Annotated in this window: 78 protein-coding genes and 1 pseudogene; 14 read left to right on the plus strand and 65 right to left on the minus strand. The window is 66.5% G+C overall.

Annotation, left to right across the window (positions count from 1 at the left end; genetic code table 11):
* Positions 1–12: 12 nt before the first annotated feature.
* The 3 genes from NM1_RS41565 to NM1_RS29615 form a co-directional block, all read right to left on the minus strand.
* A complete protein-coding gene (locus NM1_RS41565) occupies positions 13–1,722 on the minus strand; it encodes a type VII secretion target (protein ID WP_147289133.1) in 1,710 nt (569 codons plus the stop codon).
* 905 nt (positions 1,723–2,627) lie between these two features.
* Positions 2,628–2,900 (minus strand): hypothetical protein, encoded by a 273-nt coding sequence (locus NM1_RS29610; RefSeq protein WP_068027227.1) that lies wholly within the window; start codon positions 2,898–2,900, stop codon positions 2,628–2,630.
* A 252-nt stretch (positions 2,901–3,152) separates the two neighbouring features.
* Positions 3,153–3,638: a dirigent protein gene (locus NM1_RS29615; protein ID WP_068027230.1), complete on the minus strand. Its 486-nt coding sequence runs from the start codon at positions 3,636–3,638 to the stop codon at positions 3,153–3,155.
* Between the two features lie 397 nt (positions 3,639–4,035).
* Between NM1_RS29615 and NM1_RS29620 the strand changes: the two genes are divergently transcribed.
* A complete protein-coding gene (locus NM1_RS29620; RefSeq protein WP_147289134.1) occupies positions 4,036–4,542 on the plus strand; it encodes a hypothetical protein in 507 nt (168 codons plus the stop codon).
* A gap of 355 nt (positions 4,543–4,897) precedes the next feature.
* On the plus strand, positions 4,898–5,806 hold the full coding sequence (locus NM1_RS29625) for a hypothetical protein (protein WP_068027236.1): 909 nt from the start codon (positions 4,898–4,900) through the stop codon (positions 5,804–5,806).
* Positions 5,807–6,259: 453 nt separating this feature from the next.
* On the opposite strand, the gene NM1_RS41570 is transcribed toward NM1_RS29625, so the two are convergent.
* Positions 6,260–6,526 (minus strand): transcriptional repressor, encoded by a 267-nt coding sequence (locus NM1_RS41570; protein WP_084520168.1) that lies wholly within the window; start codon positions 6,524–6,526, stop codon positions 6,260–6,262.
* A 36-nt stretch (positions 6,527–6,562) separates the two neighbouring features.
* Positions 6,563–8,635: an MMPL family transporter gene (locus NM1_RS29630; protein ID WP_068027239.1), complete on the minus strand. Its 2,073-nt coding sequence runs from the start codon at positions 8,633–8,635 to the stop codon at positions 6,563–6,565.
* A gap of 117 nt (positions 8,636–8,752) precedes the next feature.
* Between NM1_RS29630 and NM1_RS29640 the strand changes: the two genes are divergently transcribed.
* Positions 8,753–9,915, plus strand: a protein-coding gene (locus NM1_RS29640; protein ID WP_114699856.1) for an IS3 family transposase whose coding sequence is annotated in 2 segments (ribosomal slippage) — positions 8,753–9,037 and positions 9,040–9,915 — 1,161 coding nt in all. Because the reading frame shifts where the segments join, the coding sequence is not laid out codon by codon here.
* Positions 9,916–9,924: 9 nt separating this feature from the next.
* Here NM1_RS29640 and NM1_RS29645 read toward each other — a convergent pair.
* Positions 9,925–10,140: a hypothetical protein gene (locus NM1_RS29645; protein ID WP_068027244.1), complete on the minus strand. Its 216-nt coding sequence runs from the start codon at positions 10,138–10,140 to the stop codon at positions 9,925–9,927.
* An 833-nt stretch (positions 10,141–10,973) separates the two neighbouring features.
* Here NM1_RS29645 and NM1_RS29655 point away from each other — a divergent pair.
* Both NM1_RS29655 and NM1_RS29660 read left to right on the plus strand, forming a co-directional pair.
* Positions 10,974–11,351, plus strand: a complete 378-nt coding sequence (locus NM1_RS29655; RefSeq protein ID WP_068027251.1) for a Het-E N-terminal domain-containing protein — start codon at positions 10,974–10,976, stop codon at positions 11,349–11,351.
* 130 nt (positions 11,352–11,481) lie between these two features.
* Positions 11,482–15,126 carry an nSTAND1 domain-containing NTPase gene (locus NM1_RS29660; RefSeq protein ID WP_068027254.1) on the plus strand — a complete coding sequence of 1,215 codons (3,645 nt, stop codon included), beginning with the start codon at positions 11,482–11,484 and terminating at the stop codon, positions 15,124–15,126.
* Positions 15,127–15,432: 306 nt separating this feature from the next.
* Here the strand turns inward: NM1_RS29660 and NM1_RS29665 are convergent, their stop codons facing one another.
* The 12 genes from NM1_RS29665 to NM1_RS29715 all read right to left on the minus strand — a co-directional run bounded on the left by NM1_RS29665 (position 15,433) and on the right by NM1_RS29715 (position 25,426).
* Complete coding sequence (locus NM1_RS29665; protein ID WP_068027257.1) at positions 15,433–16,266, minus strand: SAM-dependent methyltransferase; 834 nt, start codon at positions 16,264–16,266, stop codon at positions 15,433–15,435.
* Positions 16,267–16,515: 249 nt separating this feature from the next.
* Positions 16,516–16,920, minus strand: a complete 405-nt coding sequence (locus tag NM1_RS29675; protein WP_068027265.1) for a hypothetical protein — start codon at positions 16,918–16,920, stop codon at positions 16,516–16,518.
* A gap of 248 nt (positions 16,921–17,168) precedes the next feature.
* Positions 17,169–17,972: an SAM-dependent methyltransferase gene (locus NM1_RS29680; RefSeq protein ID WP_218022178.1), complete on the minus strand. Its 804-nt coding sequence runs from the start codon at positions 17,970–17,972 to the stop codon at positions 17,169–17,171.
* The gene (locus tag NM1_RS29685; RefSeq protein WP_068027268.1) at positions 17,960–18,847 is read right to left on the minus strand and encodes an SAM-dependent methyltransferase; all 888 of its coding nucleotides are present in this window, start codon (positions 18,845–18,847) and stop codon (positions 17,960–17,962) included. The genes NM1_RS29680 and NM1_RS29685 overlap by 13 nt, the downstream gene beginning before the upstream one ends.
* The gene (locus NM1_RS42585; RefSeq protein WP_157124022.1) at positions 18,844–18,990 is read right to left on the minus strand and encodes a hypothetical protein; all 147 of its coding nucleotides are present in this window, start codon (positions 18,988–18,990) and stop codon (positions 18,844–18,846) included. The genes NM1_RS29685 and NM1_RS42585 overlap by 4 nt, the downstream gene beginning before the upstream one ends.
* Positions 18,957–20,456: a nucleoside hydrolase gene (locus NM1_RS29690; protein ID WP_068027271.1), complete on the minus strand. Its 1,500-nt coding sequence runs from the start codon at positions 20,454–20,456 to the stop codon at positions 18,957–18,959. The genes NM1_RS42585 and NM1_RS29690 overlap by 34 nt, the downstream gene beginning before the upstream one ends.
* 316 nt (positions 20,457–20,772) lie before the next feature.
* The gene (locus NM1_RS42590) at positions 20,773–20,937 is read right to left on the minus strand and encodes a hypothetical protein (RefSeq protein WP_157124024.1); all 165 of its coding nucleotides are present in this window, start codon (positions 20,935–20,937) and stop codon (positions 20,773–20,775) included.
* Positions 20,937–22,529, minus strand: coding sequence for a cytochrome P450 family protein (locus NM1_RS29695; protein ID WP_068027274.1), 1,593 nt, complete (start codon positions 22,527–22,529; stop codon positions 20,937–20,939). Before NM1_RS29695 ends, NM1_RS42590 begins: the two co-directional genes overlap by 1 nt.
* Positions 22,511–23,893, minus strand: a complete 1,383-nt coding sequence (locus NM1_RS29700; protein ID WP_068027466.1) for a cytochrome P450 family protein — start codon at positions 23,891–23,893, stop codon at positions 22,511–22,513. The genes NM1_RS29695 and NM1_RS29700 overlap by 19 nt, the downstream gene beginning before the upstream one ends.
* Before the next feature lie 23 nt (positions 23,894–23,916).
* Entirely contained in the window at positions 23,917–24,120 is a 204-nt protein-coding gene (locus tag NM1_RS29705) for a hypothetical protein (RefSeq protein WP_068027279.1), read from the minus strand.
* Positions 24,114–24,464 (minus strand): hypothetical protein, encoded by a 351-nt coding sequence (locus tag NM1_RS29710; RefSeq protein WP_147289135.1) that lies wholly within the window; start codon positions 24,462–24,464, stop codon positions 24,114–24,116. The genes NM1_RS29705 and NM1_RS29710 overlap by 7 nt, the downstream gene beginning before the upstream one ends.
* Positions 24,461–25,426 (minus strand): hypothetical protein, encoded by a 966-nt coding sequence (locus tag NM1_RS29715; RefSeq protein WP_157124026.1) that lies wholly within the window; start codon positions 25,424–25,426, stop codon positions 24,461–24,463. The genes NM1_RS29710 and NM1_RS29715 overlap by 4 nt, the downstream gene beginning before the upstream one ends.
* 232 nt (positions 25,427–25,658) lie before the next feature.
* Here NM1_RS29715 and NM1_RS29720 point away from each other — a divergent pair, with 232 nt between their 5' ends.
* The 4 genes from NM1_RS29720 to NM1_RS44695 all read left to right on the plus strand — a co-directional run bounded on the left by NM1_RS29720 (position 25,659) and on the right by NM1_RS44695 (position 30,133).
* On the plus strand, positions 25,659–26,441 hold the full coding sequence (locus NM1_RS29720; RefSeq protein WP_068027287.1) for an aminotransferase class IV family protein: 783 nt from the start codon (positions 25,659–25,661) through the stop codon (positions 26,439–26,441).
* Positions 26,442–26,507: 66 nt separating this feature from the next.
* The gene (locus NM1_RS29725; protein WP_174556931.1) at positions 26,508–27,422 is read left to right on the plus strand and encodes an SUMF1/EgtB/PvdO family nonheme iron enzyme; all 915 of its coding nucleotides are present in this window, start codon (positions 26,508–26,510) and stop codon (positions 27,420–27,422) included.
* A 766-nt stretch (positions 27,423–28,188) separates the two neighbouring features.
* Positions 28,189–29,574: an NsdA family TPR-like regulatory protein gene (locus NM1_RS29730; protein ID WP_147289136.1), complete on the plus strand. Its 1,386-nt coding sequence runs from the start codon at positions 28,189–28,191 to the stop codon at positions 29,572–29,574.
* A 10-nt stretch (positions 29,575–29,584) separates the two neighbouring features.
* Positions 29,585–30,133, plus strand: coding sequence for a GNAT family N-acetyltransferase (locus NM1_RS44695; protein WP_084520172.1), 549 nt, complete (start codon positions 29,585–29,587; stop codon positions 30,131–30,133).
* Here the strand turns inward: NM1_RS44695 and NM1_RS29735 are convergent.
* From NM1_RS29735 to NM1_RS29915, 38 genes and pseudogenes are all read right to left on the minus strand, one after another.
* On the minus strand, positions 30,104–30,631 hold the full coding sequence (locus NM1_RS29735; RefSeq protein ID WP_147289137.1) for a hypothetical protein: 528 nt from the start codon (positions 30,629–30,631) through the stop codon (positions 30,104–30,106). The two genes, NM1_RS44695 and NM1_RS29735, sit on opposite strands and share 30 nt — an antisense overlap.
* A gap of 227 nt (positions 30,632–30,858) precedes the next feature.
* Positions 30,859–31,053, minus strand: a complete 195-nt coding sequence (locus tag NM1_RS42595; protein ID WP_170176889.1) for a hypothetical protein — start codon at positions 31,051–31,053, stop codon at positions 30,859–30,861.
* 188 nt (positions 31,054–31,241) lie between these two features.
* Positions 31,242–31,988: a DnaE2-dependent mutagenesis accessory factor ImuA' gene (imuA', locus tag NM1_RS29745; RefSeq protein ID WP_068027299.1), complete on the minus strand. Its 747-nt coding sequence runs from the start codon at positions 31,986–31,988 to the stop codon at positions 31,242–31,244.
* Positions 31,989–32,151: 163 nt separating this feature from the next.
* Complete coding sequence (locus tag NM1_RS29750) at positions 32,152–32,823, minus strand: GNAT family N-acetyltransferase (protein WP_169814342.1); 672 nt, start codon at positions 32,821–32,823, stop codon at positions 32,152–32,154.
* Positions 32,824–32,902: 79 nt separating this feature from the next.
* Positions 32,903–33,811, minus strand: coding sequence for a DUF4913 domain-containing protein (locus NM1_RS29755; RefSeq protein WP_068027305.1), 909 nt, complete (start codon positions 33,809–33,811; stop codon positions 32,903–32,905).
* Positions 33,808–35,664, minus strand: a complete 1,857-nt coding sequence (locus NM1_RS29760; RefSeq protein WP_068027308.1) for a type IV secretory system conjugative DNA transfer family protein — start codon at positions 35,662–35,664, stop codon at positions 33,808–33,810. The genes NM1_RS29755 and NM1_RS29760 overlap by 4 nt, the downstream gene beginning before the upstream one ends.
* A gap of 72 nt (positions 35,665–35,736) precedes the next feature.
* Positions 35,737–37,035, minus strand: a complete 1,299-nt coding sequence (locus NM1_RS29765) for a hypothetical protein (protein ID WP_068027311.1) — start codon at positions 37,033–37,035, stop codon at positions 35,737–35,739.
* Positions 37,032–37,874, minus strand: a complete 843-nt coding sequence (locus NM1_RS29770; protein WP_068027315.1) for a hypothetical protein — start codon at positions 37,872–37,874, stop codon at positions 37,032–37,034. The genes NM1_RS29765 and NM1_RS29770 overlap by 4 nt, the downstream gene beginning before the upstream one ends.
* Positions 37,875–38,028: 154 nt before the next feature.
* A complete protein-coding gene (locus tag NM1_RS29775) occupies positions 38,029–39,021 on the minus strand; it encodes a hypothetical protein (RefSeq protein WP_068027318.1) in 993 nt (330 codons plus the stop codon).
* Positions 38,958–39,845 carry a PALP domain-containing protein gene (locus NM1_RS29780; protein WP_147289138.1) on the minus strand — a complete coding sequence of 296 codons (888 nt, stop codon included), beginning with the start codon at positions 39,843–39,845 and terminating at the stop codon, positions 38,958–38,960. Before NM1_RS29780 ends, NM1_RS29775 begins: the two co-directional genes overlap by 64 nt.
* A 58-nt stretch (positions 39,846–39,903) precedes the next feature.
* Positions 39,904–40,842 (minus strand): hypothetical protein, encoded by a 939-nt coding sequence (locus NM1_RS29785; RefSeq protein WP_147289139.1) that lies wholly within the window; start codon positions 40,840–40,842, stop codon positions 39,904–39,906.
* Positions 40,843–40,905: 63 nt separating this feature from the next.
* Positions 40,906–41,835 carry a hypothetical protein gene (locus NM1_RS29790; protein WP_147289140.1) on the minus strand — a complete coding sequence of 310 codons (930 nt, stop codon included), beginning with the start codon at positions 41,833–41,835 and terminating at the stop codon, positions 40,906–40,908.
* Positions 41,836–41,893: 58 nt separating this feature from the next.
* The gene (locus NM1_RS29795) at positions 41,894–42,814 is read right to left on the minus strand and encodes a hypothetical protein (protein ID WP_068027328.1); all 921 of its coding nucleotides are present in this window, start codon (positions 42,812–42,814) and stop codon (positions 41,894–41,896) included.
* Between the two features lie 15 nt (positions 42,815–42,829).
* A complete protein-coding gene (locus tag NM1_RS29800) occupies positions 42,830–43,816 on the minus strand; it encodes a hypothetical protein (protein ID WP_068027331.1) in 987 nt (328 codons plus the stop codon).
* Positions 43,813–44,688 carry a hypothetical protein gene (locus NM1_RS29805; RefSeq protein ID WP_068027334.1) on the minus strand — a complete coding sequence of 292 codons (876 nt, stop codon included), beginning with the start codon at positions 44,686–44,688 and terminating at the stop codon, positions 43,813–43,815. The genes NM1_RS29800 and NM1_RS29805 overlap by 4 nt, the downstream gene beginning before the upstream one ends.
* Positions 44,685–45,737 carry a hypothetical protein gene (locus tag NM1_RS29810; RefSeq protein ID WP_147289141.1) on the minus strand — a complete coding sequence of 351 codons (1,053 nt, stop codon included), beginning with the start codon at positions 45,735–45,737 and terminating at the stop codon, positions 44,685–44,687. The genes NM1_RS29805 and NM1_RS29810 overlap by 4 nt, the downstream gene beginning before the upstream one ends.
* Positions 45,734–46,303, minus strand: coding sequence for a hypothetical protein (locus NM1_RS29815; RefSeq protein WP_147289142.1), 570 nt, complete (start codon positions 46,301–46,303; stop codon positions 45,734–45,736). Before NM1_RS29815 ends, NM1_RS29810 begins: the two co-directional genes overlap by 4 nt.
* Complete coding sequence (locus NM1_RS29820; RefSeq protein ID WP_068027342.1) at positions 46,300–47,175, minus strand: hypothetical protein; 876 nt, start codon at positions 47,173–47,175, stop codon at positions 46,300–46,302. The genes NM1_RS29815 and NM1_RS29820 overlap by 4 nt, the downstream gene beginning before the upstream one ends.
* Positions 47,172–48,056, minus strand: coding sequence for a hypothetical protein (locus NM1_RS29825; RefSeq protein ID WP_147289143.1), 885 nt, complete (start codon positions 48,054–48,056; stop codon positions 47,172–47,174). The genes NM1_RS29820 and NM1_RS29825 overlap by 4 nt, the downstream gene beginning before the upstream one ends.
* Complete coding sequence (locus NM1_RS29830; RefSeq protein ID WP_068027348.1) at positions 48,053–48,961, minus strand: hypothetical protein; 909 nt, start codon at positions 48,959–48,961, stop codon at positions 48,053–48,055. Before NM1_RS29830 ends, NM1_RS29825 begins: the two co-directional genes overlap by 4 nt.
* Positions 48,962–49,203: 242 nt before the next feature.
* Positions 49,204–50,340 carry a C40 family peptidase gene (locus NM1_RS29835; RefSeq protein ID WP_246011707.1) on the minus strand — a complete coding sequence of 379 codons (1,137 nt, stop codon included), beginning with the start codon at positions 50,338–50,340 and terminating at the stop codon, positions 49,204–49,206.
* A 173-nt stretch (positions 50,341–50,513) separates the two neighbouring features.
* Positions 50,514–50,837: a hypothetical protein gene (locus tag NM1_RS29840; protein ID WP_068027351.1), complete on the minus strand. Its 324-nt coding sequence runs from the start codon at positions 50,835–50,837 to the stop codon at positions 50,514–50,516.
* A 246-nt stretch (positions 50,838–51,083) separates the two neighbouring features.
* Positions 51,084–51,611 carry a hypothetical protein gene (locus NM1_RS44230; RefSeq protein ID WP_068027354.1) on the minus strand — a complete coding sequence of 176 codons (528 nt, stop codon included), beginning with the start codon at positions 51,609–51,611 and terminating at the stop codon, positions 51,084–51,086.
* Between the two features lie 169 nt (positions 51,612–51,780).
* Positions 51,781–52,386: pseudogene (ybiA, locus tag NM1_RS44700) on the minus strand (riboflavin biosynthesis intermediates N-glycosidase); the annotation flags it as partial.
* Between the two features lie 53 nt (positions 52,387–52,439).
* Positions 52,440–54,194 carry a putative type IV secretion/conjugal transfer ATPase gene (locus NM1_RS29850; protein WP_147289144.1) on the minus strand — a complete coding sequence of 585 codons (1,755 nt, stop codon included), beginning with the start codon at positions 54,192–54,194 and terminating at the stop codon, positions 52,440–52,442.
* Positions 54,191–55,663, minus strand: coding sequence for an SCO6880 family protein (locus NM1_RS29855; protein WP_068027357.1), 1,473 nt, complete (start codon positions 55,661–55,663; stop codon positions 54,191–54,193). Before NM1_RS29855 ends, NM1_RS29850 begins: the two co-directional genes overlap by 4 nt.
* Complete coding sequence (locus NM1_RS29860) at positions 55,660–57,135, minus strand: hypothetical protein (protein WP_068027360.1); 1,476 nt, start codon at positions 57,133–57,135, stop codon at positions 55,660–55,662. Before NM1_RS29860 ends, NM1_RS29855 begins: the two co-directional genes overlap by 4 nt.
* Complete coding sequence (locus NM1_RS29865; RefSeq protein WP_068027363.1) at positions 57,132–57,920, minus strand: DUF8175 domain-containg protein; 789 nt, start codon at positions 57,918–57,920, stop codon at positions 57,132–57,134. Before NM1_RS29865 ends, NM1_RS29860 begins: the two co-directional genes overlap by 4 nt.
* A gap of 16 nt (positions 57,921–57,936) precedes the next feature.
* Positions 57,937–58,572, minus strand: coding sequence for a DUF8175 domain-containg protein (locus NM1_RS29870; protein ID WP_084520175.1), 636 nt, complete (start codon positions 58,570–58,572; stop codon positions 57,937–57,939).
* 25 nt (positions 58,573–58,597) lie between these two features.
* On the minus strand, positions 58,598–58,831 hold the full coding sequence (locus NM1_RS29875; protein WP_084520176.1) for a hypothetical protein: 234 nt from the start codon (positions 58,829–58,831) through the stop codon (positions 58,598–58,600).
* Positions 58,828–59,769: an alpha/beta fold hydrolase gene (locus tag NM1_RS29880; protein WP_068027366.1), complete on the minus strand. Its 942-nt coding sequence runs from the start codon at positions 59,767–59,769 to the stop codon at positions 58,828–58,830. The genes NM1_RS29875 and NM1_RS29880 overlap by 4 nt, the downstream gene beginning before the upstream one ends.
* 85 nt (positions 59,770–59,854) lie before the next feature.
* Positions 59,855–60,148 (minus strand): hypothetical protein, encoded by a 294-nt coding sequence (locus NM1_RS29885; protein ID WP_068027368.1) that lies wholly within the window; start codon positions 60,146–60,148, stop codon positions 59,855–59,857.
* Positions 60,145–60,810, minus strand: coding sequence for a hypothetical protein (locus NM1_RS29890; RefSeq protein WP_147289145.1), 666 nt, complete (start codon positions 60,808–60,810; stop codon positions 60,145–60,147). Before NM1_RS29890 ends, NM1_RS29885 begins: the two co-directional genes overlap by 4 nt.
* Before the next feature lie 5 nt (positions 60,811–60,815).
* A complete protein-coding gene (locus tag NM1_RS29895; protein ID WP_147289146.1) occupies positions 60,816–61,529 on the minus strand; it encodes a DUF8176 domain-containing protein in 714 nt (237 codons plus the stop codon).
* A 134-nt stretch (positions 61,530–61,663) separates the two neighbouring features.
* Complete coding sequence (locus tag NM1_RS29900; protein ID WP_084520177.1) at positions 61,664–63,217, minus strand: cutinase family protein; 1,554 nt, start codon at positions 63,215–63,217, stop codon at positions 61,664–61,666.
* A gap of 101 nt (positions 63,218–63,318) precedes the next feature.
* Positions 63,319–64,434: a lipase family protein gene (locus tag NM1_RS29905; protein ID WP_068027377.1), complete on the minus strand. Its 1,116-nt coding sequence runs from the start codon at positions 64,432–64,434 to the stop codon at positions 63,319–63,321.
* Positions 64,431–65,534, minus strand: a complete 1,104-nt coding sequence (locus NM1_RS29910) for a cutinase family protein (RefSeq protein ID WP_246011709.1) — start codon at positions 65,532–65,534, stop codon at positions 64,431–64,433. Before NM1_RS29910 ends, NM1_RS29905 begins: the two co-directional genes overlap by 4 nt.
* A gap of 131 nt (positions 65,535–65,665) precedes the next feature.
* Positions 65,666–66,472 carry a hypothetical protein gene (locus tag NM1_RS29915; RefSeq protein WP_084520178.1) on the minus strand — a complete coding sequence of 269 codons (807 nt, stop codon included), beginning with the start codon at positions 66,470–66,472 and terminating at the stop codon, positions 65,666–65,668.
* 131 nt (positions 66,473–66,603) lie between these two features.
* On the opposite strand from NM1_RS29915, the gene NM1_RS29920 reads away from it, so the two are divergent.
* The 3 genes from NM1_RS29920 to NM1_RS29930 all read left to right on the plus strand — a co-directional run bounded on the left by NM1_RS29920 (position 66,604) and on the right by NM1_RS29930 (position 69,924).
* Entirely contained in the window at positions 66,604–67,935 is a 1,332-nt protein-coding gene (locus NM1_RS29920) for a MucR family transcriptional regulator (RefSeq protein ID WP_147289147.1), read from the plus strand.
* A gap of 565 nt (positions 67,936–68,500) precedes the next feature.
* On the plus strand, positions 68,501–68,881 hold the full coding sequence (locus NM1_RS29925) for a hypothetical protein (protein ID WP_068027389.1): 381 nt from the start codon (positions 68,501–68,503) through the stop codon (positions 68,879–68,881).
* Positions 68,878–69,924 carry a tyrosine-type recombinase/integrase gene (locus NM1_RS29930; protein WP_246011710.1) on the plus strand — a complete coding sequence of 349 codons (1,047 nt, stop codon included), beginning with the start codon at positions 68,878–68,880 and terminating at the stop codon, positions 69,922–69,924. The genes NM1_RS29925 and NM1_RS29930 overlap by 4 nt, the downstream gene beginning before the upstream one ends.
* Before the next feature lie 1,195 nt (positions 69,925–71,119).
* Here the strand turns inward: NM1_RS29930 and NM1_RS29935 are convergent.
* From NM1_RS29935 to NM1_RS29975, 8 genes are all read right to left on the minus strand, one after another.
* Complete coding sequence (locus NM1_RS29935; protein ID WP_068027394.1) at positions 71,120–71,428, minus strand: DUF4190 domain-containing protein; 309 nt, start codon at positions 71,426–71,428, stop codon at positions 71,120–71,122.
* Positions 71,429–71,643: 215 nt separating this feature from the next.
* Complete coding sequence (locus NM1_RS29940) at positions 71,644–74,199, minus strand: WXG100-like domain-containing protein (RefSeq protein WP_068027397.1); 2,556 nt, start codon at positions 74,197–74,199, stop codon at positions 71,644–71,646.
* Positions 74,200–74,683: 484 nt separating this feature from the next.
* Positions 74,684–75,052 (minus strand): hypothetical protein, encoded by a 369-nt coding sequence (locus NM1_RS29945; RefSeq protein WP_147289148.1) that lies wholly within the window; start codon positions 75,050–75,052, stop codon positions 74,684–74,686.
* A 175-nt stretch (positions 75,053–75,227) separates the two neighbouring features.
* Complete coding sequence (locus NM1_RS29950) at positions 75,228–75,566, minus strand: WXG100 family type VII secretion target (protein WP_068027403.1); 339 nt, start codon at positions 75,564–75,566, stop codon at positions 75,228–75,230.
* Between the two features lie 69 nt (positions 75,567–75,635).
* A complete protein-coding gene (locus NM1_RS29955) occupies positions 75,636–76,424 on the minus strand; it encodes an ESX secretion-associated protein EspG (protein ID WP_068027407.1) in 789 nt (262 codons plus the stop codon).
* Positions 76,421–78,268, minus strand: a complete 1,848-nt coding sequence (locus tag NM1_RS42605; RefSeq protein WP_147289149.1) for a hypothetical protein — start codon at positions 78,266–78,268, stop codon at positions 76,421–76,423. Before NM1_RS42605 ends, NM1_RS29955 begins: the two co-directional genes overlap by 4 nt.
* A gap of 33 nt (positions 78,269–78,301) precedes the next feature.
* The gene (locus tag NM1_RS29970) at positions 78,302–82,687 is read right to left on the minus strand and encodes a WXG100-like domain-containing protein (protein WP_157124028.1); all 4,386 of its coding nucleotides are present in this window, start codon (positions 82,685–82,687) and stop codon (positions 78,302–78,304) included.
* A 17-nt stretch (positions 82,688–82,704) separates the two neighbouring features.
* Positions 82,705–83,265: a YbaB/EbfC family nucleoid-associated protein gene (locus NM1_RS29975; protein ID WP_169814343.1), complete on the minus strand. Its 561-nt coding sequence runs from the start codon at positions 83,263–83,265 to the stop codon at positions 82,705–82,707.
* 224 nt (positions 83,266–83,489) lie between these two features.
* Here NM1_RS29975 and NM1_RS29980 point away from each other — a divergent pair, with 224 nt between their 5' ends.
* Both NM1_RS29980 and NM1_RS41590 read left to right on the plus strand, forming a co-directional pair.
* Entirely contained in the window at positions 83,490–83,987 is a 498-nt protein-coding gene (locus tag NM1_RS29980; RefSeq protein WP_114699857.1) for a YbaB/EbfC family nucleoid-associated protein, read from the plus strand.
* Positions 83,988–84,021: 34 nt separating this feature from the next.
* Positions 84,022–96,735, plus strand: a complete 12,714-nt coding sequence (locus tag NM1_RS41590) for an ADP-ribosyltransferase (RefSeq protein WP_084520179.1) — start codon at positions 84,022–84,024, stop codon at positions 96,733–96,735.
* A 694-nt stretch (positions 96,736–97,429) separates the two neighbouring features.
* On the opposite strand, the gene NM1_RS30050 is transcribed toward NM1_RS41590, so the two are convergent.
* On the minus strand, positions 97,430–97,811 hold a 382-nt coding region (locus tag NM1_RS30050), incomplete at its 5' end, for a helix-turn-helix domain-containing protein (RefSeq protein ID WP_157124030.1).

A 97,811-nucleotide genomic window follows, 5' to 3' on the forward strand; every position in this document is an offset into this window, starting at 1 on the left:
AGTGGACCCGGGCTAATCCCGGTACGGCAACGGATGATCAGATGGAGACGCAGCCGACTGTCGGTGTGATGTAACCGCAGCCACCGTGGGTGGCTCGTCAGCGGCATTCTGCACGGTATGCCTGGCTGCGGTGCCCGACGGCACCGCAGACGAAGCAGCAGCGAGCAACGGGTGATTCACGATCTGTCCGTATGCATAGACCGAGTCGCGCAAACATTGGCGGGTCGGCTCCTCACCCAGCAACAGCACCAGCTCGTTGCATCGCCGCTCGAACGCCGCCGCTCGAAGAAGGGAATCGTCGTCTGCTCGCAACTCGCCGAGATCGATGCGGCTCGGATCTATGCGCATCGACGTCATCCATGCCACCAGGAGATCGTCGGAGTCTCGGAGTTCCTCCCACCAGTGCGGCGGGACCGGACGATCTGCACGAACACGCCCAAGAATGCGTTCCCGTCGAGCTGGCAAAGCATATGCCTCGGCTGGATTGGGCCATGTACGGCCGACGCGGGTGTGCGCGTCTATTGCCAATTCGAGGCACCTCGATTGTATTTGCGTGTCGGAAGGCATCACGAGCCGTTCGAGGACCTGCTCGGAACCGGCAAGGCCAAGTCGGTCGACGGTACCGGGTCCGGGCACTCGCAGATCTATGTCGGGCGCGGGCGGCACCGGCCCTTCCATCGCTGCGTCGGCGAAGTGTGAGCGCATGGTGGGATCGACCGATCTAGACGAGGCCAGCGCCGATAGTCGCGCCCCCACCTTCGACCCCCATCTCAGACCGAATTCGACCAGCACTCGCGCCGGATCGTCGATTCCTTCCCACGCGGATCCCGGGCCTCCGGACGTTTCGGTTCCCAGGAAGTCATCCCAGACCCATGGGGTGGAGACTTCGCGCGGAAGAAACAGTCCTGCGGGCACCCAGCCGCGGGCCTCGCTGGATGTGATGAATACGCGGGCACCGACGTCACCACGCATGACCGACACGGCCCAGGACAGCCCCACGACCGCAGGGTCGACGGCGGCCAGAACACTGCGCAGCAGAGTGCGCGCCACTATCAGATCTTCGCAGCCGGGATCGCCCACTACGTGAGGCAATCCTGCGGCCTTGTCAGTCGCGCCCGACACCGCGGAGGCAAACGGCGTGTACACCACCGCCACCGGCATGAGCGGGCCCACCGAGGAATCGGGTTCTTCCACGACAGTGAATTGCTTACTCGCATAACGTCTTTCCGCTGACCTCCCGGCAGGTGCACCGGCCGAGGAGGCAGTTGACGGCAGCAGGGCACCTTCGGCCGTCGGAGGTGTTCCCGCGCCGACCGCATCTCCGCTGCCTGCTGGAGCTGCAGCTACCACGCCTGACTCCGAGAGCTTTGCGTCGAGCATCGGCCCTGGCTGTTCGGCACCGTGTGAGGCCCGGCGAATACTCGAAGCCCCGTCGTCGTCTACCTGTTCGTAGGAGTCCGCCGAATCCATGAGCCGGTCGGCCGTATCGTCGTGATCGTTCGCGAGGGCCGTCCCGGCTCGATGCCTCGCCTCGTAATATACCTCCAGCGCCTGGCGAATCGAATCGGCGACCTTACCGAACTGGTCCTCGAAGGATGCCAGCCATTCAGTCGGCGGTTCGGACCAAGCGCGGATATCCCTGGCAACTTCCCGGTGTTGCTCAGCAGCCTCGCGCAGAGCCTGAGGATCGACCTCCAACCGCTCATACATATCGGCCACCACCTATCGCACCACAGCTCCGGGTCGCTACCAGCGGTATCGGCACAGTGCCGAATCCACGGTCTCGGCATCATCGTGTTCGATACTGCGGACCGACAATATTCCCGGATTTTCGAGCCTACAAGATTCGCACGCATTCCGCGCCTGTCGAGCTATGAAGAAACCCTGAAGATCATAAGTCCCGTCGCTCCTCGACCATGTTTTCTATGCGAAGCGCTGCCGTTGCGATGGTTCGGGTCCAGAATTCGATACATTAGTTCACCACTGTCCGAATGCAACCTTTCCACCCGGCGGTGCTTGTCGAGTCGATGAAGAATTCTATGGATGGTCAAGGGGTTGATATCGATACGGGAGTCCACGTGGATCGCATCGTACAGCTGCTGCGGCGTGTGGGGCTCCCCATCGACCTCCAGGAGATCCAGCACCGCTCGTACCCGATCTATCGACGTACGACGGATGATCCTGGTTGCGGGCTGCTTACGAGCTCGTTCCTCCATGGCTCCCTCCGAACGGCCGAGTACGAGTGCACAGGATGCAATAGCAACTTGTACTAACGTCCGGAGAGCAGAGGCAAGCGATTCGGTGACAGATTCAGAAAACCTTCATGAATCTAACGGCGTGACTAGATCCATGCAACACGACAGGCACGATCGGTAATGTGCAAACGGTCATCACGGTGACAGCGTGGCTCGCGCTGGGAAAAGGGATCTGTATCATCGCGTACCCCAAGCCGTCCGAAGAGCTGGACTTCGATATCCGGGTCTCGACACCAGGATTGCCCTCGCCGTAGCGTCCGCGCTGTGCGTGGGCGTACTGATAGCAACCCACGCCGAGGGTTGAGTCATCGAACCACCCGCCTAACAGCGGCCTGGTCCCGGCCTCGGCCGCCGCAATACCGCGGGATTATCTTACGTTCCGGACCATGCGGATTCCTCGACGTCGATCACCCGAATTTCGCTGCCAGTCAGGGGATTTCGCAGCGGCTCGCCGCTGCGGCGCGTCGGGTCGAGCCGGGTGTAGCCGCCTATCACGCCATGGCATTCGGGGTATCTGGTCGCCGAAATCATGCACCGCATCACCGGCGACAGATTGGCAACGTTCATCAATCGAGAACTGTCGACCGGCTTGTACTCGGCAGAACCGCGAACTGGGCGCTGGGGTTCGAACGCAATATTGAACATCCGTTGCTGGGAACACTATTCGGACCGCACCTCAGGGCGTTCGGCAAGGACAGCGACGGCTGGCAGAAAGGATTCGCCGATCCGCACCATCGCGTTGCGGTCGGCTTCGTCCGTAACCATCTTGCAGGCTTCTCCCCGCTGAGCGCACGGTTGATCGACAGCCTCCACAATGCCTCGACTATAGCGAGTGATCTCAGCGGAGGAAGCACGCAGGTCCACTCCTACACCGAACTTCTTGCTGCGCAACACCCTCTAATAGAAGATCTCCGTCCGCAACCTCTCGTTCGGTGTGGCGATGTCCCAGAAGCGCACGACACCTCTCGCATTGCGGTAGGCGCCCGTTCCGCCGGTGATCGCCATATCGAGGGGGCTTGTTCCTTTGATCCAGAGTGCCTGCACCGCGAGAGCGCCGGCCTCGAGTTCCATCGTAATCAGGCACTGGGTAGTAACCTTCTCGCCGTCCACATGCGTGGCCTGGCATGAGCCGCCGGCGTTTCCGACCTTGCTTCCGTCCTTCATCGCGCTACCGGAGAAGACGTCCATGTCGCCCACACTCGTGCCGCTCGAACCGAGGTCCAGGGCGGAGTATTGGTCGGTCGTAACCTGGAGTTCGTGGACCTCGGGTTCGCTGGCCGCCGAAGTTTGCTCCTCGCTACACCCACTGGTCACGCCGACGAGCAGAGAAGCGGCGGCGACCCCGATAGAGATCCGCTTGAATATCGCTTTTTCGTGTTGCATATTTCCTCTTTTACTAGCGGTTGGTGAGTCCCTGATCCACAGTGATCGAATGCGGCGGGGACTGTTTGACGCCGTCCCAGTGCGCAACCTCCTGCGTGCAGGGTTCGGGCATAAGACACCGCGTACGCAGATTTTATGACACGATGTGACACATATCACAACTACCCGGGCAGCTCCGCTCAGGGACGCTCCCGGTCGCCTGGGTGCATCACTCATCTACAGCCCCACTCGAGCCCTGAAGAAATCTTTAAGATCTGCAGACAGAGCTGCACACTCCATTGCCCATGGCGTTGACTGGGACGGTAGCGATCGGACCATACACCTACTCGCACAGGTGAGAAATCCGCTACCAGACCCTACGCCGAGTCACGCCGATATACGGAAGTGAAGTGTCGCCATGACGTCAGAACCACACGAAGGAATGATGGATCGCGCGGCAGCTCTGGCGTCTAGCTACTTCCCTCTGGTAGATGAGGATGCGATACGCCGACACGCAGACTCGTGGACCGAAATCGGTGGCTATCTGGAGATATTGGCACAAGTTCATGAAACCCTTCTGAAACAGCATTCCAAGAACTCCATCCGGCCCGACAAGTCGCTGACCCAGCTACACCTCCGCGTGTTCGAGAACCTTCATCGCCAGATATTGTACTGTTACGGCATGGCTGAACATTTCATAAAGATGGCCGACATAATCGAACTGGGCAAACTGGAAACCACCGCAATCGCACTGGCTATCATTTCCGGCCTCGACTCGGAGATCGCCACGCTCATGGGTGCACATTCCCCTGAAGCTACACCGGATCTGACGGACGCAGACCAGGCAATGCGGAGGATAGCAACGAGCGTACAACAGCAGATTGCTGAGCTCCCCATGCCCGGATGGACCTCAGCGAAACAATGAGATAGAGCCATTGATCAGTAGCCTCGAAACAAGCGGGACCCACGATGGACGGCGATGGCATGACCAGATATTCCCCAGATGATGGGATCATATCGAACACAACGGCGCAAATGGCCGACGAATATTGTCGCTGGGATGACTCAACAACTTGGAACCTCGGATATAGTTTCTTGCCGAAGACCTTGAGTCTGGATTTCCACAGTGGCATACATCTGCTCGACTTGGGATGTTATTGGAATCGCGAATTATATTACCGAAACCACTCGGCAGCGATTTCTTGCTGATTACGGCAATCTATTGTCTCGACACTCATGATCGCACGCAGCACCTGACAACCCGGTAGCCGGAGGATGCAATGCACCATTCCGAACGCGCGACGACGCAACCCTGGATCTGTCGCGTCCTGCTGCCACTCGCACTGGCGGTGGCGGCGACTGCCTGCACCTCCCAAGCAAGCGACGCGGACAACGCCCCCGCGGTGGAGAAATACCTCGGCATATGGAATTACAACCAGCCGGACCGCACCACCTTGACGAACATCGCGGTGACGGATGCGCCCGGCCGAAACCAGGTGCCCCAGGTCGGGGACATCGTCTTCACTGCCGATGGAACGGATCGGATCATCGGCCGCACGGACGTGGGCTGCACATGGCGCTTCAAGGCCTCCGCCGAATCGCTGGAACTCGACCCCCCATCTCAGCTCTGCCATAACCCCACTCAGCACGTGGCTTACACCGTCTCCAGATGGACGGTCACGGTCGATGGCGATCAAGAGAAGGAAACCATTGCCGCGAAGAGCCACCGCGCGGACCGTGACTATGACTTCGCTGTCCAGAATGGTGCACGCACCAAGGCCGAGGAGTACGACCCGGACGCCACCGACAAGTTCACCGGCACTTGGGCCTACGATCCCGCCGACCCGGCAACCGGGGCCAATCTCCGGGCTACGACCCGCACCGCGCCGGACGGTGCCAGAATGATGGATCAGTCCCAGGAACAGGGGAATGTGCGGATCACACGGGACTACGGCAACCGGGTCACCGCTCGAACCGACAACGGGTGCTCGTGGTCCCTATCGGCCCACGGAAACACCGCAAAATTGGACCCGCCCGTCCAAACGTGCACATTACCCACAGCAGCCGCAATAACCCTGCGGTCCTGGACGATCGCCACCGACGGCGAGCACCAGGCATCGACTATGATCGGCACCGACGAGCGGGGCAGCGAGTTCGTCGTCGGCGTCGGAAGCGTCAGTAGACGCTGATCTGCGTTGGAACACACCAATGGTTTGGGGCCGCTTTGGGCTGTCCTGAGGTTCTGTACGCCGGGCGTGAGATTCCTACTCATTTCAATAGAAGGATCTCCGCCCGTGCCGATGATGTACTCACCGCAATTCCGTGAGCGCACAGTCGCTCTGATCCTCGAAGAAGGCCGGCGCGTTGCTGACGTAGGCGGTTCAGTTCCCACGGCAAGGATTTCGCTGTTCGGTGCACTGTCGAACCTCTGGTCGCGGTCATGGTCGACAGTGCAACACCACCGTGTCGCGCGCTGATGTTCTTCACCGTGCCGATGTCTCCATAGCCGGGCTACGTCGGTGATGGATGATCGCGTCCTCTCGACCATATGGCACATTGGTGCGTGGCCGAAGCAGAGATGTCCCCCTGCTCGTTGACCTTTGGGCGGACAATTTGGCCGCTGCAATCAATGCCGTATGCGGCTACTTAGGCTCGCTGGAACGCATCAGCTCACCCGCTTCGGATCGTTGCGTTTCTACGAGCTCCTGTTCGACCAGAAGGTTAAGGATACGGTAAACGGTGGTTGGCCCGATACGGAGGGAGGTGGCCGTTCGCAGGTCATCATAGAGTTGTTGAGCCGAACGGAAGCGATCATCGCGCCGCAAAACGTCCAGCATTGCCGTTACACGCACGGTTGCGCGATAACGAACCGGCTTGGGGCTGGCCGACCAATGGTCGTCGGGTGGCATACTTGTGATCTCGATATCTACAGGCTCTAGGGCGAATCAATCCAGCCAGCGGGGGAACCACCACGCCGCGTCGCCGAGCAGTGCCAGCACGGCCGGCACGATCGTCATGCGGACCAGGAACGCGTCGAAGAAGACCGCCGACGCCAGCCCCACGCCCACCATTTTGATCATCGCATCGTCGAGTCCGACGAAACCGGAGAACACGGCGATCATGATGGCCGCCGCCGCGACGACGACGCGGCCGCTGTGCCGGAATCCGGTGACAATCGACTGATCGGCCGGTTCCCCGTGGATATAGGCCTCCCGGATCCGGGTCACGAGGAAGACCTCGTAGTCCATGGCCAGGCCGAACACCACCCCGATCAGGAAGATCGGCATCATGCTCATCACCGGACCGGTCTGCTCGACCCCGAGTACATCGGCCAGCCAGCCCCATTGGAACACCGCGACGATCACGCCCAGCGCCGCGCACACCGACAGCAGGAAGCCCAGCGCCGCCTTGAGCGGAACCAGCAGTGACCGGAACACGACCATGAGCAGCAGGAACGCCAATCCGACCACGACCGCCAGGTAGGGCACGAGGGCGTCGGTGAGTTTCTGCGACATATCGATGTTCAACGCCGTGGTGCCGGTGACCAGCATCGACGCCCCGGTCTCCGCACGCAGCTGCCCGGCCTGCCCTCGCAGGGTATGGACGAGGTCCTTGGTCTGGGTGGACGTCGGCGAGGTCGCGGGCACCGCGGTGAGCACGGCGGTGTCCCCGGCCTGATTGAACCTCGGCGGCGATACCGACACGATGCCCGGCGTCGAGGCCACCGTGCTCGCGGCGCGGGTGACCGCGGTTTTCGGGTCGGGTGTGCCCGTCGCGTCGACGACGAGGGTGAAGGGGCCGTTGACGCCTGCGCCGAATCCTGCGGCGAGTGCGTCGTAGGCACGTCGCTGTGTGGTCGAGGCCGGCTGCGACGCATCGCTGGGCATGCCGAGCGCGAGGTCCTTGACCGGGACAGCGAGCACACCGAGCGCGGCGACGGCCACCAGCAAGACCGGGACCGGCCACCGCACGACCAGTCGTGCCCAGCGAGTTTCCATGCCGGCGTTGGTGTTTCGCACCGGCTCCGGCGTCATGGCGCTCCCATCCGGCGTGGGTGCCCGGTCGCGGAGCTTGCGGGGCAGGACGGCGTTCTGGAAGAACCCGAGCAGCGCGGGGAGCAGGGTCAGCGCGATCACCACCGCCACCAGCACGGTGCCCGCGGCGGCCAATCCCATGGTGGTGAGCGCGGGCAGCCCGACCACCGACAGGCCCGCCAGCGCGATGACGACGGTGAGTCCGGCGAAAACCACCGCCGAACCGGCGGTGCCCACGGCGCGTCCCGCGGCCTCGGCCGCGGTGTGCCCGCTGGCCCGCTCGGCGCGGTATCGAGAGACGATGAACAGCGCGTAGTCGATACCGACCGCCAGTCCCAGCATCATGGCCAAGGTGGTGGTGGTGAACGACAGGCCGATCGTGACGATCGCGGCGATTCCGACTCCGATTCCGACCAGCGCCGATACCAGCGGAATCCCCGCTGCCGCAAGGGATCCGAAGGTCAGGACCAGCACCACGGCAGCGACGGCGAGGCCGATCGCCTCGGTGGCCCCGCCCATCTCGGGCCTGGCCTGCATGACGGTGCCGCCGAAATCGACGGTGAGCCCCGCCGCCCGGCCCTGATCCACAGCGTCCTCGAGTGCGGTCTTGGTGGCGTCGGAGATGTCGGTGCTGGGCACCGCGTAGCTGATCATCGCGTATGCGGTGGTGCCGTCCTTGCTGACCGCGCCGGCCTGAAAGGGGCTCAGCGCGTTGGCCACCTGGGGCCCGTGTGCCACCTCGGCGACGACCCTGTCCACCGCGGCCTTGTTCGCCTCGGCGGTGATCTGCTGGCCTGGCGGTGCGACGAACACGATGCGCGCGTCGGCGCCGTCTGCGTTGACGCCGGGGAACCGGGCATCGAGCATGTCGAGGGCCTGCTGCGATTCCGTTCCCGGCATCGACAGCCCGTCCTCGCCCGCTTCGGGCGCCGCACTGGCACCGGCCACCAAGGCAGCCAGCACAGCCACCCAGATCAACGCCACGATGCGGCGCCTCCGCAAGCAGAACCGACCCAGTCGGTACAGGATCTCAGGGGACTGCTGCACAGGTAGGTGACATCTGATTTGGCTTGCCGGAGGGTGAGCCGGAAGGATGCCATCGTGCCCAAGCCCTATCCCCGTGAGTTCCGTGACGATGTCGTGCGGGTCGCCCGCAATCGGGACGCCGGGGTGACGATCGAGGAGATCGCCGCTGACTTCGGGGTGCACCCGATGACGGTGTCGAAGTGGATGCGCAACGCCGACGTCGACGACGGGGTGAAACCGGGGACGACCACGACCGAGTCGGCCGAGGTGCGGGCATTGCGACGCCGGGTCAAGCTGCTGGAGCAGGAAAACGAGGTCCTCAAGCGGGCCGCCGCGTACCTGTCGCAGGCGAACCTGCCGGGAAAATGATCTACCCGCTCGTCCGCGAGCTGGCCGCCGACGGCATCCCCGTCGCGGTGACGTGCCGGGTGCTGGGGCTGGCGCGTCAGCCCTACTACCGGTGGCTCGCAGCCCCGGTCACCGATACCGAACTCGCGCAGGCATATCGGGCCAACGCGCTGTTCGACGCGCACCGCGACGACCCAGAATTCGGCTACCGGTTCCTCGTCGACGAGGCCCGTGCAGCCGGGGAGTCGATGGCCGAGCGGACCGCGTGGCGGATCTGCTCGCAGGCCGGCTGGTGGAGCGTGTTCGGCAAGAAACGTGGCCGCACCAGCAGACCGGGCCCGCCGGTGCACGACGATCTGGTCCGTCGCGAGTTCTCTGCCGATGGTCCAAATATGTTGTGGCTCACCGATATAACAGAACATCGTACGGCTGAAGGCAAACTCTACCTGTGCGCGATCAAGGACGTGTACTCGAATCGGATCGTGGGCTATTCCATCGACTCGCGGATGAAATCGAGCCTCGCCGTGCGCGCTGTCAACAACGCCGTCGCGCGGCGCGGAAGCGTGGCAGGATACATTCTGCACAGCGACCGTGGATCGCAATTTCGTAGCCGAAAGTTCGTGCACGCCTTGATAAGACACGGCATGGCCGGCTCGATGGGTCGCGTGGCCTCGGCCGGTGACAACGCCGCTATGGAGAGCTTCTTCGCGCTCTTGCAGAAGAATGTTCTGGACCGCCGCTCCTGGCCTACCCGGGAAGAACTGCGGATCGCGATCGTCACCTGGATCGAACGGACCTACCACCGCCGCCGCAGGCAGATCAGCCTCGGCCGCTTGACCCCGATCGAATACGAGACAATCATGACCCCACCGGCCAGTCAGGCCGCGTGACCGAAGCTGTCACCTGATCTTGCAGCAGTCCCAGACGTGAGCGCGGTGTGTCGCCTCGGTGTCCAGGGCCGCCACCTGCAGATAGGCTTCGGTCGACTCAGCCAGCCGCCGCTGCCACAGAGTGACCCGTCGTGCGTGCCGCGCCACTCGCTCCGATGCCTCGTCCAGTGCCGCCTCGTCCGCGATCGGAGCGATTTGCTGCTCGTGGCGTTGCGCGTCCGTCAAACGCTTCGGCTTTTCGTTAGGTCTAGAGGGGTGTGAGGAAGAATTCGACATCCCTTCGGCGGCACGCGCTAGTTGTGACTCCCGGCGTGATCGGAACGATCGTTATCGCAGACCACCCCGTGCTCTATCTCCTGGTCGGCATGGTTGGTGCCACGATGCTCCTGCTCGGCTATGTCATCACCATGCCCGCAGGTAGAGACCAGCCGTTTCGCCGCGTCTACGCCCTTCTCTGCCTACTGCTCGACCGCGGCAACGAGCGCGATCCACATTCAGCCGCAACGCGAACCCAACGGCCGACACCCCCGGCCGATGTTGACGACGCGCCCTGCCCGTTGCCCCACGGATCGACTGACAACCAGGCGACTACCGGTAACCGTGAGCAGGAGTAGGGCATCAGTGCTCTGCACGATCAGGCGCGGCGCAGACGGTTGAGTGCGCTCACCGGGGTGGCCCGGCTCGAGCCACTCGTCCCACGATCCGTCGGGAGCCTCGGTAGCCGGGGCCGGTGGCAGGCTGTCGTCCGGTATCGCTGGAGGTCTGCGCGGGCGCTTGTGGCGCCGCCGATGGCGTGTGCTGTTGGGCCAGGTTTCCGGCGGCACCAGCGGACGCTCGTCGAATGGATTGTCGGCCATTACCGAGCCCCCGCTCGGCCCGTGGACGTATCCTCGGTCGAGACTCGCTGCGCTGTGCGGCCGATTGTGATCCCCAGCTGTAGATAGCGGTTCCCAGTTACGATTGGCGACTGGCCGGGGGCATCGCTGTTGTAGTCCGCCGCTGACGGAGGTTGTTGTTAGCCTGTGTTGTACAGCACATCCGATGGGCAGGGGGTAGGTGTGGATCCGTTCACGGTTATCGCGACGGCGTTGGTGGCTGGTGCGGCGGCCGGGGGTCAGGACGCGGCTTCGGCTGCGGTCCGTGACGCGTATACGGCGGTCCGGAACCGTATCCGGCATGGTGCTGCAGCGCCGGAGGAGGTGACCGCGGCGATAGAGGCGAACGAATCGGCTCCGGGAGCCGATGTTTCCAAGATCGAAGCCGCCCTCACGCATGCGGGTTTGGTCGATGACGGTCAGCTGCGGGCCGCCGCGGAGGAGTTGCTGTCGCTGCTTCCCGGCGAGCGGGTCGATCAGGCCAGGGCTCGTGTTGATCTGCGGCATGCTCAGGGTGTCGTGCTCGGAGATCACAACACTCAGCACAACACCTTCCGCTGAGATCGACCGCAGCTGTCCTGGATGCGGGGCGACCGCCGGGGCTTGGATCGATCGTTTGTCGCCTCGTGCAGGGTGTTTCGAGGATCGGTACCTGTGTATTGACGTCCGATGACGGGGGGTTTGCGAAATAGTGGGAGCCGACGAGGACGAGTTCGTTGACGGTGTGGTGCGCGGCGGTGAACGTGTGGTGGATGTCCGTGCCGCGCAGGGGGTGATGATCGGTGCCGGGAACACCCAGATCATCTACAACTATCGCGGCACGTGGTCGGAGGGTGTCGCGCCGGCTCCGCTGATAGATGTGAGCGGTGATGTCGAATCCCCGTATCGGGGATTGGGGCGGTTCACCGAGCGTGACGCACCGTTCTTCTTCGGCCGCGATGCCGCCATCGAGTCTGTGCTGCAACGGCTTTCACGACAGATGTCGCAGCCGGGTTTGCTGATGGTGTCGGGTGTGTCCGGTGCCGGGAAGTCGTCGCTGCTGCGCGCAGGTGTTCTCCCGCGCGTCCGTGGGGCGGGACTGCCCGGGACGCCCGAGGCGCGCGACTGGCCATGTCTGCTTCTGGCTCCCGGGCACACGCCGCTCGATGAACTCGCCTTGGCGACAGCGCAAGTGGCTGGGCTGGACGCGGTGACCGTGCGCCGGGAACTGCGCCGGGACCCCGCCGCATTCGCACTTACCGTGGCTCAGGCCACGGCCACTGCATCGGGGTCGGGAGGTGGTCATGACCGTCGCCTCCTACTGGTCGTCGATCAGTTCGAACAGCTGTTCACACAGTGCCCGGATGATGCCCAGCGCAGGGCGATGATCACCGCTCTGCACGCTGCCGCGACCATCGCGCACGGCGAGTCGCAGCGCGCCGCGGCTGTGGTGGTGTTGGTCGTACGCGCTGACTTCGAGGTTCGCTGTGCCGACTACGAGCAGTTGACCGATGCGATCCAGGACCGGTTTCTCGTGACCGCGATGACCGAGCGGCAGTTGCGTCTGGCGATCACAGAACCGGCCAAGCAGGTCGGATCCCGGGTCGACGACGACCTGACCGCCGGGTTGATCGATGAAACGCTTCACCGCACCACCGATTCAGCCTTCACATCGAATGGTGTGGTGTCCGGAGCCGGGGTGCTGCCGCTGTTGTCGTACGCGCTGGATCGGGCATGGCGCACTCGCGCGGGCGACACGCTCACCGCCGCCGACTACGAGCGAACCGGCGGCATCGAACGCGCGGTCGCCGAGAGCGCGCAACGCGCATACGACTCGCTCACTCCATCGCAGAGAATGATCGCGCGGCAGGTATTCACCCGACTTGCCGTGACCGGCAGCGACGGCACCGACACCGCGGACCGTGTTCCACGCCCGGACCTGACACCAGCCGGTGACCCAGTCGGCGATGTCGATGCCGTGCTGGAGGCGTTCGCGGCCGAGCGCCTGCTCACCCTGGCCGCGGGCACCGTGGAGGTAAGCCACGAGATCGTGTTCACCGCTTGGCCGTTGCTGCGCGACACCTGGCTGGCCGAAACCCACGACAGTCGTGTCGTGTGTACCCGACTTCGCGCGGCCGCGGCCGAATGGGACCTCCATGACCGCGATCCGGCCTATCTCTACTCGGGCAGCGTGCTGGACACCGCCGCTGCCACCGCAGACCGGATCTCGGCCGAGCCGTGGCGCTATCCGCATCTCGGTGACAGCGAGACACAGTTCTTGGCAGCCGGAATCCGCGCCCAGCGTCGCCGCACAAGGCAACGCCGTGCCCTGCAGGGTCTGCTGGTCGTTCTTGTTGTCGCGCTGACCGTCGCCACCGTCGTGGCAGTCCAAGCGAGTCGGTCCTCGGCCCGTCAACGCGACGCCGCCGTGGCACGCGAACTCATCAGCCGCAGCGAACGCCTGGCCACCACCGACCCGCTCGGCTCCCGCTACTCGGCGCTGGCCGCATGGCGCATCGATCCCACCTCCGAGTCCCGTTACGCCATGCTGACCGCCGCCCGCAACCCGCTGAGCGCGATCATCACCGGTCACACCGGGGCGATCGGGTCGCTGACGCTCAGTCATGACGGCAGGACCCTGGCGTTCCCCACCATCGACGACGGGGTGCAGCTGTGGGATACGACGACCCGCCGTCCGCTCGGTGACCCTTTTCCGGCCCCGAGTGGGGTGTACGAGATGGCGTTCAGCGTGGACGGGGCAACCCTCACCATTGTCGGCGGATCCGGCAATGCGCGACTGTGGGACACCGCAAAGCGCCAGCCGATCGGCGACCCGCTCATCGATGCCGGCACCTCCACGCTCGCAGTCAGTCCCGACGGCAGGACGGTCGCAACCCGCGACGACAACGGCATCGTGCGGTTGTGGGACGTCGCCAGCCACCAGCAGGTCGGCGATCCCATCACCTCCACACCCGCTGTCAGATGGGGAACGTTCAGCCCCGACGGCACGACCTTCGCCACCAACGACGCGAACACGATGCAGTTGTGGGACACCACCACCGGCCACCCGGTTCACGACCCTCGCCCGGGTGTCGGCGGCACACTGATCGCTCAGGCAATCAATCGAGATGGCACCACCCTCGCCAGGATCTACGACGACAAGACCTTGCGCCTGTGGGACACCGAGACCGGCCGGGAGGCCGGTAGCCTCCGCGACATCCCCAGCGTCGCGACGGTGGCGTTCAGCCCGGACGGCGAAATCATCGCCATCGGCGGCGGCGACGGTATCGTACGGCTGTGGGATACCGCCACACTCCAACCACTCGGTGACCCACTCACCGGCCACACCAGTGCGATTCGCACACTCGTGTTCACGCCCGATGGAAACACCATCGCCACCGGCTCCGGTGACGGCACCGTCAGGCTGTGGGATCTGACTGCGCGGCAACCGATTCAGCGGGCACCGCTTGCGGAGAGCAGTGCGACGACGACGGCCGCATTCAGTCCGGACGGCACGATTCTCGCCACCGCGGACTCAATTGTCTCCAGGGAGGATCCGGGTGCTGTGCGGCTGTGGGATACCGCCACCCGACAGCAGATCGGCGAGCCGATGAGAACCCCGGCCGGCGACGTCACATCGATGGCATTCAGCCCGGACGGCACCACCGTCACCGCAGCCGGCGAAGACCACCTCCTGCAGGCGTGGGACATCCGTAACCGCCGACAGATCGCCGTCCCTATCTCCGTCGACTCCGGCACCATTCGTTCGGTCGCATACAGCCGAGACGGCAATTCCTTCGCCACCGGTAGTTTCGACGGCAACGTGCGACTGTGGGACATCGCGTCTCACCGGCAGATCGGTAACCCATGGAAACCCACCGGCGGCACGGGCCCGATGGTATTCGGCCATGACGGCACGACCCTTCTCGCCGGCAATGGCCGCACGATACGAGTCTGGGACACCCGCAGCCACCAGACAACTGGCGCCGACCTCACTCTTCCCTCCAACAGCGACGTGCTCGACATGGCACTCAGCCCGGACGGGAACACCCTCGCCGTCGCCGCCAACGACGACACCATTCAGCTATGGGACATGACCACCCGCCGCGCCATCAGCACACCTATCAGCGCACACGCCGGCGGGACAACCGCGATGCCCCTGACCACGGTCGGCTTCGGACCTGAAGGCAGAACCCTGCTCACCTTCGACCCCGAACGCGCCATAAAAACCTGGGATACAAGCGCCACAGCCGATCCCGCAGCCGCACTATGCTCCTGGGCCGACGGCTCGTTCACACAAGACCAATGGACAACGCGGGTGCCCGACGGCCCGGCCTACCGGAAACTCTGCCCCTGAACACCTCGACATAGAGACAGCTACGTAGTCGAGGCGGACCGCGCCGCGGTCCTATAGAGAGGCACTCCCCTCCGGGCGCTGTGCGGGGTGACAGCGGCCCTGACATCCACCCAACAGACCATCGTCCATTGTCGAAACCCAACAAGCCGGGACCGTAGCGCTTTCATGGCCAGGACCAACGGAATCGGAGAAATCGGCGGCGACTCGATGCTCCGACAACACCGTTGATCGATCCTGTACCAAGCCGCCGAGAACAACTGGGGACTCCCGCCACCGATACCTGGGAACCAACATGATCATGCCTGTTCAGCCGCCCGCGGGGCGCCACCTATGACTGGGAGTCGCACCGATGGCACCGAGCATGACCATCCGAGTTTCCGGCAAATCGGGGCGGAGCCACTGCTGTACCGGGACCACACCGGGTTCGAGCAACTCGAACCCGGCAAGGAATGCCTCCGTCTGCGCTGTGGACCGGAAGGCGACCTGGGCCGACGTGCCGTTGGCTGCGGTGAGGACCCGGAGTATCTCCGGGTCGGAATCACTGGAGCCATGAGCGATGGCCAGGTAACTGCCCGGCGCCATCTGATCGCGGAAGGCGGCGATGATGTCGGCCGGATGTTCGTCGTCCATCACGTAATGCAGCACGCCGACGAGGAGGAAGGCTACGGGCTCGTTGAAGTTGATCAGGGTGTGGTTGTTCAGCTGATCGAGGATGTCGTGAGGACGGCGAACGTCGCCCAGCAGTGCCGTGACACCGAGCGCCCCGGCCAGCAGCGCGTCGCAATGGGCGACCGCGACCCGGTCATAATCGACATACACCACCCGCGCGTACGGCTCGATCTCGTGAGCCACCTCGTGCACATTGGGCGAGCACGGGAAACCCGAACCGAGGTCGACGAACTGACGGATACCGGCGTCAGCGGCCATCTCGACCGCTTTGCGCATGAAACTCCGCGTGAACCACGCCAACGTCTTGATTTCGGGTGCGCTGGACAGCATTTGACGCGCCAGGTCCCGGTCGACGACGAAATTGTCGTTACCGCCCAGCAAGTAGTCGTTCACGCGCGCGGAGTTCGGTGTGTCCATATCGAACGCATCCGGGGTTCGTGATAGGTCGGAATCTGTTGCGAGCCTATGCATGACCGGCACCGATCTTCTCGGCTTCGTGTCGCTGGGCCGCGTGCGCGGTGCGGCACGCGCCGCGTCCGGCTGCCTGCGCTGTCATACGGCCGCCCTGGATCGGTCCCGCGTGCACCCGTGCCGCGGTCGCGGGCCGACGCGCCAGCAGCTCGCACCGGCCGTGTACGGCCGGCCACGCGATCCCCGCTTCCAGGTCCGTGGCCTGCGGTATCACCGTGGGAAGCCGCGGCCGGTACGCATACGGTGTGTTCATGAGGACGCCAGCGGTGCGATGGTGATCGGCCGGAGGTCCACGTCGATCATCAGGTCGGCTCTGGTGCAGACGTCGCACCAGTCCAGGTCGATCGGGCTCAGCCACGCCGGGACCGTGTCCCCGGCCAACACCCGGTAAGCGGTCACACTGCCCAGCCAGCGGCATTTCCGGCAATCCAGGCCCGCCAGGGTCCCGGTCGTGATCACCGAGGACCGGCGCCGACCGAAGGATCGCGACATCTGGAATGTGCGCTGCTGCGACGGGTCACCACACACCACCGCCGGTGACGACCGGGCCGGGCGGAACCGGGCCCGCTTCGCTCGCGCGATCACCTTGCCGTGCCCGCCGGCACAGCACTCGATGTCGACGGTCAGCCACCACGGCGCGAAGGGCTCGGCCACCCGGTATGCGCCTACTGGGCCCTCGTCGATGCACTGCGGACACCGACCGACCCTCCCTATGGGCACGGCGGACACAAATGTGCGTCCATCAGCGTCGGTGTGCCGCAGCGCGAACACTCGCTCGGCGCTCTCACCTCGCAGGAGCCGGATCATCACCGCTCGGGTACTGCGGCGATATCGCTCAACCAAGGTCTTGACAGTGAGCGTCGCCTTTTCCATGTCCATGTCCGTTCGAATCCTTTCTCGCATCAGGGTTTTCGTCCGACGCTGCGGTAGACCGGTAGCGCAGTGACCGCCTCGGAGCGCGGGGTGGCGGGCTGCCCGTCACCGGCGGTGGGGACGCGGGCCGCCACGGTCTCCAGTCCTCGCATGCAGTCCTGCAGCGCTTCTTGGGTTCGCGGCCGGTAGGGGGCTGCCCCGGAACGGGCGTATGCCTCGAACATGTGCATCAGCCGGTCGTCGGTGTCGGTGACGTCGTAGACGGCCAGATAGCTGCCCGAGGGGACGGCGGACATGGTCGCCGCCACCGTCTCCCACATCTCCTCGGTGCTCGCGGTGTGCCCGAGCACCTGCACCATCAGCACCGCGATCGGCGCACTGAAGGTCAGCACCTGCCGCGCCTGGCCGATGACGTCCGCGGTGTCGCGGAAGTCCGCGTCGACGACACACGTCACGCCCTCGCAGGTGCGGCTGGTGAGCATGGCGCGGGCGTGGGTGAGTACCAGCGGGTCGTTGTCCACATACACCACGCGCGCCGCGGGTGCGATCTGCTGGGCGACATCGTGGACGTTGCTCGGTGTCGGCAAGCCGACACCGAGATCCAGAAACTGCCCGACCCCGGCCTCCTCAGCGAGATATCGCACCGTCCGGATGGCGAATCGCCGGGCCTCGCAGGCGATTTCGCCGATACGCGGGTAGATCCGGGCGCAGTCGTCACCGACCGTGCAATCGATGTCGTAGTTGTCCTTGCCGCCCATCCAGTAATTCCATATCCGCGCGGAATGCGGGATGTCGGTGCGGATTTCGCCGTTCGCGCCCATCAGCGCCGCCACTGCGACAGCGCCACCACTCGCTCGGTGAGGCTGTCGGTCTTCGCGCCGACACCGCCGACCACCAAACGCTGCTCCGGTGGCGACAACCCGACGGCCGGACCCAGCGGCCACCATTGGTCGAGGGGCACCAGGCCCGGCTCGATCAGCTCCACGCCATGGAACAGGCCGAGGATGGCGTCGCGGGACCGGAACCATCCCGACCCCAGGCCGGTGAGGTAGCGGTGCTGCAGATCGGCGGCGAGGCTGTGGTGGCTGGCGCCGTCGTGCGGGGCGAGGAAATGTGTCAGTGCCACATGGGAACCCGGCGCGAGAGCGTCGATGTAGGTGCGCATCAGCGTGCCCGGATCCACATCGCCGCCGATGTGGGGCAGGATTCCCGCCGCCAGCAACGCTACCGGCTGTCTCAGGTCCACATGCTCACCGATGACGTCGAGCACGCGGCCGGGATCGGTGATGTCGGCCCGTTCGAAGTGCGAGCGGGGGTAGCCACCCAGCAGTACACGCCCGTGGATGGTCACCACCGGGTCATGGTCGAGGTAAACCACCACCGCGGGGCGGCCGAATTCCTGGGCGATGCTGTGCGTATCGCGCATAGCGGGGAACCCCGCCCCCAGCTCGACGAATTGGCGGATCCCCGCCGGGCCCGCCAGATAGCGCACCACACGCTCGCGCCAGAGCCTGCCCATGCGCATCACGTCCGGCCACCCCGGCGCGATCTGAGCCAGGCCGGTGCAGAACGCACGATCAGCGTCGTAGTTGTCGCGGCCGCGCCGCCAATAGTCCTGCACGCGAGGCAAACTCGGCCTCTCGGTATCCACACCGACCGGCCCTCGCGTCCCGGCGTCGAACGCCCGGGCGGCGAACGGATCCCTCACGACGAACCCCCGCCGGGTGCTTGTACCACCAGTGCGCCCGCGGCCGGTGGGTCGCCCAGTTGTGCGGTCAGCCAGCGCATGAACGCGGGATAGTCGGCGTCGACGGCCATCATGAGCCGGCGGCCCGCGGGGTCGATACGCATGCGGCCGTCATCGGCGAGGACAACACGCCGCAATGCCAGGTCGGCAAACCCCAGCAGGACGCGACGGTCAGAGTCATCGGGTCGTGTTGTTTGCTCGTGCGGCCGCCGAAGGCGGCGGCCCAGCGGTCGAGGTGGACCGCGAGCAGCCGCGCCCACTCGCCTGCGTCCGGCGCGGTCAGCTGCTGGTAGATCGGGTGGCCGGGGTAGAGCGCGATCTTGTCGGTGAAGGTGACGTCCGAGGGCACCAGCGTGAGATCGTGCGCGGTTGCGATGACGTAGCGGGCCGCGGTGGGGTCCAGCCGGACGTTGTGTTCTGCGCGGTCGGGGTCGCGGTAGTTGATGGCGCCACCCATCTGGGTGATCATCAGCCGCTCCCTCAGTTCGGGTGCGGTGCGCAGGGTGTCGGCGAGGTTGGTCATCGGGCCGCACCCGACCCACCGGATCCGGCCATCGGTGCGCGCGGCGAGGGCCCGGACCGCGGCCGGCACGTCGGTGGGTTGGGCTGCGACAGTCGATGGGGTCAGGCCGTCGACGACCCAGTATTTTCGGTTGCCGAGGTCGGCGCCCGCGACCACCGGGACGTCGGTGCGGCCCAGCAGATCGAGGAGGTGGCGGACGAATCGTGCGCGCTCCCCGCCGATTTCGTCGCTGGTGACCACCAGCGCCAGTTCCGGCAGCAAGGCGGCGCATCGGACCGCGATCGCGTCGTCGGGATCGCCGCCCGCGTCGACGTCCAGGATGATCGGCGTTCGCGTTAACGTCGGCAGCGGCGGCCCGCCCAGGCGCGGCCGGGCGGCCTGTCGCGCGAATTCCGGATAACGGTCGGCGATTTCGAGCGCGGCCTCGTGCGCGGCTTCCGGCGTCTGTCCGACGGGGCGGTTGTGGTGGCAGGTTCCCGACCGTCGCGAGGCCCGATTGCCGGGTGTGGCGTCGTGCCACCGCAGGTGGACCGTGGACCCTGCGCGTTGGTGTGGGACGCGGCGACCTGCTCGCCGCTGGTCGTTCCGCGACGCGCGTGCTCCGTGGTCGGGTACCCGCCGGTGGCGGGCGGTCGTGTGGCGTCTGCCGAGGTCGGGCTGCAGGCCGAGCGCCGCTGGACCTCCGGTCGCCGCGCTGGCGGTGTCGGCGGCCGAAAGATCGGGAAACTCGTAGCCGGTCACCGGAAATGGCTCCCCGATCGCAGCGCGCGTTACCCGCACATGCGAACCGGTCAATGTTTCCACCTCATCGTCGGGCAGGTCCGCGCTCGCGAGCGTCACCATGTACGACCGGCGAGAGCGTTCGACCAGGCCGTCGTCGTCTCCGGTGTGTTCCAGCTCGACCAGCGTCATCGGCACCGGTTTGCCGATCACGCGGCGGGGCAGATCCCACATGGGTGCGGCGGCGTCGAGCCCGTGCAACAGGTCCCCGGCGCGCACCCTGTCCGCTGGCACGGTCAGGGTGACCGGTTCGGGTGTGTCATTCATTGCCAAGAGTCCTCGATGTGTGTGTGAAAGTGCCGGAACGGCGGGGCGGCGCCCGGAATGCAGAGCCGCCCCCACCGCTGTGCCAATCCCTCCAAAGGGGGGTTCGACTTACTCGCCGTCGCCGGTGGTGTTCTCGTCGCCACCGTTGGCGCCGTCGTCTCCGCGGTGCTCGTACATTCGTCTTCACCTCCTTTCAAACTCGTTGTGCGTGAACCCGTCTCCCATATCCGCGCGTGCCGTGTGACTTGCGATGATGCGCAGCGCACCGTGAGACTTCCGTTGCGATCGGATGCGATGTGCGGTATGCGGCGCGGCGTCAGATATCGGAAGTCTGTGTGTCTCCATCGGTCACGCGAGGGTCGCCGGGTATCGGGCGCTCGCCGTCGGCGGCGACTGCCTGATTCGGCAGCAGATAGTCGTCATCGCCGAAATAGGCGGCTAGGTCCACGGCGTCGGTGACCGTTCGGTGGGTGATCCACATCAGCGCTCCCCCTCCGGCTCCGGCCAGCGCCGCATCCCGCAGGACTGGGTAGCGAAGTGCTCGGGGTCACGCTCGGTGCCCGGCGAGGGCACGGACCGGTCGAGGTCGACCTCGAAGTCGAAGGGGCGTTGCGCCACATCGGTAATCATCAAGACCGCGACCCGTTCGATCGCGTCGCTGCCCTCGGCAATGGTCCACACGTCGAGCGTGGGGACGTAGACCACCCAGCGTCCTCGTGTGGCGCGGATGGCTCTCACATGAATGCGGTCAGCCATGACAGCTCGTGGTCCTCCATTCCGTGGTGGTGTGAAAGTGACTGCGCCCCAGCAGCATCGAGACTCGGTCACGCACGTTCGAACGTCCGGCCGGGCGGGTGGGTGCAGGTGCGTTGGGATCGTGCGGGGTCCGTTCATGACGCAGCTGGCTACGTTGCCGAGCTCGTGCGGCGGCACCGCGAGCTGCATGTCGGGGAACCGGTCGAACAGTGCGGGCAGCGCGACCCGTGCCTCCAGCCGGGCCAGGGATGCGCCCAGGCAATGGTGTGCGCCGAATCCGAACGACAGATGCTGGCGCTGGATGGTGGTGTCGCGGTTCGGGTCGAACGTGTCGGCCGTGGCCCCGTACACCGTCCGGTCGCGGTTGGCGGCGGCGAACGACAACACGATCGCCTCACCCGCGGGGATCGTGATTCCGCCGCCGAGGTCGATGTCGTCGAGGGTGAACCGGAACGGCCAGGTCGCCAAGGGCGGCTGGTGCCGGAGTGCTTCCTCGATCAGCGCGGCCCACAGGGTGCGGCCGGCGATCACGTCGGCGCGGAGCTGCGGATCGGTGAGCAGCGCGGTGATGCTGTGGCCGAGCAGGTGCACCGTGGTTTCGTGCCCAGCGCTCACCACCAGCATCAGAGTGTCGAGCAGCTCCTGCTCGGTCAGCTCCGCCGACGCGATCAGAATGCTGGTGAGATCGTCGCCGGGACGAGCTCGCTTGCGTGCGACGACCTCGGCGGCCACCATCCGCATCGCCGTGAAATCGGCGGTCACCTGCCGTGGTGTCGCGGTGGTGTCGAGCACACCGTCGGCGTGAGCGCACAGCGGTGCCGACAACTCCGGCGGCACACCCATCAGCTCCGAGATCACCCGGATCGGCAGCGGTCGCGCGAAATCCGCACGCAGATCGACGATGTCACCGTCCGGGGTTTCGGCCAGGTAGTCGAGCAGGTCTGTGGTGATCGCGGTGATCTGTGGCCGCAGTCTGTCGGTCCGATGCTTGGTGAACGCCGGCGCCAGCGCCCGGCGTAGCCGCTGGTGATCGTCACCGGAGGTGGTGAGCATGTTGCGGACCAGGACGAACGGCGCCATCACCCAGTCCTCGGGGATATCTCCCGCCGTCCACGCGGGCCAGGAGCGGGGGTCTTTGGAAACCTTCTTGTGGGTCAGCAGGCTGCGCACCATGGCGTGGTCGGTCACCAGCCACGCCGGTACCCCGCCGGGCAACTGAATGCGCGCGACCGGGCCGTGCTCGTCGCGGATCCGCGCCACTTCACCCTGGGGATCGGCGCCGGTGGGATCCAGCACGCTCAGCTTGTCGTGTGCCATGAGAGCGGCCTCCTGTCGGTACGGGGTTTCGGGGCGGACTGCGGGGGCGCGATCAGCCGCATCGGCTCGCGCACCGGCTCGAACACGACCGGAAGCGCGGCCAGGGCCCGGTGGAAGATGCCCGGCCGCCACGACACGTCGTCCGGTGGGGTCGCCAGCCGCATCTCCGGGAGCGCGTCGAGGATCTGATCGATCGCCCGCGTGGCGATGACCTCGGTCATCGCGATGGCCGGGCAGCGGTGCACACCGAGCCCGTAGGCCAGGTGTGATCGGTTCCCGGTGCGGTCGGCGGCGGTGACAGCGGGGTCGTTGTTGCAGGCCGCGAGGCTGACCACCACCGGTTGATGCGCGGGCAGCCACACGTTGCCGATCAACGTGGCCTGGCGTGGATAGCTGATGCAGAAATTCGCCAAGGGTGGGTCGGTGAACAGCACCTCGTCGACCGCGTCGCGGGTCGACAGGCTTCCACTGAGCAGGCCGTCGGCGAAGTTCTGTCCGCGCACGTCGGACGCGGACAACAGCCGCCACAGCGCGTTGCTGATCAGGTTCGCCGTCGGCTCGTTGCCCGCCGCGAACGGCAACGCGACCTGCATCACCAACTCCGACTCGGTCAGCTCCACCGGGTGCGCCATCATCCGCGACATCAGATCGTCACCGGGATGAGCACGCCGGTACTGCACCGCCTCGGCGAGAGCCGCGCCGAACATCAGCTCGCCCCCGGCCGCGTCGATACCGTCCATGATCATCGCCTGCCCCCGATAGACGCGGCGGGCCAACGGGTCCGGGATCGCGAACAAATCCGACAGCACCCCGAACATCAGCGGCAACGCATAATCCCGGTGCAGATCCGCCGCTCCCTTCCGGGCGAACGCGTTGATCAGCCGATCGGCCTCCCGGTCCACCGCGCCATGCAGCGCGTTCAGATCCACCCCGCTCAGCACGGCATACGCCGCGCGCAGCCGGGCGTGATCCGTCCCGGCCTTCCGCAGCGCGTTGTCGCGGGCCTGCAGCATCGGCAGCACCGGGCAATCCGGCGGAATATCCTTCTGCCACACGCTGGGATCGGCGGGGAAATGCTCGTGGTCGTTCAGGATCCGCACCGCGGTCCGGTAGCCGATCACCAGCGTCGCCGGAACACCCGGCGACAGTTCCACCGGCACCAGCGATCCGAACTCGCGCCGCATCCGCGCATACGCGGCATGCGGATCGGCAGCGAACTCCGGGACATGCAGCAGCACCCGCGGGCCGTCCACCTCGAACGGTGACCCCTGCACAACCGGGCACACCCCCGCAGTGGACGCACTCGCCGACGCGCCACCATGCACCGCCCCGACCGGCGGTTGCTCCTTCGGCGCCGATTCCATCGGCATTCCGTCCTCTCTCGTCTTCACGGCAGAAAAAGTCGTTGGTAGGGAAGCGGTTTCATCTCCGCGCTTACCTGCGCGTCGACCGTCACCTGTCTCGCCAGGCCCTGACGTCGCACCCCTGCCGCGAACACCGCCGCCACGATTTCCTCCGCGCGGTAGTCGCAGATAGGCATCCCCGCGACGCCCCACTCGACGGCCAGATGGCATTCCACGGCGATCACCACCGCTGTCTCTCACCGACCGCGCACCCGGGCCGCGGTGGCGGCGCAAATCGCTCGAATCGGCGGCGGGGCACCAACGTTCGCACTTCGGCGTGCACGCGCATCTCGTCCAGCCAGGCCGATACATGCGCGGCGGTCACGACGAGAATCACTGACAGTTGCGCGTAGTCCACCGTCGCCAGCCGCACCGCTAGATCGGCATCGGAATCGACCACCAGCACCGCACCGCCGACCAGAGGAAGCCGCTCCGCGTCCGCGAACGCCGCCAACTCCGCCGTGTGGGCCTTGGTGAGCCGTTTGGACCGATGCCGCAGCACTATCGCCATCCCGAATCGACGCCCGGTCACGGCGCACCTCCGAGAAGCCTGCGCGACCAGTACGGCGGGAGCGTCGCGTCGAGGTCGTGGCGCTCGTACCCGGGCAGCGGGAGATCGCAACGGGTCACCGTTGCACCGGTGACCCGGCTGCGGCAGCGGCGCACGACCCCACCGCGATCCAGATCCGCCAGCATGTACACCCCATCCGGGACGGGATCGGTGGAGTGGTCGCGGGTTTCCCATACCTCCACCGCGAGCGTCCGTGCACCGGACGGGCATCGCGCCTGCACCCGCAGCGTGTTCGACATCGCCGAGGCGTCATCGGTGGCCGCCCCGACCAGGGCCCGGACCACGCCGCTGGCCCGCTCCTCCAGGTCGCTGAGACCTCGGCGTTCCAGCTGGACCAGCATGTTGCACAACACGAGATCGACCGCCTCTTCGGCGTGCGCGTGGACCGGCACGTCGGCGATCACCCCCGAACGGTCCTCGTCCGGGCCGCACTCCCCCAGCCGAGCACCACGATCGACGCCGCCGGCCTCTCCTCCTGGATCGAGATAGGTCACCACGACATCCGGTGCGGTCACGGCAATCTGGTGCAGCACAAGGGCCTTCGAGACCCCGAGACCGTCGAAATGGTCCTCCGACGGCACGATCAACCGACCAGGCCGATCACCGGATCCGGAAACGGCCAGCGCATCCAGCAGGCGCCACAACGCGGGCGTCGGGGGCGCCGCCCGCAACAGCCGATCGAGGTCCACCCGCCGCCGATCAGCGATGGCCCGCACCGCTGCGATCACCGCGCCGTCGGCCTGCCGGTCCGCCTCATCCACGAGCGACCACAGCAGCGGCGCCGGCGCACCCGCCTCGCGGAACAACCGGCCTCGGACCGAACCGCCGAACTCACCGGCCAGCCGTTCGATCTCGCCCTCGATCACCCGCGCCGAGCCACCGGCCAGCGCCAGCCGCAGGTATCCCCACATCACAGTCGTCACCGGGGCCACCCCCACCGGCAGCCTGGCCGGACGGCGACACCCCGACCTGCGACTGCCGCCTGCCCCGTCGGCGAGACGGTGGCCTGGTGCCGGTCCGCATGTGTCATGCACTTCAGCATCGGCACAGGTCCGCGAACTCGGAACCGCCTTGGCACCGAACTACACCGCCCGGGACCGGCCTTCGGCGTCCGCCCCGGGCCGTAACCCGGTCCGGCGGTGGAACACTGGCAGCATGGAACTCAACGGTGCACCGGTCACGCCCGACGACCTGGCCCCTCTCGGGCTGGTCGGCTACGGGCACTTCACCTCGATGCGCGTGGAAGACGGTGCCACACGGGGCTTCTCGCTGCATCTGGACCGGCTGGTCCGTGACTGCCGCGAGGTGTTCGCCACCGACCTCGACCCCGACCGCGTCCGGGACCACATCCGGCACGCGGTACGCGACGTCACCGGCCCGGTGACCGTGCGGGTCACGGTGTACGACCCGGACATACAGCTCGGCCGCCCAGGAGCCGACGCGGCCCCGCGGATCCTGGTGACCATGCGCGCGGCTCCGCCCGCGCCGCAGGGTCCGGTTGCGTTGCAAGCCATGGCCTACGCCCGTGACCTGCCGCGGGTGAAACACGTCGGGCTGTTCGGGGCCCTGTATCACCGCGCCAATGCGCAGCGCTCGGGATTCGACGACGCCGTGTTCACCGACCCCGGCGGCGTCATCTCCGAAATCACCACCAGCAACATCGGATTCATCACCACCGAGGGTCAGCTGGTGTGGCCGCGCGCCTACATGCTCGTCGGCACCACCATGCGACTGCTCGCACGGGCCCGCGACGAGAACGTCGTCACCGAAACCGTCACCCTCGACCGGCTCGGCGAGTTCGTCGGCGCCGTCGCCACCAACGCCGCAGTCGGTGTCCGCGCCGTCTCGCGCATCGACGACACGCATTGGGCCACCGACCACGACCTGATCGAGGTCCTGCGCAAGGATTACGAATCCATTCCGCCAGAACAAATCTGAACACTGTCTCGTCTTCCGGATGGCTAGGCTGGTGCGCCACAGCGACAGGAAGGGGCACAACGAGCGATGGTGGGCCTGATCCGGCCCTGGACCGGAGACGAAACGCGAGCGTTGCGCGACGCGCAGCGCATGACACTGCGGCAATTCGCCGCGCTGCTCGGGGTCAACGAACGCCTCATATCGAAATGGGAAGCCGGCGGGAAAGCACTGACACCGCGCCCGGTCAACCAGGAAGCCCTCGACACCGTCCTGTCGCGCCTCGACGCCGTCGAAACCGCGCGATTCATCGAACTCGTGCCACCCGACGCGATCGGTGAAGACCGCGACGTCGACGCCTTCGCCCCATCCACGCGCACCCGCCACCCGGTCGACGGCAAATGGCTCACCTGGATCCCCGAAGGCGTCTGCCTGATCGGGCCGCAGGACAAACCCGAATGGGTTCCCGGCTTCTGGATCGACACCTACCCGGTCACCAACAGCGACTACTCCCGATTCGTCGCCGCCACCGGCCACACCCCGCCCCAGCACTGGGCCGACGGACACCCGCCCCCCGACCTCGCCGAGCACCCCGTCGTGTGGGTCAGCCACGACGACGCCACCGCCTACGCCGAGTGGGCGAACAAACAGCTCCCGACCAGTGTGCAGTGGGAGAAGGCCGCCCGTGGCACCCGCGGCAACACCTACCCCTGGGGTAACCAGGCAACCCCCGCCAAATGCAACGTCCGCGGCAGCGGCCCCGGACGAACCACCCCCGTCGACACCTACAAAAGCGGCACCGGCCCGTTCGGAGCCTTCGACCTGTGCGGCAACGTCTGGGAATGGCAGCAAACCCCCACCACAGACGGCAGATACGAACTCAAAGGCAGCGCCTTCACCTCCCCCTTCGACCGCGCAAACCCAGCCGCATTCAACGACGCCGACCACACGATGACTGACGACGACACCGGATTCCGCTGCATCACAACCGATCCGATCGAATAGATCGACCGCACGTGCACGCAGGCATCGAGCGGTGCGACAGGCCAACACCACGTACGTCGCAGCGTCCAACCCGAGCGATCTGCCCGGCGGTGTTCGACCTCTACGCGCCGTGCTGTCAGTCTCGCACTGTCCCCATGCCGATGCAGTAGGGCACCCGCCTCCAGCACCTGCTGTCCCCACACTCTGGAGGGACGAGCACGCACCACTCCGGTCGCTGCTTCCCCGGGGTGCTCTGGCCCGACGTCCGATGCCAGGTGGGATGGCATTTCTCTCATCGATGTTGCAGCCCGGTCGCCTGCGCAATCGGCGGAATGTCGCGATACGGCCCGCAGCCGCCATTCGTTGACGAACAATTCGCGCACGCTCCATCGTCAGTCCCAATCCGGTTGATCGGAGAGGGCCGCGCCCGCAGCAAGTCTTCTCTCGACAGTCCGCTGGGCAGTCGCGATGCGTTCTCCACAGCCACCGTGCGGTGTCCCAGTTCAGATGCACGGGCTCCTGGTCGCAGTCATCCAACGAAAGCGACAGCAGTCCAATTGATTTCGACATGATCATCGTGACCGTCACCCTCGTCGCCGCGTCTTCTGAGGTCGGATCGCCAGAGCGATGTGTTCACCCAGCACAGTCGCTGCACCATGTGGCAGCCATAGGCGGCGCTGTCGCATATCACCGATAAATGAGAGCCGGATGTAGTATTTCGCCGCATTTACGCCCTCAACGCCATTCCTGAGTTCAGGCAACCCCGAATTTGGCTACGATCACAGGAATGGGCGGGACACGTACGAATCCGGAACTTCGGCGGATACTCCAGGAAATCGGGTGGTCGCCCTACGAACTCGCGCGTGCGGTCAACCGGATGGTCAGCCGTGACCGGCGGATACACCCGAAAACACCGTTCGCGTGGCGTGATCGAGGTACGGTGCCGCGAGATCCACTACCTGCCGTCGTGGCCGGGATACTCACCGAAGCCCGCGGTGAGATTGTCACCGTCGATCAACTGTGGCCGGGACGAGCCCTGCAGACTGAGGTGTGGCTCCCTGCTATCACCAATATGTCGACTGACAGCTGGGAGCCTCGCGAGACTCTCACTCTCCTCGATGAGTTCCGGCTCGCTGGTGATGCCAAGACCTTTTTCGCCGTCTCCGGCACCCCGCTAACGACTGTCGCCGATACGTCGAAATCTGCGCGTCACCTAATGCTGGCGGACGACAAGGCGAGCGGTCGCGGCTACGTGACGGCCGACTTCATCGACTATCTAGAACGTGATCTGGCTGAGTTGAGGCTCCTCGATGATGGACACGGAGGCGAGCTCGTTCTGCGGGCCGTCACTCATCGCTTGGCTCAAGCAGTCGATCTTCTGAATGACTCGATGTACTCCGCAGCAACCGGTAGACGGCTCCTGTCCGTGGTCGGACAGATGGCGCAGCTGGCCGGATGGCTGGGATTCGATCTCGGGCGTCACGGTTTCGCACAGCGCACCTATCTGCTCGGTCTGCGGGCTGCCGTGTCGTCCGGCGACAAGCAACTCGGCGCCCTGGTGCTCAGCTGCATCGCATTCCAGCAAACATGGCGTAACCGAACTCACGACGCTGTCTCGATCATGAGCACGGTCCGCCAAGGACTGCGAGGCGGCGCAACACCGCGCGTCCAGGCCCTCATCGCGATGCGGGAGGCACGCGCATTCGCCACGACCGGGATGCATGCCCCAGCGTCCGCAGCACTCGACCGCGCCCTTCAGGCACTCGCCCATGGAGCGCATGAAAACGACCCAAAATGGGTCTACTGGATGGACTCAACGGTGCTGACCAGTGAGGCAGGTCGCTGCTACCTCCATCTCGGCGACACCAAACGAGCCGAATCCCAGCTAGCGGAGGGGCTGGCGCACCTCGGCGAGAACGCGACGCGCGACCGCGTCCTGTACGGGCTTTCCCTTGCCCTGGCGCACACCAGAGGAGCCGGTGGCCGGCAAGACCTCGAGCTGGCGTGTTACGAGGCCGAGCAAGTGCTGCCCATGCTGCCGGAGGTCGGCTCGGCCCGGTGCCGCAAGCTCATCGAGACGATCACAACCGAGTTGCGGCCGCATCGCACGACGTCGACAGTGCGCGAGTTTCTCGACAAGTTCGCGATGTTGAAGCAGGCGCCGATCTGCTAATCCTGGTTATATGCAGACCTCGTCGACCAGCTCTCAGGAAGTTGTGCTGCACCCTGAGCGATACGACTCTCCCGCTGCCACGACACTGATCGTGAAGGCGAACAGCGTCAACGAAGAACTCTACGGACACCCTGATCAGACGCCCGTTTCGCCGGATGAGTTCGCCCCGGAGCAGGGCGGGGGATTTGTCGTCGCCTTTGTAGATGACGTTCCCGTTGGGTGCGGCGGGTACCGACGGCATGTGGGTGACCCGACTGGTGCGACCGCGGAGATCAAGCGCATGTACGTCGAGCCCGACCTGCGCCGATCTGGGATCGCGAGCCAAGTCCTAGGCCACCTAGAAGAGGGTGCACGACGAGCTGGCTACCGGGCAGCAATTCTCGACACTGGTAGCAAGCAAGTGGCCGCCCACGCTTTGTATGAAGCGTGCGGCTACAGGAGAACCACCGGGTTTTCGATGTACAAGGACCGGCCAGGGAATCGCGCATACCGAAAAGAACTTCCACATGCAGCAACTGGAGAACCCGGGTCACGGCTCCTCGCCGAGCCACCGCAGTAGGGTGCCCAACTGGCCTACCGCGGCCGACGGTTCCGGTTTGGTGTCCGGGCGTAGTCGTCGGGCCTTGGTGATGTTTCCGGTCGACGGCGAGAAGCGCGCTTCGATGACCACATCGCCCCGCTCGAATCGGACCTCACCGCGCCCGACGTCCCGGGCGCCCCAGCCACGATAGGCAGCGTCAGCTCGGACGCGATCGATCTGCGTTAATCCCGCCGTGACCGGCCGGTCGCTGTGATACACGACCACGAGGTCCTGCCCGGCCGCCCACAACCGTTCTGTCGATATACCGGCCTGCGGAACTCCGTAGCCGAGCCATTGCCCGTTGTCGGCCCGCTGGAGTGGACGCGGCCGATCCGATACCTCGGTCGGGCCCTGAATGACGATGGAATCCGCGCCGAGATCCAGCAACTCGTCGATACCATCTACCGGATCACCGGCAGTCGCCCACGCTTGTTTCGCGGGCGTGGGTAATCGGGTCACCTTTCGCTTGGTCGGCACGGGCTCGCCTCCGCCGCTCAGGCTGCGCAACGGGGCACCGAGCCCGGAGGGTTCGAGCCTCCGCTGGCGCCGCTGCCAGCATGTTTGCAGACGATGGACACGGTACCCGCATCAGGCGTCCCGATGGACGCACCCCGGCGCTCAAAAAGGGCCCGGAGAAGGCTTCCCGAGTCCTCACTCGCCCCGTGCCGATGTTGGCCGTCATGAGGCCGCGCCCGGCCGCGCGGTCACCTCGCCACTGGGCAGCCGAGTTCGAACTCGAGGACCAGTTCCCGCAACCGGATCGCGCCGGCGTCGGTGGCCGGTGCGAATGTGCCCCAGGGCAGCAGCATGACCTCTGCGCTTCGTTGCCGCCCGATGAGCGGCGCGAATTGCACGCGCGACACGATGTACCCGGCGACCGTCACCAGCAGCTCCACCAAGCGGCCGGGCTCGTCGTCGAGGCACAGTCCTCGGTTCTGCGGCTGCACTGGGGGCTCTGATCTCCACGGCAAGCTCTGGGGAGCCCACAGCCGGGACGCGAAGACCCATACATCGATCGGGGGATCCACCCAGCGGTACGCGTCATAGCCGCGGTCTGCACGTCCCTCGTTGTCCGGTCCGCGTGTCATCACGTTCCCGTCCGCAGTTGCGCCACGGGAGCGACCGCTGACCGGGCCCATTCGACGCTCCCGTCGGCGGGGCCGTGTTCGACCACGCCGGACCGCATCTGACCTGCGCCGTGTGCCTGGATGTTGAATCGAAGTCTGGTGACCCGTCCACAGCCACGCTCTATGCCCTCATAGCCGACCACGCGGGTGACGATACGCAAACCCGATCCCTGCCAACGGATCCCGCCCGTCAAGATCACCGAGCATCCACTGGCTCGCGCACGCGCCGCGATGGCCCGCGCCCGCGACGGCGGCAGCGCCAAGCCCCGCGCACCCGCCACCACGAGGTCGAAGCCGTCGACCAGCACGCCCAGCACCTCGGCGTGGTCGTCTCCCGGGTCCGGCACGAAATACATCCTGTTCAAATCGCCCGACATTTCCACCACCGCGTGCGGGTTGAGCTGCGGCACGCCGCTCAATGCGACATTCCCGCCCGACGCGGTCACCGCGGCCACGATCCCCGCCAGCGGCCCGGCCACCCCGGCGTACGACATCACCGTTCCGCGTCGAAGCCCGCCCTCCGGCAGGATCTCCGCCAATGGCGGCGGCACCGGCAGCAACCCCTCGATCCGCGGTAGCGGCTCGGCCTGCGGCCCACTGTCGCGGACTTGACGGCGCGGCACAGCGGCCAGCGTGCGCTGTACCGCCCGATCGCGTTCCGCTCGCGACATACCCACGAAATCGTGCGGATCGATCATCACAACCATGGCCACACCTCCCGGTGCCCACCGACCGGCTTAGTCGAACTAGTGTTCGACACTGTAACGCGCCGACCGCGCTCAGCAAACCGATGCCGCGCCCCTCCCCCACCCCGGCGCCGTCAGGCGGCAGCCATCGGCGATCGGTCGCACCCAATCCCTGTTGAGCAGCTCACGACCTGCTGTTGTTGCTGGTGGCCAAGGCCATGGAGAACAGGGATTCACCGGGTCCTGGGACGTGGCCAGCGGGTATGCCGTAGGAGGAGAATTCGACCGGTATTCCGGGGTCGTGCACGGTGAACCCGCACCGGCCGTAGAACCCGGCCTGTCCGCTGGCGGTGTCGAACTGCCCATGCACCACTCGCGCGCCCGCCAGCCGCGCGATCTCGACCGCGCGGGTGACGAGGGCACAGCCGACGCCGTTGCCCCGATAGTCCGGCAGCACGGCGAGAGTGTGGATCTTCATCATCGTCACGATCGCATGCCTCGCCACGTCGTTCCCGACGGGCGCGAGTTGGCGGATGATCCGCCACGGCGGACCCGCGGTGAGTCCACCGATCACCTCACCGTGCGAGACCGCGACCAAGGCCAGGGAGCGGGCCATCAACGCGCCGGGCAGCTCGGCAACGGTCCAGGCAAGTCCCAACGCGGTGGTGTAGTCGGCATCGAGGGCGGAGGACAACAGCCCGGTCTTGGTGGCCAGCCACATCTCTCGTGCCGATCGAGCCGCGTTCACCGCTCCAGCGAGCTCGTTGAAATGCCGGAATCGCCGGAACTCGGTGCGGCCCCGCGCCTCTCGTATCTCGTAGGAGAGGCCGTCGGTGTGGATGGTGGGAGGAGTCATCGTGGACACCCTTTCTGTCGGATGGCTGTGGTGGCCGGATTCGGTGCGGCACAAGGACGGTCGGATTGCCGGAAGTAGGTCAGGTGCCGGTGGCAGGGCGCAGGGAGCGGAAGTCGGGGCCGAAGCCGAGATCCTCGATGGGGACCGGGCGGCCGGAGAGGCCGAACCAGTTCGGCGCCACTGTCGTGGTGGGGAGGCCGGGTTGCGGGACATGCCTGTCCGGCGAGCAGCGGTGCAGGGGGCCTTGGGCAGCGTCAAGGATGACACGCAGGTGGGGGTCGATGTGTGAGACGAACAGTGTGCTGATGGCGGTTTTGTCGTCGGCGAGGCGCGCGGCTTCGAACACCGCGTGCAGGGCGGCGAAGCGGACGGCGACGCCGTGGTGGTCCCACCACTGTCGGCACCAGGTGTATTGGCCTTCACGGTGATTCGCTGTGACCTTGACGGCGGTGACCGGGAGCAGCCAGTGCTCGACCCAGTCGGCGTAGTGCCCGAACCGCGGCGGCGTCTTCTTCTTTTCGCCCTCACCCTGACCGTCGTCGGTGGTCTGGTTGCCGGTTGTGGGTTTCGGCCGGGCGCCGAACCAGCCCGGCGGTACCGGGTCGGCCGACAAAGAGGGCAGCGCCACGTGTTTGGCGCGGGTGCAGCGGTGTAGTGGCCCGTTGGCGGCGTCCAGGATCACCCGGAAGTGGGCATCGACGTGGCTGGTGAGGTAGGTGGAGACGGTGCTGCCGCTGCGGGAGCGGCGTGCGGCTTCGAAGGCGGCGTGCAGGTGCGCGATGCGCACCGACACCGCCCGGTGCCGCCACCATTGCCGGCACCAGGTGTAGGTCTGTTCCCTGTTGGCTTCGGCGAGACGCACGTTCACGAACGGCAACAGCCATTTCTCGGCGAAGACCACGAAGTTCGGGTACGCCGGAGGCATCGGCGCCTTCGTGCCGCTGCCGCCGCTGCCCGGGGTCGGGCCGGTGCCGGAGGTGGTGGTCATAGTTCGACACTTCCCGCGTGTCCGGTGTGGCCCGGCGGTGCGGGAGGTGGTGTGGGAGTGGGTTTTTCGAAGCGTTCGAGGGATTCGGTGACGAGGGGTTGGAGGGTGGGGTTGTCCCACCAGAAGATCTTGCGGACGAGGACTGGTTCGTGGCCGGGTAGTCGGATCAGGGCGCGGTTTTTGGGAAGCCTGCCCAGTTTGGCGACGTTGAAGATCGGTTCGGCGCGCCAAGAGGTGGATTTGTTGGTGCCGCCGGGCCCGCGGGAGCGGGAATGGTCGGCCACGTCGTGGTCGTCGATCGCGCGCGCCCACTCCTCCAGATACGAGGTGGTCGCGATGTTGCCGCCGTAGATTTCGATGGATTGGGCGCGCATCGTTTTGACTCCGCCGGGGCCCCAGAGTTCTTCGGCGGGTTCGAGGACCTGCACGATGGTGATCAACACGATGCCGCAGCCGCCGCAGTAGGTGTACCAGTCGGGCAGTTCGGCGACCCGTGCGCAGTTGGCGGCCTCGTCCAGCACCGCCAGCAGCGGTATCGGCAGGCGGCCGTCCACGCGTTGCCGGGCCGTGGCGAGACCTGCCTCGACGATCTGCCCAACCAGCGCAGCGGTCAAGGCGGTGGCCGAGTCCGGGCCCTTCATCGACAGCGCGTACACGGTGTCGCTGCTGGTGACGAACCTGTGTGGCACGAACAGCGGCCGCTGATGGGTGACCGGGCCGTGCGCGATATCGATGACCACGCCGTGGTCGCCGTCGTAGACGGTGAATCGCTTCCGTGACGGCGGGGTCACCATCTGCGCGTACCCCTCATCCGACAGCGTGTTGAGATACCTTCGCGCCATGTCGAACAGCCCATCCCTCTGCCGGGCATAGAGGGATTGGGCGTCCAAGATCCGGGTGGCTGCCTGCAGGTGCCCTTTGGCGCGCAGAATCAGGACGGGGGTTTGGTCCTGGTCGGCCGACAGCCACTCCGCGACGTGCAGCAGGTCGCCGTCGGCGCGGGCGGCGGCGAACATGTAGAGGGCCAGCAGTTCCTGGGCGCCGCCGTCGAAGTAGTCGTCTTTTTTCGCGGCGGCCTGCTGGGCGGCCGACCCGGTCGCGCCCGCGACGAAGAACGACGCCAGCATCCGCGCCTTCGGCAGGTTCGGCACCTGCCCCAGCAGGTTCACCCAGAAATTGCATTGCGGTGTGCCGGTGACACCCTGGAGATCACAGATCCAGACGGTGCCGCGTTTCTCGCGCCCGGCGAGGGTGTGTCGGTAGAGGTCGGGTTTGTTGCTGGTGGCCAGTACCGGTCCCCACGCGTCCAGGGTGGCCGGGATCGCCCAGGCCATCGTTTTGCCGGTGCGCTGTCCGGCCGAGATAAACATCCCGAGCTCCGCGGGCAGGTGCAGGTCGATGCCGCCGATGACGGTCTTGCCGAGCAGCGGGCCCGGCATCGACCGCACCTGCGCGGGGGCGTCTTTCAGCAGCCTTCGCGCGGCCGTGGTGTTGTCTTCGCGGCGGCCGACGGTGATCTGCCGCGGCGACACCATCGTCCGCGCTGCCGCGTCGATGGGATCGGTGCGCGGGAATCGCCGCCACCCCACCCGCCCGGCGCAACTGATGAGGAAGAAGAATCCGGCGAGGATGAGGGTGGATTGCCACGGCCACCGATGGTGACCGACGATCACCTGCAGCAGGGCGACGGCGGGGTGGCCGGTGACCGGCAGCCCGGCCCACCAGCTGCCCAGGCTCAACGCTGCCCACACCACCACGGCGACGGCCATGACGGCGAGCGCGAGGAGCAGCAGCCAGTTTTCTTCTCCGAGGCCGCCGGTGCTGCGGCGGCGGGTTTCACGACGAGCCATCATGGCTGTCACCTCCCATAGGGGTTGTGGATAAGAGTGGGGATGGTTGTGGATCAGCGAGCGCGGCAGGGGTTTTCACGGCGGCACCTCCATGTCCGGACCGGCAGTGGGCGCCGGACCGGAGTGGGCGTGCGCGTCGGGTTCGGCTGCGGCCCAACTGGTGTCGGCGATCTCGGGCAGCGCGGCGCCGATGGCGTCGCCGATGTCGGCGCCTGCGCCCGTGCGGACGGGCTCGCCACTGTCTTGAGCTCGTCCGGCGGATGCTGTTGTGCCGGTGTCGGTTCCGGTGTCCACTGCGGTGCCGTACTCGGGGTGTGTGGTGTCGATCTGGTGGCGCAGTGCGGCGGCGTCGGCGAGGGCGTGGTCGCGTTGTTCGGTGAGTTGCGCGAGGCGCCCGAGGCGGGCGTGGGAGGGTTCGGTGCTCCAGTAGATGCCGTCGCGGCCTGCCTGGTAGGCGCGCTCGACGTCGTCGTAGACGATTCCGGCGCGCAGGGCGGCGCGGCCGGCGTCGGAGGTGGCCTGCCGCAACGTTTCCAACCGGTGGATGACGGCGTGGTCGCTGTCGTGGTGGTCGAAGGTGTTGTTGGCGTGTTCGGCGGCGAGGTCTTGCACTTGCCGTAGCAGTTGGGCGTGCCGGGTTTCCCAGGTGGCGGTGTCGGTGTAGCGGTAGGTGATGGGGGCGTCGCGGATTTCGCGGGGCAGCAGCATGCGGCGCGTCTCGTACCCGGTGTCGAGGTCGGCGGCCTGCTCCTCAGCCTCGAGGGCTGCGTCGGTCGCGGCGATGACGCGATCGGTCTCCTTCTCGGTCGCCGCCGAGACACCTGTGCGGGGTGCGCCCAGCGACCGTTCCACCGCGGTCCGCGGGTCCGGTTCGGGCGGGTTCAGCAACGCCGCCAGCGGACGGTCCCGGGTTGCGGCGGTGTAGGTGTCGGGCAGCAGATTTGGGTAGCGGTGGTCGGCGTCCTGCGCCGAGGCGAGGACGACGCCGTCGCCGTGGCCGGTGACGTGGCGGGCGTCGACCAGCGCGTCCCACAACTCGTCGTCGACCGGCAACTCCCCCGCCTCCCGGGAGCGGGCAAGTTCGTCGAAGATCCGGCGGGCTCGCTGCGGCCCGGACTGCCAGCCCATGACCCCGGCTTGACGGGCTTGCCACATCCGCCGGAACCGCTCCTGCTCGTGGCGGCCCCACCGCATCGCCAGACCCTCGGCGTGTGCCAAATACTGTGTGCGGGTGTCCTCGTCGAGGGCGTGTGGCGCGATCTCCTGCAGCTGGTAGTACTTGGCGAAGTCGGCGCGCAGCTGCCGCACCCGGCTGTCGTGATCGGGGTAGAAGTCGGGGTTGGCGTAGCCGATGGGTGCCTCGACCAGGTTCATAGCTGGGCCCCCGGTTCCGGGCCGGGTCCGATCTCGCGTTCCGGCGTGGCGGTCGGGAGCTGTTCCGGGTTCGCGCTCCAGGTCCCGTCGCCGGCGCCGCTGGTGTCGGGGAGCGCGGTGTCGACGGCGTCGCCGATCCCGGACCCGTCACCACGCCGTGCGGGGTCGGCCCGTTGGTTGGGTCCGTCGATGAGGTCGCGTACTGTCGCGGCCGCGATGTCGGTGTGGGCGTTGCGGAGTTGCTGCGGCCAGCGCGGTGCGGGGTCGCGGTGGTGTTGGCGGTTTCCGGTTTCCCAGTGGTGGTCGACGTCGGCGGCGGTCAGGTCGTGAATGGTGTTGTCGGCGCGGGCGAGGTCTTCGCGCAGTTCCTCGATCGTGGTGTGGGTCGTGGCCAGCTGCTGGGTCTGCTCGGTGGCGTGGGTGTGGTGCGCGTGGGCTAGCTGCTGGCTGATGTTGAGTTGGACGCAGAGTTGTTCGAGTCGGCCGAGGAGCCGGTGGGCGGGTTGGGTGGCCCAGGGTGTTCCGTTGCTGCCGAGGTGCTCGGCCCGGGCGATGTCGTCGGTGGTGAGTCCGTCGCGTTCGGCGTCGCGGCGGGCCTGGGACAGGTCGTCGTCGATGCCGTTGGCGAAGACCGCCCACTGCCACTTCTGGCCGGTGATGCGGGTGTCGTTCGCGGTGGCGGCGGCCAGCCAGGCTGCCCGCAGGTATGCCGTGTCCTGCACCGCGCGCAACCGCGCCGCGTGCACGGCGTCGGGGTCGTCGGTCCCGAACCGGTGTGCGATCGGGCTGGGGTGCGGGGTCGAGTTGTCGGCAGTGTTATCGGATGTGTTGTCGGACATCGGGTTCCGCCTTCGGATGTCGAAGCGGGTCACCTCTCCGGTCCCGTTACGGGGCGGGTGGGGTGGTGGCGGTGCAGATGTCCCTCGTGTGGTCAGGGGTGGTGTTGTGCGGCGGTTGGTGCCAGCGCGCGCCGCTCACCCGGTGGGTGGTCGTCTATGGTTCCGGGCCCGGAGTGTTCGGGGGGCTCGGCGGCGGCTCCTGTGGATCCGGTCCGGTGATGTCCGGTTCTCGGTGTTGGGTGGTGCTGTCGGGGAGGAGGGGGTCGATGGCGGCGCCGATGGTGTGGCGGCCGGCGTGCTGGTCGCGGTGGTAGACGGCGGCGGCGAGGCGGTCCTGCCAGCGGTTCATCCGGGCGCGCCGCCCGTGGCCGAGGTCGGCCGCGGTGTCGCGCAGATGGGTGAGCAGCACGTCGATGTGGGCTCGGACCGGCTCGGCGGCGTTGTGTTGGGCCAGATGCTGGTCCATGACATGGGCGGCGCGGTCGAAGCGGCGGTGTGCGTGGTCGGGGTCGCGGCGGGTGTGGGCGAGGTCGCGGGCGGCGTTCTGCGCGTCGAGGAGGCTCCGGTCGATGCCGGTCAGTTCGCGGCCGCGCTCCCCACCCCGATCGATCGGGACCCCGGCGCGGGCCAGGTCGCCGGTGAGCTGGGTGTCGACGGCCTGGCACAGCGTCTCGACCCGATCGTGGTGTCGCGCGCGATCGACAGCGGCTTTGGATTGCTCGTCGACCAGCAGCAGTTCGGGCAGCGCTCCGCCCAGTGACAGGTGCTCGACCGTGGTGGCGAGCAGGACGCGTTCGATGTCCAGCAGTCCGCGGCCGTGCACGATGAGCTGGGACAGTTCGTGGTGCTGGCGGCGGGTGTCGTCGAGCAGCAAGACCATCATGGCGGGGACCGGATGGCCGGGATTCTGTGCGAGGTAGTCGGCGTAGCGGCCGGTCGTCTCGGTCAGGGTGGCGTAGGTGTGCAGGCGCGCGATCAGGTCGGGGCGGTCGATGTGCTCCGGCCACAGGTGCAGCCAGTGCTCGCTGGTGCCGGCGTCGATGCGGGCGATCTGGTCGGCGACGAGTTGCCGGTCGGCGGGTGTCAGCATCGCGAGGTCCGGTCGTGGCCGCAGCACGATGGCGTGGTCGCGGTGTTGTTCGAGCATCCCGGCGATCTGTCCTTTGATCTGTCGCCGGGATCGAGCAACAGCGGTGTCGCCGACAGGTCGATGCCGGTGACATCGCCGGTCAGGTACGCGGCGGTGAAACCGATGGCCGCCCGCTCCGATGCACCCACCCCGGCGGCGGCGAGGTCGCTGGCCAATCCGGCGAGGCCATCATCGAGCGCACCACCCGGGCCGGCCGACCACGCCACCCCGGCAGGGCCGCGGCCGCGGCCTCCCTCCGCAGCCGCAGACCACCGGGTCACCGCGGCGCGGGCGCGGCGGCGTGCGTCCTCGGGCAGGTCGGCGATCGCCAGCACGGTGTGGGCGGCGCGTTCGACAGCTCCGGTGCGGCGCGTGGTGAGCGCGGTGATGGCCTGCCGGTCGTGGTGTGCGGCATCGAATCCCGGGTCGAGGCTGATGGTGGCGGTGTGCGGGTCGATGAGCAGGCCGTGTTCACGCTGGTACCGGTCGACGATCTCGGACAGTTCGGTGTCTGCGGCCCACACCATGGCCTGTTCCAGTGCGACCGCCAGTTCGTCGCCGGGCGCGTCGGGGTCGCCGAGCATCCGCCGCAGTTCGGTTGTCTCGCGAAGCGCGATCTCGACAAGACGGGCGTGGTAGGCGGGCAGCAGGTAGTCGGGAAGTTCCTCGTTCGCCGCGTACGCACGGGCGCGGGCGCGGCCTTCCTGCATCGCGATCGCCGCCTCCAGCACGGCCCGCCGCTGCCCGGTCCCCTCCCCCGCAGGCACCCGCAGTTGTGCACGCGACACCGGCCCCGCATCGGCAGGCTCGGCTGCTGCGGGTTCGAAAGTATTGTCGCTCATGGCGTTTCGACCTCCGGGCGGCAAGGGCCAGCGGGCTCGGCGCCGCGGTGTGCGGCGGTCATGGTTCCAGCCAGGGGTCGGGCCCGGTATCCGGCGCGTCGGAGGCGGGGCCGGGGTCCTGGTCGGGGTTCCAGCGGCCGGGTTCCAGGTAGGGCAGGAAGGTGTCGATCGCCCTCTCGATCGGTGGGTATCCGTCGGTCGCCTCGGACCCGCTGTGCAGGGCGGTCGCGGCATGAGCGAGGAACTCACGCGGTGTGGGTGGGGCTACGTCGGCGGTACGGGCCGCGGCGTCGTCGGTGAGTAGCGCGGGCACTGCCGGGAGGGTTTCCGCGGTGGCGTAGCGGCGCCAGGCGTGTTCCAGTTCCAGGTCGTCGACCCCGGCCAGAGCGGTCATGGTCGCCTGCCGCATCCGGGTGACTTCCGGCCCGTGCCACAGGACTTCGGCGTCAGTCGCTGTGATTTCGGCGGCGTCCGCCAGCGCGGCCACACGGGCATGAGCCACGGTCATGGCCCGTTCGAGATGAGCGCTGGTGACCGGGTCGGCGCCGAAGGAGTAGACCCCGGCGTGCACACGGTCCAACCGTGCCGCGTGCAGCGCGGCCATCCGTTCCAGCCGCCACGACTCGGAGATGAGCATGTCGCGGTACAGCTGGGTGCCCGCACCGGCCGGACTCGTGTCGGCCGTCGCCGGTTCGGCGGCAGACGCGCCCGGTTCGGCGGCAGATCTGGCTGGTTCGGTGGCGGCGTGGCGGGCGTGGCCGATGTCGGCGGGGTCGATTCCGGCCGATACCGCGAGTGCCTCGGTGGCCTCCGCTGCGGCGTTCAGGGTGTCCAGCCAGGCGCGCCAGTCGGTTTCCGGGCTGCCGTCGGTGCCGTCGAAGCCGTCGGGTCCCAGCTGCTGCAGGCGGTCGTGTTCGCGCAGCAGGTCGGTGATGCGTTGCAGCAGTTGTGCTTGCCAGTCCGGCACCGGGTCCGGCACCGGCGGTGGTGGGGTCATGATCGACACCTCCAACAGGTGAAACAGGGTTGTGGACAGGGGGTTTCGACGGACGGGCCGAGATCAGGGGTCCGGTCCCGAATCACGCTGGGGATCCGGCGACAAGGGATCGTCCCGACCGGGATCGGCGGTGCCGGTGGACCATTCGCGGGCCAGAGCTTCCGGGAACACTGCGTCGACGGCCGCGGTGGCCGTGGCAGCGTCAGGTGACCGAACCTGGTCGGTGACCGCGGAGAGGGCGTCGCGTGCCTGGTCGAGTAGTTCCGGCACGCGCGGTGGCATCACCTCGGGCAAGGGGACGTCGGGGCCGTGGTATCCGTCGCGCTGCAGTTGTTTCAGCGATCGGCGGGCGTCGGCGGCGATCGTCGGGGACGCATAGGTGTGCCAGCGGATCGCGAGATCGTCTGTAGTGCTCTCGTGCAGGCAGTGCTGGAGACGCTGCTGCCATTCCTGGGCCGACACGGTGAACAGCGCCGACCACCGGGCCGCGGATCCGCCGACCGCGTGCGCGGTCCGGCCGGCGCGCATCCACAGCGCGTCCATGTTCCGCCGGACCTGTTGCCCGAGAACATGATCCGGGAACCGGCCGGTGTCTGCCCAGTGCCGAAGGCTGTAGACGGTGTCGACCGCGGCCATGTCCTTGAGTCGTTCGATATCGTCGGCCACGCGGGGCACCACCTTCTGCCCGCGGGGGTGCACCGCGGGCTCGGGCATCGGCTGGTTGTCGCGCCACTCGTTGCCGCGCAGCCCGAGGGCCCGCACGCGGTCGACCCACTCCGGCGGGACTCCCGCCGCGCGGGCGGCGATCTCGGAGAGTTCGCGTTTCGTGTCGACCGCGTTGATGCGTGCCACGGTGTGCAGGTCGGTGCGCGCGTCACCGCCCGCCTCGTACATCGCCTGCAGCAGACGGCCGCTCTCGACCGCGAGCCGCTGAATCTCCCGCAGCATCGCCACGTGCTCGGCGGGGATTTCCCGCCCGCCCGGGCCGGTCACCGCCACCTCTTACGGTCGGGCGAAACCGGTGGTACAGACGATGTTCGAGCCTGCGAGGTCATGGCTCGACTCCCGCGGCCGGGTCGTCGTCCGCTGGCGTCGGCGCGGGTTCGGTGGTCGTCCAGTCGTGTTCGGTGCCGTCGGGGAGTGCGGCGTCGGCCGCGGTATCGGGGCCGTCTGTTTCTGTGCTCGGGTCGTCGCGGAACAGGGCCGCGGCGGACTCGGAGAGCATGACCTGCGGTGCGGGGATCGGGACCGGGTCGATGACCGAGCCGCGGGCGATCCGTGAGCCCAGCACCGACACCGCGCGCTGGGCGTCGGTCTCGATACCGGGCCACGCGTACACGCGCCAGCGTTCCTCGACATCCTCGAGGTCGTACTGGGACACAGTCACGTCGAGGAGGCGGCGCCACTCGCCGGTGTCGGTGGCCCACATGCCGTTTCGCTCGTCGTCGGTGAGGCCGACGGCGTCGGCGACCTCACGGGCACGCCGCCACAGCGCGTCCATGTTGCGTGCGTACTGCGCGGTGGCGTCCTGCTCGGGATCGAATCCGGCATCCCCGGCGGACAATTCGAGCCGGACTGTTTCGAGGGCGGCCATGTGCTGCAGCTGCCACACATCGGCGGCGACGCCGTCGACCATGGTGTCGCGCACCGCATCCCCCGCCCGCTGGGGTGCGGGGCGGATTCCGCCGCTTCCGTACGCGTGGGCAGCGATGATGTGGTCGCGGCGGATACCCACGGCCTCGGCGTGGGTTTCGGCCTCCCGGCGGACGGCGGCGAGGCCGTGCAGGTGGGTGCGCCATGCCTGCAGTGGCCCGTCCGTGCCGCCGGGCGAACTCTCATATCCCCGGCTCAGCAGCTGTGCGCGGTCGGCGGCCAGGTTCTGGATACGGTCCAGCAGCCGCTGCTGCCAGGCCGGGCCCGTGTGCCATACCGCCGTGCCCAGCGGTCGCGGCGACGGTGACGGTTCGGTCATCAGGATGCTCCTTGTCTAGGGAATGTGTTGTGCGGGTGTTGTTTCGGCACCGGAATCGAGTCCGGTCAGGGATCTGTCCCGGCCGCGAGGTCGATGTCGGCGCGTGACTGCGGTGCGGGTGCGTCCTCGGGTGGGGAGCCTGCGCGGCCGGAAGTCTCGGGCAGGGCGGTGTCGATGGCCGCAGCGATGGGGCGGACCAGGCCTGGTGTGCGGTGGTTTCGCGAGGTGTTCGGCGGGTTTGCGCAGGCTGCGTAGCGCGGTGAGCGCGGTGGCGACCAGTTGGGCGGGGTGCGGCAGCGGATCCGGTCCGTTCCCGGGCAGGTCGAGTTCGTCGAGGAGCCGCAGTTGCCGTCGTTCGCCGGGGTCGATCACCGACGCGGCGCGGCACCGGGCGGCGCGCGCGTCGAGGTCGCCGGTGTCGAGGCGGTCGGCGGTGGTGTAGGCCCAGGTGGTGTCACCGGTCGGCCACACTCGTTCCCGCTCCGCCACCGTCAAACCGGCCACCGTGATCAGGCCGGACACACGCTCGCGGGTGACGGTGAGCGCTTCCCGGGCTCGTGCGGCCACCGCAGGGTCGTGACCGGGATGGTCGCGGTAGACGGCATAGGCGACGGCCAGCTCTCGCAGCTGCCACGCCGAAGAGGTGAGGGCGCCGATCAGCGCAGCCCGGTCGATGGTGGCGGAGTCCGGCCAGTGTCGCGGCGGATGCCAGCCGATGCCGCGTTCGCCCGTACGGCGGACATGCGCGATCCACGGCGCCGGAATGCCCGCGGCGTGGGCGAGCGCCTCGAGGTCGCGTCCCTGTTCGCCGATCGTGGTGAATGCCGTGAACCATGACTGTGGTGGCAGATCACCGGCGGTGTCCCACCAGTGGCGGCTGTCGTCGAGCATCCGCGCCGCCTGCGTGGCGGTGGCGTGGATCTGCCGCAACACGGCCAGCTGCGCCGCGGTGGGCTCGCTGCGTTCGACAGGGCCCGATTCCGATCGCGAGGCGGTGGTCACGGCTCGATCCCGTGTACGGGCGCCGGGCTATGCACCGGGGGTGTCGGTGTGCCGCTGTCGAACTCGGCCTGCTGCCCGCTGGTGACGCCGGTGGCGTCGACGGCGGTAGCGATCGAGTGGCCACCCTCGGTCGCCGCCGCGGGCACCGGGTCCCGGGCCAGGATCTCGGGGATGCGCTGCACCATCTCCGGTGGTGTCGGAGCCGGGACGCGAGCGAGGTCACCGGTGATACCAGCAGCCGACAGCACGGTCGCCTGCAACGCGAGGTCGGTGATGTCGGAATGCGTGTGGTCGTGCCACCGCCACGCGAGCGCGTGGGGTGCCGCGGCGCGGACGCTGTCGGCGGCAGCGGTGAAGGTGTGGTCGCCCCACAGCTGGTCTGCCTCGGTGCTCGACACCTTCAGCACCGCCGCTATGGCGGCTGCACGCTGCCCCAGCATCCAGAGTCGGCCGTCGAACAGTGCCGCGGCGGCCGGGTCGAGCTGGGCGGCCTGCTCGCCGTAGGCAGCGGCGACAGCGGCCATGTCCTGTACCTGCCGGAACTGGTCACCGAGCCGGTCGAGCAGCGTCTGACGGTCGATCGGTTCCGGTTCGCGCCAATGCAACGCGGCCTTCCAGGCCAGGCGGTGTTCGCCGCGGACGCGGACCTGTTCGATCCATGCCTGCGGCACCCCGGCCGCCGCCGCGGCACGTTCCAGTTCCTCGTGGCGCCGGCCCCGGCTGTGGATGTTGTTGTGCCACCCCGGAGTTGGTGACTCTCCGGACTGGTCGTACTGCTGCTCAGCGCGATCCACTGTGCGCTGCATGTCGGCCATCTGATTCTGGATCGCCTTGAGCACCTTGGCCTGCTGACGCGTCGGCTTCTCGGTCACGGCTCGACTCCCGCATCGGGCGCTCGCCCAGGCGCCGGTGGATCAGGCGGAGCCTCCGACGACATACCGGTTTCGGAGCTGCTGCCTGTATGCGTGGCGATTGCGTCGACCGCGGCACCGATCACGCCGCCCTGATCAGGGTCGGTGCCATCGCTGGGATGATCCGGGTCGACGAGCTCGACGATCTCCGCGTCGATCGCCTCGGCGAGGTGGCCGAAGGTCAGCTCCTCGGCCAGGCTGGCCATCGTGTCGGCAACGTTTGACGACGAGGACTCGACGCTCGCCTCGGGATCAGGGTCGGCACCCTCGCTCCGCTGACCCGTGTCGGCCGCAGGTTCCACCCCGTCGGTGTCGATCATCTCGCCCGGATCCTGGCCGGTGTCGTCGCCATAACGTTCGGCGTAAGCGTCGGCGTAGCGCTGGTGGTCGTCGGACAGGTCCGCGGTGCTGTGCGCGGCGGCCCACTGCGCCGCCGCGGTCGCGGCGGCGGCGGTGGGTTCGCCGGTGCCGGTGAGGGTTTCGGTGAGACCGAGGGCGCGACGCCGGTGGTCGATGAGCAGCTTTTTGTATTCGACGTCGAGGTCGTGGCGACGCTGCTCCTGGGCGGCCCGCTTGGTGTAGCTGCGAATCTGTACTGTGTGGATCGCGTCTTTGCGGTTGTGTTCGGCCCGCAGGTTCCGCACCTGCAGCCCGTGCGTGTTGCGGTGTCGTTCCTCGAATGCCTTGCTGGACTCGGCCTTTCGCTGCGATTCCTCGGTGATGTGGTGCAGGCGAGCCTGTTTGATCCGTTGCTCGAGCCCGAACAGCTGTCGGTCCCGCGCTTCTCGGTTGACGTAGCCCTGCGCCTGCAGGCCATGGATCTGGAACTTGCGCCACTGTTCGGCCTCCCGATCCTCCAACCGGACCCGATGCTCGGTGACCGAGCGCGATTCCGCGCCCCGCCGTTGCAGCAGGTTCGCGGTCATCGCCGCGGTCTGAAAGGTCTGGATGAATCCTTGCCGGACTGCTTGGCCTGCTTCTTCGACGGGATCGCCGCCGGGAGTAGTCATGAGGGGACCTCCAATCCCGAAAGCTGCCATCCCGCAGCGGGATTCGGGCGGGTGGCGTGGGTGTAGACGGTGAAATGCAAGGGTGTGCCGCCGTCGCTGGGGCGGGCGGTGACGGTGAGGACGCGTGCGCTGGTGGTGGCGGTGTCGGCGGGGTGGTCGTCGCCGGTCACGCGGGCGGTCGCGGTCACCGTGGTGCCGCTGGTTGTCCACTGCTGCCACAGCGCGCCGGTGATCGGTGCCCACACCATCGCCGCCGGCTCGGTGCGGGTCGCGAAACCGGGATCCATCAACAGCCGGGCGGTGCGGAACGCGGCGCGTTGATCGGTTTGCTCGGCGGGCCGGTAGCTGAACACTGCCGCCGTCGCCGCGGTCAGCACCGCCTCCGCCGAGCACGGGTCGACATCGGTGAACGGCGCCGGGAACGCCGCCGCGGTACAGCCACCTGGCTCCGGCCCGGGTTCGGGGTCACCGCAGCTGGTGGTGAGCAGCGTCGTCAGCGCTGCCGCGGTCACCGTGATGCGCCCGACTGCTCGTGCATCCGGGCGTCGAATCGTGTGGCGGGTCATGGGTCGACTCCGGGGTCGGTGCTCGGCCGGGTGCCGGGTTCGGGAAACGCGGTGACGGTGGTGTGGGGCTGCCAGCTGGGGTCGGTGCCGGACAGGGCGGTATCGATCGCGGTCTGGGTCTGCCGGTTTCCGGCGGTGACGTCGAGCTCGGTCTCCGCTGCCCCACTGGTGCTGTCCGGTGTCGGTTGCCAGGCTCTTCCGCGGTCGCGGAGCTGGGTGAGCAGGTCTACGGTCGCGCGGGCGTCGACTGCGATGTTCGGGTCGGTGTAGGCCACCCACCGCGCGCGCAGCGTCTCGGCGTCGACATCGCGGTAGGGCCCGGTCTGTTGGCTTTCATCGATGTGCAGCAGCCGGGTCCAGTCGGCGTTGCCGACCTCCAGCAGGTCACCGGTCGCGAAGATCTGCCGGGCGAGCGCAATCGCATTGCGGTGGTACTGGTCCACAGCATCGGGATCCGGCCGACCCACATCGACGCGGTTGATATCAGCGGTCTCGACGGCGAGCATGTCGAGCAGCCGGTCGGTGTTTGCCACAAGGCCCTGCCACGCCAGGCGCTGCAGTTCTGCGTCGAGTCCGCCGGGATCGGCTGCGGGCCAGTCCTGCTGGCGGTGCCCGGCCAGCCACGCCAACGCCACCGTCCGCTCCGGCACACCCAGCGCGCGAGCGTGCTGCTCGGTGTCTACTCGGGCCTCGGTGAGGGCACGCAAGGTGAGATCCTGTGCCACGGCGACGGGTTCGTGCCACGGTTCCGACGCGACGACTCCTAGGAGTGTCGTGGTCGCCGAGGCGTGCGCGTGCAGCTCCCGCAGCGTCTCGGCCTGCTGTTCGCTCAACGGTGCACCGGCCGGGTTCGGTGGGACGAAGTCGCTCATGGTTCGGCCTCGGTTCCGGGGTCGGTCGTGGGCGGTGTCGGTTCCGCGGTGGGGTGCGCGCCGGTGGCGGGTGGCCAGTGGTGAGCGACGTCGCCGAGGGCGTCGCTGATCGCGGCCTGCGTGCGTAGGTGATCAGCACGGGGATCGGCGACGCGCGCGACGTCCGAGCCGGCACCGGCCGCGTCTGGGCCGGGCTGCTGCCAGGCGGCCGCGTGACCGCGGACCTGCGTCAGCAGCGCCACCGCACCGTGGGCGTCGACCTCGATGACCGGTGTGGCGTAGTCGGCCCACCGCGCCCGCACGGTCGCCGCGCCGAGATCGCGGTACCGGGCGGCGACCTGGTCGCCGTCGACAGTCCACAGTTGCTGCCAGACGCTGTCGCTGGCGTCGAGAAGATCTCCGACCGCGTTGATCTGCCGGGAGACCGCGGTCGCGTTGCGATGGAACTGTGCCGCTGCCTCCGGATGCGGCAGGTGCACGTCGAGACGGTCGACAGCGAGCGTGTCGACGGCCGCCATATCGAGCAACTGGTCCCGGTCGCCGGTCAGGATGGTCCAAGTGAGTCGCTGCAGCGCCGCGTCGACACGGTCCGGGTCGAACTCAGGCCATTCCTGTTGCCGGTACCCGGCCAGCCAGGCCATCGCGATCGTGCGCTCGGGCACGCCGTGGACCGCGGTCTCGTGTACCCACAACGCGCGGCGCACCACCAGCGAGGGCAGGTGGTCTTGTCCTCCGGCGAAGGGATCGGGCCATCCCTCGTCCACGGCGGACCCGAGGTGTGCTGCCCACGCCCAGGCAAGCCCATGCAGTTGCCGCAGCAGCCACGCCTGCTCGAGGGTCATCGACCGTCCGACGGGGTTGGCAGGATCGAAGCCCGTCATGGCTCGACCTCCTGCCCGAGTGCCAGGTGAGACGCCGGACCGGTGCCCTGGTCCCCGCTGACCTGCGTCCCGGGCCCGGCATCAGCGATGTCGAGCCCGGTGGCCTCGACCCCGGCGGCGATGGCCGCGCCGGACTCCGAGTCCGGTGTCTCGCCCCGGGTGGTGAGGGCGTATTCGGCGGCGGCGATCATCTGCGCCGGAAGCGGCGGGATCGCGCCGTGTGTGCCGTCCGGGCTGCGCTCGGTAGCGAACGCGCCCAGGTCGATACCGGAGCCGACGGCTGCACGCCACCGCGCGCCGAGTTCGGCGTCGTCGTAGGTGGCGACGGTGGCCTCCACGATCCGCCGCCACCCCAGTTCGTCGTTGGCCCACAACTGATCTCGCTCGCCCGCCGTGAGCGCCAGGGTGTCGGCGACAGTGCCGGCGCGCCACCACAAACCCACCATCGCCTGATCGACACGCCCCGACGTTCTCGCATCGGGTTCTCTGAAAACTCCTGCCGCGGCAAGTCGTTCGCGGCGGGCAGCCACGAGCACGGCGGTGTGCTGTAACTGCCAGATATCGTCGGCGACCGTATCGATCAACGCTTCCCGCGCCCGGTTCGCACCGAGGTCCGGATCCGGGTAGCGGTCGCCGAACCGTATCCCGGCGTCACCGTGACCACGGACGGTGTCGATCCACTCCTGCGGCATCCCGTGCGCCCGAACACGATTCGCCAGATCGGCACCCACCTGCTCCACACGCTGTAGTTCGGTGTGCCAGGCGGGCGTCGTCGACGGCAGCCCATCCACGGCGGCGAGACCGCCGTGCAGCAGGTCCGATCTCCGGGCGGTGGTGTCTTGAAGTTGTTGCAGCAGACGCTGCTTCCACCGAGGCTGGTCAGCCCACGGCACTAGCTCGGCCATGACAGGGAACTCCTCGAATCGTGGGAACAGGTAGCGGCAGCCGGAACGGTGGCCGACAGCAACACCGATCCGCGCACGACGTTCTCGCCGCGGGCGCACTGGACGTCGGTCCGGTCATGCCGACTCCCTGGCGTCGGGCACAAGGGTGCCGAGATCGCGTATGCGCCAGCCGAGGCCCCGCGGACTACCGACGCCGCCGAGCAGCGGCGTTTGTGTGGTGCAACGTTGTGAATCTCTGTGCGTCACAACCGTTTCTCCTCCCTGGGCGGTGTCGCAGCGGTCGGCGAGGGCGCTTCGAATCTCCGCACGTCCATCTGCTCGCCTTGCCATGCCGACAGCGGGGTGGTGTTGGTGACGGTCTCGCCTGTTTGCGGGGCGTGCAGGAGCAGGTCCTCGCCACGGTCGTTGCGGCCGTACAGGATTCCGACATGATGGGAGTCGCTGTCGCCGGGCTGAGTGAAGAAGACGAGGTCGCCCGGCCGCCGCTCCGCGAACGGCACCGGGTGGGCGGCGGGGTGGTCCTGCTGAGCTTGGGTGTAGTGCGGCAACCGGATCCGGCCGCCCGACGCCTGGTAAATCGCATACAGAGTGAGGCCCGAGCAGTCGAAACCACCGCTCGTCGGGCCGTTGGCGTCGCCGCCACCCCACACATAGTCGGTGCCGATCCAGCGTTCGGCCGCGGCGATCACCGCCGCACCGAACTCGCTCGCCTCGCCCGGCACCGGCGTCCCCGACCCGCCCGTCCCACACCCGGCCGCTGGTTGCCCGGCCGGTGTGGCGGGCATCGATGCGACGTCGAGGTCGGCGAACATCGCATACAACCGGCGCGCCAGCTCCAGCTGCCCGCTGTAGGCGGCCGGGGCCGACTGCTCGATCGCCTGTGCCAGCTCGGCCGGTGACATCGCCTGCCCGCCAGTGGTTTTCAATGCTTGGTCGTAGAACCAGTTGATCTGATAGGTGGGGTCCATCAACGCCGCGATCCCGGCCGAGCCCCACACACTGGCGCGCATCTGATGCGGCCCGACCGAGTCGTGGTCGTAGCCCAGGCCGTCGTTCGCGTACTCCAGGGATTCCGGCACCGTCGGGTTCGCCAGATTCCGGAACGTGGACTCGGTCGCTTGCGCGGCCAGTTCCGCGATGATCACTGGCTCGGGCTGTCGGCGTTGCTTGCCGATCGCCACCCCTTGGCGCGCCAGCTGGAGTTGGCGTTCGTTCAGCCCTTCCATCGACGCCCCGGTCGGCCCCGCCACTCCCCCGGCCGACGACACCCCGGCCGCACACGATTGTGTCGGGTCGGAACCCAGGACTACCACCAGCAGCAACAACAACGTCACCGGCAGCGACAACGCCAGCGCCACCACGGTTTTCGAATCGGTCACGACTCATCGACCCGCCTCCCGGCGCTGCACGGGCGCAAACGACATCTGCCACTCGCGCTGTGGGCAGGGATGGTTTCCCGGCCGTGCGGAGCAGATCGACCGAGGTTGAGGCGGTGTGGTTCTGCGAGGATTCGGACCGGCAGACCCGATTCTGGGGCTCTGGTCGACGCGGATCAGGCGTCCGGTTCGGGTGTGAGCCCCGCTTGGTGAATGCCGTCGGTCACTTCGCGCCGCCAATCGGCCACGTCGGCGGACGCCGGTGGTCGGTCCTCCGGGTAGGACACCCGCAGATACCAACGCTGCTCGTCTGTGCGAGAGAGGGTCAGCCAGGTCGACCCAACGCCCGTATCCGCGAGTGTGCGAGACCCGAATTCGGCGTCCCAGTCGTCGCTCAAACGTCCGCATGCGCGCAGCCCGAGCGCAGTGCGTAACCGGTCGAGGCCGCACTGGTCGACGTTTTCGCGGATCCGGATTCGGAAGGCACCCTTGTGAACCATCGCCTCGTATCCCCTTCTTCTGCAGTCTGTTTCGCCGGTTCCCGATCGTGAACAAAATGCCTCTGCGGGTGGTTGCCGCTGATCGAACAGCGTGGCTTCGCGCGGCCGGGTTGGCCGCCTCCAGTGCGGTTGGTCGTGAATGATGTTGTGTCGCAGGAGTTCTGCGTTGTTGTCGTTTCATCGGTTGCGCGCTTTCGGTGGAGAGGTCGGTGGGTTGCGGGGCGAGGCCCGGGTGGCGGAGAGGTGTCATGGATCGATTCCGGAGTCGGGAGGAGGGGTCGTGTGTGGCGTGGTTGCGGGGGCGGCGTCATCGGGCCGCGATGTGCAGGCGGTGCCAGCGGGAAATACAGCGTCGATGGCCTGGCGGCCGGTGACTGCGTCGTGGCGTGCGGAGGGATCGGACCAGGGCCCGTGGGTGTAGGCGCTGGCGATGCTGGTGTGACGCGCCGCGGTGTTGACCTTGATGACGGTGCGGGCGGGGCAGTACCGCGCCAGCGCCGACACGGTGCCGCCGGAGTCGCGGCCCGGGTCCCGAACGGCGATGATTGCGTGGGCGTCGTCGATCATCAACGCGTCGCGGGTGTCGAAATGCCCCCACGCGAACCGGTCGCCGACCACCACCACCCGTTCGGCGATTTCCCGGATGCGGGCGTGCTCGCGTTGCTGGGCGGAGGTGAATTTCGCGGTTTGTTCGGGAAACGGCTGGTAGGCCCATACCGCGAGGCCGGCGTCCTGGGCGGCTTGGGCCCACCAGGTGTCCGCGCCGGTCGCCATTCCGGTGATCGCGATCGCGGTACCGTGTTCGGCGCGCAGCTTCAGCGCGAGTCGCCCCAGCTCGTCGCGGACCCATGATGCGGTGGCGGGGGTCGAATGCGTGTTCTCGATGACCGGTGACAGCGACGCGATGCCACCGTGTCGCTGGGTGGTCGAGGAGTTCGCCGCGGACGTGCATGAGGGTGCGGCCGAGCATGTTGCGACCTACGAGGGTGCTGGTGCCGGTGCGCTGGATGCGGCCCCAGTAGTCGTCGCCCCAGGTATTGCCTTCGATCAGCAGGCGGTCACCCGTGGCCGCCAACCGTGCCGCCGGTTCGCTCCCGGCCGCGAATTTGGCGCGGACGACGTCGAGCATGATCCGCCGCTTGATCCGATCCCAGTCCTTGCGCAGCGGCACCCGGTGACCGAGCTGCTTCGCCTCCCAAGGGGTCGCCGCGTCGTTAATCCGCTGCGTCCAGACCGGGTCTGTGGCCTTGGCCGCTTGAAACGCGTGCTCAGCTGTCGGGAACCAGATCCCCTGATAGGCGACCGGGTCTGGGCTGAAGTTCGACAGGAATCGGTACTCGTCATCGAACCGATCGATGATCGTGTCAGGTGGTGCGGACATCACGCCTCCAGACGGGTGGGTGTAATGCCGCGCCGAGCTGCCGGGGCCGCCGCGCCCGGTGAGTCCGCAGCCGATGCCCGCAGGGCCGGTTGGCCCCGGTCTCGCCCACCGCGCGAAACCCCGGCGGCGCAGGACAATTCGCGACAAGCAGCGAGGAGCTGGGTTCATCGCTGGTCGTGTCGCCACGACTGCCGGGCGGATAGACTGTGCGGCACGTGAATTCAGCCATGCCAATCCCCCGTGACCTCGGGTGTCGACATTGCGCCGGAAGGAGTGCCGGTGAGATGGCTGAAACGCCGATTCGTATTGTGGATGTCGCTGGCCCGCTCCGACGGCGTGAACTCCATCCGGAACGGGATCCCCGGCTCCGCCGCCTCACCAGTTTTCAACAGGAAACAGCCCGTACCGGGCGGCACCTCATGCCCGCCGGCGTCGCCGGAGTGATCATCGGTGGGTGGCCGCGGTGCGGCCCAGGAGGTGAGCAGGAGGCGTTCGGTCTCGGTGATCGACACCGCGGCGCGCAGCCGGGTGACTTCTTCGGGCCCGACCGGGCCGAGGATCTTCGCGCGGGCGCGTTCGAAGAAGCCGAGCGCCTTGGCCATGGCGGCGGCGCTGTCGAACGCGGCGAGGTCTTTGATGGTGTGGCTGCACATGATCAGCCCGGTCCCGAGCCCGCGATTCAACCGGGTGAGGGCGTCGGTGCGGTCGACCATGAATTCTCCGGAACCCAGCACCCGCCAGATCTCATCCATCACCACCTCGAAATTGCGTGGTGGCGCCAGGCCAGCGTCGGCCAGCGCGTGTGCGGCGGCGATAGCGCCGAAACCCTCCGACCAGCACACCATCAACGCGGCAGCGAGGAGTTTGGTGTCCCCTTCGGGGATGCGCGAGACATCGACGCACACGGCGGGACTGTCGATGTCGAGGGGTGTGCTGGTGTGGCGGTCGAAGATCTCCCCCCACGGCCCTTCCACCAGCGCCCGCAGCGACCGGCGCAGCACCTTGGTGCTCGATCGGTAGGTGGCGGTGTCGTCTTCCTCCGCGAACCGCAGCAGTCGGTCGGCGCCGTCGGAGATCACCGCCAACAGGTCCGACAGCCGCGGCGGATACTCGGGGGTGAATCCGCCTGTGGGGCCGTAGAGTTCACGCAGGCCGGCGGCGATGAGGGTTTCCTCGTAGTCCGCAACCCGCGAGCCGCGCACCAACTCGATGAGCCCGGCGACGATATTGACCTGCCCGGCTTCGATGCGGGCGCCGACCTGGCGACGCTGGTCGGGGTCGGTGAGCTCGTCGAGGACCGTACCGAGGGCGCCGACGGCGAGGGGGTTGATGCTGCCGTGTCCGTAGCCGAGGTCGACGACCTGCCCGCCGAGTTTCTCGACGAGGTCGCGGTAGTCGGGTTTGGTGTCACCCATGCACAGCACGGTGCGGCCGTTCGCCACCGCCCCCGTCACCAACCTTCGGATCAGGCTCGATTTGCCGAATCCGTTGAGCGCCAACACGAAACTGATGGGCGCGGTGATGAAACCGCGCAGAAACCACGAGGTTTGGTCGAAGTGCACCGGGGCGCCCGTGATGTAGTGGCTGCCGACCGGTGTCCCGACCACCGGCGCACTGGCACCGACCGCGAACGGCCACAACCCGGCCACCTGCACCGTGGTGCCCCGCCACTCCGGCATCGCCGCGATCACACTCGCCCGGCCGCCGCCCGGCCCGGCGTACCCGCGGTCGGTCAACCGTGCAGTCGGTCGCTGGAAGCCGTCGCGCTGCCGGTCCTCGCTGCGCCGGGCCGCGTTCACACGCCGGTGATCATCGGCCGACAACCGCCACCGCGCCCGCACCCCACGCCAACCGCGTTGTCCCGCCGCCACTTCCAGGACCGCACGCGCTTCCGGCGTCAGGATCCGGATACCCGCCACCGTCGTGGTCGACGATGTTCTAGAGCGTCGAGGCATCGATATCTTGAACCCGTTCACGACGACACCCGTTTCGAGATCGAAGTGTGCTCGGGCAGCACTAGCCCGATGCCCAGCGATCCGGCGAAGCTCGCGGCCTGGGTGCCGTAACAGCGGCGCAAGCTCAACCGAGACGCCGCGCTCATGGCTTTGACCGACGCTTCGATACCGGGCATGTCGGCATCGAGCCGGTCGGTGATGGTGACCAGCACCCCGAACCGGGTCAACCCGGCGCCGCGGGCCTGTTCATGGCGGGCGGCGCGGGTGTTGTCGACCCGGATCGACGCCGCGGCCGAGGCGATGCCGCGCTCGGTCTGCTCAGCCGCGAGGGCGTCGCGGTAATCGGAGTCGACGATGTCGGTCGCCTCCGCCGCCGAATGCAACCGGTACACGATCGCGACCCGTTTCCGAGGCACATCCGGGCGGGGCCGCACCAGCTCCTCCAGCACCGTCTCCAGCACCGCGCCGCGCGGGGGTGCGTCCATCTCCCAGGTGATCGACCGCGCCCCGTCATGGGTGTAGTGGTCCCAGCGCTCGTCGTGCGCGACCGGGCCGACGGTGTCCCACGACTGCGTCCGGACAATGCCGCGGGCGGCGGCCTCGACGTCGCGTTGGGCGGCCAGGTCGTAGCGAGACCGCACCAATCCGAGCACTTCCCACGCCTCGAGCGGTGCGGCGGGCAGCCCGGCGCGGGCGAGCTGGGACAGCACGCCCTGCAGGCGTTGCCCGATCTCGCGGGCCTGCTCGGCAATATCGCGGCGCACGCGGCCTTTGCCCAGTGCCCGGTAGGTGATCGCGATCCGCGCTTCCACGCGGACACCGATGCCGCCGATATCGGTCGCGGCCTCCCGCATCACCCGCTGCGCGAATTCCGGTGCATCCGAGCGGATCAGGCGCGCGACCTCGCGGCGTTGTTTGAGCTGGGTTTCGACCACGGTGTCGAGCACCGAGGTCACCGCGACCACATCCCCGCCCCGCGACTGGGAGGCGAGGAATTGGCCGTAGTCCTCCACCCAGGCGTCGATCTGCGCCTGATCCACCAGCTCCTTGCCGCGCGGCAGCACGCGCACGATCACGGTGTAGTGGTCAGTCCGGCGCACGTGCACTATCGCGAACCGTTTGCCACCCGGCGTCTCGTACTCGGCTATCTGTGAATCGGCCAGCAGCCCCGGCAATCGCGCCATCCCCGGAATACGGGAGAACCGGCCCGCCCGATACGTATGCTCACCCCGCGCACGCGCCAGGACGAACTGGGCGCGCAACACCACGTACTCCCATCCCGTGCGGCCGCCCACGCTCACGGCCAGTGGCGTGAAAACTACTGCCGCACAAGCGATCGCCACACCAGTGGTCGACAGCGACCGCGTGAGCAGGAACGTGAGCATCACCGCCACGATCAGCGTGAGCCCGAACATCGACACGCCCCAGGTGAGGCCGAAGAACCCAGCCGAGCGCGGCTGTTCCCACCGCCCGTACATGCGTGTCGTCATCGCCGGACCTCCAGCGGCCCCGGCGTATCCGGGTCCCACCCGGCCGCGCTGGTGTCACGCACCTGACTGCCGGACGACGAGGTTGCCTGCTGCACAGTGTTTTTCGCTGCGCGCGCCCCACCGACAGCCGCGCCGAGCAGCGCACCCGCCCCGCCGGCCGCCGCAGCACCACCGCTAGCAGCGGCGCCGCCTGCGAACTTCCCGGTCCCGGCCTGCCGACCTGCGCCGGAACCGGCTGGCCCGGCAGCTGAACCACGACTTCCGCCACCGGACGGCGCCGACCCTCCACCGCCAGGGCTGCTTCCGCCGGAGCCGCCCGGCATCGGCCTGCCCCCGCCACCAGATGCTCCGGACGGCGAGGGAGGCGGTGGCGCGGCACCGTTGGGAGCGCTCTCACCCTCACTGACTTTGCGGGCATTCGGGCGCTCGCTCCCGCGCCCGCCGGTGGAACCCATCGCAAGTCCGAGTGCGCCACCGGCGAAGGTTCCTGCCGCGCCGCCGCCTCCGCCGAGGGTGGCGACCGCGGGTGCGATCAGCCGCATCAAGGCCGGGAGCACGATCGTCACCGAAACCAGCAGGATCATTCCCAGCAGCACCAGCTGAGGGTCCTGCTGCTCGCCGTCGGTTCCGGCCGCCGTGAACGCGATCGCATACACCAACGCGCCGACCGGTTTCCACAGCACGAATGCCAGCGACCACGCCAGCATCTTCTTGAATGCCTGTGACCCCGGCCCCGTCCCCGCGGCCGCGGCTGCCATCGGAATCGCGGCCACCACCAGCACCAGCACGGCTTGGCGTATCACCAGCATCACCAGCTGGATCAGCAGGCTGATGATCCCGACAAGCGCGATCACAAGTAGCAGGCCGGTTCCCAGCCCGTTGTCGTGCTGGAGTTCGTAATTGACGAGACGTGACAATGCGCTGCTGAGGTCGCCGCGCGTAGCGTCGAAAACCACCCACTCGGAGAATTCGTCCCCGGCCTTGGTGCCGGTGGTGATCACGACGGCGAACAGCATCGACGCGAACACTGCGCGTGCGAAGATCAAGAATGATTCTTGTGCCTCCCCGGCCAGTCCGCCGCGTTTCGCCAGCGCTAAGCGTGCCGCGGCGAACAAGATTCCCGCGATCATCAGCAGGATTTGAAGGCCGCTGGTGTAGTCGCGGATCGACGCCAGCACCGGCCCCGGCTCGGCGCCCGACGCCAACTCAGGTGACGGCAGCTTCACCCACCAGGAGATGGCCATCCTGATTGCACTTGCCAGTCCGTCGCTGAGTGTCTTGACTAGGTCGTCGATGGCCGAGTTGGCGGCCTTGTCGACGGCGTAGCCTCCGAGTTCACCGAATTGCCGGTATTGGCAGACGGTTCCGGCGGCGCCAGGGAGGTCGCACACGGCGTCGGGGATTTGTGTGCGGACCTCCCCCGTACCGGGTCCGGCTTGGGCGAGACCGAGAATCGGTGCGAAGGTGGTCACTTCGATTCCTTCCACTGTCCGAATCCGCTGAGGGCCGGGACCCGAGTGCCGGGCTGCCACAAGGCGCCGACGTCGTCAGGGACGCGGACGCGCCAGTCGCCGTCGCTGTAGGCCATGGGCCAGGTCGAGTAGGCCCAGCCGTCGTCCGCGCGCACGGCGATCTGCACGACGGCGAAGTCGGGCCGGTAGCCGGGGAGTACTCGGATGCCGTCGGGGACGGTGACGTAGCGGCCCGCGTCCGGGGTGGTGTGGCGGCTGCGCGCGAATCGGTCGAGCAACGTCTGCCCGCCACCGAGGTAGCGTTCGCGCACCACCGCCTGCCAGATGCCGTCAGGGGCAACGACTGCGCGGGCGATCGCGTCACATGCGGCCAGCGCCGCTCCTTGCGGCGTGTTGGCGAACCCGGAGGCGATGCCGTCGCGAACGTGTTCGGGCCCGTCGCTGCGCGAGACCGGCAGTGCCGCGCCGCCCCAGCCGCTTTGCCACTGCAGCCCTGCGGGTGCGGCGGTGAGATAGTCGGCTCGTCCTGGATCGGGCCGCGTGGCCGAGTCCTGCGGCAGCGCTTGGCCGGCGGGGTCGGGCGGGATGTCGAGCCGGTTGCCGAACAGGTCCACCGTGGGCGCGCGATACGGCGTCACCGGTGCTGGTGCGGCGACTGTGGCGGTGGTGGCCGGTGTGGGCGCGGTGGTTTTGTCGGCTGGGGGGGTGAGGGTCAGCACGAGTACGGCGATAATCACGGCGCTGACGCCGAGAGCGAGGATGAGGAGCAGGCGGCGGCTGGTCACGGTATCGGCCTCCAGGTCATCGCATCGGGAGCGTGATCAGGTCCGCGGGCAGCGACAGCAGTGTGGACACGGCGGGGGCGCGGGGCTGGTCGGGGACGAGAAGTTTCCAGTCCTCGCTCTGCCAGACCACGGTGGCGGTGTTGCGGGTCAGCGAGGTGTCGGGTTGCAGTGTGTAGATGGCGATGTCGGTGCGGTCGGGGGTGTAGCTGGTGACCTGATAGCCGAGCACCTTCGGGACGACTGCTGCGGGTTCGGTGATGGAGAGTTGGGCGCGGGCGAGGGCCCAGGTGTCGCGGCCGGGTCCGGGGGCGAGCATCTGCTGTCCGATCACCGGCCACTGGGTGTCGGTAGCTACCGACATGCGGACGGTGGCGTGGATAGCGGCCAAGGCCGCACCGACCGGGTTGTGGTCGAATCCTGTTGCTGCGGGCCCGTTCTGCTGGTGCGGTCCTTGATCGGCGACCGGCAGCAATATGCCCTGGAACCCCGTGCTTTTCAGGTTGGTCGGCGCGTCGTGCACGTCTGCGGTGTCGACCGCTACCTGCGGGGCACCGGGGTCGTCGCTGCTGCCGCACCCGGCGAGTGCGGACAGCCCGATGACTCCGACGGCCAGTACCGCCGTCGTGGCTGTTGCCGGTGTTGGGTGTTTCACGGTGTCTCCGAACGGGTTTCGTGTGTCAGCGGGTGGGGATGAGGGCGGCGGCGATGCCGCTGGCGGAGCCGACGAGAACGGCTCCGGCGAGGGAGGCGGCAATGCCTTCGATGGCTTCGTCGCGGTACAGGCGCACGGCGAGCAGGCCGGCGACCCAGATCGCGCGGGCGATGCACAGCAGCAGCACCAGCCAGGCCAGCCACCCCAGCAGGTGGATCAGCGGGCCGGTCACGTCGGCGGGCAGCGGTTTCGCGATCACGACGGGCCTTCCAACCAGCCGTGCGCCGTGTCGGTGGCGGTGCGGTGTGGCGGTTCGCGTTGGTCGGCGCGGTAGGCGATGTCGAGGGCGGCGACGATGGTGTCGGTGACGCGGTGGGGGTCGGTGCGGGGCAGGGAATGTCCGGCGGCAGGGACGATTTCGTAGTCCGACCACAGCTTGTCCGCCAGCCGCACCGCCTGCTCCGGCGGTACTGCTGGGTCGCGTTCGCCGGCCAGTACGAATGTCGGTGTACCGCGGAGGCTGTGCGCGGCGTTGGTGTCGAGGGAGAACGCGCGGTAGGCGGCGAGGATGTCGGCGGTGACACGCGGGTTGGTGGGCCGGGTCCCGGTGGCCAGGTGGGTTTTGGGTCCGTGTCGGTGGCTGGCGCGGCGGAAGCGGCGTTCCAGGATGGCGGTGCCCGCGGCGGCGAGAGGGTCGAGGCGGGTGTGCCGTAGCCGATGCAACTGGTGTGGCCAGGCGCGAAAGTGTGCGGGAAGTCTGGGGAACGAGGGGAATTCGGCGGCGGCGTTGATCAGTACCAGTCCGGACAGGGCGGTAGCGCGGGCGTGGTGGCGGGTGGCGTAGGCCTGGGCGATCAGTGCTCCGGCCGAGTGGGCGACCAGCACGACCGCGCCGGTGGCGTGGGTGAGGACGATGTCGAGGTCGTCGGCGAGACGGTCCATCGTGGTGGCGGTGGTGCGCGGTGGGTGGCCGGAGTCGCCGTGGCCGCGGTGGTCGTAGGTGATCTGGGTGATGGCGCCGTCGAGGCGGTCGTGCAGCCGGGTAGTGACCGGTGCCCAGTAGTGACGGTCACAGAACAAGCCGTGGATATAGACGACGGTGGCGGCGGCGGCCGTGGGTGGGCCGGTGCGGGTCGCGGCCAGCCGCACGCCGTCGGTGGCGGGGATGGTGAGCACGCAGGCATCGGATCTGGTCATCGGGGCGAAGTCCTTGCATGAATCGGAATGCACCGGAATGCGGCGCGGGGAGCGAGAAGCCTTGTCAGGCTTTGGATGTGGGCAGTCATCCGCCGGAACTCACGATCTGGGACATGATTTGCCCGGCGCTGGTGGCGACGATGCCGCCGACGAGGGCGCCGAGCACGATCTTGGGGCTTTCGACGGCGCCGCCGTGCCAGCGTTCCCATCCGAATTTGCCGCCGGCGTAGATGAGCGCGGCGATCCCGGCGAGGGTGACGAACCAGGCCAGCCAGTTCACGATCTTGATTAGGCCGCCGGACCCTGGTGGTACCTCTGGCTTGATGTTGATTTGCTGAGCCAGCAGCGCGGCGTCGGTGAGCATCAGGGTGTAGCTCATGGGGTGCTCCCGGGTGTGGGATTTGTTGTCCGGCCGCGGGTTTCGGCGATGCGGGTGGTGATCGCGGTCCCGGTGTGGTGGACGTCGGCGGGCACGGCCTGGGTGAGGCGGGCCCGCCGGGGTGGCGGTGGGTCGAAGGGGGTGTAGTGGGCGAGGTCGTCGAGTTCGCAGGCGAGGAGTTCGTCGTGCCAGCCGATCGCCCATACCGTGTCGGTGAGGTCGGCGATGGTGCGGCGGTAGCGGCGCACCGCTGCGGGGGCGCGGCCGGGGCGGGCGGCGGTGAGGACGAGGCCGATGACGATGACACCCTCGGGGGCGAGGCCGGCGTGCCATTCGCGTAGTCGGTCGGCGGCGGCGGTGAGGCCGGGCAGGCAGTCGCGGGCGGCGATCACCACGCGCCTGGTGGTTCGCGGGTTCGCGGGCCAGGCCAGGCCGCTGTCGGCGGCGTGGGCCCACCAGCGGGCGAGTGTCGAGGTGGCGGCGCCGCCGTGCGCGCCGAGCACCGCGAACAGCGGCGGGTGCGGGCCGGTGACCGGCAGCGGGGTCTCCCGGATCGGGGCGCGGCGGTCCGGGGCGGGTGCGGTGATGGTGGCGGGGTCGAGGCGGCCGGGCGGCTGGTCGCCGGTGCCGTGTGCGTGGAGGTCGTGGACGGTGGCGGGCATCGCGGTCATCCCTGGCCCTGAATGTTGCTGATGAGCACCGTCCCGCCCTCGGCGGGGCGGGTGTTGATCACCTGGAGGTAGTCCACACGCTGCCGGTCGGGGTGGAGCTCGACGATGTGCACGTTGGCGGCGGTGTCGCTGAGCGGGGTGATCGCCACGCAATGGGTGGAACCGACGGGGATGGACGCGATCCCGGCCGCGAGGCCCTCGGGGGCGAGTCCTGTCTCGGGGGCCACCAGGCGCAGTGCCGCGTCCGCGGATCGCTGGACGTAGTAGGCCTGCTCGAACGCCGCGACCACCCCGGCCACGCTGGTGGCGTCCCCGGCACGGTCGGTGACCATCGTTCCGGTCAGGCCGTCACACGCCCTGGCCGCCGCCGGCAGGGTGGTCGGTGGTGCCGCGGTGAGTGTCGGTGCACCCGTCCGGGTTCCGGGATCGCGGGTAGCGGTCGCGCCGATCACGATCAAAGCGATGACACTTGCGATGGCACCGGCCACGACCCAGGCGCGTGCTGGGATGCGAGGACGGATCGGAGTGTGGCGTGGTGTCGGCTGGTCGGTGTGGGTTTGGTCGAGCCAGGTCCACTCCGCCCCCGGTTCGGGTGCCGGGTCGAGTTCGCGCGTGGCGGTGGGGCGTATAGGGGTCGCTGGTGGAGTATTCAGCCAGCCCCACTCGTCGCCGGTGCGGGGATCGGTGTCGGTTGTGCTGTTGTGGGGCAACGGGATTCACCTCCTGCTTTGGTCGTTTGTGGATGGGTGTGGGCGGGGCCCTTCGGCGGAGGCAGGCCGGTGAGGGACTGCCCGGCCCGTCCTCTCTGGCACCGAGAACGGATGGGCGACTCCGCCGAAGGGGTTCAGCCGGTCGGCGCGGGTGACGCGGCCGGTCCGGGACGTTCGGGAACAGGTGGCGGGCTTGCCGACGGTGACGGTGTCGCGATCGGGGTTGTCGCGGCTGGTGACATCGGCTTTGGTGCGGTGGTGGCGGGGTGGGTGGCGTCGATGTCGCGGGCCAGGGCGGTGAACCAGTCGGCGGCTGCGGTCAGGGGTGGTTGCCCGGTGGGGGTGGCGGTGGCGGTGGTGTAGGAGGCGCGGCGGCCGTCGGTGTCGCTGTAGCGGGTGCGTGTCGCGAGCTGGTAGAGGTCGGCGTCGTGGGACACGGTGGACCGGATCGCGTCGAAGGCTTGGTTGACCCACGACAGCGCGGTCTGGGGCGGGACGAGTTCGGCGACGGCTCCGGCGAGTGCGGTGCCCAGGATCGCGATCGCGCCGATCGGGTCGGCCATCCCGACCGTCGCCAGCTGCGCGATCGTGGTGGGGGTGAACACTTTCCTCGCGATGGTGACGGCGGTGTTGAGGCCGATCGTCCCGATCCGGAACAGCGCCGCCAGTGCTTGGTCGGGGCCGGGCATCGGGGTGGCCGGGTTCGAGGCTTCCGCGAGCCGCTGCCCCAGCGGGATGGCGGGTTGATACGACAGTTGGTCGAGGCTGTTGCCGGACAGGTCTTCACCGGCCACGCCGACCGCCGTCTTCCACGCCGTCGCCGCGAGTGCTTGGGCAGTGGTCGTAATGGCCGCGACCGGGTCGCGCTGATCCGATTGCGCGGCAATGTTTTTCACCGTCTGCGTGATCGGCGTCCCCGCTGCCGGGGCGTCGCAGGTCAGGTCGCCGGTGGTGCAGAAGTCGGCGACCCGCCCCGACAACACCCCGTAATCGGTGGTGGCGGTGGTGTTCTGCCCGATCCCACTACCGGCGGTGGCGCCCGGAGTGAAGCGGATGCCGGCCACAGCGCTACCCGAGGTGCCGGGTGCTGCCAGCGGGCTGGCTTGCTCCGGTCGTCCGGGAAACACCGGGCCGGGAGCGCGGTTCGGGTTAGCGAACAACGCGATGCCCGCCACCGCGCTCGGGTCGACAGTGCTGGTGCCGGTGCCGGTGCCGGTCCGGTGGGCGAAGTCGGCGGCGGCCGCGGCGCCCTGCCCGTATCCGGCAACGGCGAGCTTGGTGGCGGGACACCGTCGCGTGATCTCGGCCGCCGCCTCGCCGACCCGGTTCGCCGCGTCCGCGACCGCGTCGTCGTAGGGCTGGGCGAGGCCGTCGCTGCTGCGCCCGTAGGGCAGGTAGGCGCGTTGCACCAGGTCCCCGGCATGAGCGTGCAGCGGGGTGAACAGTTGCCCGAGCGCACCGGTCTCGATGATCGGGTCCGCGTCCGCGTCTTGTGCGCCTTCCTCCGGTCCCTGGACCCCCAGCACATACAGCGCCGGACAGGTGGCACCGAGCGGGGCACCTACACCGGTCTGTGCCTGGACAGGACTGGCGAACATGACCGCAGCCACCAGCCCCGCTGTCGCCGTCGCGATCGTGCGGACCGCGCGGGCGACGGACGGTGTGTGGTGAGCGGTGCTGGGGTGCATGGGTTTTCACCTCCTCGATGTGGTGGGGTTGGTTCTTCGGGGCCTGCCCGTGCCCGCCGGGGTTGGCTCCCGGGCACGGGCAGGCGGTTCCCCGAAAGGGGTCAGGGATGGCTCGTGGGGTCAGCGCGGCGGGGGTTGGCGGGCCGGGTGAGGTAGTCGGTCAGCCGGGTGAGGGTTTCGGTGATCGCATCGGCTGCCGTTGACGTGTGGTCGGCGTCGTATTCGCGCCACGTGACGTGGGCGCCGCGGTGGTGGTAGTCGGTGAACACGCGCCGCCCGGCCTGGACCGGGACGATGCTGTCGTCGCGGCCGTGGTACAGGTGCAGCGGCACCTCGGGCGCGGTGTGCGCGAGGGTTTCGCGGGCCAACACGTAGCGCCACATGGGGTCGTTCCACGGGTCGGGGCGTTCGCACCAGTGCCGCAGCGGTTGCCGGTACTGGTCGAAAAGGATGGCGGCGGTGAGGTTTTCCGCTGCGGCCGCGATACGGCGGCCCTCGTCGGTGAGGACGTGCCGCAGCGGCAGATGGTGATACGCGCGCGACAACCCGATCACTCCCGCGAACCCGAGCACCGCCCACGGCCCCTCCTCGAGCTTCGGTATCAGCGCACCCAGATCCGACGCCACCGCGCCCGCCGCGACGCCCCGAAGATCCAGCTCGGGTGCATACCCGTGAAGTAGTTCCCCGGCTACGGCGACAGCGCGGCCGCCGTCCCCGTACCCCCAGGCCGCGACCGGTGCGTCGGCGGTGTCCAGGTCGGGCAATCGGCGGGTGGCGCGGGCCAGGTCCAGGACGATGTGTCCGGCCGCGCGTGCGGCGAGGAAGGTGTGCGGGCCGTGTCCGGTGATTCCGAGTCCTTCGCCGTCGGCGACGGCGACCGTCCAGCCGCGCTCCAAGGCGGCGGCGACGGCGGCGGTGTCGGGTTCCTGGCCCGACACGAGGAGGTGACTGGGGGCGCAGGACCCGCCGAGACCGCGGAACTCCGGGTAGTACACCAAGATCGGGCCCGGCCCCAGGTCTGGGTCGATGTCCGGGGCGATCACGATCGCGGATGCAGGGATCAGTTCGCCGCGCGTGTCCGACGACACGTACACCAGTTGCCAGGCATCCCCCGCGCCGGGCAATTGTGGTGTCGTGACCTTGCGCAGGCGCAGCCGGTCCCCTGGGCGGTGGCCGTCCTCGATCAGGGGCGCGGTGTAGAAGTCGGTGTCGTTCATCGGGTGCTCCCGGCGAGGTCGTGGGCCAGCGCGACCATCCAGGCGATGCCGGAGGTGAGCTGGCCGGTGGTGGCGTAGCCGTTGTGGCGGGCGACGGTGTCGGCGAACCGCACCCACACCGCCGGGTTGATCAGGTCGGCGTTGTCGGCAATCAGCTGCCCCCAGGCCCCGGCCAGCTGGGCCGACAGATTCGGCAGCACACCGACGGGATTGCTGGCTACTGCCGCGGTGATCTCGCTCCACCGCATCGCAGCCATGGCCGCCTGGTCCGGGGTCAGCTCGGGGGTGCGGGGGTCGGCAGCGTCGGTCAGCCGCTGCGACAGTGACCGCTGCGGTACGTAGTCGGCGACCCCTGGTGCGGTCCGGAAGTCGTTGGCCAGCACCGTCGTCCACGCCTCGCCCAGCGCGGCCGACAGGACTGACTGGATGGTGGTGACCGCGGCGACAGGGTCACGCAGGTCGGCCTGGGCGGCGATCTCGGCCCCGACACGCAGCAATGCGGCGTGATCGGGAGCTGAGCAGCTCAAGTCACCGTCGACACAGATATCGGCGACCCGCCCGGTCAACTCCCCGTAGTCTGTGCTGTGGTCGGCGATCCCGCCTCCGGCGGCCGGTCCGGACATCATGTGCACAGCCGCGACCGCGGTGCCGTCTGTGCCCGGTGCCGGATCGGGGGCCGCCTGCCCGGGGCGGCCCGGGAACACGGGTGAAGCGGGGGCGCGGTCGGGGTTGGAGTACAAGGCGATCCCGGCGATCCGGTCGGCGGGCACCGGCCCCTCCCCTGCCCCGACGGCGCGGGCGAACTCCGACATCGCCTGCGCGCCCTGGGAGAACCCGACCCCTGCCAGCAGCGTGTGCGGGCACGTCTGGGTGATTTGGGCGGCAGCCGTGGTGAGCTGGTCGACCGCGTCGGTCACCGACGTCACATACGGGTCGGGGCCGCCGCCGGGGACGACGCCGCCGAAGCCCGCCTGGTACGGGATGTAGCTGCGCTGCACCAGATCCGGCACCGCCGCCGCCACCGGACCCAGCAACGCACCGACCACGCCGGTGTCGACGAGCGGGTCCGCGCTGGGTGAGGACTGACCGGTGCCCTGCACCCCGAGCACATACAGTGCAGGGCATCCGGGGCCGATCGGGACTGCCTGGGCGGCAGGAGATCCCACACCGAGCACAGCGGCAGCGGCAGTAGTCGCAGCGGCGAGTGCCGTGGATACGGTTCGTCCGGGTGTCATGGCTGGCCGACCCCCACTCCGGCACCGAACCCGGCACCGACCGTGCCGCCCGCGATCGCTCCCGCCACCGCCGCGGGGACTCCGGCGACCGCGGCCCCCGCGGCGGCTCCCGCGGCAGCGCCGACGGCGGTGCCGAACACCCCGGAGGTGACGGTGCCGATCACCGGGACCGCAACCACGGTTCCTACTGCGGCACCGGCGATCCCGCCGATCGTTCCTCCGACCAGGCCACCGACGACCGCTCCGGCCGCGGCGGCCGGTGCCCCTGCGGCGGTCGCGCCTACAGCACCGCCGACACCGGCTCCGGCCAGGGTCGCGCCGGAGACGCGGTCCGAGCGTCCGGCCGGGATGCCGATCGAGTCCAGGGCGGTCGCGACCTGCGCCTCGGCCCCGGCCGCGGTGTTGTTGATGCAGTCGCGTACCTCGGGTGGCAGCCATTCCGGTGACGGGGTCTGCCACTCCCCGATCCGAATCGTGTTGTCCAGGGCCTGGATCGGCGCGACCGGAGGCACCGGCTCGGGCAGATGCAGGTCCTCCAGCGCTACTGCGGGCGCGGGTTCGGGCGAGGGTGCCGGGCGCGGTGCCGGTCCGTTGCGCACCTCGGGTGGCTGCACCGGGTACACCGCGGGTTCGGGCGGCGGCTCCGGCGCCGGAGGTGCGGGTGGCGGTGGTGGTGTGGTCGTGCCGGGCTGTGTCGGGCTGGTGACTCCGGGTTGGTCGGTGATCGGCCCGGTGGCCGCTGCGTGGGCAACCGCGGGTGCGGCCAGCATGACGGCCACCGGCACCGCAGCGGCCGCAAGCACGCGGCGACCCGACAGCGAGCGCCGTGTCCGGCATCGAGAATGGGCGGGGAAAGTGGAGGTGTTCCGGTATGTGGGCATGCCGAATAACCCTTCGTCGCGAAGGAGAATGAGGGAATTGGGAATGCGCTCGGGTGCGCGAGGGAGCGGGCTGGACCGGCTGCGTCATTGCAGCCGGACTCAATCCCATACAAGACGACCCCCACCTGAACACGCGAGTCGCGTGGCTAATCCTCGACCGGAAAACACTGGTGGCCGAGCGGATTTCGGCCCGCAGCGTCCGAGCAGCCGTCGGAGCACTGTCGGCGGTCTACCTATACCGTCTCGGCCCAGAACCGCCGGTACCGCAATTCGTCGCCCGGGAGGGAATCGGCCGCGACTACCGCGACGACATGCTCGTGCACCGCTGCCGCTACCTCGTTCACAGCGACATCACCGTCGTCGACGGCATGACCGTGACCACGGCCGGGCGCACCCTGCGTGACCTCATCGGCCACCGGGCCGTCCCCGACGTCGTCGCGCGGTTTGCCGTCGAGGCCGCATACGCGAAGCTCGGGCAACCGGCCGAGATCGCCGACGCGGTCGCTCCCGTGCTCGCCGCAGGCGAGCGTACCGTGCACGACGGCCCCGTCCTGCTCCTCAAGATCGCCGCCTTGATCGATTACCTACCGCCTTATATGGATGCTCACCGGATGCGCAGCACCGCCTGGTCAGATGGCTTGCCCGTCACCGAGCGCGTTCTTCACACGCGTCAAACGCTGCTCGAACTTCTCACCGCTGCACGACAACTCGGTATTCGCTCTGACTCCAGCCGTATCCCACCAGTCATCGCGCCACCGACGGCCCCAGTACCTTCCAGCACTCGCCCCGCCCGGTCGGCGCTCTCGGCTCCGATCCCCGCGCACGACCGCGATCTGCTCACCTTCGGGGACCGCGACGGCCACGGCCGATTCGGCATCCTCGACGACGACGGCAACACCGTTCTATGCCACGAATGCGGCCAGCGATTCAAATGCCTCACCGCCCACGTCGCACGAATACATTCAATCCCGGTGCGCGACTACAAAATTCGTCACGGCCTCCCCTTAACCCTGCCGCTCCTCGCCCAGACCAGCCGCGACAAGCAGTCCCACTCCGCACGCCGCCACCACAACGCCGCGACCATGCAGGCACTGCGGACCCGCGTCGACCCGGACGCCCAGCGACACAATTACCAGCGCAGTGCCACCTACCGCTCCGCCCACCGGCTCCGAGAAGGCCGCGAACAACTCTCCGCCGGTACCCGCCGGACCATCCACACCTGCCCCATCTGCGGCACCCAATGGACCAACCGCCGCACCGGCAGCACCCGACGCACCTGCTCCGAACCCTGCCGCCGCCGTCTCACCGTCCAAACCTCGCGCCAGAACCGCCGACAACGCACACCGCCGCCCCCCACACCACCCGACCAGCCAGTCGATCGCTGACGTCTCGACCTGGCGCACCGAACTCCACGGCTCCCACCGAAGAATGGGCCCGCCGCCGTGGAGGACAGCGCACGGTCAGTCGGACCGCCTCATGGATGATGAGCCGATCGAAGTTCCGCCCTGGGGCCGTGGACGAGCCCTACGCCGACCGATCACATGCGATCTACGGGACTCGGGCACGGTATGGCGCGAATGGACGGCGCGCCGTCTCGGACGCTGACGCCCCGCTGCGATCAGGCGGGGGGAGTTGCGGAGTAATTCTCCTGGCCACAGCTGGGCTGACAGTCGCCGCGTGCGGCCAAGCTGGTGGCGGCTCGCCGCCATCGTACGTAGTCTTGATCTATCTGGGCGAGGGCTGCGGCCAAGCGCCAGTGACCGTTGCCGGGGTTGGGAACGGCGCGCCATGACAGGTGCGCTGGGACCTGACCGGAGGTGACGAATGCCCGACCACTCTCAACATTTCCGCGGCCGAAGTGTGCAGGGGCTACCGCTCCCGTCCGTGACCGGCCAGCCACCGACCCATCATTGGACGGCACCACCGCCCACTCGCGGCGCACCACTGCCGATGCCCATCGATTTCACCGAGTGTGTGCCGGTGGGCTCCGAATTCCGTTTCGCGGTTTCTGTGATGACCGACAGCGGCAGGCTGGCCACGTCCACGGTCGCCGAGTATCTGGAATGGCAAGCACGACAACCGGTCTCATTCACGGTGACCAATCGCGTCATCGTTGTCACGCCCGCGGACAGAAAATCCGACTCTCGCCGACTCGACCGGCGATTACACCTGCGCCTGCCCTCGAACATCCGCCGCGGTGCCCGGATCCGCCCCGGGGATACAGTATTGCTGGTCGCTGTGCGCGATACGGCAGTATTTGCCGTTTACCCGCCCGATGCGGTCTACCGTGCACTGCACGCCTTTGACGCACGGATCTGGGAGCCCAGGTGACCAGTTCGGAAATCGAGGCGGCCCATCTTCTGCTGACGCGGCTCGGTATCCGGCCCGAGGATCTCCTGGCTCACACACCTCGCAGCGGCCCCACACCTACTTTCGGCGAATACGTACCGCGTGTCGAGGCCGCCACCCAGGCCGGTACTGCTCGCACTTACCGCCCGTACTGGCGGCGGCTCGAAACCCAATGGCGCAATCGGAAACTCGATGAGCCGACCGCCCTGGAGCTGAAGCAGATGGTGGAACAAGCCCGCGAGCAGGCCGTCCCCCGTCGCAACTCCCGGAGCGGCCGGTCGGCCGCCGAACACATGACCGGTGCGATCCGCTGCGTCTACCGCCACGCCCGCGCAGACGGATACCTGTCCGCCGCAGGCACTCCTGCCGATCACCTCGACCAGCCTCGCCGCCCCGCCAGCTCACGGACGGCCTTGTCCGATCACCAACTCGCACAGATCAATCACGTTGTCTCCACCACGGGCAACGACCCCAACCTGGACACCCTCATCGTGCGGCTACACATCGAGACCGCGTGCCGCAGCGGAGGAGCACTCGCACTGCGGCCCGAGGACCTCGAACCCGAGTACTGCCAGATCTGGCTGCGAGAGAAGGATCAGGCCGACCGGTGGCAGCCAGTCTCCCCCACGCTGATGCGCGCACTCGTCGCACACTGCTCGCGAGGCGTCGACCCCAGTGGGCAGCTCCTGCGCTACCGCAACGGCCGACCGATCACCCGGCGACGGTACAACCATCTCTGGGAGCGCGTCGGTCGGCACCTGCCCTGGGCCGCCACGTTGGGGATCTCCGCTCACTGGCTGCGCCACACCACGCTGACGTGGGTGGAACGCAACTTCGGTTACGCCGTCGCCCGCGCGTTCGCCGGCCACCGCGAGCCGACCGGACACGACGGTCCCACGCTCACTTACGTCCGTGCTTCCTTGCCCGAGGTGGCGGCCGCACTGTCGGCACTTGTAGGGGAACCCCACCCGCTGGCGGACCCCGTCGAAGGCCCTGCCGCCACGCCGCCTGCGAAAGGAGTTTGACGACAACCGGATTCGCGCGCTTAGATGTACTCGAACCCTCAAGGGTGACACCGGTGTCTCCACCGCGTGCAAGAGTCCCCCCTCGCGCACCTTTCGGTGTCATCGGTGACACATCTGGCGCACGGGTGGTTGAGCGCACTCAACCACGCGGAGGTGACCAGTGATGACACGTCTCGGCCTGCAACGATTCCCGGCATGGATGCCGGTTGACGACTGTGGGGCTTCGTTCCCCCTTCGCGGCAGAGCGATAACTCCGCCCGTGCGGTAGCCAAACCCACCCGCAAGGCCTCGCACCGCTACGCGATCCCACCCCACCAGCTGGCCGAGATCTGCACCGTCGCCGCACATTCCGGAAACGATCCGACCTGGACACACTGATCCCGAGCCTGGACATCGAAACCGCCTGCCATCGCAGCGGCGTCCTCTCCCTACGTCCGCACGATCTCGACCCGGGCGCTGTCTGGTCTGGATCCGTGAAAGGGATGGCATCGATCGCTGGCGACTGATCTCCCCTATCCTCGTGCGGCACCTGCAGAACCGAGCCCGCGGCCTCCGCGCGCCGCAATCCGGGCGTCTCCTGCGCGACCGCAACGGCAAAACCCATCACCGGCCGCCGCTACGACCACCTCTGGGCCCGCATCGGTGAAGAACTGCCCTGGATCGCAGCCCACCACCGCAGATCGGCTCTCGGGTCCGCCGCAGCCGCACCGTGCGCACGCGTTCTTCTGGTGCGCACACGTTCTTCTGGAGTGTGCTGGCGGCATCTGAGACCGTGAGCGTCACCGGAGGCGCCGTACACGCATCCTGCACATCCCGTCCGCACCGACCGGTGCCGCCGTCGCGATCGTGCCGCAAACCCGCCCTGCTCAAATCGGTGGATGGCGTCACCGTCCCGCTGCGCACCCACAACCACACGACCCGCCGAACCGACGCATGATCGGAACGTCGACCCAGTGATATATCGCTGCGGGGGCGGCGACAGATAGCCCGAGGCAGAGCACGGCGCATGCGAGCCATCCGAGGAAGCCGAATTGTCGGCATGCGAGCACCAATCTGGTGACCATGACCATGACGGGGAACTGGATCAGACAGAACGCGAAGGATATGTTGCCGAGCCAGACCATCGGGCGGGTGGAATTGAGGTGGGAGATTCCTTGCCGAATTTCAGTGCGGACGAATTCGGCTGAGTCATTCATCAGTAGAGGTAAACCAGCACCTGGGTCGCCGCACCGAGACTCTCCGCTGTCCCACCATTGGTCGCCGATATCACACCGACCACGACACCGGCTACGGTCCACACCACCGTTGCAATCATACCGGCAATCGCCATGCCGCGTCCCTTCTCACCTCTCTTCCTGATCTGACTCAGCGAGATGAATCCTAGAATCAATGGAATCAGACAGAATCCGAGCAATCCCGTGATCAGGGTGATGATCGCCAGTGTGTTCGTTTTCTCCTGGAATGCGACAAAGCCGGGGTGCGAGCCCTGGGCATAACCGTTCATCTTACAACAACCGTCTCTTTCATATTCTGCACGACCGATCGTGCGATACCCGACTGTCGGGTTCGTCAAGACAGGATCTCTCACAAACTATGACCAAACCGTGACGGGCGGCCCGGAATCGCAGTTCGTCGCCCGCGAGGCGAACCCGGCGACAACCCGGCCCGGGAACCGAGCGGAATTGCATTCATCGGTGATCGGATTCGCGATGTAGCGGTCTACGAGCGGGGTTTGGATGGCTTCGGCGTGCTCCCGTCGCCTCCCAGCCATACCTGCGCGTCCGGTGCCGTCGGCGCCGCGAATCGGCCGGGCATCGTGATCTGTGGGGTGACCCGCTTAGGACGCGCCTTGGCCTTCAGATCGGTCGCGTCGGCCAGGACCGATTCGGGAGCACGACCGTACTCGTCCACCTGCTGCGCGGCCTGACGCCCGCGTTCCTCGTGGTCGGCGGCCACGTCACGGAGATTGTCAGCTTCGAGGCGCAGGCGCTGCGCTGTCGCATCGTCACCCGCGGTGTGCGCCGCCTCTGCCGCGCGGTCCTTTCGATCGGCCTCCGCGCGTAACTCCGCTGCACGCTTCGGCCGCTCGACCGCGTCGATGCGCGCCTGCTGCTCGGCGCGCTGCTGCTCAGCGTGCTGGTCGGCCATTCTTCGCCGATCAATCGCCGTCTCCCTTAGGTTGCGGATCAGCTGCTCTTCGGGCGTACCGGGCGGCGCCGCGCGATACGCCTCCTCCGCGCGACGGGCCCGCTGCTCCGCCGCGACAGCGCGACGCTCATATTCCGCCGCCCCGTCCCGTTGCTCGATCGCCGCCTGCGCTCGCTGCTCCTCGATCCGCCGCTGTGCGAGTTGATCACGCAGTTGCTGAGCCTGCTCCTGCCTGCGGTCGGCGATCGCCTGAGCCTTGTCGGCGTCACGACCGACCTCGACGGCACGTCGATTCGACAGCGCCGCCCGATTTTCCAGGTCTCGGGCATGCCGGTCCGCCGCCACCGCGTGCCCTTTCGCCGTAGGTTCCCTATCCCTTGCCCTGCCAACGTTCTCCTCCAGCACTCGGGCTTGCTCCCGCGCTCCTGCGGCCTCTTGCTCGGCCTCCCGCTGCTCGCGCTCCATCCTGGGCCGTCGAGGATCTTCCGCGTCCAGGGCCCGGGTGCGCCCATCGATATCGGCGACCTTTCGTTCCAGGCTGTCCGCATCCGTGCGTGCGGCGGCGGCGTTCCGTTCCTGGGCGGTCGCTCGGTCGTTCAGGTCGTTCCACGCTCGCACGCGCCGATCCGCCTCGGCGCGTGCATCGCCCGCCGCCGCCGTGTCGCGATCGGCCTGTGTCCCCGCCACGGCTGCCTCCTGTCGACGCTGGTCCGCGGTGTTCTGAGCATCGGTGGCGGCCTGCTTCGGGCGGTCCTGGACAAGCCGGGCCTGCTCGTCTGCCACTTGCTGGGCTCGCTCGGCGCGGTCCTGGAGCGCCTGTGTCCGCTCATCCGCCTGCACCGCTCGCTGTTCCTTGATTCCCGCGGTCACGTTCGCCTCGTGCGCCCGCAGCTCGGCGCCGTCCAGATGCCGCAGTTCATCGGCCGTCCTCCGGGCCTGATTCGCCTCTTCTCGCCGGAAATTCGAATGGTCCTGGGCCTGGCGAGCCTGTCGCGACTGCGCCTCGGCGGTCTCGCGGGAGTACCGCGCCGCGCCGTCGCCGCCCGGCGACATCTCGGTCATGCCGAGTGCCTTTCGCACTGGACCCGGCAACATGCTCTGGCCTCTGAAGGTGCGACCGTACGACACTGGATTCAAAGGATTCTTCGCCGACGGCGACAGCTGCCGAGCCGTGAAACCGCCGCGGACACCGCCGACGAGGGCACTGCGCCCCGCACCACCCACGTAGCCGTGCGGGCCGCCAAAACTCCCCGCCCAGTCTCCGGTCCACGCGCCGGAGACGAAGTTACCCGTCAGGGTGCTCGACAGACCCGCCATGGCCCCGACCGTCACACCACGAGCGAACGGCATCCCTCGCACATCGCCGATTTCTTTGCCCGCGAACTTGTTCAGCGCCGCCCCACCGTACTTGTCGAACGCCTTGCCGGTGTAGTTGGCGGTGAACCGGGACGCCACACTGCCGAGCCCGCCCGCGACCGCCGAGATGCCCACCTGGGTGCCGTCGATGTGCTTGCGGTGGCCCTTCGCGATCTGGATGCCCTGCACCAGCAGATCGAGCCCGGTCGCGACCGCCACGCCCTCGACCGCTCGCATCGTGTAGGTCCCGAACACCTTGGCTGCGGCCTTCGACATCACGCTCTCGGCGATTCGAGCGATCAGGCCGACGATACGATCCGTGAGAAGCCTGATCCAGGACCGGGTCGCGGCGATCGCGGCCGCCTGAGCCACGGGCGCGGTCGGTGGAAACCTCCAAGCCCAGAAGATCTCGATAGCCAAGGTGACCAGCGAGATGATGATCATGAGCTTGGCAGCCTCGATCTGCGTGGCCGTATCGAAGGCGCCGTCCGACACCTGCTGCATGGATTCGGCCAGGGCGGCCACAGACTGGTCGCCGGTGATCAGTTGGTCGAACAGTGCCGCCATCGCGTCGGCGCCCTGGCCTGCGGAATACGCCGACCCGGTTGCTTCCCGGGCGATCAGAAGCTCGTCGGTCAGCTCCCTCACCGCCGCTGCGGCTTCCTCCCACGCCTCGGCGACGCCGAACAGCGCATCCTCGTCACCGTCGGGCCACTCCGCGCCCGCGACCCAGCCCAGCCAGCGCAATTCCGGGGGCAGATACAGCGACATCCGCGCCTACCGATGCCGGTCTGCGGTCGATCGCCGAGAAACATCGAAAGTCGGCGCATCAAGCCCTTCCCTCGGTGCTGCCGCATCCGCCCATGAGAACTCGTCAATCAACCTCAATTTCACAGACACAGATATAAGAAACTGTGCGAAGATGAATTCGAGGTGACTTACCAGGAAAGCGATTACGGCATTTCCGCAATATCTATCACTCGCGGTTAGCGTCTACCTCACACAGCCAACGGCGCGCAATTACGACGGCATACGCCCGTCAGGAAATCAGCAGACAGGCGGCACCGCAACTGAGCTACTTGACACGTGGTTATGCCGCCCAGCCGCCGGTAAAGAAGGGCTAACCGTACTGACCAGATCGCGGCGGCGATATCGCGTTCCCGGTGCTGAGTACGAAAGCCGCGATGATTACCGCCGCCATGGTGCGGTAATCATCGAACCCCTGCGGCTCGTCTGGATCCGAGCCCCCATACGGTCAGTAGCGATCGCGGTCGCGATCACGCTGAAGTTCACGCTGGTTGTCGAGCAGCTGCTGTAGATCGGTCTTGGCATCGGCACGCCAGAGCACGGGGTTGGCGCCGGGCCCGCACTCGAAGGTGATGTGGGTGGTGCTATGGGGGTCCATGCGCTGATCCCGCGGCGCGATGAGCACCAGGTTGGTACACAAGCCCAGCACGTCCGTGGTGGCGGGGCCAGGGTCGTTGTTGACGCACTCGACCTCGAGCCTCGATCCCACCGGCTGAGGGTTGCAGAATGCGGAGCCGGCCGCATGGACGTCACCGGCTGCGAACAGTCCGGCCACGAGCGCACCACCGGTCAGCGTGGCGATTGGCAAGAATCTCATGACCGCCAATCTACGAAGCACCGATAAGCGCGAGATAATCGTTCGATAATCACTCTCCGAACAAGTCACCGGCGGATCCGATGCCGTCGGGCCGACTGTGCATCGTAGCCGCTCTCAACCTCGATCGATTGGCGATACCGCCACCATGCCGGGAAGGGCGACCACAGCCGGGGGGCTACGTCCGACGACCGGGAGATCGAAACCCGCGGACGTTGTCACCCTCCTGCTTTTCCAGCTTGATCACGGCTCCCTTCTGGCCGTCTGCGAACTCATCGAGCGTCTTCCGCATATTCTGGATGCCCTCCATCAGATTGTCGCGAGCCTTCTTGTAGCCGTTCTCGCCGTCGGCGAATTTCTTTCCGAACGCGTCGTCTCCCCACGGAGCCGCCTTTGTGTCCAGCGCGATACTCAGATTGCCGAGGACCGATTCGATATCGTCACCGATCTGTTCGGTCTTTGCGGCCGCATTCTCCAACTGCACAGTATCGACCTCCAGTCGCCGTTTTCCTGTCATATATTTCTCACCCTTTCATCGGAGAATTAGCTGTATTGCGAGCAAAATAGTCGGAGTCCCCACGGTGCGCTACCAGTCAACGGGCTCCCAATGTGTTTCCAATCGGCGCATCATCTGTTCGATATCGACGTCGAGCATCCGTGTCAGCTGAGCCGCGCTGGTGCCGCATGCCACCGGTCGCGCGTCCCCCGCGATCACGTAGCGGCCGTCGCCTGAAATGTCGCGCCACTTCCGCCTCGTCTGCGCGATGCCGCGCGGCCCAAACTTGCTGTGTCCCTGAGTGACGGTGATCGTGCCGGTGCGCTCGGCACGGGTGCGCAGGAACGATCGGCTGCGGGCCTCGACCGAATCCTCGAGGTCGTCTTTGATCCAGCTGCCGGAGCGTGGAATTCCGCCATGATCCGTGATCAGCTCGATCTCCGCCGATCTGCCAGGTTTCACCTCGGGCAATACGCCGACTACCGCCTCCGCCAGAGCCCTGGGGTCACATTCGGCGACCGTGTAGCCGCCGCTGTGCCACTGCGTTCGGCCTGGCTTCTGATTGATCACGTACGCCCGCGTGGCCCGGCGCATCGCGTGCATCCGTATCCGTCGCTTCGGGTCCTCCATGTCCCGTTCATCCCAGCCGTGCACCCGGAGATACACCTCGGGTGCGCGCAGCGCTTCGACCACGCCGTTGAAGTCGCCGGTGAGGCGCCTTTCCAACCGCTGCCATGTCTCGAGTCTGGCCTTGTCGTACTCGCTGCTCAACTCGATGTCGGTCGTGAATACGAGCGGGGGCGGCATTCGTCCCTCGCGATAGCGATCACACACCACTTTGAACTCGAGGTCGGTGAACTCCCAGATACGACCGCTCACGGCTCAACCTCCGGTTCGATCACCGGCCGCACCGAATCCATCGTCTTACCCAGCGCCTGCTCGAGATGGAGGGGGGAGTCCAGGTACTTCGCCCGCCGATGACCCGCTCCGGCTGGCTGACCCTGAGCTCCGGCGCCGGGGGGCGCCGACGGCCCGGGCGTGCCGCCCATCGGAACCCCGGATCCACTCGGCACCGCGGGGGACGCACCGCCCGGCATGTCCGGACCGAACGGGATGCTCGCACGCGGGAACAAGCGCGCCGGATCCAGCGGATTCGGCGGCGCCGGAATCCCGGCGGCGCCGCCGCCCCCGCCTCGCCCAGCGCCGTTGCCGGGCTCCGGAGGACCGGGGATGCCTGGGATTTTGCCTTCCTCGGCCATCTTCGCCACCTGCGTCCCGGCAGTGACCATCCCGTTCACCGCGGAGGACGCCGCTTGGATGCCCTGGTTGATCGCCGACATGAGCGGAGCGACACCGTTCGCGCTGTTCGCGCCGGTAGCCGGTGGCGGTGTTACGGGCGAGGAGTTCGGATCGCTCGAAGGCGGGGTGCTCGAGGGTGGAGCGGGGGGCGAGACCTCGGGCTTGCCTGAGTGAGGCCGACTGGCAGGCGGGTCCTGCGGTGGAGTCGGCGACGTGCTGGAGCCACTGGGCAGTGGTGGTGGCGCTGTATGCCCCATCGAATCCCCTCCGGAGTCACCCTTTGCGCCGTGATCGCCCCCTGAGCCGGGCCCTCCGGCGCTCGTCGCGTTGCCACTGCCGTCGTTGCAATCGTCGGATTTGTCACCGTGATCTCCGCTGCCGTTATTCCCTTTATTCCCGTCGCCGCCTCCATTCGAGCCATTGCCGCCGTTCCCGCCTCCCCCAGCGCTTCCGCCGTCGCTCGGAGGCGGCGGAGGAGGGCCGAAGACGTTCACCATGGGCATGTAATGGCCAGCATTCTGTATACCGGCCTTGTAGTCCTCGTCATAGTATTTTCGGAAGTCCTCCATATCGTTGGAGTCGTGGTCGTCGCCGTCGTACTCATCAGCGTCTTCCGTGTTGAGAAAGGTTGCATGCAGGCATCGCGACACATAATCCAGATTTTCTTCCATCCTGTGCAGCTCATCTGTGAAACTTTCCACATGCGCTACAATCCTATTGACCGCACCTATGGACGCATCCCTCCCCTCCCCACCCCAATCATCGGACGGAATACTCTTGATTCCGGCCTTGAAGTTCCCCAGCTCCGCACCTAGATTTTCCCGCAAGTACTTGTAAGCGTACGCCGCGTCCGCAGCCTTTTCCGCCTTACCCCCAATGGAGATAACGAAATCCCTCGCCATTGCGTCCGTATACGAATCGGACGGCTTTACGTCGATCTCGATCTTGCCGCTACCGTCACCACCCAGCCCCTTCGGCACGTCCGAATTTCCGGACAGGCCTGGCCTATTTCCGATGGGCGCCGGCGCCGAATTGGGATCTGGAGCAGGTTTCGTTACATTGCCGATCTCTTCTGCGGATTTATTGTCCGCACGCATGTAGGCTTTGCCCGCCTCGACGAAGGTATCCGCCAAATTCTGAAGAATTACCGAGTAGGACCGCAGGTTCTCCTGAACGCCGATCCCCTTTTCGTTGAACACTCCGGCCAACTTTACACCGCCGGGCTCATTGGAGAACTGTTCTATACTCGTCAATTTGCGATCGTCGATCACTCGATTGTAAACTGTCATGTGATCGACCAGATCAACGCACGCCTTGACGCATTTTTCGATCGCGCCCGGGTGCAGTGTTATCTTCCCACCCTTCGCCTTTTCCTTGAGATCCGGCCACTCTGTCGAGTCCTTCTTGTCCTTGATATCGGCCATTCGTATCAATCCTCTCAGGGTATGCATCCGCCGTCAGTCACCGATCGCCTTCCTCCGCGACGACTCCGGACCACCGAATCCGTCCGACTGCGTGCCCTCGCCGCCCAATGTGAAAGGCATATCGACAATTTCGGCTTCGGGTAGGCCGGATCTCGGCAAGTCCGGTCCACCGGCGTCCGTGTGCTCGTTCTGATCCCGCTTGCCGAGGCGTACACGTGGCTTGCGCTTGCGTACGAGGGGCCTCGAACGGTCGTCTGCCACATTGGTTCCCGAGAATCCCGGTGGCCCCAAGGACCCTGGCGAAACCGGACCACCCGGCAGCATCGGCGTTCCCGCCGAATCCGTTCCCAGCGGGAAGGGCGAATCGCCCACCTGCGGACCGGATTCCGGCCGCCATGGCGGCTTCGGCGTACTGCCGTCCTCGCGCATGCCCAACGCATCGGTCCGATCCGAGGCATCGGTCTCGGGTTTTCCCGGAGGCACCTGAGTATCCGACAGACCCGGCGGCCCCGCATCGGAACCCTTCGTCGGCACAGGATCTTCCAGATGCCGTGCGTAGTTGGATGAGTCCGGCTCCGACAGCGCGGGGTCGGACGGCGACGACTCGGGGAGCGACAGCATTGCCGGGGCATGAGCCTGGGGCGCCGGTTCCAACGGCCGCTGCGGATCCATCCCGGGCAGCGCACGCGAGCCAGGCGGATCCCACAGGGACGCAGCCACATCCGATCTCGACAGCCGACTCGAATAGTCGGGCACATCGGATGGCAGGGCATTCCCCATCAGCCCAAGTGGACTAGAATCACACGGATCCGGCGGACACGGATCCGGCGGACACGGATCCGGCGGACACGGATCCGGCGGACACGGATCCGGCGGACACGGATCCGGCGGACACGGATCCGGCGGACACGGATCCGGCGGACACGGATCCGAACCGTCCGGAGGAATCCACTCGTCCGGGCCCGGTGCTTCCGGAGCGGAGTACGCCCCCGGCATGGCGATCCTCCAGTACCGCTTGGGCCGGGTCTTGGCGGTCATGTCGCTGCCATCGGCAACAGGAACACGTCGATCGGCGGGAGCGCGCTGGGCACCGTCCGGATCGGTCACGAAGTACCGGCCGTCCTTGTCACGCGTCCATGTCGTGCCGTCCGGACGCAGCCCGCGTCCGGAACCGTCCGGCAACTCGGTCCGAGTGGCGCCATCGTGCCGAACCTCCAGAGTCTTCGGCGATTCTCCGGCGACTGCCACCGGGTGCTGGATGCGCGCCATCCCATCGGGCATCAACGAGCGTTCGACGCCGCTGGTGTCAGTGATCTTGATGCCGTCGAACCGGATTTCCGACTTCGAGCCGTCTTTGTGCATGACATCGAGTCCGCCTGGAACATCTTTCACAGTCGTTCCTCCCGCGGGCCACTCCCATCCGCGTGGCACGGGTGCGCCGTCGACCCGTAAGCCTCCGCGCCGGGTCTTCTCGAAGATCGGCCCATCGAGTCCACTCACCCCGACCTTCCCGCCGGAATCAGACGAAAGCTCCGCACCATCAGGTCGGTGCACCCGAATGGCGCCTGGCTGGGCATGGCCGCCGAGTTCGGCGATGCCCCGGGTACCGTCGGGGTGCAGGACCGATGCGACGGCGCCCTTGATATCCCTTGGCAATTCGATTCCGAAGAACTTCTGGACACCGAAGAACTTCCGCATGCCGAGGGAGTTCGTCAGCGACGGGAACGTCTCGGGATCCGTTGCGATGTAATGCGTTCCGTCCGGAGTGAAGACGGTGACGGGACCGTCCGGCTCCACCGTCACCCGTGTGCCGTCGATATCCTCGAACCGTGTCGCATCGCGCGCATCGACCTTCCACGTCGAACCATCCGGGCGCACACCCCATTTCGTGCCATCGGGCCGCGTCGCCTCCATCGATCCATCGGATCGCACCTCCCGCCCCGTGCCGTCCGGATATCCGGTCCGGACCTGACCGTTCGACAGGGTCTCGCGCACCACGCCGTGCTTGTCCGTCGTCGTAACGCCGCCTCGACTGTCGCTGCCGTCCCTGCCGTCCAACCCATTCCGGCCGACTGCCGATACCGTGCCGTCCTTATGACGGACCTGCAGGCCGTCCGGGGTCTTCGACACTTCGAGACCGCCGAGCTTCGGTAGCAGCGCCGTCACTCCCCCGTCGGCATCGGGCCGGATTTCGTGCACTGTGCCGCCGGGTTCGGTAACTCGCACAACGCCTTCGGCGTCCTTCACGACCACGGTGTCGTCGGGGAGCTTGATGTGTGCCTTGCCCTTCGGGTCCCACACCAGCTCGACGCCATCGGGACGGTTCAAACGAACCTTTCCGTCCTGCAGCTCAGCGCCCAGCTGCTTGATCGAATGCCCGCCCATCTCGACGATTCCGCGTGTCCCGTCCGGGAGAGACACCGACGCTATCCCCCGCCCCATCGGATCCGTGCGATCCGCCGCGACGTGAACACTCCCATCGGGAGGCTGGGTCATGCGGCCACTCGAACCCGACCACAATGCGGTGTCGTCACGACCGCCGCGGACGACAACGGCGCCCGTAGCGGAATCCGACTCAACCGTTGTACCGTCGGGCTTGACTACGGTGGTCCTGCCGTCTGCCTCGGTTCGTACCCAACCGTTCGGCCGCACGGTCGTGATGGAGCCGTCCGTCCCTCGCGTCCGCATCGAACCATCCGGCAGGACTACGTGGGTCGTGCCGTCCGGCCGCGTATACGGCGTATCCGTTTTTCCGATGAGCCTCGTGTGCGCGTGATCGGAGTCGATCACCTCCGCTGACGCTCCGGATCGGACCTGCAGCACAACGTCGTCACCCGGTCGGGTAACCAGGAGGTCGCCGACTTCGTCGACCCGGTATCGGGTCCCGTCGGGGCCATCGAACACAGCATGGCCGTCCTCGTTCCGCCCCCACTGGAGTCTGCCGACCGGATCGGCGGGGGATCCCTCGTCCCCAACCCCGTGCGGGATCACTCCCGGGCCATCCGATCGACTGTCGTCGACGCCACCGGCCTCAACCGACCGGCCAGCGGAGGAATCTTCCGGCCGCGAACCGGCCACCTCGGATCCTGGACCCGCAGACACGAATCCGGGCTGCGAACCACCCGCTGCCGCCGAGCCCGCCCCACCGGGTCTCGGACCAGCGCCGGGCTCTGTCGAACTGTGTGTCACAGACTGACCCGCCCCCGTGCCCACCGGCGAACTTCGCTGCGACGGAGCCTGAGCGGGCGAAGATTCCGGGCGCGCCGGACCTCCACCCGGATCCGTTGCCACACTGGCGGCCGACGAGGAGGTCGCGCCCGGCGCGGCGGCCAGGCCGTCTCGTTCGTGATTGTCCGCGGTTTCCCCACCGCGCCGATGCTGGGGCGTGACGTCCTCATTCCGGCTCACGTTCGACCCTCGGTCCGCCACCGGCCGGTCCGGCACCGCGACCGTGTCTACCTCGAAGTTCCTACCGGCGGGAAGCGCGGTCTTCTGGCGCATACCGAGCTGACTGCCGACTATCCCGCCGCGGGCTGCCGCTCCGGCCCAGCCGTGGGGGGTGCCGAAGAGACCCGCCCAGTCGCCGGTCATCAGCCCTGCGGGGATGTTGCTGGCGAAGGTGCCCACAAGTCCTGTCGTGGCGCCGATGCCGGAACCCACAGCGCTGCGCAGCCACGGATTGTCCAGCTTGTTCCCCAATGCGGCATACGATTTCGCCCCCGCCCAGTCGCTGAACTTCCGTCCGACCGGGGACGCCACACCGGCCGCCACGAGCGAGGTTCCGAATTGCAAACCGTTGAAGTTCCGCCGCGTCCCCCCTGCCATCTGGCCGATCTGCACGCCCCCGTCGATCGCACCGGAGATGAGCATCGCCTCACCGATCTTCACCAGGTACTTCGTGGCGATCCCCTGCAGTCGCGGACCCATCCAGGCCGTTGCCTGGGCAACTCGTGCAATCAGTTTGTCTTCCAGCAGACGGAGGAATGAACGGGCGGCAGCGATCAGCCCGGCCTGCTCCGCCGGTGCGGTGGGCGGGAACCGCCACGCCCACAGGATCTCGATCGCCAGCACCGCCAGCGACACGATGACGGCCAGCTTTTGCCCCTCGATTTCGGTTCCCATATCGAAGGTGGAATCGGACATGGTGGCCAGGTGTTGTGCCAGCGATTCCAGCGACTTGTCTCCGGAGCGCAATTCGCCGTACAGCGCGCCCATCTTCGCGCCGCCATCGCCGTCTGGATATGCCGCCACGGTCCCCCGCGCCGCGGCGTCGATGTCCGGGAGCAGGGCGCGCAGGCCACGTGACGCCGTCTGCCAGTCGTAGGCGACCGCGCGCATCGCCGTCTCATCCCCGTCCGGCCACGCCGCACCCGCCACCCACCCGAGCCATCGGAGCCCCTCCGGTAGTTCGATGCCCACTTCGGCGCGACCTCACGTCACTCGTCGCGATCCCGAACCACGGACCGCCGTGGATCGAGCCGTTCGAAGCGATCGGATTCGCCAGTGCCACTGTATGATTCACGGTTCGATGAGCCCGGTGGCGTGATCGGGGCCGACGGCGCCACGGGAATCACCGCACCCAGGTCCGGCGCCCCCTCGACCAATTCGGACAGGCTCGGTAACCGCAACTTGCGGTCCAGCAGCGGCTGCATCAGTTCGTTGCCTCGACGCGCGGCGTCGGCCGCGGCCGCTTGCACGGCCTCGGTCATCGCGGCGGCGATCTCGTCGTAGGTCAGGTCTGCGATATCGTCGGCGAACCGCGTCTCGATCAGGATCCCATCCGCATTGACGACAACCGTTATTCGCTTCTCGCACGCGGTTGCCGTCGCCGTGATCTGCGCCCGATCGCGCTGTATCCGGGCCATTCCCTCGAACTGTTCCGACATGGCGTCCAACATCATCGCGGCATCGGCCGCAAGCCGCTCATTCGTCATCGGAAGCCTCCACGATCGGGTGCGATAAGGGCCGACCACGCTACGTGGCCGGGTGCTGAACAAGATCCAACAATGTCGGGATAATCAACTGGTCACCACCCGATAAGCATGTCTGGTCAATCGTGAACAAATCATGAACCGATCAATTTCTGCTCAATGCGCATCGGCGCCGTCGTGTGCATAATCGACCGCGGAATCGAAACGAGCTGCTCGGCGGATCGACAACTGACAGCTCATGGTTCTGCGTGGGAATGAATCAAATCTGGTCGGTGGTGAGAGGAATCGGCATGGCAAACGAGACACTGAAGACCGATCTCGCCGACCTGCTGGAAACGGTGAACGACCAGATCAGGTCGCTGGAGGAAGCGCATCGACAGCGCGCGCAATTGACCGCCACCGCCTCGGTGTACGAAGGCCGGGTGAGGGTCACCGTCAACGCCGACAGCGTGGTGGTTCAGACCCGGTTCGCCGACGACATCGATGACCTCACCTTCTCCGAAATCGCCGAGGGAGTGACCGCCGCGGCACAGGCCGCCGCGGCCGAGGTGACCCGCCGGGCCGAGAAACTGATCGAACCGATGCGGCGCGCCCGCTCCCGGCTACCTACGCTGTCCGATCTGGTCGAAGGTCTCCCGGATCTCCAGACGAAGGTCCCCGAGCCGGTGCGCGCTCCGACCGACGTGCCCGTGACACCTGGCCGCGCACGCTCCGAGGAGCCTCGCGACCATGTCACAGGCATAGATAGGTCGTTCCGGAACGCCCGCATCTTCGACGACGGCCGGTAACGCACCGCGCCGGACTCAGCAAGGTACCCCGAAGATGAGCATCGAGATGCCCTCGTGGCTGCAGTGGCTCAGCTGGGTCGCGGGCTCGGAATGGCCGCAGGGCGACGAAGATGCCCTGTTCGCGCTCGCCGACGACTGGAAACTGTCCGCGACCGAGATACGTAACGTCGTACCGGATCTGCAGATGGCCACCGATCGGGTCGTGCGTCACTACTCCAGCGACGGCGCGGCTCAGATGAAGCACGAGCTGGACAAGTTCTTCACCGGCGACACCTCGCTCGACAAACTCGCCGAGAACCTCGACAAGCTGAGCAAATCGGTATACGACTGCGGCACCCAGATCGAGTATGTCAAGCTGCAGATCTACACAACGCTGGCGATCCTCGCCGCCGAGATCGCGTACGCGCTGGCGACACTCTGGGGCGCATTGGCCGTACCCGCCCTACAAGCGGAAGCACAGGGAATCATCCAGGTCATCGGCCAGGCGGTGCTGCGGCGGCTGGCCGCCCACGCCGCCAACGTCGCCAAGATGCCGATGTGGAAACTGGCCGGCATAGTCGCGGGCACTGAAGCCGGAATCGGATTCGGGCAGGAACTGCTCATTCAGGGCATCCAGGTCGGCAAGGGACACCGCGAGGCCATCGACTGGAAGCAGGTCGGCATCTCGACGGCCGTGTCCGGCATCGCCGGGCTCGCCGCATTCCCCGTCGGCTATGTCGTCGGCAAGGGCATGGTCAACCGCTTCGGCAGGCCGACAGGCATGCTGGGGGCCGGTGGCTACGCGATCGCAGCCGGAATACCCGCCGGCGTGGTCGGCGCCTTTGCCGGATATGCGGCCAACGGCGTGTTCACCGGAGAGTGGGAGTTCGATCCCGCCATGATCGTCGGCGGCGTCGGCAGCGGCTTCATCGGCGGCGCCCACGGCATCAGCTCGCAGGTTCTCGCCAGCCGGTTCGGCGGCGTCGCAGCAGGTGGCAGCGTAAACGACGGAAGCCACGACAAGCCATCGATCGATGCCGGAGAATCCGACGCCGTCGAGGGGACCGACAACAGTTCGGCATCCGCGGCCTCTGTTGCCGACGCCGGGGCTGACCATGGTTCGATGACGGCACCCCCCGATGTCGACGCGGCAAGCAGCCAACCTGAAACAAGCCTTCGGCCGAACATCGATCCGCAGGGTGATCCGGCATCCGGCCTGTCATCCCCGAGCCATAGCACCCCTTCACCGCTACCGGACGACAGCAGTGGGCCAACTCATGTTGACGGCCCCACCGCACAGCCCACGCCCGACTCAACCCCCGTCGCGCATCCAATCCACGAGCTCGCCAACAGCGGAACTCCCCTCGTCCAACCGCCCATAGCCGCTGCGTCCCAGGCGCAAACACCCGCTACCTCGACCACGGATCCCACGATCGACCGGCCCAACAGCCTCCCCTTGTCGCGAACCGGTGACGGCAGTACCCCACCAGTGTCCGGCACAACCTCGCGACCAAACGTCAACGCCGATGATTCAGTCACGCAAGGCCGCCCTCCCAGCACGAACGACCATCAGCAACGCAGCAGACCACAATCCACCGCCAACCTCGCACCACAGCATCCGCCGCTCGCCGCGAGCAATGCCACAGGCCCATCAGCAAGGGATGCGAACACGCCGGCAAGCGTCAACTACGAATCGATGCCTACGAGCGACGACGCCGACACGCTCGCCACACGAGACAGCAATGGCACTGATGGGCATGTTCACTCGCGGGTCGATGATAATGCCCTGGCACAGGACTACCAGGCAGAGGCGGGCAAGATCCTCGCTATCCATGGCGACGGGGAAATGGATTGGTCCGGTCTATCCATCGAGACATTGACACGTTCATTGGCCGCCGAGGATTATCGCCACGCCGTCGCGGCGGCGGTCGAGGTCGTCAAGCGGGGTACAGGTAAGACGCTGCGCTGGAGCCAGGTGATGGGAGTGCTGGCCATGCGCGACGGCCCGATCAATATGGACGCGGGCGAAGGCAAGACCCTGGTGTTCCTGGCCGATGCGATGTTGAAAGCAGCGAGACAGGGCCCGGTGCAGGTATTCACGACCCGGGACACGCTGGTCAAGTCCGCATACGACACCTACGTGAAGGTGCTCGGCCCATTCGAATTCGACGTGGTCCGGATGAACCCGGACGAACCGTATCCCACACCGAAGTCCGACCGCACGATCTACATCGGCACTCAGAACGACGCCGGGTTCGGGCGCTTACGCGGGTTCGAAGTTCCAGGTCGAAGGGCCGCGATCGACGAGATAGATGAAGCGCTCGTCCACGCGAATACGACCTATGTTCTGTCCGACGGCCCGGCCCAACCCGCGGGCGCGGACGCTGTCGCCACGATCGACTGGGCAGACAGCTTCTTGACCAACCATCTGGCATCGAAGGCACTCACCGAGGCCGATTTCGGTCGAGTTCCCGGACAGGTCGGGGGTCCGGCAAAGCTGACCGAGGACGGCCGATCCAAAGTCGAGTCGCTGCTGAGCCGGGCGCTGTCCCCGTCCGAACACCACCGGCTGGCCAACGCCGCTGCGGCTCGGTGGGAATTCGTGGAGAACGACCATTACATCGTGGACCCGGTCGAGGGCAAGGTCTACATCATCGATCAGACCACCCACAAGGTGATGTTCGACCCGGCGACCTCCACCGAAAGCCGGTGGAACGGAGGGCTCGCGCAGGCCATCGAGGCCCGGCACGGCCTGCGGATCCGAAGCGACTCCGCGAACTCGAACAGCATTGCAGCGAGCGAGCTGTTCTCCTCGAAGAACTACGACCTCGTCACCGGCGCCTCCGGCACAGCCAAGGGGGTAGCGGGAGAACTGAGACATCATTACGGAATGAAACAGGTAGTGACAGTTCCTCGTTTCGAGGAATCGCGACTACAGATCCGTGACGACGCTCATGTCGACACACAGCAGGCGAAATTCCAAGCCATCGCCGAAGACGTGAAAAGGATGCAGGAGAGCACTGGTCGGCCGCAGTTGGTTATCGCCAACCGCAACAGCGAAGTCGCCGAACTGTCGGAACTGTTGACCAGCAAGGACGTCCATCATCTAGCAGTCGATGCGAAATGGTTCCTCGAGCACGGCGCCCGCGCCGAATCGGACCTGCAGAGGGTTCTCGACGACGCCGGGAAAACCGGCAGTATCCTGGTCATCAACCGACAGGGCGGCCGAGGCGTCGATATCCCGATCGACGCCGCCGTAAACAAACGCGGCGGGCTGCATGTGATCGTCACCAGTCGGTCCGTGGAATCGCGCGACATCGACATCCAGGCAGAGAACCGAGCCGCCCGCAATGGACAAAACGGCAGCGTCCGCTATTACACCGCCGACGACGACGGGCGCCACGCACAGTCGAATCACCGTGATATCCCCACCGCAATCATCCGCAGTCACCAGGCACCCGACACCACCAGGAATGAACACGCCAGCGCGAAAACCGCTCCACACACGGAAAGTGGTCTGCCCACAGGCGATCCCGGCCATCGGGGTGTTATCCGCCCACTGGAATTCGAGCCTCGAGATCAATACGACCCCACTCCGGAACAGGCCGACGCGCTACCTGGGCACCGCCTACACCGCATCCCCGCCGACGGCAACTGTCTTTTCCATGCGCTGGAACGCGTCACCGCGGGAAAATTCGGCGGACACGAACAACTGCGTAGCCAGCTGGTCGCCAAGTTGCGCGAAAGCAAGCGCGACCTGCCGTTTGCCGGTACGTCGAAAGAATTCGACGAGCAAGCAGGCAAACTCGACAAAAGCGGTTTCTTCGACAACCATCTCGGCGATTTCCTCATCCCAACCGCTGCCAAGGTGTTCGAGCTCGATCTAGTGGTGGTGTTCCAGGACGGTAGCAAGGTCCACAACAAACCGGATGCCCCCGAGCGCATACTGATCCGCACCGGCGAGAAAGGCGATCATTACCACGTCGCTGAGCCAATCCAGGATCAGCACACACCCGACCCGTACAAACCGTCCGAGGTGGGCGCTTCGATCGCCACCAACCGATCCACGGAACCACGCCACATCGATGCCCAGGTCGAGAACCGAGCCGCCCGCGGCGGACAGAACGGCAGTGTCCACTTCTACACCGCCACCGACGACCTGCACCGGCCACTGTCGAACCACCGCGATCTCCCTACCGACATCATCCGTTACCGACAAGCGGCCGACGTCACCCAGAACGAGCGCCCCGGAGCGACTGCAACTCCACTACAGCAGTCACCACGAAACGGACCCGACCGCGGACAGGTCAATCGGGATCCCACAACGCAGCTATCGACGGAACCCTTCCTGCGGGAAGTTCCGGAGCCGTCGACCGGCAAGGACCATGCGGCAACATCCGGGGACAATCATGAAACGGCTGACGGTGTCGATGCTGTTCCTCAGACTGCAGGCCCGCAAACGACGGACTCTGTCGGCAAACTGCACAAATTGCCCACGGAGCTGAACTTTGTGTGGTTCGGCGGAAAACTCTCGCCCGCGGCCCTGAATAATCTCAAGGCGTGGTCGGAGTCTAAAGGAGACTCGGACTGGACACTAAGTCTATGGACCGATGAACGATACCATGATTTGATCGGGGATCAGCTCGGTCAGCATCAGGGTTTGAAGGGTATAAAGCTCTCCGAACCAAATGCTCTCAGGAACCTCATCCGCATCAGTGGCGGAGACGAGCTGGTCGCTACGTACGAGCTGAGCCTGAATGTCAAAGCATTCAACCTAGGCTCTGATATTGGCCGCTACGCGATACTGTATCAGCGCGGCGGAGTGTACGCGGATGTAGACCTCGGCCCCGGCGATGTCGAGCTCGCCGGGCTCGGTCCGATGTTCATGCACGAAGAGGACATTCCAGTCTTCGGTCCCTGTCTCCGGGACGGTAGGTTTCTGCCGGATGCGAAAAACAACGATAGTCTGCAGACCTGGCCGATTGACGATGAGACACGTCAACGGATTGACGATGAGATACGTCGACTATACGACCGAGGTTATCTGGGTAACCATTTTATCGTGGCACCCTCACGCTCACGGTACTTGCTCGATTTGATTACCGCGATACCGGCGCGGCTGATCCTGCTGCAAGATCATAGGATACGAGCAGCGATCGAGGCAGACGACGAGAGACTCCAGAATCTGCTGACGGAACACCAATTCGTAGAATGGGCATTCGGTTCCACCAAGCTCAAAAGGGAATACCAGCAGATGATGCGGGGACTCACCAGCGAGGGAATCAAGGCGGTGCCCGATGCGCTTCGGCATCTCACACAAGCCACTCGGCTACAAGGTATCGAATGGACGATAGCAAGAAACGCCACCTACATCGGTGGGCCTTGGACGGTCTCCCCCTGGAAAGAGACACATCCTGAGAGAATCCATGGATCCATCGCACACTACATGAAGACGGCCTTCGGCGTGCCATCACTGAGATCTCAAGACTTGGCGCATTTAATGGATCCGAACATCCTTGCGGCATTCAGGCCGCTACAGTGGATTACGGGCGAGAGTGAATCACAACTAGACAAGACCACAGGTAAGGAAACTCAGCCATCTAAACTAGTCGATATCGAATCACTCCGGCCGACAATGTGGGGAGACAGTGGAACTGCTCAGCTACCCTTTGCGTTGGCGCTAGTCCACGCTAGTATCCCCAACCCCCCGGGAACCAGTGACGAAATTTCTCAAGCAGCAGGCCCCGATTTCTCAGACTCCAACATCCGCACTTTACTGAACACAGTCCGCGATATTTTGGGGGTGGATCTCGTCGTATGGCGGCCGGGCTCGACCTTCATATACTCGGATCGGGATCTCAGCCGACCGATAATACACCTCCAGGATCCTGGTAGCGGAAATTACGAGATCGGATGCAATTCCGATGGCTCGCTGTTCGAGACCATCGCACCACCACCCCTGCCGCCACCCCCGGCGGCTCACCTGCTCGATCTCGAAATCCCCCAGCCCCCGGCGGAGCATTTACTCGCAGCAACTGTATCTCAGCCCGCGTCGGCGCCGAGTTCGAACCTGCCACCAGGTCGGCCGGTGCCGCATCAGACGAGCGATCCATCGTCGGCACTGGGACAGCAAGACGCCACGGGCGCCGCGTATCGCGACAAACATGTCCCCAAGGTCGCCGAGTCAGGACTCCAGCATCGGCCCCCGAGCCGCGGCAGCGGATTGTCGGGGCGGGACCTGGCCAGCGCTATCGGGCTGCATCACCAGAGCGGGGTAGCAGGAGTAGCCGCGGCCCTGTTCGAGAACCCAGAACCTCGCCTACGTGCACTGCTGAATTTTCATTTCCACTTGTCCGGGCCGGTCTCTAACGACGATGCCGTACGGATCAGGCAGTTGACCACTGCCCGTCGGCTGACCGACGTACTGCGAGCATCGGGAGTCATCGAAAATTCGACGGATCCGCTGATAGCACACGTCGATGAATTTCTGGCCGAATTCCATCACAACGACCCCGATAATGTCACGCCCGATCATCGCCTGCTACTTCTCGATGTACTCGATAGGATGAAGGGAGAGGGAAAACAGATTCTCCCGAAAGATGCCAAGAGAACATATAGCGAGTTTATCGATCGAATTATCGGTTCAGATGGGCATCATCCGATAACTCTCGGGCAGCTGCGGCCGAAGCTCGAAGTTCTCACATTGCGAGGGCCGTTCTCACTCGCTCGACTGGCCCTCCGGAATCTTGAGCGCGAGCAACTGCATCGACTCCACAGCCGGATCGCCGCAGACTTGGCACCGATGCTGGATGCCGTTCCAGAAACGCTCACCGACGAAGACCACGTGCAGCTCGACCGAGCATCACTACTGGAAACCAGGGGAGATCACGCCCCATCAGCGGTCACACCGATCGGCAGGCCGTCGGCCGAGACCACCATCGGCCTCACAGGGGAACCAGCAGCGGGAACTTCCAGGTCATTGCCGCGTGGCCGAGTTGGAATTGCCACTGACGCACTCCAGCAGCTGAACGCATACATACATGAACTACCGCACTTCGCAGATAAAGTCACACGCACCGCTCAGTGGTGGAGAAGTCTGACCGAAGCGCAACAGGATGTGATTACCAAGGATTGTGGATACCTTCATCAAAACAACGATGATCTCGGCGGTTTACCCCTCGACGTCCGAGACAGGTGGAATCGCGCTGGGCTGGCGGAGTCTCGAGAGGATCGATTCAAGAAACAAGTAAAGACTATCGACAAGCTAGCTGCGAAGGCGAACTCGTATGCACGCGTGTTCAGCTATGGCGACAGCGGGGACAATCGCACAATCTTGTCGATTGCCATCGGCGATATCGACACAGCTGAGGATGTCTATTGGCATGTGTTCAGCCCTCTCGGGACCGGCATCGCTAGTTGGAAGCTGAAAGCAGCAGTCAATTCAGTCGATGAACTAAAAGCAGCCATGATTACGATCGGGCATCCAGACGACGGAGTCAGTTTACACGCAACAACAGTTGCTGTAGCCCGCGAGATCGAGGCTGTTCGTATCGTGCAACAAGTTCGGGCACCAAGGCACCGCATCAAACTTCATCTCGACACAACGTCATCTTCGACACGCAACGCCGACCCTGAATACGCACAACAATGGGCTGGTTACTTCCGGGAGGCTGAGCCGCATAAGCACCGCAGACTTCAACTGCTTGCACAGACACATGAGGCAATCAATTGGTTCGAATCAACAATTCAACACAATAGACAATTACATCAGCATGACCTTCTGGACGAAATCATCCCGCCCGCCAATGCAGAACAGCAGCGAAAACTGTTCGATTTGTACGCCGCTCTGAATACTAATTCAGACCGGATGTCATACCGCGATCCCTTGTCTATACAATTCATTCGGCACGCCATTAGCACAGTCGAGAACGTATTCTTGAATACTCGACGCCATGCGCCGGACAACCGGATCGTCGCTCTGGAAATCAACGATCCGTCCGAACTACGCGGCCATCACGGCCGAACAGAGGAACGATCAGGGTATCTGATCGGCACCATACAGAAAAGGCCCGGATACACCGTAGCACGGCCAGTACCGGGGGACCTCGAACAATATCAATCAAACACGGTCCTGCACCTCGAGATTCCCGCGGGTACACCGGGAACTTGGATCGAACTCGCGCCTACCCATGCTCGGATCCTCCCTCCTGGAATCAAGTACTGGATCACCGATGTTACGGAGCAAGGAACGAAGACGATCCTTCACGGTCGCCTGATGCCTGACGTTCCGGCCCGTAACAGTTCGGAGCTCAGACGGATTGATGACCGGCGCAGCCTCATCGTGAATCCCAACCCTCCCAGCTACGATGCCGGGCCACACCCGGGCGAGGCTCGCCTGGACACGATCGGCGCCGGAGACCACGAAGCGACTCCCACTGCAGCAGTTCCCGGATCGGAGCACACCACGCACAGCCCCCGGGACCCTGGTGACCGTCTCGTACGATCGCGAACCCCCACGCGCAGCAACGACTGCGCACCAAGAGCTTTGAGCAAACTCAAGGAACTCACCGGCAGCACCGTGATCGGAGATCTCGACAGGCAGGTGGGTCTCGGTGGTGTCACCAAGGCCGATCTCGAACAGGCCGCAGGCGCGCCGCTCCAGCCCGTCGCCGACCACGCCAAGATCATCGAACGGCTGACTGATGCGCATCCGATCGGTCTGGTCGTGGAAATCTTCCCTCGCCCGGTCGGCTCCCACGACGTCGGCGGGCACGCTTACCTGCTGGTCCGGAACTCGGGAGACTTCTATCCCCGGCACGTCGACGGAATCTACCTGGACGACCCGACCAAAGGTGCGCCCCGCCTATTCGGTCCGGAAGAGGCTGAGACTGCCAGTTCAGTTTACATCATTCTGTACACGCGAAATGGTGAACCTGTACACGACCTATCGGATCAACATCAATCTCGAAACGATCGAGAATTCCAGATCCGTGCTCGCGACAGTTCCGATCCCGACATACCGTTCAGCACTCCCACACCCACACCACCCGGCCGGACCGCAGCCAAGCAGCACGATGAACGGAAGGCAAGCGAGACAGGTCGACTCGAAACGGCTGCACGGGAGCGCTCGGATGCTCCCAGCCGGAAGCGCCGACGTGTGGAGACGCAGAATGATCAACCACCGATCGACCGCCCGGAATCGCAGGCCGACTATCTGAGGTTCGAAGGCGACGAGGGTTACGAGTACGCACAGGTAAGACTCGAACACGTCCACGACAGATTGAGCGACGAAGAAATCCGTGCTGTTTATGAGTACACAAGCAACTCTTCTAAGATCAATGCCCTGCTGGAAATGAACCGCTCCGAATGGTCCTCACACTTGAGCGCTCTCAGCGAGGACAACCGATCTTTCTCTGCGCTGAGCAAGTTCGCCAAACCTGGATTTCAGCCCAGCATGAAACTGCTGGAAGCATTCTTTGACGCACCGTTCTTGGTCCCAGATGTGCGTCGTGCTATCGAATCGGTGCTATCTGATTCGAATCCCGAAAACAGGCTTTTCGAAATGCTAGATAACAGCTTCGAATATGCGGAGCTCTCACAGAGCCTCCGCACCAGAGAATCCGATCACGAATTCGAGCCGGATCTCACGGCCGTCGACCGAAGAATTCTCGAACTCGACCGGGCAACCGAGCACCCGCTTCCGGACTCGATCATCGTGATGCGCGGACACCACACATTCGATTCGCTACGCGAAGAGGACGGGTCGATACCGCAAGTAGACGATCCCCGCTCGCTGATCGGAAAGACTCTGTATAAACCTGGGTATATGTCGACATCCTTGAAACCAGATCACGAAGATCCCGATGAAGAAGCCCACGGCAAATACGAGTTCCGCTTCACGCTGCGACTGCCGGCGGGCACGCTTGGGCTCTGGGTCGGAGATCTCAGTGCTCACTCGGACGAGCATGAGGTGCTGCTACCGCGGGGCACCCGAATCAAGATCACGAATGTGACGGTTCGCCATGGCGAGAATGGCGTCGACCCTGCTATCTACGACATCGAAGCCCAGGTCGTTTCACAAACACCGCACCCGGTGACGCAAACCGCCCGTGACGAGGTCGCGCCGAAGAGGTCGCAGGAAGCCGCGAGGGCCTCGGATTCCGACACCGGGGCTCGGTCACCGGTCCCCTCGAATTGGCTCCCCACACAGGGAAATACTTCCTATCTGTATCGCTATTTCGCCCAGTCCGCGCAAGAAGCATCCGCAACCGACGCCGCCGCCCACACCCTCTCGGCCCAGAGTCGGGTCGCGGAGATTCTGAGAACTCGATTCGACGAGTTCACGGAGCGCATCAATACGCCTCAACTCGATCGGATGCGAAGCGGCGAACTCAGTCGCCTGCGCGACTTCGATACGGCGCAGCGGACCGGATTGGTCACCGACACAATGCGCCGAACCGAAGCGCAACACCGTCAGCAGTTCCACCAGATGTTCACCGATGCACGGCAACAGGCACTCGCCAATCTCATCGTCGGCCTGGAAGCGACCGACAGCTCACCGCACAGAGCCGACATCCTGTGGACTACCGCTCAGATACTCGGCAGCAACATCGTGGTTGTCAGCCCCGACAAGCGGCCGCTCGTTCTGCGTTACGGCGAACCCGGCGATTCCGCAATTGTCGTGTACAACGTCGGCGGACAACAGTACTTCGCCTTGCGCGACGGCAAGCTCGTCACGGTCAACCCGGATCTCAGCGCTGAACCAGCTCTGATTTCGCCTTCGCCTGGGGAAGGATTCGACACGCCCAGACCGACTGCGCCGAGCGAGTATTCAACCTCAACGGATCGCCGCCCGACGCACGAACCCGTCAGGAGCTATGAACCGATCTCCGACGCCATCAAGCGCCATATCGCTCCTGGCGCGCGGTGGGAATCCATGCCGGCGGACGGTGATTGCATGATGCATGCGCTGGCACGCATCCTCGGTCTGCCTGATCAGATACAGGCGATCCGCAGCGCCGTCGTCGACGGGCTATACCAGGACCGCGCTCGCCATCTCCCACACTTCACGACGGCAGACATCACCAGCCGACTCGAAGAGGAAGGGGCGAATCGCGCCCGGCGCGATAGGAATGGGTACGGCACCACAAACGAGCAACTGGCCGAATTCCGCCGACGTGAGCACTTCGATCAAGAACACCAGCGATACGTCGCCCTGGAATTCGAGCGACAGATCAACGAGCTCCGTCGCCCCGGCGCCTACAACAACGAAGCCGGTGACCACCTGATCCAGGCTGCCGCCCGCAGATTTCGTCTGAACCTCCGCATCTTCGACCGCAGCGGCGGATTCGTCACCTACCGCGAGGGTCCCGACAACGCCCCTGTCCGCGCCCTCCTCCGCACGGATGACAGTGGAGGTCACTACTACCTTGCTGTCGACGAACACAACAACCCTGCGATCACTCATGCCCATCCGACGCTCACCGATACTTCTGCGACAAGCGCCCCGCGCGACACCTCGCATCCTGCGGGCCTGCCCGGCACGCAGCATCCCCAAGCTGATCGGCGCACCATTGCCGCTGCCATCGCAGAGTCGTCACAGCCCGAGAGCCGTGCACCACTCCCGTCGCAAGCCACGCCTGAGCGACCTCTGAACGCAGCATCGGACGAAACCACTATCGGCTTGACGGGGGCCCTGCTGTCGGATGCGGGCCAGAGTTCACCACACCGTCCGGCACAACTCCGGACAGGTCTTCGCAACGGCCCCGACTCCGATAACCCTGATTCAAGCGTCAGCATGTCCCGCTCCGAGCAAACGGACAGAAAACTGCGCTCCGAATTGAAGGATATTCTTGCCGAACGAAATCACCCCTCGAAGTTCCTCGGCAGCACCGACCGCGCGCGAGGACGGCGAATCGCGCGATTGTCTCGTCGACTGGCGGAACTGGACCAGTACGCGACCGATAAAGGCCGGACCGCTCACGTTCGGTCATTCGATCCCGAGTTCGACGATGGTCGCGGCCTAATAAAAGTCGCCATAGGAGACGGGATACACGTCGTGTCGGGAGGGTACCGGGCTACAGTCACTCCGGGAATATATTTCTCCTCGGAGGGTCGTCGAATTTTCGATACATCCCAAGATGCGAAGTCTTACGGGAACAATACACTAAGACAGGCAATTGCCAATCTCAATGACCACCATATTCGCGCTCTCGCCAGTTATACCGCCAGCGCCTTGGCGAACAAGCTATTACGAAAGGACCAGGCCCAGCCGGGCGTTGTGGCCGATCGCCATGAAAAACTGATCGAGGGTAAGCACGAAAAGATCAAGTCCGATATCGCCACTATCGACGACGCATTCCGTCTGACCACCCCATTGACGGAGCCCCTGACCGTCTTTCGAGGGATCGCCAATGCGTACCACCTGGTCGACAAGAACCAAAAGCACGTCGGGGACCGTAAATTACATGAAGTTGATCTGAATGGAACGATTCAGACGGAATCCGGATACTTGTCGACGTCACTGTGGGATGAAGCGATAATGGCCCAGCCGATCAAGATCGTTCTTCAGGTGCCGGACAACGTTCGTGCTATATGGTTGGAACATATCAGTCGATTTGAGAATCAGTTCGAAGTACTACTCCCACGCGGAATTGAATACAGGATAATTTCCGTGGAGAAGATCCGCCAAGAGGGGAGGGAGTACGACCAGGGGAGATACATCATCCAGGCCGAGGTGCTTCCTCCGAACCGAGTTCCTGAGGCATAGCCCCCGATCAGCCCGATTCGAGGCAACGTCACATACCGAGCGACCGTGTGATATTTGCAGCCGCGAGCGGGATCTCGCCGACCACCAACGGACCGCATACGGAGAGTATCTACTGGCCGCCGTCAGCGAAGTGCCAGCCCGGCGACATGGTTCACGAAGTGTTGGACGTGTTGAGGGTCAGCCAACCGATGCCGGGCAACGAGCCGCCGCAAGCCGAACAGACACGAGGCAGCATGGACCGTTCGATGCTCTGCCACCCATTCACGCCGCCCGGCTTCGGCGCGAATATTCAAGCAGGGCGCGAATATTCAGCAGGGATGGCGTCCTGGTCCGCGCGACAGTGGCAGCGATCTTCCTAGAGTTCATGGTAGCTCGACCGAACAGCATCGACCTCCGTCGACGCGACCGACGGTGGTTCATACGCCGATGCGGGAGAGCGCACCCGAAACTGCGGGTGTCACATGTGTACCCGACAACCTCGGGGCCACGCTCGGGCGCAGTGTGTCAAACCGGATTTCCTTCTCGGATCCTTCCGGCAAGCGCACTCATGATCGGTGTAACGACCGTAGGTGTTGCTGCACACTGCGCCACGAGAGAATTGGGGACGACGCCGTACGCGGCGCAGATCCACACCGGCTGGCAGCCGACGCATGAGATTCGATCCGGCGCAGGTTCGCCGCGAGCTCGAAAACCCTTATGACACCTTGACACCGGCTCTGGCCCCGCCCGGCCGGGTGGTGCGGGTGTAGTCGGCGGGTGTCCGGCCGTAGGCCTTCTTGAACGACCGGACGAAATGACTGCTGTCGGAGAACTGCCAGCGTGCGGCGAGTTCGGAGATGCTCACCCGGCGGGGCGACGTGGTGAGCTCGAGTCTGGCCTCCTCCAGCCGCCGTTGACGGATATAGGCGGTGATGGTCTCGCCCACTGCGGTGAACGACCGCTGCAGGGTGCGGAGCGAGACATTGAGCTCGCGGGCCAGCAGCGCCGGAGAAAGCGCCGGATCAGCCAGCCGACCTTCTGCCAGGCCTTTCGCCGCCCGGACGAGTGCGGGTGCCGACCGAGGTTCCACGTCGATG

It is taken from the genome of Nocardia mexicana NBRC 108244 (assembly GCF_001613165.1).
Classification (GTDB): domain Bacteria; phylum Actinomycetota; class Actinomycetes; order Mycobacteriales; family Mycobacteriaceae; genus Nocardia; species Nocardia mexicana.

Coding starts and splice junctions, on each gene's coding strand:
- NM1_RS29720 (WP_068027287.1), top strand. CDS start 25,659: ATGGAACTCAACGGTGCACCGGTCACGCCCGACGACCTGGCCCCTCTC.
- NM1_RS29730 (WP_147289136.1), top strand. CDS start 28,189: ATGGGCGGGACACGTACGAATCCGGAACTTCGGCGGATACTCCAGGAA.
- NM1_RS29700 (WP_068027466.1), bottom strand. CDS start 23,893: ATGGAATCGGCGCCGAAGGAGCAACCGCCGGTCGGGGCGGTGCATGGT.
- NM1_RS29785 (WP_147289139.1), bottom strand. CDS start 40,842: ATGACCCCACCACCGCCGGTGCCGGACCCGGTGCCGGACTGGCAAGCA.
- NM1_RS29755 (WP_068027305.1), bottom strand. CDS start 33,811: ATGACCACCACCTCCGGCACCGGCCCGACCCCGGGCAGCGGCGGCAGC.
- NM1_RS29770 (WP_068027315.1), bottom strand. CDS start 37,874: ATGTCCGACAACACATCCGATAACACTGCCGACAACTCGACCCCGCAC.
- NM1_RS29890 (WP_147289145.1), bottom strand. CDS start 60,810: ATGCCCGCCACCGTCCACGACCTCCACGCACACGGCACCGGCGACCAG.
- NM1_RS29840 (WP_068027351.1), bottom strand. CDS start 50,837: ATGGTTCACAAGGGTGCCTTCCGAATCCGGATCCGCGAAAACGTCGAC.
- NM1_RS29795 (WP_068027328.1), bottom strand. CDS start 42,814: ATGACCGAACCGTCACCGTCGCCGCGACCGCTGGGCACGGCGGTATGG.
- NM1_RS42590 (WP_157124024.1), bottom strand. CDS start 20,937: ATGTGGATCACCCACCGAACGGTCACCGACGCCGTGGACCTAGCCGCC.
- NM1_RS29810 (WP_147289141.1), bottom strand. CDS start 45,737: ATGACTACTCCCGGCGGCGATCCCGTCGAAGAAGCAGGCCAAGCAGTC.
- NM1_RS29980 (WP_114699857.1), top strand. CDS start 83,490: ATGGCAAACGAGACACTGAAGACCGATCTCGCCGACCTGCTGGAAACG.
- NM1_RS29765 (WP_068027311.1), bottom strand. CDS start 37,035: ATGAACCTGGTCGAGGCACCCATCGGCTACGCCAACCCCGACTTCTAC.
- NM1_RS29665 (WP_068027257.1), bottom strand. CDS start 16,266: ATGCATAGGCTCGCAACAGATTCCGACCTATCACGAACCCCGGATGCG.
- NM1_RS42585 (WP_157124022.1), bottom strand. CDS start 18,990: ATGCGTATCGACCCCGCGGGCCGCCGGCTCATGATGGCCGTCGACGCC.
- NM1_RS29885 (WP_068027368.1), bottom strand. CDS start 60,148: ATGAGCTACACCCTGATGCTCACCGACGCCGCGCTGCTGGCTCAGCAA.
- NM1_RS29725 (WP_174556931.1), top strand. CDS start 26,508: ATGGTGGGCCTGATCCGGCCCTGGACCGGAGACGAAACGCGAGCGTTG.
- NM1_RS29760 (WP_068027308.1), bottom strand. CDS start 35,664: ATGATGGCTCGTCGTGAAACCCGCCGCCGCAGCACCGGCGGCCTCGGA.
- NM1_RS41590 (WP_084520179.1), top strand. CDS start 84,022: ATGAGCATCGAGATGCCCTCGTGGCTGCAGTGGCTCAGCTGGGTCGCG.
- NM1_RS29935 (WP_068027394.1), bottom strand. CDS start 71,428: ATGAACGGTTATGCCCAGGGCTCGCACCCCGGCTTTGTCGCATTCCAG.
- NM1_RS29695 (WP_068027274.1), bottom strand. CDS start 22,529: ATGGCACACGACAAGCTGAGCGTGCTGGATCCCACCGGCGCCGATCCC.
- NM1_RS29750 (WP_169814342.1), bottom strand. CDS start 32,823: ATGACTCCTCCCACCATCCACACCGACGGCCTCTCCTACGAGATACGA.
- NM1_RS44695 (WP_084520172.1), top strand. CDS start 29,585: ATGCAGACCTCGTCGACCAGCTCTCAGGAAGTTGTGCTGCACCCTGAG.
- NM1_RS29950 (WP_068027403.1), bottom strand. CDS start 75,566: ATGACAGGAAAACGGCGACTGGAGGTCGATACTGTGCAGTTGGAGAAT.
- NM1_RS42605 (WP_147289149.1), bottom strand. CDS start 78,268: ATGGCCGATATCAAGGACAAGAAGGACTCGACAGAGTGGCCGGATCTC.
- NM1_RS41570 (WP_084520168.1), bottom strand. CDS start 6,526: ATGCCACCCGACGACCATTGGTCGGCCAGCCCCAAGCCGGTTCGTTAT.
- NM1_RS29905 (WP_068027377.1), bottom strand. CDS start 64,434: ATGAACGACACCGACTTCTACACCGCGCCCCTGATCGAGGACGGCCAC.
- NM1_RS29625 (WP_068027236.1), top strand. CDS start 4,898: ATGCACCATTCCGAACGCGCGACGACGCAACCCTGGATCTGTCGCGTC.
- imuA' (WP_068027299.1), bottom strand. CDS start 31,988: ATGGTTGTGATGATCGATCCGCACGATTTCGTGGGTATGTCGCGAGCG.
- NM1_RS29820 (WP_068027342.1), bottom strand. CDS start 47,175: ATGAGCGACTTCGTCCCACCGAACCCGGCCGGTGCACCGTTGAGCGAA.
- NM1_RS29855 (WP_068027357.1), bottom strand. CDS start 55,663: ATGACGACACGCATGTACGGGCGGTGGGAACAGCCGCGCTCGGCTGGG.
- NM1_RS29815 (WP_147289142.1), bottom strand. CDS start 46,303: ATGACCCGCCACACGATTCGACGCCCGGATGCACGAGCAGTCGGGCGC.
- NM1_RS29775 (WP_068027318.1), bottom strand. CDS start 39,021: ATGCTCGAACAACACCGCGACCACGCCATCGTGCTGCGGCCACGACCG.
- NM1_RS29880 (WP_068027366.1), bottom strand. CDS start 59,769: ATGACCAGATCCGATGCCTGCGTGCTCACCATCCCCGCCACCGACGGC.
- NM1_RS29620 (WP_147289134.1), top strand. CDS start 4,036: ATGACGTCAGAACCACACGAAGGAATGATGGATCGCGCGGCAGCTCTG.
- NM1_RS29900 (WP_084520177.1), bottom strand. CDS start 63,217: ATGCACCCCAGCACCGCTCACCACACACCGTCCGTCGCCCGCGCGGTC.
- NM1_RS29610 (WP_068027227.1), bottom strand. CDS start 2,900: ATGTTCAATATTGCGTTCGAACCCCAGCGCCCAGTTCGCGGTTCTGCC.
- NM1_RS29615 (WP_068027230.1), bottom strand. CDS start 3,638: ATGCAACACGAAAAAGCGATATTCAAGCGGATCTCTATCGGGGTCGCC.
- NM1_RS29830 (WP_068027348.1), bottom strand. CDS start 48,961: ATGGCCGAGCTAGTGCCGTGGGCTGACCAGCCTCGGTGGAAGCAGCGT.
- NM1_RS44230 (WP_068027354.1), bottom strand. CDS start 51,611: ATGGCGACCGGCGCGGACACCTGGTGGGCCCAAGCCGCCCAGGACGCC.
- NM1_RS29690 (WP_068027271.1), bottom strand. CDS start 20,456: ATGAATGACACACCCGAACCGGTCACCCTGACCGTGCCAGCGGACAGG.
- NM1_RS29940 (WP_068027397.1), bottom strand. CDS start 74,199: ATGTCGCTGTATCTGCCCCCGGAATTGCGCTGGCTGGGCTGGGTCGCG.
- NM1_RS29925 (WP_068027389.1), top strand. CDS start 68,501: ATGCCCATCGATTTCACCGAGTGTGTGCCGGTGGGCTCCGAATTCCGT.
- NM1_RS29825 (WP_147289143.1), bottom strand. CDS start 48,056: ATGACGGGCTTCGATCCTGCCAACCCCGTCGGACGGTCGATGACCCTC.
- NM1_RS29945 (WP_147289148.1), bottom strand. CDS start 75,052: ATGAGATTCTTGCCAATCGCCACGCTGACCGGTGGTGCGCTCGTGGCC.
- NM1_RS29780 (WP_147289138.1), bottom strand. CDS start 39,845: ATGAGCGACAATACTTTCGAACCCGCAGCAGCCGAGCCTGCCGATGCG.